Genomic DNA, 112,317 nt, shown 5'->3' on the forward strand with positions numbered 1-112,317 from the left:
AGCGCGCGGCCGGATGAAACCACAGCAACGCCTGCAGCATGGTGGCCAGCAGCAATAGCATGGGATCGCGGCGGCGTGCATGGGTCAGCTCATGGGCGATCACCATCTGCTGCTGTTCCGGCGTAAATTGCGCCAGGTGCGCCGGCAGCAGCAAACGCGGCCGCCACACGCCCACCAGCATCGGCGAGATCGGCGCATCCACTTCCAGCACATCCGTGCCATGCAGGCGACGCCGCTGCGCCAGCCGCAGCAAGGTGCGCAACGTGGCGCGGCCGCGCTGCCAGCGCCATGCCGTGCAAGCGACGCCCAGCAGATAGACGAGGACCCAGGCCGCCGGCACCAGGGACAGCCAGGAAGCGCCGGATGGCAGCCCGGCCGCTGGCGCATCCACGGCCAGCGGCACGCCGGACGCTGCGCTGGCCAGGGAAACGGGCACGCTCAGCTCGGGCACCACGCTCAGTTGCCGCGCGTCAGGCAGCAACGGCAGCACGAACGCGGCAGCCAGCACCAGCTGGGCGCCCAGCCACACGCTGCGCTGGGCCGCCAGCGCGGGCCAGCGCCGTTGCGCCAGGTACAGCAAGCCTTGCAGCAGCCAGCCGCTCAGCAGGCAGGCGGCCGTCGCCTGCAGCAAGGTCAGGGGAAACAAGCTCATCGCTTACTCCTTGCCGTCCAGAGGCCAGTCGTGCAGCAACTGCTCCAGCGCCGCCAGCTCCTGCCGGTCCACCAGCTTGCTGCCTGTAAACATACTGACCGGCAAGGGGCTGTCGATTTCCATCACGCGGCGGCCGAAGTCATGGGCGAACGCAGCCAGGGTGGCCACCTTGTCCGCGTTGGCTTCATACACGAGCACGCCATGCACGCTGCGCTGCAGCAACATGCCCTTGTCCAGCATGCGCTCCACGGTCTTGCGCGTGGACGAAAACGACCAGCCCAGCTCCTCTTCCACGCGGGCGTGCAATTCACGCGCGGACAGCGGCTGCTCTTTCCACAGGGCTTTCAGTAACGATAGTTCGGTGACGGAGGGCGTGCTCATGGCGATTCCTTCTAGTGACTGTTGACACAATTATGCGACAACAGTCACACGCACGCAAGCGCTATTTGCGACACCTGTCGCATGCACTGGCGCCCTAGAACTCGTCCCACGCATCGTCCGCCGGACGCTGTTTCCTGGTCGAAACTTGCGGCGCACGGGGCTGCGCCCCCTTGGCGGGCAGGCGGGCGGCGGGACGGGACGCCAGCGCCGGCGTGGCGGCCGCCTGCGCCGTCTTGAACACGGCCACGGCGTCGGCCAGGCGGGCCGCCCTTGCCCGCCACGGACTCGGCCGACGCGGCCAGGCCATTGGCTTCGTGGGCGTTCTGCGCATTCTGCTGGACCGTGCCCGTCAGTTCTTCCATCGACGACGCCGTCTCTTCCAGCGAACTGGCTTGCTGTTCCGTGCGCGCCGACAGGTCGAGGTTGCCCGAAGCGATCTGGCGCGAAGCCGTGGCGATGGTTTGCGTGCCGCTGCGCACCTCGGTGACGATGCGCAGCAGGCTGACCGTCATGTCCTGCAAGGCCTGCATCAGCTCGCCCGTCTCATCCTTCGAGCCCACTGCCACCGGCACCGTCAAGTCGCCCTGCGCCACCTGCCTGGCCACCTCGATGGCCGAGCGCAGGGGCCGGCTGATATTTCTGGCCAGCCACATGGCGATCATGCCGGCCAGCAACACGGCCACCGCGCCGCCGCCCAGCAAGACCCAGCGCGTCTGCGCCTGCAAGCCCGCCAGCGCCTGCGAACGCTGCGCCAGCAGCGCCGTTTCCGCGTCGCCCACTTCCTTCAGCAACGCGCGCATGGCGTCCATGCCCTGCTTGCCCCTGCCCTCTTTTTCCAGCGCCAGCACGGGTTCGATGGGGGCCGTGCCTTGCGCCACGGCGCGCCGCAGGGCGATCACGGGGTCGAGCGCGCCGGCCAGCCAGGCTTGCTGGGCGGCATCGAGTTTCGCCAGGCGTTGCTGCTGGACGGGATTGTCGCTGGTCAAGGCGCGCGTCCTGTCGAGGTGGCTGCGAAACGAAGTCTTGCCCACGGTGTAGGGTTCCAGCGACGCCTCCGCGCCCGTGATCACGTAGCCGCGCTGCCCCGTTTCCATATTGATCAGGCTTTCCAGGATGGCGTCATTTTCACCGAGCACCTGGTAGGTATGGGTATTGATGGCGTTGGCGTCGGCCAGTTTCGAGAAATTCAAGGTGGCCACTGCGACCAGGACGGCCAGCAGCAAGACAATGGCGCCGAAGCCGCCGTACAGGCGGGTGGCGATGCGAAGGTCGGCAATGCGCATGGTATTCCTCCAGGAACAAGAACCCCGGCAGCGCGGCGATCCCCCCGCGCAAGGGGTGCAGGCGGGAATTCTACCCAGATTTACGCGGGGGCAGCGCGCCCTTGCCGCATTTTTCTTTACTTGCGGCATTGCAAACCTGAAACAAAACAGGCGCGTTTTTGCCATGCTGTTATACTTCGCGTGTGCGGCACATATGACCAGTCCCCTTGCCGCTGTCTTTCGACCCCTAATCTGATTGCCTGCGACTGGCGCCCCACGATGGCGACAGGCCGATCTCACAATAAAGTTACCATGTCCTTTTCCTCCCTCGGATTGTCCGACGCTATCGTACGTGCCGTTACCGAACACGGCTACACCGTGCCGACCCCGATCCAGTCGCAGGCGATTCCCGCCGTGCTGGCTGGCGGCGACTTGCTGGCCGGTGCACAAACCGGTACTGGCAAGACGGCCGGCTTTACCCTGCCCGTACTGCACCGCCTGTCGACGGACGCCAATGGCGCGTCCATCACCAGCAACACCTCGACGCGCCCGATCCGCGCCCTGATCCTGGCACCGACGCGCGAACTCGCCGCGCAGGTCGAGGAAAGCGTGCGCGCCTACAGCAAGTACACGAAATTGAACTCGGCCGTGATCTTCGGCGGCGTCGGCATCAACCCGCAGATCAAGCAACTGAAACATGGCGTCGACATCCTCGTCGCCACGCCGGGCCGCTTGCTGGACCACATGGGCCAGGGCACCGTCGACCTGTCGAAAGTGGAAATCCTGATCCTGGACGAAGCCGACCGCATGCTGGACATGGGCTTCATCCGCGACATCAAGAAAGTGCTGGCCGTGCTGCCGCCAAAACGCCAGAACCTGCTGTTCTCGGCCACGTTCTCGGAAGAGATCAAGGCCCTGGCCGACGGCTTGCTGAACAAGCCGGCCATGATCGAAGTGGCGCGCCGCAATTCGACCGTGGAAGTGATCAAGCAAAAGATCCATCCCGTCGACCGCGACAAGAAGCACCCGATGCTGTCCTACCTGATCAAGTCGAACAACTGGACGCAAGTGCTGGTATTTACGCGCACCAAGCATGGCGCGAATAAACTGGTCGAGCAGCTGGGCGCGGACGGCATCGGCGCCCTGGCCATCCACGGCAACAAGAGCCAGTCGGCTCGCACGCGCGCACTGTCCGAGTTCAAGGATGGCACCCTGCAAGTGCTGGTCGCCACCGACATCGCCGCGCGCGGTATCGATATCGACCAGTTGCCGCACGTCGTCAACTACGACTTGCCGAACATTCCGGAAGACTATGTGCACCGTATCGGCCGCACGGGCCGTGCCGGCGCCAAGGGCGAAGCCGTGTCGCTGGTCTGCGTGGATGAGCACGAAATGTTGAAAGACATCGAAAAGCTGATCAAGCAAACCCTGCCGCGCGAAGTCATCGAAGGCTTCGAGCCGGACCTGAACGCCCGCGCCCAGCCTGTGCAATTGCGCAGCGGCACCGGTGGTCACCGCAACAACAGCCGCGCGCCAGCCGGCGCCGTGGTGCGCGTGAAAACGGGCGGCAGCGGCGCCAAGCCACGCAGCGCCGGCCCATCGGGCGGCGGTGGCGGCGGCAACCGTTCGGGCAATGCGCCGCGTTCGGCGGCGAACCATCGCTCCGGCGGCCGCGGCCGCTAAAACGCGGCCTTAAAGCTACTGCGCGGGGCGCTATTGCGTTTGCGTTGCTCGCCGTACTCTTGTACGGCTGCGCGACTCGACGCAATATCACTCCCGCTCGCTACGCTTTCAGGCCCCGTTTACCTGTATTAAAAATACAATAAAACCGTTCCAGGACTTGCTTCCGGGACGGTTTTTTTATGCACGCCACCATTTGCCGATTTGGGCTAGGATAGTGCCCATCATCCTCACCTGCGTGCTGCCATGCCGAACTTCGCTGCCAACCTCAGCATGATGTTTACCGAACTGCCCTTCCTGGACCGCTTTGCCGCCGCCAGGGAAGCGGGCTTCGATGCCGTCGAATTTCTTTTCCCCTATGCCGTCGAGGCGCGGCAGATCGCCATGCGGCTGGAACGCCACCAGCTGCATCTGGCCCTCTTCAACTTTCCGCCCGGCGACTGGGAACACGGCGAGCGGGGCATCGCCTGCGATCCGCGCCGGGGCGAGGAATTTCGCGGCAACGTGCAACTGGCGCTCAATTACGCGCTGGCGCTGGGGGCGAAGCAATTGCACTGCATGGCCGGCATCGTGCCGCCCGGCATGAGCCTGGAGCGGGCGCGGCAAAGCCTGATTGCCAATCTGCAATATGCGGCCGACGCCTGCCGTCCGCATGGCATCAACGTGCTGATCGAGCCCATCAACCGCTACGACATGCCCGGTTACTTCCTGAACCATAGCCAGCAGGCGGCCGACATCATCGCCGACTGCCAGCGCGGCAATGTCTTCCTGCAATACGACATTTATCACATGCAGCGCATGGAAGGTGAACTGAGCAACACCATCCGCGCCCTGCTGCCACTGATCCGCCACATCCAGATCGCCGACACGCCGGGCCGCCACGAACCGGGCACGGGCGAGATCAACTACCGCCATCTGTTCAAACTGCTGGACCAGGTCGGCTACGCAGGCTGGGTCGGCTGCGAATACCGCCCCGCCAGCGACACCGTCGCAGGACTGGGCTGGCGCGAACAATTGACGGGCACAGCGGGCACGCCGGGCGCCTGATCGCAGCGCGCTTGCGCCCGCACAAGGCGGCCGGCGCAAGCCGGCACGACAATACCTTTCCATACAGTATTTCCTGTCGAGAGGTGCCGTGTCCACCCTGCCTGCCCGCCATCGCCGCGCCCTTTGCCTGAAGCTGTGCCTGAGCCTCTTCCTGGCTGCCGTGCTGTGCGGCTGCGCCACCGCGCGCCCCGAGCTGGCGCAAGTGCGCGCCCTGGCGGCCGGCGCCGATGCCTTGACCGCATTCAACGAACTGGCGCAGCGCCACGTGGACACTTACCAGCGCGCCCGCCCCTATCTGTCGCCGGCCGAAGACGCGCGCGAGCGCCTGCTCGATGCGCAGCGCCGCGCCGCGCAGGCGGACGTGGCGCGTTTGGCGCAGGCCGTGCGCCTGTACCTGCAGGCGCTGGGCCGGCTGGCCGATGCCGATGCGTATGACGTGCGGCCCGAACTGGCCGGCGCCGGCGCCGCCATCCGCGCCTGGCCGGGCAGCGGCATCGACGACCGCCATGTCAGCGCCTACACCTTGTTGCTGCAGCAACTGTCGCGCCTGGGCGGCGCGGCCAGCCAGCAGGCGCACCTGGCGCAAGTGCTGCACGAGGGCGATGCGCCGCTGCAAGCCCTGCTGGCCGCGCTCGACAGCTTGCTGGCGCTGTACGACAAGAGCGGCGACAACGAGCGCGACATGGTGCTCGGCTTGCTCGACGTGGAAATCGCGTATGCGGACACGCCGCAGCAGCGCCTGCTGGCCGTGCTGGCGAAAAACATGCAGCAAAGCAAGACCGAGGAATACCGCCTGGCTGGCCTGTGCCATACCCTGGCACGCCGGCAACTGGCGGCACTGGGGCGCGAACACGCCCAGCTCGCCGCCGCCCTCACCACCACGGAGGCAAGATGGACGGATCGGTAGGCAGCGAACGCCGCGAAGCGGCTCTCAGCAGCGCCATGCGCGTCGAGCAATTGGCCGACAGCCTGTCGCAGGCGGCCGTCACCTTGCACGGCGCCGTCATGCGCGCCATCCGCAAGCGCGCCAGCCAGGGGGGAAACGGCATCAGCCTGAGCCAGGCGCAAGCCGTCTTCGCCCTGGAAGTGGCCTTGCGCCAGCAAGCCAACCAGCTGTATGCCGATGCGGCCGGGCACACGGTGGCGGGCCTGGAAACGGCGCAGCGCCAGCTCAGCGGCCTGCTCGACACGGTGCGCCTGCGCATCGCCCGCAACGACGACGTGCGGCACTGGATCAGCCTGGCGACGAGCTTGTTGCACCTGGGAAGCGCCGTTCTCGCCGGCAATCCCGAGCGCATCCTCGGCGCCCTGGGCAAGGTGCGTGAGCGGCTGCAAGAGATGGCGCCGGACTGATTGAAATCGGCTGGCAAGCGCCTATACTGGGACGTCCCCGCCTGGCAATCGTGCCTGCGGGACGATGACCAGAGGAGACCAACATGCGTATCGAACCGTATTTGCAATTCGATGGAAACTGCGCGCAAGCGCTGGAATATTACCGCCAGCACCTGCATGGCAGCGACCTGTGCCTGATGCCGTATCGGGGCTCGCCAGCCCAGGAGCAAGTCAAGGAAGACTGGTACGACAAGATCATGCACGGCTCCGTGCAGCTGGGGCCGACCATGCTGATGGGCTCGGACGGCGGCTGCGACGAGGGCGCCAAGGGCATGAGCGGCAGCGCGATCTGCCTGACCGTCGACACGCCGGAAGAGGCGGAACGGGCCTTCGACGCGCTGGCGCGCGACGGCACCATCCAGATGCCCCTGGCGGAAACATTCTGGGCCAAGCGCTTCGGCATGCTGAAAGACCAGTTCGGCGTCGCCTGGATGATCAACTGCCTGAAAGAACCAGCATAGAACGGCCGCTGCCAGCCTGCGCCGCGTCAAACGCGGCGCGGGTGGTAGCGCAAGCAGAGTCGCCCATCCTGGACTACCATATAGGACAGACTCTTAACGGGTGATGGCCATGAATGGATTGCCGCAAGACCAGCTGCAGCGCCTGCAGGGCGTGCTGGAGCAACGCAAGCTGGCGTTGCTGGAACAGATCGAGAATGAAGCGGCCGAAGCGGACGCGCGCGCCTCGCTGCTCAATGAAATCGAAGCCTCGCCGGCCGACAACGCCAGCGTGCGCACCTTGAACGCCCTCGTCAGCGAAGCGGCCGAACACAACGTGGCGCAGCTGGCCATCATCAAGCACGCGCTGGCCAAGTTTGCCGACGGCAGCTACGGCCTGTGCGACAACTGCGGCGAAGCCATCGGCCTGTCGCGCCTGAATGCGCGTCCCGAAGCGCGCCTGTGCATCGATTGCCAGACGCGGCTGGAAAAAGCCCAGCGCTGAACAGGGCAGCGGCGCCGCATGTCACCAGCCGTTGCTGCATGACAAAGGGCAAGGCATCGCTGCCCTGCCCCCTGCTTTCCTTCCTTGCTGCTGCCTTGCGTCCCCCGCCAGCTTCTGTGCGCCGGCTGGGTGGACGGGTCTCCTCTACTGCCATTGCCCTGCTTCAAGTATCCGGCTGCATGCCGGATCAACTCATGTGCTGCCCGCCATTGATGGCGATATTCGCGCCCGTGACGAAGGCCGCCTCGTCGGACGCCAGGTAAGCGACCAGGGCCGCCACCTCGTCCGGCTCGCCCAGGCGGCCCAGGGGAATCTGCGGCAGGATCTTCGTTTCCAGGATATCGGCCGGCACGGCCGTCACCATCTGCGTGCGCAGGTAGCCGGGCGAGACCGTGTTGACGGTGATGCCGTGGCGCGCCACTTCCAGCGCCAGCGCCTTGCTGAAGCCGTGCACGCCCGCCTTGGCGGCCGCATAGTTGCACTGGCCAAACGCGCCCTTCTGGCCATTGACGGACGAGATATTGATGATGCGGCCCCAGCGGTTAGCCAGCATCGGTTCGAGCACTTGCTTGCTCATGTTGAACAGGCTGTCGAGATTGGTGCGCATGACCTCGGCCCAGTGCGGCAATTCCATCTTGCGCATGCTCTGGTCGCGCGTGATGCCGGCGTTGTTGACCAGAACGTCGATCCGGCCGAACTTTGCCAGCACGCTTGCCACGGCCTCGCTGCAGGCATCGAAATCGCTCACGTCGACGGCCAGCGGGTGGAAATAATACTGCTGCGCCTGTTGTTCGTCGAGCCAGCTGCCCACCCGCGCATTGCCCGGCGTATGCGCCGCCACGACGGCAAAGCCCGCCCCATGCAGGCGCCGGCACAAGGCCGTGCCCAGGCCGCCCATGCCGCCCGTGACCAGTGCTACCTTTTGTTCCTTCATTGCTGTCTCTCCCCGCTTGTTATGGTTGTTCTGCGTGGGATCAAGTGTAGGTGGCACTTTTGAAGCGGGCATTGCGCCAGATCAAAGGCTGAGCCTGCGTATTGCAGCGTCCGTCTGCGCTGCATCCATGCAGAGACAATTATCAAAATTATACTCCTCAAAGAGGTGATGGCACCTCGACAGGCAGGTCGTGCAAACCTTGCTTGACGGTAAGACTCACAGGGAGAACGCGATGGAAATCCAGGACGACACAGAAGCATTGAGGGACTTGTTCAACGATATCAATCCCGGCATGAGCGACGTGGAATCCGTGCATCAGGCGGAGCTCGATCCACAGCATGCGCTGGCCCTGATGGCCAATCCGAAAGCGGCGCTGAAGGCCATGGGCATCCCCGTCAGCGATGCCTCGCAAGTGCAGGTGACGATGAAGAACCGCGCCAGCCGCGCCATGCCGGAGGTGGCGCAAAAGGCGGCGCAATTGCGGCGCGTCATCGTCATCGTGATTCATTACCGCAACTGCGACGCCGACATCATCATCATCGCCATGAGCTGAGGCAACAAGCACCGGCCGCAGTCGTGCGCGGCCGGCACCCGGGACTGTGCCAGAATGGCCACTACTGCACAGCGAGAGGACAGGCCATGACCTACAAGACCGTATTGCTCCACATCGACGACAGCGCCGGGCGCGCCGCCCGCATCGACGCGGCGGCCAGCATCGCCCAGGCGTGCGGCGGCCACCTGACGGGCGTGGCGCTGACGGGCGTGTCGCGCCTGCTGTACCAGAACCAGCCCGACCTCGATGCGGACCCGAACCTGAGCTTGCACCTCAATTTTCTGCGCGAGCGGGCGACGCGCGCCCTCGACGGTTTCGAGGCGCAGGTGCGCGCGGCCGGCGTCGCTTCATTCGAACAGCGCGTGCTCGACGACGAGGCGGCGGGCGGCATCAGCCTGCTGGCCCGCTATGCGGACCTGGTCGTCATCAGCCAATACAATGCCAGCGATAAATCGCCGTCCGTGATGCGCGACTTTCCCGCCTATGTGCTGCTGCATTCGGGCCGTCCCGTGCTGATCGTGCCGTATGCGCCGCCGCTGCCCCGGCTGGCGCCGCCGGCGGCCGCGCGCAATGTGCTCATTTCCTGGAACGCCAGCAAGGAAGCGAGCCGCGCCGTGAGCGCCGCCCTGCCCCTGCTGCAGCGCGCCGGACAAGTCCACGTGGCCATCTTCGACGCCCAGGTGCATGCCGCCGAGCACGGCGAACAGCCGGGCGCCGAACTGACGCACTACCTGGCGCGCCACGGCGTGGAAGCGCGGCTGCATTTGCTCGATGGCGGTGGCGTGCGGCGCGGCGATATCGGCGAAGCGCTGCTGTCGCAGGCGGCCGACCTGTCGGCCGACTTGCTGGTGATGGGGGCATATGGCCATTCGCGCCTGCGCGAAACCATCCTGGGCGGCGTCACGCGCACGATCTTGCAAAGCATGACGATCCCCGTGCTGATGGCGCACTAGGCGGGCGGACTGATGACAGGACTAGCCGCCCTGCCAGGGCTGGCTGCGGATCTTCGCCACCTGGCGCTGCGCCAGCCACTGCCACAGCTGCAGGGCGGCATCCTGCGGCAGGGCCGACATGTGGCGCGGCGTGGCCAGGGCGATTTCACAATCGCGGTCCGACCACTCCTCGAAAGTGACTTCGCCTCCGCTAGCGACCTCGACCTGATACATCAAGCCATCGTCGTAGCCAAAGCGCAACAGGACGGCGGCCGGGCTGCCGTCCGGCGTGACGGCGCCGCCGCGGTACACCTCGGCCAGCGCATCGGCCAGCTGTGCCGGCGAGGGCGCGCAGATGTCGCGCCCATCGGCCCGTGTCAGAATGAACCATGCCTGTGTCATGACGCGCCCTCCTATCCATACTCGTTAGCATGCGAGGCAAGTACTACGGGCAGTCACCTTGGTCCAGTGTCACTTCGGGCGCACGGAAACTATCCCTGTCGGCATTGTTTACCAATAATTACTCATACTAACAAGGATCATACCTAAATTTCATGCAGCGCGGAATTTATGCATCTTGCGCCACAGAAGCGCCAATTCACGCCACCAGCACGGGAATGCTGAGCGGGTCGAAATCATGCCAGTCGCCATTGGCGATCGTGCCTTCCGCTTCCTCGATATGCTCGGCGCCCAGCCGGTGCAGCGCCTCGAGCGCCCGTTCGCGCTCGTCGAGGCCGCCCAGCGCGACGGCGATCAACATGCCCGGATGGCGTGGCTGGCGGCGGTTTTCACCGTTGTCTTCGCCATTCTTCTCGGCTTCGCCCGCTTCCTTCATCTTGTTGAAACTGTAGAGCGAACCCACGTGGGCGCCCACCAGCGCCCCCACGACCGGACCCAGCGGCCCTGTCGCCAGGGCGGTGGCCGCGCCGATGCCCGCGCCCAAGGCGGCCCCGACGGCCACACCTTCCACCACGCCCTCCGGCGTTTCCTTCGCGCCCGGCGACATGTCGCGGTCGCCGCCCAGCGCGTGCAGATCATGCTGCCCCGGCTGGTTGACAAAAAAGGCGCTGATGCGGCTGTCGGAAAAGCCCGCCTGGTTCAGCGCGGCGCGCGCGACGTCGATCTGTTCCTGCAACTGAAAATGACCTGCGATGATGCGTGACATGATACGGCCCTCCTCGTCGGCTGCTGGCGCACCATGCGCCGCCTCGATAGCGTGCGCCAGACAACGCCAGGATACCGTTCGCTTACGCACACAGCCGCTTACTCCCATGCCCAATCATATGCTCACTCAAGCAGACGCGCTGAAGGGGCTGCGGATATCCGACAGGAATTGTTGTGCACGCGCATGTTGAGGCCGCGCAAAGAAATCCTCGGGCGCGGCCCGTTCCAGCACTTGCCCGTGATCCATGAACCAGACGCGGTCCGCCACTTCGCGCGCAAAGCCCATTTCATGCGTCACGCACACCATCGTCATGCCGCCCTGCGCCAGGCCGCGCATCACTTGCAGCACTTCGCCCACCATTTCCGGGTCCAGCGCGCTGGTCGGTTCATCGAACAGCATCAGCGGCGGCTGCATGGCCAGCGCGCGGGCAATCGCCACGCGCTGCTGCTGCCCGCCCGACAGGGCCGCCGGCATGGCGCGCGCCTTGTGCGCGAGGCCCACCCGTTCCAGCAGGGCCAGCGCCCGCTCTTCCGCTTCCTTGCGGTTCAGGCCGCGCAAGCGCTGCGGCGCCAGCGCGCAATTGTCCAGCACGGAAAGGTGCGGAAACAGGTTGAATTGCTGGAAAACAAAACCGATATGCGAACGGAAGGCGTTCACGTCCAGCCCCGGCGCGTGGATGTCCTGGCCCGCCACCGTGATGCGGCCCGAGGCGATCGGTTCCAGCCGGTTGATGGTGCGGATCAGGGTGGACTTGCCGGAACCGGATGGGCCGCACACGACCAGCACTTCACCCTTGGCGACGTGTTCATTGATGCCGCTCAAGGCGTGATACTCGCCATAGTATTTGTTGACGTTGTCAAAGGTAATCATGCAGCCGCTTTCAAGAGTCGCGCCTGGCGCCGCTCGAGCCAGAAGGCGGCGCGCGACAGGCTGAAACATAAAACAAAGTATGTCATGCCCAACAAGAAATACACTTGCACGGGTTTCGTCAGCACCAGGCCATTGACTTGCGAGGCGATGAACGACACTTCGGCCAGGCCGATGATGTATCCCAGCGAGGTTTCCTTGATGGTCGAGACGAACTGGTTCACCAGGGACGGCAGCATGTGGCGCAGCGCCTGCGGCAACACCACCGTGCGCATGCTGTCCAGATAGTTCAAGCCCAGCGAACGGGCCGCCTCCACCTGTCCACGCGGCACCGCTTGCACGCCGGCGCGCACGATTTCCGCCAGATAGATGCCGTCGAAGATGACGAGGGCTGCCAGCATGGTGCCGAATTGCCCGCTTTCATGGCCGGTGAGGCTGGGCAGGAAGAAATACGCCCAGAAGATGACGAGCAGCAAGGGGATGCCCCGCACCACGTGGATCAGCGCGGCGACGGGCCAGCGCAGCAGGCGCCAGGGACTCAGGCGCGCCAGCCCCAGCAGCAAGCCGAACGGCAGGCTGAGCACCAGCGCCAGGCTGGCCAGCAGCACCGTCAGCGCCAGGCCACCCAGCGGCCCCTCGGGATAGCGTCCCACAAGGAAATACAGCCAGTAATCGTGGATCAGTTCCAGCATCAGGACACCTTCTTTTGCAGCAAGGCCGCCAGGCTGGCGATCACCAGGGAAACGGCCAGATAGGCCACGCTGGCGAAGACGAACGCTTCCACGCTGCGGAACGAGGCCGCTTCCACGCGCTGCGTCTGGTACATCAGCTCGGCCACGCCGATGACGGTGGCGATGCTGGTGTTTTGCCACAGGTTCAGGGTTTGCGACAGCAGCGGCGGCGCGGCCAGGCGCAAGGCTTGCGGCACGATGCACAAGCGCATGGTGGCGAGAAAGCCGAAACCCAGCGCCCGGCCCGCCTCGAATTGCTGGGCAGGAATGGCGCGGATGCCGCTGCGGATGTCTTCCGCCATGTAGGCGGCCGTATATAAGGTCAGGGCCGTGACGGCGCTGAAGGCTTCGATATTGCCGGCATACAAGCGCTCCTTCCAGGCGTCGGGCAACAGTTCGGGCGCGCCGAAATACCAGAACAGGAAGTGGGCCAGCAAGGGCACGTTGCGGATCAGCTCGACATACGCGGCGCCCAGCCCGTTGAGCAGGCGCGACGGCGCCAGGCGCAGCATGGCCACGCCGCACGCCAGCGGCAGGGACAACAGCAAGGTGATGCCCATCAGTTGCAATGACAGCAGCAAGCCGGACAGCAACCAGTCGCGGTAGTCGCCGGCCAGCAAAAAGTTCAGATCAAACATGCGGAAGAGTCAGGCAAGGTTCAGGTGTCGATCTTGTCCGATTCAATTTTAAATGTGCGTTTCTGGAATTTCACATTGCTCGTCGGGCCATACCATTTGAAGAACAGTTTTTCCGCCTCGCCCGACTTTTCCAGTTCCCGCAGCACCTTGTCGACGGCGGTTTTCACGCCCGTCTCGCCCTTGCGGATGCCGAAGGCAAACACTTCCTGGCTGATGTTTTGCGGCAGCACAATGTAATCCTTTTGCGCGGCGCCCAGTTTGGCGTAGTTGTTGAGCAGGGATACTTCATCGTCGACATAGCCGACGCCTTTGCCTTGCTGCAAGCCGAGATAGGCCTGGCCCGCCGTCTCGAACGTCACCACGTCCACGCCGGGCACGGCCTTGCGGATATTCGGTTCCTGCGTGCCGCCCTTGACGGTCAGCACTTTCTTGCCGGCCAGGCCAGCAACCGTCGTGATATTGCTGCTTTTTTTCACCAGCACGCGCTGGCCCGTGTAAAACGTGGACAGGGAAAAATCGACCAGCGCTTCGCGTTCCTTGTTGTGCGTCAAGGATGCCGTCAGGATATCGATGCGGCCCTGCTGCAGTTCGGGAATGCGGGCGGCCACGGCCAGCTGCTTGATCACCGGCTTGACGCCCAGGCCCTGGGCGATGGCGCGGCACAGGTCCACTTCATAGCCGACCAGCTGGCGCGACTTGGCGTCGATGAAACTGTTCGGCTCGTCCGTGCCCAGGGTGCCGCAGACCAGCTCGCCCTTCGCCTTGATCGCGGCCAGCTGGTCCGCTTGCGCCACCTGCGTGAAGGCGATGGAGGTGAAAAGAAGCGCGGCGAAGTGTAGGCGGGTCTGCATGGAATTCCTCTGGTGGACAATGAATGCCGCCATTAGACCGCAGCGCTCTTATTTCCAAAAAGGAATCTTTTCACCCTTGTTTATGCAGAATTCATCTAAGAACACCTATCAAAACCTGCTGCGCGTCGTAATTTGCGGTCTGCGATGCTCACTGGCTCGGCGCCCCCGTACCTTCGTACAGTTGCGCTTCTCAAGCCAACGGGGGCGCCGAGCCTTCCTTCCGCTCGCTACGGTTTTGTTAGGTGTTGTAAGGCGTCATCTAAGGCGCCAGCGCCTTCGTCTCGCCGCCGAGGCGGATGATCGCCGCCTTGGCCCCCACGGCGCCCGGATAGCGGGGGTCGAGCTGCAGCGCCTGGCGGTACGCCTCGACCGCCTGCGGGCGCAAGCCTTGCTCCACATAAAACTCGGCCAGGCTGTCCTGCAGATTCGCGTCGCGCGGATGCAGGCTGGCAGCCGCCTGCAGCACGGCCATGCCTTGCGCCACGGCGCCGCCGCCTTTCAGCCGATACGCTTCCAGGTTCAGCGCCGCCGGACTGGCCGCGCCCAGCGGGTCGCGGGCCAGCGCCAGGCGCAGGGCCGCGAGGGCGGGTTCCGTCTTTCCGGCGCGCAGCAAGGTCAAGCCGTGCAGCGCATGCGCGCGGTCGCTGAGCGGATACAGTTCCACGGCCAGGCGGCTGGCCGCCAGTGCCGCATCCGCCTCGCCGCGCGCGGCCGACGCTTGCACCAGATCAAGCAGCTCGGGCACGAAATCGGGATAGGCGCGCTGGCCGCGGAAGGCCGTGCGCAACTGGCTATCCAGGGCGGCGATGGATGCCGAGGCGGGCGCGGCCGGCCAGGCGATGGCGGCCGTGCGGTCCCAGCTGGCGGCCAGGGCCACGATGGCTTGCTCGAAGGCAGGGTCGAAACGGGGCACGGTGCCGGCCTTTGCATCTTGCGACAAGCGGATATAGTCGCGCGCAAACGCCAGCGCGCCGCCGCGCGAGTAGGTATTCAGGTCGACGCCCGATGCGCGCAATGCCCCGGCCATGCTGGCGCCGGCCGCGAGAAACACGCGGCCGCCCGCGGGATGGCGGGCCGCCTCGATGTAGGCGCGCGCCGCCTGGGCGTCGGGCGCCAGCGCTTGCCGGTTGATGTGCGTGAAGGCTGCGCGCGTGGCGGCCGCATCGGCATACGCCTGATCCGTGCGTTCGGCGTAGGCGCGGCCCTCTTCGAACAGGCCTTGCGCCACCTGGTAGGCGCGCTGCGCACCCGCATCGGCGATATACGTGTTCAGCTGCCACGGTTCGCCCGTGACCACTTCGAACAGGCGCTGCACGAAGGCTTCGGGATTGACGCGCTCGAGATTGGCGGCGACGGCGATGGTGAGCTTGCGCGAAGGAAAGCTGTACAGGTAGGTGACGGTTTCCGGCTGCTGGCCGCCGTGGGCGATGGCGTAGCGCCCGCCCGTCGGCAGGATTTCCCAGCCCATGCCGTAATTCGTCAAGCGGCCCGCGCGCGTGGCCATCGGCTGCACCATGGCGGCCACGCTGGCCGCCGACAGGATCTTGCCTGCGTGAACGCCCCGGCCAAAGGCCAGCATGTCAGGCACGCTGGCGCGCGTGCCGCCGGCCGAAAAGCGGCTGCTGATGTCGACGAATTCCGAATTCTTCAACTCCTTGCCGGCCAGCCGGTAGCCGCGCACGCGGTGGGCGATCACGGCGTCGGGGTCGTCCATCACGGTGGCGTCCATGCCCAGCGGCCCCCACACATGGCGCCGCATGTAGCCGCCATAGCTTTCGCCCGAGGCGCTCTCGATGACGGCGCCCAGCAGGTTGTAGCCATAGCTGGTGTAGCGGAAGCGCGTGCCCGGTTCGGCGATCAGGTCGAACTGCTCGAAGACGGCGATGGACTGGCGCGTATCCTTGTGCTCCTTGAAATGCTGTTCCACCCTGCTGTCGCGGTAGGCGTCGATGCCGCCCAGGTGGCCCAGCAGCTGGCGCACCGTCACGGGAAACGGCTTGACGGGGAAATACGGCACATAGGTTTGCACGGGCGCATCCAGGTCGATCTTGCCCTGTTCGACCAGTTGCAAAATGGCCACCGCCGTCATGGGCTTGGTGACGGACGCCAGCCGGTAGCTGGACTGGGCCGTGGCCGGCACGCGGTTTTCCAGGTCCGCATAGCCATAGCCCTTTACCCATTCCACATCGCCCTGGCTGAAACCGACGGTGACGCCCGGAATGCGCTCCGCGCCCATGCGCCGGGCCGCCCAGCCGTCGAAATCGGCCAGGCGCGCGGCCAGCGCGGCGGAAGGAGCAGCGGGTGAAACAGGGGAAGGGGCGGAGGCGGCCTGCGCCACGCCGCAGAACAGCGCCAGCGCGCCGGCGAAACCGTAGTATTTGCTGCTTTGCATAGTCATGATTCCATGGTGAGGGCCGTGTGCACAGCACGGCGCTGATGCATGGTAAGTGTCTTTCACACGCCGTTGGCGGGCCGTGCACGAAATGCACGTGGCCCGCACGAACGGCACCGGCGTCGATGAAAATGTTGCAAAGGGGTAGCACATGAGCAGCTACAATGCCCGCCATGCCCTCCCTCTTCCGCTACCTGTTGCTGTGCTGCCTGGCCTTGCCCTCGTTCGCCTGCGCCATGCATCCGCTCTCGCTGGACGACGGCTGGCGCACCTGCGGCAACACGGCTTCCGCGCCCGCCTCGCTGCAGCAGGTGGTCCGGCCGGGCCAGCTGCTGTGCGTCGAGCGCGATGTCGCCCTGGCCGCCACGCCGTCGTCGACGCAATTGCTGGTGCTGTCGGCGCTGGCTGCCAGCGAGCTGTGGCTCGATGGGGTCTTGATCGGCAGCAATGGCCAGCCGGCCCGCCAGGCCAGCGGGGAACGCGCGGGCGACGTCGATTTCGCCCTCCACCTGAGGCCGCAGCAATTGGCCATGGGCACGCACCACCTGCGCCTGCTGCTGTCGACGCAGCAGGTGCCGGCCCACCTGGCATCGCCATTCTATGCGCTGTACCTGGTCGACCGGCAAGATTACCGCGCGGCGCTGGCCTGGTACCGGTTGCCGCCACTGCTGCTGGCCGGGGCGCTGGGCGCCGTCGCCCTGCTGTTTCTCGCCTTGACGGTACTGTATCAGCGACAGCGGCACTGGGCCATGTTTGCGGCGCTGTGCCTGGCGGCGGCGCTGCTGCTGGTGGCGGAACTGTGGCGCAGCTTTGCCGGCTATGCCTATCCCTCGCACATGCCGCGCCTGTACGCCGTCAGCGCCCTGACCTGGCTGTTTTCCGCCTTGCTGCCCCTGTATTTTTATACGGCTTACCGCCTGCCCCGCTGGCCGCTGGCGGCGGCGGTGCTGCTGGCGGGCATCGCGCTGGCCGGCGCGCTGCCCACGCATTTCGACGCCCGCTGCTGGCTGATGTTTCTGACGGGCCTGGCGGCGAGCCTGGCGCTCAACCTGGTCGCCCTGTGGCGCCGCCTGCCGGGCAGCCGCGGCGGCACCTTGATCGCGCTGGCTTCGTGCGCCCTGTTCCTGCTGACGGGCAGCCAGTTTGCCGAAGGCGGCTTCGCCCTCGTCGTGTGCTTCCTGCTGCTGCCTGTATGCGCGCAATTGCTGGCGCAGCTATTGCGCGAACGCAGCAAGGCAGCGCGCGCCCAGCAGCTGGAAAACCAGCTCTTGCGCAAAAGCATGCAGCCGCACTTCCTGATGAATTCCCTCAGCCTGATCAGCGAACTCAACGCGCAATCGCCGCAGGCGGCCGAAACCTTCATCGAGGCGCTGGGGGCCGAATTGCGCATGCTCAACGAATTCGCGCAGCAGCCCAGCATTGCCCTGACGCAAGAACTGGCCCTGTGCGAGAATTACCTGAGCATCATGGGCACGCGGCTGCAGCAGCCGTGCCGCTTGCAGCTCGACGGCGAGGCGGCGGGCATCACCGTGCCGCCCGCCCTGTTGCTGACGGCGCTGGAAAATGCGTTCAGCCACAACCGCTACCGCCACGGCGCGGCCTTTATCCTGCGCATCGCACAACATGCGCAAACGCAAATACTTACCTTGCTGCTGCCCGAAGGCGAGGCGCGCGCCCATGCGGGCAGCGGCGTGGGCGAACAGTACATCCGCGCCAGCCTGCACGCCGTGTTCGGCGATGCGGCCAACTATGCCAGCGCACAGCAAGCAGCAGGCTGGCGCCTCACCTTTACCTTGCCGGCGGCGCCATGAATGTGTTGATACTGGAAGATGAACCGCTGATCGCGCAAGGCCTCGAACGCGAAGTGCGCGCGCATTTCGGCGCGCGCCTCGGCAATCTCGTGCTGCATGACAATGTGCCGCAAGCGCTGGCCGCCCTGGCGCAGGAGCAGATCGACTTGCTGCTGCTGGATTTGCACCTGCACGGTGCGGACGGCTATGATTTGCTGCGCCTGGCCGCCGATGCGCGCTTCCAGACCATCATCGTCTCGGCCCACGCGGAACGCTCGATCACGGCCTTCGAATTCGGCGTGCTCGATTTCGTCGCCAAGCCTTTCAGCCGCGAACGCCTGCACAAGGCGCTGCAACGCTATACGGGGCGGCACACGGAAGCGGCTTCGCTGGCCGTCAAGAAACGGGGGGCGCTGGAATGGATCGCCATGGCCGACATCGACCACGTGCAAGCCGATGGCCACTACAGCAATATCGTGCTGTGCAGCGGCGAGCAATGCTTTCACGACTTGCCTATCGACAAGCTCATGGCCCTGCTGCCGCCCCACTTCCTGCGCGTGCACCGCTCCTACATCGTCAACAGCCTGGGTTTCAAGCGGCTGCAGATCGGCGCGGGCGGCAAATACGCGCTCGACACGCAGACGAGCACGGGCATCCCCGTATCGCGCAGCAGCTATCCCGCGCTGAAACAGCGGTTGCTGGGCTGACGTTCCCGCTTACCAGTGCGGTGCGTAGTTGGGGAATGGCGAGGCCATGTGTTCGGGTTCCACGGGCGGCGCCATCCAGTCGCGCGGGTCGACCTTGTAGTACTGCAAGAATTGCGCATACAGTTCTTCATGGTGTTCCGCCATCTGGTACGGCTTTTCAAAGAAGGTTTCCGTGGCCACGGCAAAGAATTCGGCGGGATTGGTGGCGCCGTAATGGTCCATCACGCTTTGCTGCTGGTACATGGCGTCGTGGCGCAGGTTGTCGAAGTCGCGCGACAGCACGGTGGCCCAGCTGCGGTAGCTCGACACGCTGGGCAAATACGGCGCGCCATTCGCGGCGCCCGATTCGCTGTCGAGCTGGTGGGCGAATTCATGCAGCACGACATTGTGGCCGTCGCTCCAGTCGGCCGCGCCCCGCTGCACGTGGTCCCAGGCCAGCACCACGCGGCCATCGCCCCAGGATTCGCCCAATAAACCATTCGCCGACGGCGTCACCACGCCGCCCGGCCCCACTTCATTGCGCGTGACGATGAATTCCGTGGGATACACGAGGATGGTGTCGAGTTCAGGGTACACCTGCGTCTGGCGGTTCAGCAGCAGCAAGCAAGCCTGGCCGGCAATCGTATAGCGCATCTCGTCCGTGATTTCCAGACCGCCGCAGCCGACGAATTTCTTTTGATACAGAAATTGCACGACGAGGCGGCGCAACTGCTCCTGCAGCGGCGCCGGCATATGCTGATAGACGGGGATATTGTTTTCCAGCACGGCCAGGCCTTCTGCCGGCAAGGGTTTCGCCAGGGCCCGCTTCAAACGCCAGCGGGGGAACCACAACGAAAAGACGATGGCCGCCGTGACGAGGGCGATCCACAGCAGCGGGTTCATGCGGCGGCCCGTTTCAGGCAAGGCAGGGGCAGACACGGTAACAAGGCGGCGTAGGCAGACAAGGACAAGCTCCTTCGAATGAACCCCGCATCGGGACGGGCGGGCAGTCCAGCCCACATGGGGTTGATTAACATCTTTTCAATCCGCCAATATCAAAGGGCCGGCTCGAACGCCAAAAGCCGGGTTGCAACCCGGCTTTCATTCTTTCATTACAACGTTACAACGCCTGACAAAACCGTAGCGAGCGGCGATGATTTGTGGCCAAGAAGCGCAACCGTACTCTGTACGGGGGCGCCGAGCCGGTGAGCAGCGCAGGCCGCACGCCGCGCGAGGTTTGATCAGGTGTTACTCTGCAGCTTTCTGCTGCGGCGCACCAAACAGGGCTGCCACCAGCGGATCGCGCGTCACGGGGCCACGGTTGACGCGGATGGCGTAATGCGTGTCATCGGCCAGGATGTGGAAGTGACGGCCGCTGCCTGCCATGCTTTGCTCGCGCAAGCCTGGACGATCCTTGCGCGGTGGCGCGCCTTCGCGTTTTGGCTGGACGATGGCGGCCAGGAAGGCGCGCACGCGCTCAGGGTCCGGCGTCAGCTGGTACACTGCCTTGCCCAGGTAGGTGGCGGTGCCTTCGATGTAGCGGGCCAGTTCGATCACGCCCGCTTCGCGCAGGTCGCGGATGTATTTGCGGGCGCCCGATGGCGAAAACTTGAGGAACCAGGCGATTTCGTCGGCCAGCATCTCGTGCAGCGACAATTCGCCGATCAGCTTTTGCATGTTTTCGATGCGGCGCAGGGTGGCCGACGTCGAACGCACGCGCTCGATCGGTGCCATGGAAATGGGATTCATGCGTTCCGGGGGGATAGGTGCTGCGCGTTCTACCATTTGCGAGCCTTTTTCGGGGCTACGAAGTTCCTGGTGCGCTGCCTTTAATTCGCTCTTCACGTGAGACTGAGTCATTGCATGCATTTGAATACTCCTTTTAAACGATTGCCGGTAGCCCGGATTGTTAAGTTCTTGGCAATTTTTATACCAGAACACCACGAATCCTGAGCGTCTGGGCACAGAATGCCCGTGTCGGCGGCTGCGGTCTGTGCGTTAACGAACATTAGAAGCAAGAAAGTGAAAAATATTGCCCTACTGAATTCTTTCTCTCGTGGCATCTAAAAAAGACATCTGAAAAACCGGCATGACGAGCCTGTGCCGCCATTCATGGCGCAAAGTGAAATAGCGAACAGAAGCGGAAACGCCATTGCAATAAATTCAAGCTTCGCGCGCGGCGCCTGCCGCCCGCATCGCGAATCTTCGACTCTTGCAAAGGAAACATCATGAAAATGCCCGCCCTGTTGGCCGCCGCCTTGCTTGTCACCCTGTCCGCCTGTAAAAAACCGGCCGAGCCGCCCCTGCCCGAAACGGCGCCCAATCCCGCTTCCACCCCGCAAGTGATGCCTGCCCCCGTCACGCCAGCCATGCCGGACGCGGGTTCCGGCAGCACGACGCCGCCTGCGCCGCTGACCGATCCCGCCACCGCGCCCGCCCTGCCACCGGCTACGGCGCCGAAGTAAAGCCTACAGTCGAGGCCAGCACACGGCCTCAGATGGGCGCCCGCGCGGCGCCATCCCTACTCCACGGGGGAGTTACGCGTTGCCAGCCTGTTTGCAACGCGTTTTTTTACGATTGGAGTCGGCCACGCCCTGAAGGTTCACCGGCAGGCCACCCCGAAAATGCGGCAATCCGCACAGCCTTTCCCCTCCTCGTGCGGAAAGACGGAATCCCGCCATTTCCCATTTTCACTAGATTCAAATTAAACCTTTATAAACAATCACTTGCAATAAACGTCAAAATGCGCTCCACTGGCACGGAAGATGCTTTTATATTTTCATAACCGCCGTCAGAGCGGCAGCCCGACCCACTATATAAAACCATCTACCTTTTGGAGACAACAGCATGGCACGCACCTTCCGCATCTCGTCCTTCCTGAACACCAAGGCACTGACCGTCGCCGTCGCACTGGCCGCGCAATTCCCGCTGGCCGTCCATGCAGCCGACCTGGTCCGCCTGGGCAACCTGAAATTCGCCCATTACGGCGCCGTCGCCTACATGAAGGAAATCGCGCCCAAATACGACTTGAAAATTGAAGAGCGCATCTTCGCCAAGGGCCTCGACATCGTGCCGGCCATGATCGCCGGTGAAATCGACGTGTCCGCCAGCGCGCTGGAAGCGGCCATTACGGGCCGCGCCACGGGCTTGCCCGTGTACCTGGTGGGCGGCTTCGCCAAGGGCGGCGTGCAGATCGTCGGCCGTCCCGACCTGAACATCAAGGGCATCGCCGACCTGAAAGGCAAGAAAGTCGGCGTCACGCGCGGCGGCCCGCAGGAAATCCTGCTGTTTGCCGAACTCACCAAGGCCAAGCTGACCTGGTCCGACAAGCCGGGCAAGGACGTGCAGATCCTGTACATGGGCTACCCGGACCTGAACCAGGCGCTGCTGACCAAGGATATCGACGTCATGAGCCAGTCCGAGCCGTACTCGACCCAGGCCATCCACAAGAAATACGGCGCGGCCATCATCAAGCCTTACGACACGCCGCTGGGCGAGCCCGTGCGCGCCCTCGTGATGACGGAAAAAATGTACAAAGAGAAACCTGCCGTGGCCCAGCGCTTCATGGATTGCTTCGTCGCCGCCACGCGCGCCTTCCTGGCCGACCCGAAACTGGCGGAAAAATACGTGCGCGAATCGATGTTCAAGAACCAGATCACGACCGAGGATTACCGCGACGCCATCGACAACGCCATCTTCACGGAAGACATCACGCAAAGCCACGTGCAGCTGACCACCGATTACATGGTGAAATTCGGCGTGGGCCGCATGGCCAAACCGCCTGCGGCACAGGATTGGGTCAAGCTGGACCTGCTGGAAAAAGCCAAGAAATCCTACGCACCACGCTAATCTGAAAGTATCACGATGAATATTCAAATGATGAAACGCTTCGCGCACGGTGCCGCCGTGCCCGTGGCCGTGCTGCTGCTGTGGCAAGCCATGTCGACGTTCGGCTGGATCAACCCGCAAATCCTGCCCTCGCCCGTGGCCGTGCTGGTGAAATGGTATGAATACCTGGTGCCGATGGAAGCCTACACGCCCGAAACGGGCAATTACCTGGTGTGGATGTTCTCCGGCGAACTGCCGCATGACGCCTGGGCCAGCCTGTCGCGCGTGCTGGGCGGCTTTGCCATCGGCGCGGGCCTGGCATTGCCGCTGGGCTTGCTGATGGGCACCAACAAGACCATCTATAAACTGTTCGATCCGCTGGTGCAGGTGCTGCGCCCGATTCCGCCCATCGCCTACATTCCGCTGGCGATTCTGTGGTTCGGCCTGGGCAACCCGCCCGCCTTCTTCCTGATCAGCATCGGCTCCTTCTTCCCCGTGCTGATGAATACCATCGCCGGCGTGCGCCAGGTCGACGGCATCTACATCCGCGCCGCGCGCAACCTGGGCGCCAGCCAGATGACCATGTTCCGCCGCGTCATCCTGCCGGCGGCCACGCCCTACATCCTGGCCGGCGCGCGCATCGGCATGGGCACGGCCTTCATCGTCGTGATCGTGGCGGAAATGATCGCCGTCAATAGCGGCCTCGGTTTCCGCATCCTGGAAGCGCGCGAATATTTCTGGTCTGACAAGATTATCGCCGGCATGTTCACCATCGGCCTGTTCGGCCTGGCCATCGACATGGCCATGAATGCCCTGAATAATCATTTGCTGCAGTGGCACCGCGGCCTGGAACACTGAGAGGAACGGCCATGACCACAATCAATATCAATGCAGTCAATAAAATCTTCACCACGGGCGGCGCGGACGTCATCGCCCTGAAGGATATCAACCTGGAAATCGCCAGCGGCGAGTTCATCTGCCTGCTGGGACCGTCCGGCTGCGGCAAGTCGACCCTGCTCAACGCCATCGCCGGCTTTTCGCAGCCAACGTCGGGCCAGATCCTGGCCGGCGGCAAGCTGATCACCGAGCCCGGTCCCGACCGCGGCATGGTGTTCCAGGAATACGCGCTGTTCCCCTGGATGACCATCGAGAGCAATATCGCTTTCGGCCTGGAAATCGCCGGCAAGACGCCCGCCGAAATCAAGGAACGGGTCGACATGCTGCTGAGCATGCTGGGCTTGACGGAATTCCGTGCCCGCTACCCGAAAGACTTGTCGGGCGGCATGCGCCAGCGCGTGGCGATTGCCCGCGTGCTGGCCCTCGATTCGCCGATCATGCTGATGGATGAACCGTTCGGCGCGCTGGACGCCTTGACGCGGCGCAACCTGCAAGATGAATTGCTGAAAATCTGGAAAGTCTTCGGCACCACCATCGTCTTCGTCACGCACTCGATCGAGGAATCGATCTACCTGGCCGACCGCACCATCGTCATGACCTACCGTCCCGGCACCATCAAGCGCGACGTGGCCATCGAACTGCCCCGCCCGCGCGACCCGAGCGACCCGGAGTTCAACCGCCTGAAGCGCATGCTGGGCGAGATGGTGATGGAAGAGCAACAGCGCCATCATAACGCCGAGACCATGGCCAGCACCGCTGATTAGTGGTGTCTGACCAAACCTACTGCGCGTCGGTATAGGCGGCCTGCGATGCTCACCGTACCAGAGTACGGTTCCGCTTCTCGGCCACCTCTCCCTTCCGCTCGCTACGGTTTTGTCAGACACTGCAACTTTGCATGTCAGTCGTAAATCAGGATTCACCCATTCGGGTGAATCCCGCCGTACACTACCATTCCTTCTTTGCGGCACACGCAAGCTTAACCCGACACACGGAGCACCATGGCATTCGGCAAATGGCCCCTGAGACCCGCGCTCGGCCCCCTGCTGGCCGTGGGTTCGCTGGTCGTGCTGACGTGGGCGTCGTATGCCTGGGTCAAGCAGCGCCAGCTCGATGAATTGCACCGCACCCTCGATTCGCGCGCGGAACTGTATGCGGCGTCCATCGGCGGCGCCCTCAACAAGTACGAATTCCTGCCCCTGGCCGTGGCCCAGAGCGATGCCGTGGCGCAACTACTGGAACAGCCCAGCGCCGACAGAGTCACGCAGATCAACGCCTACCTGGTCGACATGAACCGCCGCGCGGGCGCCTTTGCCGTCTACGTGCTCGACGACAAGGGCACGACCCTGGCGTCGAGCAACTGGCAAGACCGCAGCTCGTATGTGGGCGTCAACTACGGTTTCCGGCCCTACTTCAAGGATGCGATCGCGGGCGGCATCGGCCGCTTCTACGGCATCGGCGCTTCCACCTTCGAGGCCGGCTATTTCATTTCGCAACCCGTGCAGCGCAACGGGCGCATCATCGGCATCGTCGCCGCCAAGGTCAACCTGGACTGGATCGAGCAATCGTGGCGCACGCCCGGCGCCGGCGAACAGATCTGGGTCAAGGATGCAAATGGCGTGCTGATCCTGGCCACCACGCCCGCCTTCAAGTTCAAGACCCTGGCGCCCCTGTCGCCGGCCGCGAAGAACGATATCAGCGCGCAGCGCCAATTCCTGCAGGAAAACCTGCCCATCTTGCCGCACCGGCTGCGGCGCCAGTTCGCCGATGGCGCCAGCGTGATGACGCTGGAACGTCCGCAGACGGGCGACACGCCCGCCCTGTCCGGCAGCGCCGACTATCTGGCCGTGAACCGCGCGCTGGGCCCGCTGCAATGGCAGATCACCGTGCTGGCCGAGCTCGACCAGGTCGACGAGGCGGCGCGCAACGCGGCCATCGCCGCCGCGCTGGGCTGGGCCTTGCTGTTGCTGGCCCTGATGTATGCGCGCCAGCGCCGGCGCCGCATCGCCGACAAGCTCAATGCGCAACAGACGCTGGCGCGCGCCTATGAACAGCTGGAAATCAAGGTCGAGCAGCGCACGGCCGACCTCGTGCATGCGAATGGCCGCCTGCAGGCGGAAGTGGCCGAGCGCGAGCGGGCCGAACAGACCCTGCGCTATGCCCAGGCGGAATTGGTGCAAAGCGGCAAGCTGGCGGCCATCGGCCAGATGGCGGCCGGCGTCACGCACGAGCTAAACCAGCCGCTGGCCGCCCTGCAGACGTTTTCCGACAATGCCAAGGTATTCCTGGCGCGCGGACGCATCGACGATGCGCTCGACAACCTGTCGACCATTTCCGACCTCGTCAAGCGCCTCGGCTATGTGACGTCGCAATTGAAAGGCTTTGCGCGGCGCAGCGACGATGCCCGCAAACCCGTCAGCGTGCGCCAGGCGTTTGCGCAAACCATGCTGCAAATCCGCACGCGCAAGCATTCGCAGCGCCTGACCCTGCATGAAAGCTGGCTGGAGGACGACATTATCGTGCTGTGCAACGCCATCGGCCTGGAACAGGTGTTTACCAACCTGATCACGAACGCCATGGATGCCGTGCCGGAAAACGAGCCCGTGCAGATCTGGTTCCAGGTGCGCCGCGAAGGCGACCTCGCCGTGCTGCATATCACCGATAATGGCCCGGGCATCCCGCTCGCTTCGCTGGACAAGATCTTCGACCCCTTCTATACCACCAAGGAACACGGGCTGGGCTTGGGATTGTCGATCAGCGCTGGCATACTGCGCGCGGCCGGCAGCGCATTGGCCGTGCGCAACCGCAGCGCGCAGGAAGGGGGCGGCGCGCAATTTACCATCACCCTGAGCTGCGCCCCGGGGGAAAAGAATAAAGAGACTGAGGAAACACCCGATGCACGAGAATAATTTTGAAGGCATGCAAGTGCTGCTGGTGGAAGACGACGCCGTCGTGCGCAAGGGCGCCCGGCAATCGCTGGAGCTGGCGGGCTTGCAAGTGACGGCCGTCGCCACGGCCGAGGAAGCACTGCCCTACCTGGTGCCCGAATTTGCCGGCATTTTATTGAGCGACATCAAGCTGCCCGGCATGGATGGCTTGAAACTGCTCGATATCGCCGTGGCGCAGGATGCCAGCCTGCCCGTCATCCTCGTCACGGGCCACGGCGACGTGTCGATGGCCGTGGGCGCCATGCGCCGTGGCGCCTACGATTTCATCGAAAAACCGTTTTCCGCCGACTTGCTGGTGGAAGTGTGCCGCCGCGCCCTGGATAAACGCCATTTGGTGCTGGAAAACATGAACTTGCGCCGCCAGCTCGAACAGCGGGTCGGAATCGAGGCGCGCATCGTGGGCCGCAGCGCGGCCATGGCCAAGGTGCGCCAGCTGGTGCTGAACCTGGCGCCGAAATCGGCCGACATCATCATCCTCGGCGAAACGGGGACCGGCAAGGAACTCATCGCCCGCTGCCTGCACGATTTCAGCGAGCGGCGCGACCACCCGTTCGTGGCCATCAACTGCGGCGCCCTGCCCGAATCGATCTTCGAGTCGGAACTGTTCGGCCACGAAGAAGGGGCATTCACGGGCGCGCAGCGCCAGCGCATCGGCAAGATCGAGTACGCCAACGGCGGCACTTTGTTTTTAGACGAAATCGAAAGCATGCCGCTGGCCCTGCAAGTCAAGCTGCTGCGCGTGCTGCAGGAACGGCAAGTGGAACGGCTCGGCTCCAACAAATTGATTTCCGTCAATTTCCGCGTCATCGCCGCCGCCAAGGAAGACTTGAATGTGCTGGCCGAACAAGGGAAATTCCGGCCCGACCTGTATTACCGCCTGAACGTGGCCAGCCTGACCTTGCCCGCGCTGCGCAACCGGCGCGAAGATATCCCGCTGCTGTTCGAATTTTTCGTGCTGCAGGCGGCCTTGCGCTACGGCCAGCCGGCCGCCCTCGTCAGCGGCGAACTGATCGCCTCGCTGATGGCGCAGCGCTGGGCCGGCAATGTGCGTGAGCTGCACAATGTGGCCGACCGCTTCGTGCTGGGCCTGCTCGACGACACCCTGAGCCCGGCAGGCTGCCGCGAAGCCTCGCTGGCCGAACAAGTCGACACTTTCGAGATTTCCATCATCGAGGAAGCCTTGCGCCGCCACAATGGCAACGTCATCGATGCGGCCGCCAGCCTGAATATCCCGAAGAAAACCCTGTATGACAAGCTCAAGCGCTTCGATATCTCGACGGAACAGTTCCGTTGATCTGAAGCAAATAGCCGACACGGCCATGAGGCGGCGTCCTACCCGTGCGGGCGGACTCCTGTGTGAGAATGCAGGCTCAACCTCATTTCTCACAGGATACCGCCATGAAAACCGCCGCTCTCTTGCTGGCCGCCACCCTGATGACCGTCGGCGGCGCCTGGGTGCAAGCCCAGTCGACGACGAATGTGAACCAGACGGGCAACCACACCAACAATGCCAGGGATCCGGGCCAGCAATCGGACCAGTCCGACAAGCTCGATAACAAAGGCAAGCCGATCCACGATGCCAAGCCCGGCAAGACGCGCACGGACAAGCGCACGCGGCGCGGCAAGCCCGTGACCACGCCGGACACCCCGGCCGCCAGCGGACCGGCCACCGCGCCGCCAGCGACGCCAGTCGCGCCGGCCCGCTAAGTCTGCCTCCAGCGCTGCGCCACATTGCTCCAAGGCACGTTATCATCGCGCCTTTGCAATATATTCAGGATGACAATGAAAGCAGCATGGTGTGGAATGGCGGCGGCCAGCGTATTCGCGGCCGCGAGCGTACAGGCGGCGCCCACGGTGGGCGAATGCATGGAATTGACGACAGGCATCAAATTCAGCAAGAACAATGGCGACGCGCAAGTCAACGTCGAGGAGATGTTCGAGGGCAAGAAACAAAAGGGTACGCAGCTGATCCTCGACGGCGGCGTGCTGCTGGCCACGTCCTACCAGGACATTCGTGACAGCCAGGTCTTCCTGACGGGCGCCATCCACTACAACGAAGACGGCACCGTGCGCAGCAAGAACGTCTACACGCCGCAGTCCGCCATCCCCGCCAACATGCGCCCGGGCCAGGAAGTGCGCGTGCAGTTCACGGACACGCGAACGGACACCCACTACCCGCTGGCGGGCCTGTCCGACAAGATCACCACCTCCACGCGCACCGATAAACGCGATTTCTCGATCACCTTCCTCGGCTGGGAACGCCTGGAACTGGGCGGCCGCCGCTTCCCCGACGCCTGCAAGTTCGAACTGCGCGACGTCGGCGGCAAGAGCAAGGGTAAAAGCGGTGAATACGTATGGTACGCGCAAGGCTATGGCGCGATCATGACGGACAAGCTGGACAAGGATGGCGACGTGCAGCCCGCGTACCGCATCGCGCTGACGAAGATCATCAGCGCGCCGTAAGGACACCGTCTTTTCCGCAATGCTTGCGGAAACGCAATTAATCCACCATCCCGCCCCTCTACACTGACCTGTCTGGTCAGCCTGGAGCGGCGATGGCGTATCCCAAACTTCCGTATATCAGCGGCAAGAGCACCGCCCTGCTGCACTGCGACCGCACGCAGGAAGCCATCGTGCGCATCCGCCCCGAACTGCCCGGCAACGTCATCGTCATCCATGGCGTCAACGACGTGGGCACGAGTTTCAGTGCCGTGGAAAAGGGGCTGTGCCAGGGACTCGATGCGCGCATGTACGGCGGCGGCCACGTTTTCACCCCAGCCGCCTACCGCCTGCCGCAAGAGGCCGACAAGCGTGAAACCATCGCCGACCCGGACGATGTGTATTTCAAGCGCAAGCCTGATGAGGCGACGTACAGCCCCGTCATTCCGTTTTACTGGGGCTTTCGCGAACGCGGCAACGCCAGCAAAGTGGTCAACGGCCAAAACACTGACCGCTACGGCAACCGCCTGGACAAGGACATGTCGAAGAACGGCGGTCCGTTCGGCAATGCCACCAACACCCTGCCCGACATGTGGAACAAGGGGCTGTTTTCACCCTACGATGTTGGCGGCGACCCCGTGCGTCCGCTGATGACGGCGCCGGGCCGCATGTACATGGTGCTGGCGGCCAAGCGCCTGGCCGCGCTGATCGCCATGATCCGCGACTACGACAGCGACGACGTGGTATCCATCGTCGCGCACAGCCAGGGCTGTCTGATCTCGCTGCTGGCGCAAGCCTTCCTGCTCGATGAGGGCAAGCGCCCCGCCGACACCCTGATCCTCACGCATCCGCCCTACAGCCTGGTGGAAGACACGACGATGTTTTTCGGCGCGGCGGAGGCAAGCCGCATCTTCGGCGGCGGCCGCGATGCTGCGATGGAAAGCCAGTACGACGCCATCGACAACCGCCAGACCCTGCATGCACGCCTGCAAACCCTCGTACAGATCGTGCAGGGCGTGGTGGCAAAAAAGCACGCCACGCCCGCCTTTGCGCACATCAAGGATCACACTATCTGCCATGGCATGGCGGGCGCCGCATGGCGCGCGGAGGCGGACCGCGACAACCGGGGCAAGGTCTACCTGTACTTCTGTCCCGAAGACATGACTGTGGCGCTGGACAATATGCAGGGCATAGGCTGGCAAGGCATACCCGACCACATCGATGGTCATGGCCTGTCCAAAACCAAGGGCAAGACGGCCAAAAGCATCTGGGGTGATGGCCCCACCTACTGGGAAAAGGAATTCCAGCGCCGCCAGCCGCTGACGGAACTGGGCAAGGGGTTTTACCAGCGCGTCTTTTCCAACAAACAACGCCCCGATGCGGCCGGCAAGAACCGCGGGCCGGTGCTGGTGGGCCAGCCGCCGCACGACTTCGCCCTGCGCGTGGAAGGCGAGGATGACCATGCCCACGTGGCGGGCGCCAACCGGGGTCACCGCGCCAGCCATGACGAAGCGCCCTGGCCGCCCGTCAAGCCCAGCAAATGGAATGTCTTTTCCACGGCAGCGAAACGGCGCGAAGGCTTGCGTACGATCAATGGCGAAGCGCTGCGCGTGCCCAAGGCGGCCGTGCTGGACGGCGGCGAGATCCGCCCTGGGCAATTCCCGAAGGATTCCGACCAGGCCAGGCTGCCGCGCGACCAGCAAGGACCGTGCGAGGAAGTCGACCCGATCGACGCGGCCATCGCGGTGACCAGCAAGAAAGGTTTGCGCATCCGCAAGCAGGAAATCATCGCCGATCCGCGGCCGCTCAAGCATCGCATTCCCGAGTACGGCGCCGGCATGTTCGGCGCGGGCGAGCGTGAGCAAGTGGAAAAGGCCCTGAACCTGGGCAAGGAAGCGGGCGACCAATGCAAGCTCGACCGCGTCTCGCGCCAGCCGGGCGGCGGCGACAGGCTGCGCGTGGACCGCGAAGAAACCCCGAACGAGGCGCGCCAGCGCTGGCAGAACGAGGTCAGCCCCAAATCCTTCCACGGCGCCATCATCGGCAACGCGGAAAACCACCGCAACGTGACGGCGTATGACGTGGCCATCGGCAGCGGGAAGGCGAGCAGTGATCCGAGATTTTATGAATATTTGTGCGCCGTTGCCGACTGGCGATTACAAGGCGACATCCGTAATCCAGTGCGACCATCCATCCCCCGATGGAATGACTTCAAGAAAAAATTTGCAATCTACCTGGAGGCAGAACCGGCGCAGCGCCAGCTCATTATCAAAGGCAACGCCGACTATTACAGCTCGGGAGTGTTGCCAGCCTTCCTACCTGCCTTGCAGGCGGGTCTACCATCCACTGTTGTGTGTGAAACAGTCAACGGCAGGCGTACCGAATCGGTCGTCACGCCAGTCGTCCACAAGCCAAGCGACGATATCCCAAAATGAAAAGCTCATTTCCACGCTTGCGATATCCACTCGGTGCAGCCCTCCTCGTGCTGGCACTGCTTGGATCCTTGCTGACCAGTCCATCACCTTTCTTATTGGAGTCCGCAATGCGCAGCAATATATGGAAACATCTGCAATGGCTGTTGCTGATCCCGCCCATTGTGGCGGCCACATTGCTTGGCTCGCGCTGGCTGCATGCGTCCAAGCCCGTGGCCGTCGTAACGCCGCAAGTGCAACTGGCGGCGCCTACCGAACAGGAAAAACGGGAATATGTGCTGGAAGTGATCGGTCTCGGCGTCACCCTGGACAAATACCGGCAGGGCAAGTTGTGGGAAGCCCTGCAGCAGGGAAATGCCTATGCCAGCATCCGTGAACAGGACAAGGAAAAATACGCCTGGAATGCCATGGAGCGAGCGGGAATGGCAGGCGGCCGTGGCGGCGACACGCTGGAAAATGGCGCGAGGGATACTCCCATGTATTTTGGGGTTCCTGTTTTCAATGCTGAACCACCGATCTTTAATTCGCACATGCTGGACAGCCCCGACTCGCCAGCCATAGGCCTGGCCGGTGGCGCCGCGTCATCCGGCCTGCACTGGCATCTGTTCGCCAGTGGTCCACGCCGCCTGAGCGAACATCCGGACCGCATCCTGGAAGACGTGTTCGCCTTTTTCGATACCCATCCCGACGTGCCTTACATCGTGCTCAATTCCGAAGACAGCATGCCAACGCGCAACCTGTACAGCCCGGACAACTCTCCGCCGCTCACACATGACGGCCGCTACATTCCCGAAATGCCCGACGCCTCGGCCCTGTTCGTGCTGGCCCGGCGCGAGCGCATCGATGCCGTGCGGAAGTTTGCGTATGACGATGCGCCGCCCGAGGACAGCGTCGATGACTTGAATACCTACGGCGTGGCGCGGCGCCTGTATCTGGCGTATGACGAATTGAAGCGGGCAGTGCCCCATCCAGACAAAAAAGAAGACCCGAGCGCATTCACCCAGCGCCAGCCCTCAATCGCCGAATGGCTGCCCGTCGCCGCACAATTCGCGCAGCGCCCCGACATCCGTGGCACGGGCAGCTTCAGCATGCTCGACAAGCTCCAGCACAAGACCTATCATCCGCCGAAAGAGTGGCAGCCCACGCCCTGGTTTCCTGTGCCCTTCAACAAGGAACAGTTGGCGCAACTGGACCGCCTGCCGACCTTCGGCTTCATCCACAGGCCCACGTTCGTCAGGATGACGGATGAACACGGCAAGCCGCTCACGCGCCGCGACCAGCGCGAACAGGCCTTGCAGGCGGGCTGGCAGGAGGCCCTGCACAGCTTGCCGGAAGCCGAGCGCCCCGCCGCCCCGGCGCGCCTGGTCGCCGCCACGGGCGGCAATCAGGCACAGTTGATGGCGCTACACAAAACCTTGCTCAAGCATGCGGAAGATGGCGGCACGGAACTCGACAGCGGCAAGCCGCAGCAGTGGATCGATACGGACCAGCGCCTGGGCAACACGGGCGCGGCCACTCTGTTCGTGCAAATGGCCGTCGGCGTGATGGGCAGCTACCGCGACGGCGGCGTCAGCGCCGTGGTGAATCTGCGTAATCCGGAAGAAGCGACCATCGTGCTGGTCAGTCCGCCATCGGACGAAAGACGCCGCACGCAAAAACACCCGCACGGCGGCGATGTATTGCGGCATTACGTCACGCCAGCCATCGACCCGGCGAACTATCCATCGAACTGATTACTTACCCTGTGCGGCAAGCTGCGCCAGCGCATTCCCCCGCACCTGGAACGCCACCTGCGCCACCGTCTTGCCGGCGTCGTCGACGAGCGCCAGCGCGTGCTTGCCCGGCACGGGACGCCAGCTGATGCTCTCCGCCGCGCCGCCCAGGTCCTTGCCGTCGAGCACCCAGCGCAGGGCGTGGCTGCCCTGGGCCTGGAAGAACACGCGCTGCAGGGCGGGCGGGATGTCGGGGTCGATGGCGAGGATGCTGTCGTCGGCCGGATACACGATGGCGGGCGGCTTCACGGTGTCGCCCACGACGGCGATGACGGGGCTTTCCGTACCGGCAATAAACCATTCGCGGCGCGGCGCTTCCAGCGCGGGCTGGTACGCCACCATCTGCTGCAGCACGCCAGGCGGCGCTTTCGGCGCATGGCTGGGCACGTTCTTGTGCAGGTAATCCATCACGTCGCGCCACACGGGCGCGGCGCCCGTCACGCCCGACACGTCCCACATGGGCTTGCCGTCGAAGTTGCCCACCCACACGCCCACCGTGTAGCGCGCCGAGTAGCCCATACACCAGTTGTCGCGCATATCCTTGCTCGTGCCCGTCTTGACGGCGCTCCAGAAATTCGTCCCCAGTTCGTTGCGCAAGCCAAAGGTCATGCTGCGCGCGGCCCGGTCGGCCAGGATGTCGCCCACGATGAAGGCGGCGCCCGCTTCCATGACGCGGCGTTTGTCCTTGCCCGCCTGGCCCGGTTGCAGGCTGGCCGTGCTGTACAGCCCGCCATTTGCCAACGCGCGGTAGGCGTTGGCCAGTTCCAGCAAGGTCACTTCGGATGAGCCCAGCGCCAGCGAAGGGCCGTAGTATTCGGCCGGTTCCGTCAGGCTGGACAGGCCCACGTCCTTCAGACGGTTGTAGAAGCCATCCTGCCCCGTCAGCAGCACCGTGCGCACGGCGGGAATATTGAGCGAACTGGCCAGGCTGGTGCGGGCGCTGACGTAGCCCTTGAAATTGCGGTCATAGTTTTGCGGCGCATACATGCCGGACGCCGTGGCGACGTCGAGCGGCGAGTCGTCCATGACGGACGCGGCCGTCATCAGCCGGCGCTCGATGGCCAGTTCATACAAGAATGGTTTCAAGGTGGAACCAGCCTGGCGCAGGGCCGCCACGCCATCGACGTGGCTGCCGCCCGCATTGCCGACATAGGCGAGAATGTCTCCGCTGCGGTTGTCGAGCACGATGATGGCGCCATCGTTGACATTGCGCTCGCGCAAAGATGCCAGTTGCTGGCGCAGGTTGTCCTGTGCGAAACGCTGCAAGGGACCGTCGAGCGTGCTGGCCACTTGCGCGCCCGGCTGTTTCAACAGTTGCTGCGCCACTTGCGGCGCCGGCGCCAGCTCCGCATACAGGGCGTTGCGCTGCAAGGCCGTCTGCACGCGCTGGCCGATCAGCTGGCAGCTGCTGTCCATGCGCCATTCCTTCGCCAGCGCGCAGGCGCGGCGCGTGACGGTGGCCGGCGGCGCGTTCGGCGCCCGCACGAGGCTGGCCAAAATAATGCCATCCGTCTGGTTCAGGCCCGACGGCGCCTTGCCGAACAGGCTGTACGAGGCGGACGCGATGCCCTGCAATTCGCCGCGGAACGACACGAGGTTCAAATACGCCTCGAAAATCTGCGCCTTGCTCCAGCTATCCTCGATGGCCTGGGCCGCACGCATCTGGTCCCACTTCTGGCGCAGGCTGCGTCCGCCCGAGGATGCCTGCAAGTCCGCGTCCAGCTGGCCCGCCAGCTGCATGGTGATGGTGGAAGCGCCCCGGGGTTTCTTGGAAAACAGATTGTCCCAGGCGGCCGTGGCCAGCGCGGACACATCCACGCCGCCGTGGCGCATGAAGCGCTGGTCTTCCGCCAGCAGCACGGCTTGCTGCACGGCAGGAGAGATGTCGGCCAGCGGCACCCACGGCAAGCGCCGCACCTTCATGTCCACGCGCAAGGATTGCAGGGGCGCGCCGCTGCGGTCCAGCAATTGCGCTTCCGAACTGCGGTAGGCGGCCTGCACCTGAGCCGGGGTCAGGACCACCTCGGCGAGAACCTGGCCGGCCAGCAGGCAGCCCGTGACAAAAATCAAACTCTTCACTGCCCCACCTTCACATTCGCGTTCGGCGACTCGCCAAACATTTCCGGCGAATACATGGCTTCGATGCGCGTGGCGGGCAGGCTGAAATCTCCGGCATTGTTCAGGCGTACCGTGTATTCCACGCTCCAGTTACCCTTCGGCACGAAGGCGTAATAGGCGCGGAAGGCGTCGAAGGCCCGCTCCTCGAACGTGGGCCAGACCCAGCCCGTGGATTTTTCGCCGGCCGTCAGCAGCTGCGAATCGCGGCCCAGGCCATTGCCCAGCACCGTGGCGCTGGCGGGGATCGGGTCGTCGACCACCACCCAGCTCATGTCCGCCTGCGCGGACAGATCCAGGCGCACGCGGTAGACGTCGCCGCGCGACCAGGCGCCCGCTGTCTTCTGTTCCACTGGCGTAATGGTTTTCTTGATCGTGTAGCCGCTGGACACGGGCGCCTTGAGCGGGATGGCGGCCAGGCTTTGCACGGTGGCCCACGGCTTGCCCGTGCCGCTGTGCGCCAGGCCCAGGGTGTCCGTGCCCTTCGGCCACGCTTGCAGCACGGGGCCCACTTTCGCCGCGCCATTCCACACGAGCGCTTGCGTATCGCCGCCCAGCTTGACGGCGCTGGCGCCCGTCACGGGGGTGGATTCGAACTTGGCCGAGAACTTGGCAATCGCCAGGGTGCCCCAGGCGTTGGCCACCGTGGTATCCCAGCGGCCCTTCTTCTGGCGGCCCATGCTGCCGCGCACGAGGCGGCCGATGTCGTCTTTCCAAGCGGGATTGTCCATCACGGCCAGCAACAGCCGGTTGGCGTTGACGTCGCCGGAGACCATCAGCCACCACCAATTATCCTTGCGCTCGGTGGAAAAGCCCATGGTCGTGCCCTGGAAGTTCAGGCGCGAACGCAGGATCTGCTGCGCCTCGGCCAGCAATGCATCGCGGCGCGCCAGGCTTGGCGTGCGTTGCAGCAACAGGCTCCAATCGATGACGGCGGACGTCGGCCACAGGTTCGGGCTGATGCTGATGCTTTCCAGCGCATCGGGCGGCACCTTGCCGGAGCGCGACAGCGCTTCCAGCGCGGCCAACTTGCGCACGGCCAGGTCGGTCGTGGCCAGCGCGGAACGGCGCACGATCTTGCCCTGCACGAAGGCCGTCAAGGCTGCTTCCATGCGGTTTCTCGTCTGTTCCGGAATCACGTAGCCCGCCTCTTTCGTGGCCGACAGCACGTAGGCCGTCAAGCTGTCGCTGCCCTGCTCCATGATGGGGAAGTATTTCAGCATGCCATCACTGTCCAGGTAAGCGGGCAAGCTGGCGGCCAGCTTGTTCCACGCCTCCTGGTCTTGCAGGGCGATGGCTTTCGACGTGTTTTGCTCGAAGCAGGTGTACGGATACGCAGCCATGTACTCGCGCACGCCGGGCAGCTCGCCGCCCAGCTTGGCGACAAAGCTCGTCTGGATGCCGCCCCGGCCCGGCAAGGCGCCGGCCGGCATTTGCACGGACATATTGATGGGCTTATCGATCTGCTGCAAGGTGGCTTGATACGTGCGCACGGGCGTGGCCTGGCCCACCTTTTGCGTGATTTTGAGTTTATCGCTATGGTTGCCCGCCTTCGCGCCTATCTCCCACACAATCTGTTGGGCACCGAGCGGCACCTGGTAATCCCAGCCCACTTCGCGCGCTTCGCCCGCCGCCAACGTCAAACTCTGGCGCGGCAAGGCCTTGCCGGCCGCGCTGGCATTGAGGTCCACGCTCAAGGATGCGGCCGAGGTGTTGCGTACCGTAAAGCCCGCGCGCAACTGGTCGCCCTCGCGCACGAGGGTCGGCAAACCCGACAGCAAGATCAAGTCTTGCGAGCTGCGGATATCCGTGCTGCCCGTGCCAAACAATTCCTTGCCCGCGCTGGCAATCGCAACGATACGGAAGGCCGTCAAGGAATCGTTGAGCGGCACTTGCACCGTCGCCTCGCCCTTGGCGTCGAGCTTGACGGTGCCCTTCCAGAACAGCAGAGTGTCGAACAGTTCGCGGCTGGCGCCCTTGCCGCCGCCACCGCCGGCCGGGAAGGCCTTGCGGCCGAAATGGCGCTTGCCGATCACCTGCATCTGCGCCGTCGCCGTTTCCACCTGCAGGCTGCGCTGCGCCATCATGGTGTCGAGCAATTTCCAGCTATCGTTGGGCATCAATTCCAATAAACCCGTATCGACGGCCGCCAGCGCCACTTCGGCGCCGGCCGGCAGCGGTTTGCCATCGGCGCGGCGCACGCGCACGGACACCTCCGCCTTGTCGCGCGTCTTGTACACTTCCTTGTCGGACACCACCATGACGTTCAGCTCATGCGCCTGCCACCCCACGTTCAGGGGCGCAATGCCCATCTTGTAAGCCGGCTTGCCCAGGTCGACCAAGGCCGTCGGCTGCACGCCATCGACGCGCCCGCGCACGACAAACACGGACACATACACATTCGGCGCGTAGTTCGGTTTGACCGGGATATTCACCACCGGTTCCCGGCCATTGAGCTGGCGCACATAGGTGTCGAGGATGCCTTCACGCTCGACCGTGATCAGGGCCGTGCCTGAACGGAACGGCATGCGTACCTGCAAGCTCGCTTCCTGGCCCGGCTCATAGCGTTTCTTTTCAGGCAAGACGTCGATGCGGTCATTGTCGCTGGCGTTGAACCACCAGTCGCCGCTGCCGGCCACCCAGGTGTCGCGGTTGGCCACGGCCGCGTTGCCGGACGCATCCTGCGTGCGCGCGCGCAGGATCAGATTGCCGCTGGCGGGCGCCTTCACGTCGCAGATCAGCAAACCTTTGCTGTCCGTCTTGCCCGAGCACGCGGGGCCCAGCTTGACGACTTCGCTGCTGTTTTCATACGCATAGAAGCCGCCGATCAGGCGCCGGCGGTGCGAATAGCTGTTGCGCTGGAAGAAATCCACGGCGACGGGGGCATTCGCCACGGGCTTGCCATTGGTGCCCAGCACGGCCACCGTGAACTTGAACGCATCCTTGCTCAGGGCCCAGGCGTCGGGCTTGATGCCGATCACATAGTTGGACGGCCACAGCGGCACCCGCGCAGCCACCGAGGCTGTCTCGCCATTCGCATCCTGGAAAGCCATTTCCGCCACCAGGTCGCGCGGCGTGGACAGCTGCGGCAGCTGGTCGATGACGATGCGTGCGCCGCCCGCCTTGTCCAGGGTCAAGCTTTGCGTGCGCGCAGCCGCCGCGCCCGCGCCGGCCGCGCCATGGCCTTCGTCCTGCCATTCGCCCTCATCGTCGTCATAGCCCGTGCCCTGTTTCACCAGGCCTTCCTTCACGTCGCCATTGCTGAAGCTGTAATCGGGATAGTCGGCAAACGTCACGCTCTTGTCTTGCAGCACCGTGCGCAGCTTGACGGGCGCATTCGTGGCGGCGCCGCCGGCCAGATAGGTGATTTGCGCATCCAGGGTCAGCTGCTTCGCCTGCACGGCAGGGGCCTTCGGTCCCTGCAGCACGGCTTTCATGGTCGGCACGCGGAACGCTTCTACGCGGAAACTGCCGGAAGGACGGCCCGCCATCGTCACGCTGTACTCGCCCTGCTTGGCGTCGGCGGGAATGAGCCAGTCGCTTTCCGCCGTGCCGCCGGCAGACCAGCGCAGGGGCAATTGGTAGTTCTGGTCGCTGCCCTGGTGCGTGATGACGATGGACGTCGCGCTGCCGGGGCCGTTGTTCTTGTCGACCAGGCTCATGCCTTCGCCCGTGTGCTTGCGGATGAAATGCTTCATGTGCACGGTTTCGCCGGCGCGCAGCAAGGTGCGGTCGAATACCGTGGCCAACAGGGTGTTGTCGGCGCGCGTGTCGTCCGTGGGCAAATTGAAGCGCCACGCTTCGATGCCGCCCACCCAGTCCGACAGGGTGAACGTCATGTCGCCGCCGCTGCGCGCACTGATAAAGTAGCGGCCATTGTTCTTGCAGCTGGAATTGGCCAGCTCGCCGGGGATGTGCGCCACGCCGTCCGCGCCCGTGGCGCCTTGCCACAGCAGCTTGCCGGCGCAGTCGCGCACGGCCACTTGCGCTTTCGCAACAGGCGCGCCCTTGTCCAGCGACGTCACCCACACGAGCGACGATTGCGCGCCATGCTTGAAGTGGGCCGCCAGGTTCGTCACCAGCGCGGCCGTGCGGATGTAGGCCGTCGTCGGTTTGCCCAGCAGCACTTTGCCCAGGATGGGGCTGCCCAGCTCGACCACGTAAAAGCCCGGCTTCTGCAGCGGGATGCCGATCACTTCAAAGGTTTTCTTGCCATCGGGGCGCGGCAAGCTGATGGGGCGCGTACCGGCCGCGTTCGCCAGCACGGATTTGCTCATGTTGCCAGCATATTGAGCGTACGGCTGCCAGTACTCTCCCCCGCCGCCATTGCCGGCCAGGCGCTGCATCCACTCGATGATGAACTTGTCGTCATTGTCGGGCACGCGCAAGGTGGCGCCCGTGGCGGCGGCTGGCTGGGCGATTTCCTTGCCAGACAGCACGGGCTCGATATTGCGCACCGTCACGGGCAGCAAGCCGTCGCCCTTCGCTTCGATGATGCCGAACGGGGCCGGGAACTTGAGCAGCGGCGGCTGTTCGCCCGTGCGCACCGTCATGGGGAAGCGCGCGCGGTTGAGCAAGGCGCGGCCCGCGTCATCCGTCAATTTCGGCGGCAGGGCCAGCACGAAGCTGGCTTGCACGGGAAACGGGCCGTTGAAGGTGGCGCCGTACAGGAATTCCGCCTTTTCCTCGTCTTTTGATATCGTCGGCGCATACGTCTTGCCGCCGCCCTTCAGGGTCATGGCGCGCACCTGCGCCGCGCTCACGGGCGCGGAAAACTGCACGCGCATGGGCAGGAAGGGAATGCATTGCTCCTTCGGATTGCTGCGCTCGCAGCTGAACTTGGCCGTGAAATCGGGCCGCGTCTTGAACTGCAGGGTTTGCGCCTTGTCCGTGGCGATGCCGCTGGCGCTGGCAATGCCCTCGCCCCACACGAGCGACACCTTGGCGTTGGCAGGGAAGCTGCGCTTGCATTGCAGCACGGTGACGGGCAGCGGCGGCGCGCCCTTGCTGGCGACGGGCATGCCCACCTTCCACAGCGTGCCCCGCTTCTTGAAGTACACGGTCAGGTAGCGGTCGAGAAAACTCTTGCGCAGGGTCAATACCTGCTCCAATTCCTTGCCTTTGAGCAAGCGCACGGGAATCTTTTCATTGATGCCATCGGCGCGGCAATACGCGTTGGCGGCCACGCTGGCCTCGTTCGGCGCGGCGTCCAGGCCCAGCACGAAGATCTGGTTTTCATCTATATACGGCTGGCCGTCATATGGTACGGCCTCGACGATGGCCGGCCCGCCCGTGGAAAAGCGGTAAGCGCCAGTGCCCTGCAAGGCCTGGCCCGCTACGTCCTTCAACCCCGCTTTCAAGGTGAAGCTGCACGCCACGCCGGCCGGCAAGTCGCGCTCGAAATCGTAGTTCCAGTTGCGCTCGTCGGCCCAGCGTCCCGCGCCCGCCACGACGGCAGGCTCGGCCTTGCCGCAATCGATGGCGAACGGCGCGGGCAAGCCCATGTCGCCGAACGGCACCATCGGCGTGGCGAACTGGGCCCGCACCTGGCGCACGGCCTTGACCGTGCCGCTGGGCGAAAACAGGGACACGCCGCTATCGGCCCAGGCCGGCATGGCCAGACCCGGCAACAGCAGCAGGCCCAGCAGACATAGCGGGCCCAGTTTGCCAGACAGCGGGGAAGAAACAACACGGGGGTGATCAGGCACGGGTGACTCCTTGATGAAAAGTGGCGGAGCTGGCTGCGGCGCGTAAAAGTTGCCTGAAAGAAGCCCGGCAAGGCAACAGAACGCGGCAGGAATACAACATCAATGTAATATTAGTTATCAAGCTCATCATTGTTGCTAATATACAGTGGCACGCTGGTAACAAGTCGTACGATTGCCTCTGGTCGCGGCGCCAGGAAGTGGCCGTGATTGCAAAAGTTTCCCGAGGCGAATTAGTTTTTTTCAACACCGAAGTCTTTGTCGTGAATCTGCAACACCATTGATATACAACAATGCTTTGTGCGCCAACGCACCGACCACTTGAACCTGCAACCGTATTCTCTAGTCCAACAGCAGTGCATTTATCGCAAGAAAGCGCACCTGGAATTGTTGTCTACCTCTAGCAATAGCATGTCTGGCAGTTGTCGCATTGATGCAGTAGAGAAAATCTCTTATCAACGTTGGGAGTTACTTGTGAATAATCTAAAAAAAATCGCCGTCGCCGCCGCAGTACTGTGCTCCGCCCTCGGCGCACAGGCCCAGGAAATCAATCCCTCCTGGTACATTCAACCTAGCATCAACGCACTCAAGCCAGATTCCGACTTCGCCACGGATAAAACCGGCTATGGCGCGGGCTTGCGTTTCGGTAAACCCGTTTCGCCGGACTGGGATATCCAGCTGGGCACCACGTACGCCCGTTCCAAGGATGGCGGTCAGCGCTACCAGCAAAATACGCTGGGCGTAGACGGCCTGTACATGTTCTCGCGCAAAGCCTTCCGTCCCTTCCTGCTGGTCGGTGCCGGCATGCAGCGCGACAAGGACACCAGCTTCGCCTTCGGCGAACGCAGCAAGAGCTCGCCGTACGCCAGCGTGGGCCTGGGTTTCCAGTCCAGCATCACGGATCAGTTGTCCCTCCAGGCTGACGTGCGCAATGTGCACGGCTTCCTGCGCGGCAATACGTTCGACCCGAGCAGCAAGTCCAACAACTACTATGTCACCGTGGGCCTGAACTACGCGTTCGACAAACCGCCTGCACCGCCGCCACCACCGCCACCGCCGCCAGTGCGTGAAGAAGTCGTCGTGGTCGTGCCGCCACCGCCGCCACCACCGCCGCCACGCTTTGAAAAAGTGACGATGGCGGCAACGGAACTGTTCGCGTTCGACAGCGCCAAGCTGGGTCCGACACAGACCAAGCTCGACGAAATCGCCCGCGTGCTGAACGCAGCGCCGGACGTCAACAACGTCGTCATCAGCGGTTATGCCGACCGCATCGGTTCGCCCAAGTACAACCTGAAACTGTCGCAGCAGCGCGCTGATGCAGTCAAGGAATACCTGGTCGCTCACGGTGTCGCCGCCAACCGCCTGACGGCCGAAGGCAAGGGCTCCACCAATCCTGTCGTCACCTGCGACAACAAGAAGCGTGCCGACCTGATCAAGTGCCTGGAACCAAACCGCCGCGTTGAAGTGGAACAGATCACCATCGAACGCCGCGTGCAGTAAGCTCAACAGTGGTACGCCACTCGTGAATAGAAAAAGGGGCTCGCGCCCCTTTTTTGCATTGAAAGCCATCATGAATATTTCCCCCCGCTATCCCAGACTGGCCGGCCTGGCGCCGTTCAGCAAGCAGATGCGCAGCGTCATCGTCTGTTCCGTCACCGAATGGCTGGAACACCGCGCCTCGAGCAAGGGCGCCGCCCTCGCCTATTACACCCTGTTTTCCATCGCCCCTATCCTCGTGCTGGTGATCGCCATCGCCGGCTTTTTCTATGGTCCGGCCGCCGCGCGCGGCGAGCTGATGGGGCAATTGCAGGGCTTGCTGGGCACGCAGGGCGCCGAAGCCATCCAGCTGGTGCTGGCTGGCGCGAAGAATCATGAGCAGGGCCGCATCGCCACCCTCATCGCCAGCGCCCTGCTGCTGTTCGGCGCCACCAGCGTGTTTGCCGAGCTCAAAGCCAGCCTGGATGAAATCTGGCAAGTGCCGCCCTTGAAGGAAGCGGGCGCCTGGGACATGCTGCGCACGCGCTTGCTGTCCTTCGGCCTGGTGCTGGTGCTGGCCTTCCTGCTGATGGTGTCGCTGGTGGTCAATGCGGCCATGGCTATCCTCGCCAATTTCTGGGAAGGCGTGTGGAAAGACACGGCCGTGCTGTTTACCATCCTGTCGAACCTGATCGGCTTTGCCGTCATCGCCAGCCTGTTTGCCGTCATCTATAAAATGCTGCCACGCGTGCGCCTGTCCTGGCGCGACGTGGTGATCGGCGCCGTGGGCACGGCTTTCATGTTTTCCTTGGGGAAATATGCAATTGGCGTGTATATCGGCAATAGCGGCGTGGCCAGCAGCTATGGCGCGGCCGGTTCGCTCGTGGCCCTGCTGCTGTGGGTATATTACTCGGCGCAAATCTTCTTCCTGGGCGCCGAATTCACGCGCCAGTTCGCCCTGCAGCTGGGCAGCATGAAGGATATGCCGAAGACGGACGATGGCGATGTGCAAGTCAAGATATTGAAACGCCACCAATCCTGAGCCGGCTGCGGCAACTCAAAACGGCGCCCGCGGGCGCCATTTTTCTTGAGCTACCGCAAACTATTCGCCCAGCAGCTCGGCCACCACTTCCATGCCCTGCACGCGCTCGGCCACGACCTTCACGATGACGATGATGGGCACGCCCAGCAGCAAGCCCCAGACGCCCCACAGCCAGCCCCAGAACAGCAGGCTGATGAACACGGCCGTGGGATTCATGCGGGCGATGCGCCCCGTCATCCAGGTGGTGACAAAGGTGCCCACCAGGGTGGCGATGGCCATCGACGTGCCCGTCACCAGCAAGACCATTTCCAGCGATTCGAACTGCAAAAAGGCCACCAGGCCCGTGGCGATGGTGATGAGCAAGGGGCCGAAATACGGCATGATGTGCAGCAAGCCGGCCACGATGGCCCAGGCGCCCGCGTTTTCCAGGCCAATCACGCGCAGGGCGATCCACATCAGGACGGCCAGCAAGCCATTCGTGACGAGCAGCATGAACATATAGTTCTGGATCGAGGTATTGATGTCTTCCAGGATGTGCACGGTGACTTTCTTGCGGCTCAGCGACGGCCCCGTCAGCTTGACGAGCTTGCGCTTGAAGGTATCGCCCGACAGCAGCAGGAAAAACACGAGGAAGATGACCATGGTGGCCTGGCTGAGGAAGCCCACCAGGCCCAGCGAGCCGGCCCAGACCCAGTCCATGATCTTGAAGTTGGGCGCCTCGGCCGCGGCAGCGCGGCGGTTGTTGCGGCGCGCTTCGGCGCCGGCGGCCACTTGCTCGATTTCATTGGCCACGGCCTGCATCTTCTGGAAGGTGCTGTTCTTGCCGCCCGTACTGGCGGCGATCAGACGCGACAGTTTATGCGTGGCGGCCGGCAACTCTTCCACGATGGATTCGAATTCGCCCTGCACGCGCTCGACGACGACGATGGAGCCGAACAGGATCAGGGCCGTCACGGCCGTGGCGGCGATGGCGCGCGGCAGGCGCAGCTTTTCCAGCCAGGCGACGACGGGATTGAGGGTGTAGGCAATGAAAATGCCGAAGATGACGGGAATGAGGAATTTCTGTGCCCACTGCAGCGCATAAATGAAGCTGACGGTGGCGATGATGCCCAGCGCCATGCCGCGCGCATTGACATGCAGCGGCAAACGCAGGGATGCGTCCGGATTCTCCACGGGCGCGCCGGGAAGTGGCCCGGCAGGCTCGGTGGAGGCGGCCGCCACCGGCTCGGGCGGGGTATCTGTAGGCTGGATATGCATGCGATTCCCGCGACGGTCGGTGGTGGGCCGCAGGGCCAGCCATGGGGCGGGCCGCTGCGGCAGGTCAGGCCATTACTTGACGCGGATGTCGTTTTTCACCGACTTCACGCCCTTGACGCCACGGGCGACTTCGCCTGCTTTGGCGGCATCCGACGGCTGGGCCACGAAGCCGCTCAGCTGAACCACGCCCTTGAAGGTTTCAACGTTGATTTCCGTCGATTTCAGGGTAGGCTCGTTGAAGATGCTGGCTTTCACCTTGGTGGTGATGGCCGCGTCGTCGATGTACTCGCCCGTGCCTTCCTTGGTTGGGGTCGAAGCGCAGCCTGCAACGGCGAACAGGGAAGCGACGAAAAGGCCAGTAGCGATAGATTTAGTGAATTTCATGGTGGTTTCCTTAGGAGTGGTCAATCAATGTGCTCACAATGAGCTTCTTATACCAGTCTGGTGACTGCGCGCCGGAGGGAGCTCAGTAACCGAACTGGGTTTTTGCAGCCTTGATACAGTCATCCTTGGCTGCGCCGGCTAATGCATCGCATTTTTCTGTCGCGACCTTGTACTCGGCTTTTCTTTTTGCTTCGCGCGCATCGCTGCGCGCTTCGATCACTTTCTTGTCCGCCTTGGCGTCAGCCAGGGCCGCCACCTTGGTGGACTTGGCCAGCTTGACGCAGACATCCTTGTCGTTGCCCGTCAGCGCATTGCAGCGCGCCAGGTCGACGTCGTAATTGGCATCGGCAATCTTGATGCGCGCCTTGGTGTAGGCACGCAGGGTATTCGTGTATTGCGCCTGGGCCACGGCTTCATCGTAGGCGCGCACGGCCTTCGCTTCGGCGATGCAGACATCCTTCGGGTTGCCCGTGATTTTTTCGCATTCCGCATGCGCCAGCTTGTAATTCAAGCCCGCCTGCTCGTTGGCCGCCTTGTACGCTGCTTTCGCTTCCGGCGTGGCAGCCGCTGCCTGGCCGCCCCAGGCGGCGCACGCCAGGCTGACGACGATGGCGGTGAAAAGCTTATTCTTGTTCATGTATTTCTCCCTGGTGGTAGCAAGCATGTCTGCTTGGCATGACTACCGTTTTACGTGGATCGCCGCCTCTCTTCTGTACGCTGCCGTACACAAGTAATTTATTTTGAAAGAGGGAGGCAGACAGGGAGAAATAACAACGTTTTGCGGGATCGCCATGGTAAAAAATACCATTTCGACATGAAATAAGTACGTGCGGCAGCGTACAGACCGGGGACGGGGGCATGACTAAGATGGCACTACACCCTCACCTCGTCAGGAGAATAAAATGAAAACCAACGCCACCATGGCTGCACTGATGCTCGCCGCCACCGCCGTACTGAGCGGTTGCGCCACCGGCCCTTCTTACCAGTCACAACAACCATACTATCCAGCCAACCAGCCTGAGTCCGCCATGTACGGCACCGTCGATTCCATCCAGCTCGTGCAGGGCGGCGGACAGACCAGCGGCGCCGGCGCCGTCGTGGGCGGCATCGCGGGCGCCCTGCTGGGCAACACCATCGGCTCGGGCGGCGGACGCACGGCCGCCACCGTAGCGGGCGCCGTCGCCGGCGGCGTCGTGGGCAACCAGGTGGAAGGCCGCAGGCAGCAAGCGCAGGGCTACCAGATCAGCGTGCGCCTCGATAACGGCGAATACCGCACCGTGGTGCAGGACAACGCGAATGACTTGCGCCCTGGCAATCGCGTGCGCATCGTTGACGGCCGCGTCTACCGCTATTAATCCCCTGGCCGGGCTTGCCCGCAAGCCTGCGCCGGACCATGCACCAACTAGGAGATACCATGGGCACCATCATTCTGATCATCTTGATCCTGGCCCTGGTCGGCGTCCTGCCTACCTGGCCGCACAGCCGCAACTGGGGTTACGGCCCCAGCGGCATCGCCGGCCTCGTCGTAGTGATACTGATCCTGCTATTACTGACGGGCAGGTTGTAAAAAAAGGCGCTACGGCGCCTTTTTTATTTCAAGGAGGAAATATCATGACTATCCACAACACACTGTTGGCCACCCTGTTCGCCTGCAGCCTGGCGCCGCTGGCACTGGCCCAGACAGCCGCGCCGCAGCCGGGCGACCCGCAACGCTGGTACCAGGAAGACAGCACGGCGCAAGCCCAGCTGCGCACCCTGCGCAAGGAAATCGCCGCCGCCCTGGCCGAAGCCAAGAAAGCCTGCCGCTCGGAACCGTCCGCGGCGCGCGCCACCTGCCTGAAGGAGGCGCAAGACACTTACCGGCAAGACATGGCGAACGCGGAAAAACTGCGCGAAGCGGCCCATCCGCAGTAGTGAAGCGTACTCTTGCGACTCGGCCTGATCAGGCGGCGTCGCGCTCGTAGGGCGGCAGTTCGTGCACCACGAGCGGCGTGTCTTCCGTGACATAGGCGAGCCAGCCGGCCGCCTTGATCGCGCGCAAGCCATCCTGGTAGCCCTGCTCCCAGCGCCACTCGATGGAGCCCTTGGAAAAATTGATGTCCTTGGCCGCCATGTGCCAGTCGCGCCCCGCGTACGGCAGGCGCACGATGTGCATGGTGCTGTCGCAGCCCAGCGCGACCAGCTCTTCCGTCTGCTGGCGGTTGTGCTTGGTATCTGGCAGCCCGGCATACAGTTCGCGCAATTTGCGCTGCAAGGTATGCGTATTGACATAATCGGCGATATGCCGCTTCGAGCGCGACGCGAAGGTGACATCCTTTTGCCGCGTCTGCACTTCGTCGAGGGTGGTCGGTTCCGGTCCTTCCGAGCTCCACAGGTCCACCATGAAGACGAGGGTGTCGACGTGGGGCGTGTCGTCGAGCACGGTCTCCAGCGGCGTGTTCGAATACAGGCCGCCATCCCAATATAAGTCGCCATCGACGCGCACGCCGGCAAAGCCGGGCGGCAAGGCGCCGCTGGCGCGGATATGGTCCGCCGTCAGGGGTTGCTGCTGGCTGTCGAAACTGGTGAGGCTGCCGCATTTGACGCGCAGGGCGTTGACCGTCAGGCGCATGCCGCCGGGCTGGTTCAGGTAATCGAAATCGACCAGATCCTCGAGGGTGCCGGCCAGTTCGCTGGTGTCATAGAAGCTGGCCTCTTCCGGCTTGACGGCGATTCCTGCCGGAAACATGCTGAACGAACGCGGCTTGAAGAAGCCGGGCACGCCCCGCAGCACCGTATCGAGCGTGGCCAGCCAGATGTTCGAGCGGCGCTGCTGGTCCGATACCAGGTTCATGTCGATGCTGTCGTGGTGCGCCACGCGCTGCCAGAACTGTTTCAAGCGCACGAGCCGGTCTTCGTGCTTGTTGCCGGCAAGAATGGCGGCATTGATGGCGCCGATCGAGGTGCCCACCACCCAGTCGGGCGCCAGGCCATGTTCGTGCAGCGCGTGGTAGACGCCAGCCTGGTAGGCGCCCAGTGCGCCGCCGCCTTGCAGCACCAGCACGATGCGCAGGCGCGAGGGATTTAACTGATTGATCGGTGTCTTTGAATTCGTCATCGAGATGGCCCTCTGTCCGCCGCGCGGGTGCGGCGTGAATCATTGTAAGGGATTGCGCCTGCACGTGCCGGACGTTGGGTACGGGCAAAAAAAACGCCGTCGATGACGGCGTTCCTGTGCAACACGGCTGGCGTTCAGCGCTTGCGGCGCAGCCAGCTGGCGGCAACGGCGGCAACGGCCACGAGGACCAGGGCCGGCTTGACCAGCTTCTTGCGTCCGATAAAGGACAGCGCCGTCAGCACGTAAGGCATGGCGCCTTGCAAACGCATGCCGCCCGGCGCCAGCAGGGATTCGACGCGGTGGCCGGCAAAGCCGACGGCCGTTTCGACCACGCCCTGCAGCATCGATTCGGGACGCAATGCGTAGCCCACGTTGGCGCGCGCATGCACGATGCCCACGCGGTACATTTCACCCTGGGCGATCAGCAGGCGCTTGCGGGCGGCTTGCGCCGCCAGTTTGTCGTTTTCCGACATGAATTCTCCTCGTAAGGCCGCTTACATCAGCATGTCGCGGTCGGCCTTCAATTCCGCCATGGTGGCCGGCATGGACAGCTTTCCTTGACGCAACATGGCGCGCGCATACATGACCAGGGCGATCGCCAGCAGTACGAACACGACCGTCATGATCGCCAGGATCTTCCAGCCCAGGCTATCCCAGGCCAGGAAGACGATCAGCACGCTGCCGTAAGCGATGGCAAACAAGCCCGCCACGGTCGCCAACGCGAAAATGACAATCAGTTGCAGCATGTGATTGCGCACTTCCGACAGTTCGATGGTGGCCAGTTCCAGCCGCGACAACATCAGTCCGACGGCGTTTTTGGCCAGGCCGGCGACCGAGCCGATCAATCCCGGCCCCTGGTGAGACGAAGCAGACTTGTCCATATCGCTCCTGACAGTGGATTACTTGCGGCCCAGGATGAAGCCAACCAGCACGCCGACGCCAGCGGCGACGGCCACGGTGCGCCATGGGTTTTCCTTGACATAACCGTCTGCCTGGGCAGCCATCTGCTTGGTGGCAACGATGGCCGACGCTTGCGCTTCATGTGCCTTGGCCAGCGCGGCATCCAGGGTTTTCATGCCCTTGACGCGCACTTCGTCGGCTTTTTCGCCGGTCAGGGCGGCAGCGGCGCTGAACAGGGCCTGGGCATCCTTGACCAGGGTTTTGACATCGTTATTGACGGTGGTGATATTGTTTTCCAACATGGTTTAGCTCCTTAGCTGTGGATGAATGTAGTTACTATACCTACTTTACTCAAAAACACTATTCCATTAGATCGCGCATATCATCGGCGTGCTCTTCCTCGACAGCCATGATTTTGATCAACAAATGGCGTGTGGTCGGGTCTTTGTCGCCGATTTTCACGATCATCTGGCGATACGACTCGATCGCCACCCGTTCCGCGATCAGATTGGCACGCACCATGCTTTGCACGTCTTCGGAGTCATCATACTCGGCATGGCTACGCGCAAGCAATGTTGCAGGATTAAAATCTGGCTTGCCATTCAATTGCACGATGCGCTCGGCCAGCCAGTCGGCGTGTTCCTGCTCCTGCTGCGCATGTTCCAGGAACTCGGCCTTGATGGTGCCGTTGTCGCGTCCGCTCACGGTGTAGTAATGGCGTTTATAGCGCGCAATACACACCAGTTCGGTGGCCAGCGCCCCATTCAACAGGGTGATCAACTCCTGGCGGTCGCCCTGGTAGCCGGCCGTCACGGCGCCGTCGTCCAGGTTTTTCGCGGCGGCGCGGATGGCGGCCGTATCGATGCCAGCTGGAATCTCAACAGATGTTTGGGTCATGATGTTTCCTTTCAAGTCTTGCATGGGTATCCACCGGCCAGGTAGCGGCCGGTGCTGCCTTTTTATTGCCGCGCCAGTCAGCGCGGCTTAACGGCGGGCGGGAATGGCCGTGTTGTCCTCAGACAGGACGATTTCCACCCGGCGATTCAGCTGGCGGTTTGCCGCCGTATCGTTGCCGGCGGCCGGGTAAGCGGCGCCATAGCCTTTCGTGGCGATGCGGTCGCGGCTGATGCCTTGCTCCAGCAGCGCATTGCGCACGGACTCGGCGCGGCGTTGCGACAATTCCAGGTTGTGCGCGGAACCGCCGGTGCTATCCGTGAAGCCTTCGATCAGCACGGTGCGCTGCGGGTTGTTTTTCAGCACGTCGGCCAGCTTGCGCGCCGTATTCGCGCCATCGGCCGTCAGGTTCGCCTTGTCCGTGCCGAACAGCACGTCGCCCAGGGTAATGACCATGCCGCGCTCGGTTTTCTTGGCGGCCAGGTCGGCCAGCTGCGCTTCCAGACCGGCGGCGCGCGCTTGCGCATCGCGGGCCGATGCTTCGGCCGCTTGCGCCTGGGCCTTGGCCGCTTCCGCATCCGCTTGCGCCGACTGGGCGCGGGCCGTGGCCTGGTCAGCCTGCTGCGTGCGCGCATCGAGGCGCAACTGGTCGCGCTGCTTGCCGGCGTTGGCGATATCGGCTTCCGCTGCCTTTTGCTTGGCAACTTCTTGCGCCGTGGCTATCTTTTGCTTGGCCAGGTAGGCCAGCTTGTCGACTTTTTCGCTATCTTCCTGGCGCGTGGCGGCCGCATTTGCCGCTTCCAGGGCCGCGCTCGCTTCGCGGAATTCGCGTGGCGCATAGGTCGACACGATCGGATTCGATTGCGCCGCCATGTAATCGCCGCGCGTCTGGTCGAGCAGGCTGGTGGTGGTCGGTGCGGAGCTGCAGGCGGCAACCAGGGCGGCCATGGCCAGCAGGCCGGGAATGGTGGTGTAGGTAGCTTTTTTCATGATGGGGTCCTGTTATTGTTATTGCTTATTGTTTTGGGGCTTGCTGATTGGCACGGTCGAGCTCTTCGCGCATGACGCGGATGTTCTCGTTGATTTCATCGGCGGCCGATGTCGCCTTGGCCGAGTTGGCCTTGCTTTGCGCCAGCTTGGCGTCCGCTTGCGCCTGGTCGGCCAGGTCGCGCGCCGTCTTGTAGTCGCGGTCTTTCAAGGCCTGGTTAGCCATGCGCATTTTTTCGCGGGCCGAACGCATTTCATCGGGAGCCAGGTCGGCGGCGCCGGCGCTGGCGGCGTTATCGACGGCGGCGCGCGACACGGCGACATCGGCCGTGGCGGGCGTTTTCAGGCTGGAACAGCCCGTCATCAGGACGACGGCGCTGATGCAGGCAGCCAGGGCGGTCAAGGGGGTTTTGATGGAATCTCGGTTTGTCATTTTTCTTCTCCTGGAGAGTGAGGTAACGATATAAGTCATACATGGAACGAATCAGGAACTGCGTTTGATGTATGACGTTATAGGCCCCGCATCCCCGCATATCCGTTCGGTGCCGCACATAGGGTAGGAAATCGACAATACTTGCATGGGCAACGTGCGCCAGCGCACGTGTCCGCCAGCAAAACCTGAAACAGGCCCGGCTTTGGAGCGATTCCTGTAGCATCGTGACTACTTGTCCAGAAAGAATCAGCTCATGCCGCTCTCCCGCCGTCAAAAAATCGCCCTCGCCAGTACCGCCGTGCTGATCGCCCTGCCCGTCACGGCCGCCGTCGTCCTGCTGAACATGGATTGGAACCGCGCCAAGCCCTGGCTCAATGCGCGCGCCAGCGATGCGCTGGGGCGGCCGTTTGCCATCGAGGGCGACCTGGCGCTGACGTGGCAGCAGCCAACCACCGCGGGGCAAAAAACCTGGCGCGACTATCTGCCCTGGCCGCACCTGCAGGCAAAGGACGTGCGCCTGGGCAACCCGAGCGCCATGGCGGACACGGGTGAGAAGGGGCAACTGGCCACCGTGAGCCAGCTGGCGTTCTCGCTCAATCCGCTGGCCCTGCTGGACAAGAAAATCATCATCCCGCAATTGCGCTTCGACACGCCGCAAGTGCGCTTGCTGCGCAGCAAGGATGGCAAGAACAACTGGACCTTCGACAAGCAGGACCAGCCATCGCCATGGCAGCTGGAATTGCAAAGCGTGGTCTTCAGCAAGGGCACCGTGACCCTGGACGATGGCGTCAGCAAGACGGCGATGCGCGCCGATGTCGACACCATCGCGGACGATGCGCGCTACGGCATCGCGTGGACACTGTCCGGCACCTACCGCGGCGAAACCGTCAAGGGCGGCGGCAAGGCGGGCGGCGTGCTGTCGCTGCAGCGGCAAGGCACGCCCTTCCCCATCCAGGCCGACATGCGCGCCAGCGGCAGCAGCGTGGCCATCGAAGGCACCCTGACCCGCCCGACGGACTTGGCCGCGCTCGACGTGCGCCTGAAGCTATCCGGACCCAGCATGGCGCGCCTGTATCCATTGACGGGCGTGCTGCTGCCGGAAACGCCGCACTTCAGCACGGAAGGCCATTTGACGGGCACCCTGGCGCCGCGCGGCGGCGAATGGGTGTACGACCAGTTCAGCGGCAAGGTGGGATCGAGCGACATCAGCGGCAAGCTGGCCTTTTCCGCCAGCACGCCGCGCAAGCGCCTGACGGGTGAAGTCCACTCGCGCCTGCTGCAATTTTCCGACCTGGGTCCGCTGGTTGGCGCCGATTCCAGCGCCAGCAAGAAGGAACGGGGCGTGCCATCGACGCAGCCGGCCGGCCGGGTCTTGCCGGTGGAAACCTTCAAGACGGAGCGCTGGACCAGCCTGGACGCCGACGTGCGCTACACGGCCGAGAAGATCACGCGCGATGCCGAGTTGCCGATCAGCAAGCTCGACACGCATGTCGTGCTGACGGACGGCGTGCTGTCCTTGACGCCGCTCAACTTCAACGTGGCGGGCGGCACCCTGACGTCGCAGATCAAGCTCGACGGCAGCGGCAAGGTCATCGCCAACGGCATCGCGGCCGAACTCAAGGCCAGCGCCCGCCATCTGCACATCCAGCAACTGTTCCCCCGCCTGCCGGCCCTGCAAGCGAGCGTGGGCGAAATCAATGGCGATGCGTCGCTGTCGGCCACGGGCAATTCCGTCGCCACCCTGCTGGGCAGCTCGAACGGCGAAGTGCGCGCGCTGATCAACCGGGGCAGCATCAGCAAGCTGTTACTGGAAGAAATGGGCTTGAATATCGGCAGTATCGTGCTGGCCAAGCTGGCAGGCGACAAGCAGGTCAAGCTGAACTGCATGGCGGCCGACTTCGCCGTCACCAAGGGGCTGATGCGCACGCGCCAGTTCATCGTCGACACGGATGACGCCATCCTGCATATCGATGGCACGGTGAACCTGGCCGATGAACGGCTGGACCTCACCCTGCGGCCGGACAGCAAGGGCTTGCGCATCTTTTCGCTGCGCTCGCCCCTGTATGTGCATGGCACTTTCAGCAAGCCCGACGTGAGCGTCGACAAGGGCGTGCTGGCCCTGCGCGCCGGCGGCGCGCTGGCGCTGGCCGTGGTGGCGCCCGTGGCGGCGCTGCTGCCGCTGGTCAACACCGGCCCCGTCGAGGATAGCGAATGCGCAGCCTTGCTGGCCCAGGCGCGCGTGAAACCGGTGGCGCCCAAGCCGGGCAAGCCCGTGCGCAAGGCACGTTAAGCGCGGCGTGTGTGCTTTTACAATTGTTACACCCCTATGTGCGTTGCCGAACAGACCCTGCCTTGCCGCAAATCTATTCTGTGATCGTGCCTGAAACACCCAAGACGTGGCGATACGAAGTCCCACCGGCCCATACCATGCCGGCGCCACGAGGTCCGAATTCATAGGAGAACTATCATGCAAATCATTAAAAAAATCGCCGCCACCACTTCCGTTGCCGCCCTGCTGCTGAGCCTGACGGCTTGCGCCAACATGTCCGGCCAGGATAAGAATACGGCCATCGGCGCCGGCATCGGCGCCGTTGCCGGCTCCGTGCTGACGGGCGGCAGCGCTGTCGGCGCAGTCGGCGGCGCCGCCGTCGGCGGCGTGATCGGCAACCAGGTCAAGCCGAAGTAATCGTTGATCAAAAAAGCGGGGTGGGTGCCCAGGCCCCGCCCCGCTTTTTTGCGTCCGGCTTCCGTTGACGAAATTGAAAAGTTATTCTGAGGAAATTAGACGAAGACGTTGGCCATGCCGATGGCGCCGCTATCCTTGACCAGCTCGTAGCAGCGGCAGGAAACGGCTTCCAGGCCCGCCGAATCGAGGATCTCGATATTGCCGCGGCTGTAGGTGATGAGTTTTTGCTGTTGCAGCGCGCTGGCCGCCTTGGTCACGCCGACCCGCCGCACGCCCAGGGTGTGGGCAAGAAATTCATGCGTAAGGTGAAATTTTTCCGACTGCAGGCGGTCGCGCGTGATCAGCAGCGAACGGGCCAGGCGCGCCTCGAGCACGTGGAAGCGGCTGCACACGGCAATCTGGATGGCTTGCGCCAGCAAGGTGTCCGTGTAGCGGTACAGCAAACGCTGCAGGGATTCGAGCTGGGCGAACTCGGCGCAGAACTCCGCGCGCGCGATGCGGCTGGCCGTACCGGAACGTTGCACCACGGCACGTACTTGCGCCAGGTCATGACCGAGCGCGACGGACGCGCCCAGCACGCCTTCGCGGCCGACGGAGCCCACTTCCAGGGTCATCCGCCCTTCCGCCACGGCCAGCAGCGAGATCAGGCAATCGCCGGGGAAATAGATGTGGCCGATAGGCTGGCCCGGTTCGTACAGCACCTCGCCCACCTCGACCGTGACGGTATCGAACAGCGCCGTCAGGTGCCGCAAGTCGTGCTCGGGCAGGCTGGCCAGCAAGCGGTTGCCGGCGTCTGGCGCACCCACGGGCGAACCCAGGCCGGATCGGCCTGCATCGCGGGGCAGGGTCATGCTGGCAGTCGTTGGTGGCATTGCTTTTCCTCGGTGTCGTTACAACTCGACATAATTTTTACCTAGCCTACGGTGCAGTACCGGCCCTGTATGTACGGTGACGCACGGAAGCGGAGCAAGCGGCACAGCACACTGGCAACAGACGCACATAACACGCAGAACACGCACTACCCTTTTTACTATTTTAAAAAAACCAAGGAGCCTTCCATGACTACCACCACCAAATCCCTCCATCCGCTGGTGCTTGCCGCCGCCGTCGCCGTCCTGCTGTTTTGCGGCGTGGGCACGGCTGCCCTGATGGGCTGGCTGCCTTCTTCCCAGGGCGACACCCAGCCGCTGGCGGCCAGTACCTCGGCCGAGCAGATGGCCAATCTGCAGGCGAACCAGCCGCCAGCGAACCTGCAGCCTGCCGGCGCCTTGCCGCTGGCCGCCCTGCCACCGCAGCAGCAGCAGCAGCAGCAACCACAGCCGCAACCCGTGCGCCAGCCGCAGCCGCAATACGCGGCCGCCCCGGCGCCGCAGGTGTGCGCCAATTGCGGCGTGATCGAAGCCATCCATGAAGTCAATACGCGCGCCGAAGGCAGCGGCGTGGGTGCGGCCGGCGGCGCCGTCGTCGGCGGCTTGCTGGGCAACCAGGTGGGCGGCGGCCACGGCAGGCAATTGGCCACCGTGCTGGGCGCCGTCGGCGGCGCCGTGGCCGGCAACCAGATCGAAGGCAGCGTGCGCGCCACGCGCAGCTACAACATCGTCGTGCGCCTCGATAACGGCAAGACGCGCACCGTGCACCAGAGCGCCGCGCCGAACTGGCGCCAGGGCGACCGCGTGCGCGTCGTCAACGGCGGCTTGCGCGCCATGGGCTAAGCGAACCGCGGCGGCGCCGCTGCCGCAATTAGTTGCAAATTAAACACACGCCCGGCTTGTCCGGGCGTTTTCTTTTTGGCAATGTTCGCTGGCGTACAGATGAGCTTGCAGTCCCGCGAGATGATGCATTCAGGAAAGTTCAACGGAATGTCAAAGGAGACGCCATGGAAGACGACAAGACAGGCAGCAACAGGATCTGGCTGGGCTTTATTGGCGGCGGCTTGCTGGCCACCGCACTGGGCTTCTGCGCACTGGACCTGGCGCCGCCGGCGGGCAGCCCCGTATTCGGCGTCATGCTGCTGCTCACGGGCGGCATGGTCAGCTGCCTGGCGGGCGCAGTCGGCATGGCCGGCATGCTGGCGTGGGTGCCGGGCATGGCCGATGAACACGCGGACCGCCCCCGATAGTTGAGCCTTGTGTACGACAGCGTACAGAACGCAAGGGAAACAAAGTAGACACTTAGTCATGGCATCAGCGTTCAGCGACCCGGTCGCCGCGCAATGACAAGAACCGATGACGGCGCCACGCGCCAGCGCCTGCAAGGCCACGGCAGTCGCCGTCATCCACACATTACTCTCGGAGGACACATCATGCTGTATACAATCGCCGTCGTACTCATCATTCTTTGGCTGCTGGGCCTGGTAACTTCCTATACCATTGGCGGCTTCATTCACATCCTGCTGGTGGTCGCCGTGATCATGGTGCTGCTGCGCCTGATCAGCGGGCGCGGTTTATAGCCCAGGCCCTTAGCCGGGTCTGACAAGAGCGGCGCGCGTGCAAACGGGCGCCGCCTTTTGCCGTATTTTTCGCACGATGTGCGCGCACTGGCAAGCGGCGTCGTTTTGCAGTAACGTGTACGGGTAGTCCTGGGTATGTCCCCATAACAAAACAAGGAGAAAATCCATGAAAGAAACATTCAAAAAAGGCCCTGGCGCCAAATCCCTGATCGGCATGCTGGTGATCGCATTGGCCGCCACCGGCTGCGCGGACATGTCCTCGACGCAACGTGGCACGGCCACGGGCGCCGGCATCGGCGCGGGCCTGGGCGCCTTGATCGGCGGCACCACCGGTGGCGGCAGCAGCGGCCGCACGGCCGGCGGCGCCCTGCTGGGTGCGGCAGCTGGCGCCGTGGTCGGCAATATCTGGTCGAACCGCATGGAAAACCAGAAGCGCGCGATGGAACAGGCGACACAGGGTACTGGTGTGCAAGTGTCGCAAACGGCCGATAACCGCCTGAAAATGGAAATTCCAAGCGACATTTCCTTCGACACCAACCGCGCCGACATCAAGGGCAACTTCCGCCCGATTCTCGACCGCTTCGCCGCCACCCTGAATGAAAACCCGAACACGACGGTCAGCATCATCGGCCATACGGACAGCACGGGCAGCGATTCCATCAATGAACCGCTGTCGGTGGAACGCGCGGCCCACACGCGCGACTACCTGTCCATGCGCGGCGTCTCGCCGACCCGCGTCGTCACGGAAGGCCGCGGCGCCCGCGAGCCGATCGCCTCGAATGCGGATGCCTCGGGACGCGCACGCAATCGCCGTGTCGAAATCTACGTAGCAGAGCTAGCCCCGCGGGGGTAACACCGAACCAAACCTACTGCGCGTCGGTATAGGCGGCTTGCGATGCTCACCGTACTAAAGTACGGTTGCGCTTCTCGGCCACCTCTCCCCTCCGCTCGCTACGGTTTTGTTCGGTGTCGGGATGTTGACATCAAAATCAAGATCGTAAAAAAACCCGCTGGCAAGGTCACCTGCCAGCGGGTTTTTTCCATCTAAAACAGCTTATTTCGACGTCGTTGCCTTGGCGCCGCTTTCACCCTCTTTCGCCACCTTGGCGAAGTCGCCCGCCGTCACGATCGACACGGCCGAAGGTTTCAGGTAGTCGCGCAAGCCCTGGTTCACTTGCGCCAGGGTCAAGGCGGCCACTTTGGCTTCCAGGTCCTTGTTGTACGCCATGGTGCGGTCTTGCGCCAGGTAGCCGGCCAGTTCGCGCGCCAGGCCCGCATCCTGCGTGCGCTCCACTTCTTCCGATTGCAGCCAGCCCTTTTTCGCTTCCGTCAATTCGTCTTGCGTGAAACCGTCGGCCAGCACCTTGGCGATTTCCTCGCGCAGGGCCGCTTCCACCTTGACCGTGTTTTGCGGCGCGCTGATGGCATACGCCATCCAGTAACCGGCCGGTTCGCGCGACGGAATGCTCACTTGCGAGCCGACGCCGTACGACAGGCCTTCCTTCTGGCGGATGCGGTCGGCCAGGCGGCTGCGCAAGGCGCCGCCGCCGAGCATGTGATTGGCGATCAGCAAGGCGGGATAGCTGGCGGCGTCATCCTTGAGGGGGATAGGCTGGATGGCGAACAGCACGCTGTTCGCCTTGTCCGGCGTTTCCAATGTGACTTTCTCGCCGCTGACGGGCTTGACGGCGTCAAGAATGCGCACATACGGCTGCTGCGCCTTCCAACTGCCGTACAGGCTGGCCACTTGCGCCTTCAGCGCGGCCGGGTCGAAGTCACCCACGGCAGCGAAAGTCGCGTTCGACGCGCCATAGTAGGCGCCATGGAAGGCTTTCACGTCGGCCACCTGGATGGCTTTCCATTGCGCCAGTTCGGCCGGCAAGGTGGCCACGTGGCGCACATGGCCTTCCGGCGTGGCGTCGAGCAGGCGGCGGAAGGCGTTCACGGCCAGCGGTTGCGGTTCAGGCAGTTCCTGCTCCGCGCGGCCGACGCGCTCGCGCTGCAATTCCAGGAATTCCGTCTCGTTCAAGGCCGGCTTTTGCAGTACTTGCGCCAGCAAGTCCATGGCAGCCGGCAAGTTTTCGCGCTTGCCTGTCAGCATGGCGGTGACGCCCTCGGCGCCGCCCGTGATGGCGACCTGCATGCCCAGCTGGTCGAACTTGTCCTTCACTTCCTGGCGCGACAGTTTATCCGTGCCGCGCGACAACAGATTCGCCGTGTAGCTGCCCACTTGCCCCTTGCCGCGCAAGCTCTCTTCGCTGCCGATCCGCAATTTCAACACGACGCTGACGGTGCTGCCCTTGGTTTTCTTCGGCAGCAAGGCGCCCTTCAAGCCGTTCGGCAAGGTGAAGCGCGTGGTGCGCGCTTCGATATTGTCGGGGCTGGGGTCGAACGCCTCGCCCTGCGCCACGACGGCGCGGCCCGTGTAACCGGCCAGTTGCGGCGCCACGTCGGCGTAGGCCGGCACGACGGTGCGGTCCGGCGCATCGGTCGGGATGAAGCGGCCCAGGGTGCGGTTCGAGCTCTTCAGGTATTTCTCGGCCGCCGCCTGCACTTGCGCCGTCGTCAGCTTGTCGAGCTGGTCGCGCTGCAGGAAGAACAAACGCCAGTCGCCGGCCGCCAGCGATTCCGTCAGGGCGATCGTCAGGCTCGCCGTGTTCGAGGTGGCCAGTTCGATCTGCTTGTTCAGCTGCTGTTTCACGCGCGCCACTTCCGCGTCCGTGACCGGCTGCGATTTCAAGTCTTCCAGCACCTTCAGCATGGCAGCTTGCGCCGCATCAAGGTTGCCATCGACGGGCACCAGCGCGCCGAACAGGTTGTAACCGGGCTCCAGGTTGCTCACGGAGTTGTATTCGATCTTGCTGGCCAGCTTGGTTTCCACCAGCGCCTTGTGCAGGCGGCCGGCCGGCGCGTCCGTCAGCACGTGGCCCAGCACCTCGATGGCGACGGCGTCCGGGTTGCCGGACGGCGCCACGTGGTAGCCGGCGCCGACGAACTGCGTGCCGCCGCTGCGGCGCACCGTCACGGCGCGCTCGCCATCCTGCACGGGTTCGGCCGTGTAGGTCGGTTCGATCACGCGCGTCGGTTTCGGGATCTTGCCGAACAGCTCATTGATCTGCTTCAAGACCTTGGCTTCGTCGAAGCGGCCCGCCACCATCAGCACGGCGTTATCCGGCTGATAATATTTATGGTAAAACGCGCGCAGGCGGGGAATATTCACCTGCTCGATGTCGGAACGGGCGCCGATGGTCGACTTGCCATAGTTGTGCCAGTCATAGGCGACGGCCTGGATGCGTTCGCTCGTCACGCCGATCGGGTCGCTCTCGCCCATTTCGAACTCGTTGCGCACGACGGTCATTTCGCCCTTCTGCGTCTTCGGATTCCACAGGTCGTTCTGGTCGATGGCCGCGTTCACCATGCGGTCCGCTTCCATGGCCAGCATCTGGCGCAGGTTGTCGTCGTTGGCGGGGAAGGTGGCGTAGTAATTGGTGCGGTCGTACCAGGTGGTGCCGTTGAACTGGGCGCCCGTCGAGTTCAGGATCTCGACCGGGGTTTTCGTGCCCTTCTTGACGCCGAAATTGGCGCTGGGCTTGAACAGCAAGTGCTCGAGCAAGTGGGCCATGCCCGTTTCGCCATAGTTTTCATGGCGCGAACCGACCAGGTAGACGATGTTGGTGGTCAAAGTGGGCTTGCTGGCGTCGGGGAACAGCAGCACGCGCAAGCCGTTGGCCAGGCGGTATTCCGTGATGCCTTCGACGGACGTGACTTTGACGGCGGCGCGGCTGGGCGCAGCCTTGCCGGCTTTCTGGGTCGGCGCCGCTTCCACCGGGGTGGCGGCAAGGATGAACGAAGGCGAGAGGATGCCGGCGGCAAGCAGGAGGGCGGTAATGGGTTTCAAGGCAGAGTCCTGGTAACACTACGTTTTAGACAAGCGCACAAGCGGCGCCATGGAATGCAAACGCAAGAATTGCCATGGACCCGCGCTGCGTCTTCGCCGCCCAGGGAAATCATTGCTCTCGCAATTTACGGCATACTTATCACTTACGCAAGTCCTGTCATCGAGCTGTTATGTGCCCGTGTTATACTCCCTAGTTCCAGAACTATCTGCCTGTATATGAGACGAGCTCTCGTCCTGCTCTGCCTTTTTGTTTTCATCGCGTTACCCCAGGCGTTCGCCAGCATGGCCTACGCCAGTCCTTCCCCATTCCAGCATGCAATCGCGGCCGGCGCTGCCGCCACGCCCGCCTTCGGCATCGATTGTGCCGACGCCAGCCTCCATGCGGGCCTGCCTGGCGACAGCTGCGATACTGAAGAATGCGACAACGACCCCATCACGCTGTACCCGAGCTCGCGCCAGGGGGCGCCGTTTTGCGCCATCATTTGGCAAGCGGGACCGGGCGCACTTGCCGAAGCGGACGTGCGGCTGGCCACCCGGCCGCCGCGCGTCCGCCTCTGAAGACATGCATGCAGCACCCACGCGCCCGGGGCTTTAGCCACCAGGCACGCTTTACACTGATCGACTTTACAAGGTTATACACATGGAATGGTTATTTGACCCGACAATCTGGGTCGGCCTGCTGACGCTGGTCGTACTGGAAATCGTACTGGGGATCGACAACCTGATTTTCATCGCCATCCTGGCCGAGAAATTGCCGCCGCACCAGCGCGACAAGGCCAGGGTGCTGGGCCTGACCCTGGCCCTTGTCATGCGCCTGGGCCTGCTCTCGCTGATTTCCTGGCTGGTCACCCTGACCACGCCATTGTTTTCCATACTGACATTCTCATTTTCGGGACGCGACCTGATCCTGCTCGTCGGCGGCCTGTTCCTGCTGTTCAAGGCCACCAGCGAGCTGCACGAGCGCCTCGAAGGGGTCACGCACGCCCAGACGGGCCCGAAAGTCTACGCCGGCTTCGGCCTCGTGGTGGCGCAGATCGTCGTGCTCGACGCCGTCTTTTCGCTCGACGCCGTCATCACGGCCGTCGGCATGGTGGAAAACCTGTACGTGATGATGGCGGCCGTCGTCATTTCCATCGTCGTCATGATGCTGGCGTCGAAAGTGCTGACGCGCTTCGTCAACGCCCACCCCACCGTCGTCGTGCTGTGCCTGAGCTTCCTGCTGATGATCGGCCTGTCGCTGGTGGCAGAAGGCCTGGGCTTCCACATTCCGAAAGGGTATTTGTACGCCGCTATCGGTTTCTCGATTGTCATCGAATTCTTCAATCAGCTGGCACGCCGCAACTTCCTCAAGCTGCAGTCGAACGCCCCGCTGCGCGACCGCACGGCGCAAGCCGTGTTGAGCCTGCTGGGCGGACGCAAGGGCCGCGAAGCCGTGGAAGAGCACGAAGTCAAGGAACTGCCCGACGTTTCCGCCTTCGGCGTGGAAGAGCGCAACATGGTCAGCGGCGTGCTGACCCTGGCCGAACGCTCGATCCGCTCCGTCATGACGCCGCGCGGCGACGTGTCGTGGGTCAACCTGAACGACAGCAGCGAAAAGATGCTGCAATTGCTGCGCGAAACGCCGCACAGCATGATTCCTGTCTGCAATGACGACCTGGACAACGTGGTCGGCATCGCGCGCAGCAAGGACCTGATCGAGGACCTGGTCTCGCGCGGCAAGATCGACCCGGACAGCATGCGCGAAGCCGTCGTCGTGCCGGAAGCGGCCGGCGTGCTGAAAGCCATGGAAACGTTAAAGCGCTCGCGCGGCCAGCTGGTGCTGGTGGTCGACGAGTTCGGCACCGTGCAGGGCGTGCTCACGCCCATCGACATCCTGGAAGCCATCGCCGGCGAATTCCCCGACGAGGACGAGCAGCCGGACGTGGAAGTGCTGGGCCCCGGCCACTGGCGCATCGATGGCGCGACGGACCTGCATTACCTGGAGCAAGTGTTCGAGACGGAAACCCTGGTCAGCGAAGATGGCGAATACAACTCGCTGGCCGGCTTCCTGCTGGCGCATTTCGAGAACATGCCGGCCGTGGGCGAAGTGCTGGAACTCGATGATTTACGCTATGAAATCATCGAGGCCGACGAGCGCCGCATCGCCTGCGTGGACGTGCGCCGCATCGAGCCCGATCACAGTTTGTAACACAATGGCAAGCGTGCCCCGCTTGCCATGCCGTATGCTGGGGTCTGCCCATACCGGAGACCCCACGATGAAAAAATCCCTGCTACGCCTGACCCTGCTGGCTTGCGCCGCCTTAGGCAGCCACGCCGGCGCCCAAGCCGCCTCGCCATCGCCCACCATCAAGCCGGGCCTGTGGCAAGTCGACAGCAAGATGGCGTCGCCGGACGCCGCCACCGACAACGCCATGTCCATGGTGCTGCAACAACTGGGCAACCTTCCTCCCGATCAACGCAAGCAGCTGGAAAGCATGGCGGCCAGCCGCGGCATGGCCATGCCCACGGTGGGCGCCGACGGCGCCGTGCGCGTGACGGCGTGCGTGACGCCGGACATGGCGGCGCGCAAGCAGATTCCCACGGGCCAGCCCGGCGATTGCAAGTCGAAGAATACGGACATCGCGGGCGGCATGCAGGTATCGTTCACTTGCGCCAACCCGAAATCGAGCGGCGAAGGCAAGGTCATGTTCACGGGCGACCAGGCTTTCAGCATGCAGCTGGCCGTGACGACCAGCGCGCGCGGCGCGCCGGAACAGGTGAACGTGACGAGCAGCGGCAAGTGGCTGGGCGCCAGCTGCCCTGCCCCGGCCACGACGGCAGCTCAAAAGCCGTGACGGAAGCCCAGGTTGAAGGCAGCATCACCGCGGCCGCTGTCGCTGGCATTGCCCACCGTGTAGCGGGCGCCGTTCTTGTTGTGGATCTTCGCGTAGGACGCGTAGAAATCGCTGCGCTTTGACAGGGAATACGTGAGGCCGACGGCCATCTGGCTGGCGTCGCGGTTGGCCAGGTCGCGGTCATCCTTGCGCACCCAGGACGCCAGCAGCTTGAAGCCGCCCACGGGCACGGACACGCCCAGCAAGGTGTCGCGGCTGTCCGACGACGACATCGACAGGGCCAGCGTGCTGTAGGCGTTGTTCGGGTCCCACGGCGAGCTGCCATAGCCCTTGTTCACGCCCACGGCGGCAAAGACGGTGGCCACTTTCAAGTCGACATTCGCCGCGATCAGGGTATTGCGGGCCGACATGTCGATGGCGGGCAAGGTACCGGAAGCGAGGATGAGGTTATTCTTGCGCTGGTGCGATACGCTCACATTCACGGCGCCGGCCGAATAGCCGAGGGTGGCGCCATACGCGCGGTTGCTGGCATTGCTGTACGGCGACTCGCCAAAGCTGTAGATGGCACTGGCAGTCACGCCGCGCAAGGCGGGCGTCACGTACTTGACGGTATTGTCGTAGCGTTTCACGCTGTAGCCGGCCAGATTGCTCGCGCTGCCGGCCATGCCGCCCTTGAACGGGTCGGCCACGTCGGTCAGGGCCAGGTAGTGCGGGTTGTACTGGCGCCCCAGGGTCAGCGCGCCCAGGCGGCTGTCGAGGCCCACGTAGGCCTGGCGGCCGAACAAACGGCCCTCTTCCGACTGGCCCGTGTCGTTCTGCACGCCCGCTTCCAGGGTAAATACGGCGGACACGTCATTGCCCAGCGCTTCGCGGCCCTGCACGCCCAGGCGCGAGCCGGACGCGACGCCGCCGGACACCCTGGTGTTGGCGCAATTGGCGGCGCAGCCCCGCTCGGCCACGATGCCCGCGTCAAGCACGCCGTACACGGCAACGTTAGTGGATGCGGCACTGCCTGCGCCATCGGCAGCCTGGGCCGGTGCAAAAAGCATCCACGGCCCCATCCCTATCACAGCAAGCGCAAAATACGAGGTCTGCATGATAAATATCTCGGTAACGTGAATTGAAACTTCCCGGTATTGATCAGGACATGCGCTGTGTGTCTGATCTCAGTGTTACCTTATCCTCGCTTTTTGTCCAGCCATCCGTGCGTTGTACAACAGAAACTTCAGCTTAGGCCATGAAACCGCGTCGCGTACTGACAACACGCAAGAGTGAGCATGATTCAGGCACTAGCGGCAAAATGGCGTTAAATGCAGGCCCTGCCGTAAAGCAATGTTCGGTGGCGAACGTTGCGAGAATTGACGCAGGCGGTACACTACTGGTTTTACCGACAGCGGCTCGCCCGTTTTTTCTGCATGCTAGCTATCCTCGAACGCATTGACCCCAACTCCAGCAATATCGACTTGCTGGTGGAACTATTCAACTCACTGCGTCCCAAGCGCCCCCACGACAGCGCTACCGCGATTGCCAACGTGCGCACCCTGCGCCAGCTTCTCAAAGGTAACCCCGCGCAAGCGCGCGCCCTGCACGAGTACGTGCTGCGCGTGCTGGCCGCGCGCCGCCACGCCAGCCTGTACACCGATATCGGCGTGCTGTCGAACAGCGGCTTTTTCACGGAATTGAAACGCCGCATCGCCTACCGCATGCTGCCGCCCGCCCTCGGCGACGAATACCTGAACGACGCGCTCGACCAGGTGCTGTACCTGAAGACCGATTATTTGTGGATCAGCAACGTGCCCGCCACGGACTGGCTGGAACTGTTCGACGTGCTCACCAGCGACGAGATCGAACTGGCCGTCGGCGATGGCAATATCATGCTGCCAGGCATGCTCGACGCCATCCGCACCCTGTCCTACCGCGTCTGCGCCATGGGCCTGGAACCGGAATTGACGCGTTTCCATAGCGAAATTGAAGTGTTCCAGTCGCCGTTCATGGTGCAGAACACGGAAGTGAACGCCTACCTGGACGCCTACACGAATCTGCTGCACGGCGATCTCGAGCACATCGAGGATGCGCGCCATTTGCTGGTGATGCTGGACCAGTGCGACGCCGTCATCGCCAAGATCCGCAAGAAGGCGCTGTACCAGGGCACCAGCATTCCCCTTACGTATTTATTGGTGGCGCTGGCGCAAAGCATCGAGCGCCTGCGCAAGCTGCTGTTCCTCGTCGACACGAGCGGCGAATTGCCGGCCTCGAACAACGTGGACATCGCCGCCATCACGGTGGACGCCACGCAAGACTTGCTGCACCCGCAACCCGTCAGCCGCCGCCGCGCGGGCGCCGTCGGGCTGGCGCTGGAACTGATCCAGGCGCACAACAACAAATACAAGGTCAGCGACCTGTTTTCCGACAATATCAACTTGCTGGCGCGCAATGTGACGGAAAACGCCAGCCGCACGGGCGAGCATTACATCGCGGAAAACCGCCGCGAAATGGGCGCCATGTTCCTCTCGTCCGCGGGCGCGGGCGTGATCATCGGCTTCATGGCCCTGTTCAAGATATTGATGTCCTACCTGCGCTCGGCGCCGCTGGTCGAAGCGTTCATGTTCAGCATGAATTACTCGATCGGCTTCATGTTCATCCACTTGCTGCATTTCACGGTGGCCACCAAGCAGCCGGCCATGACGGCGTCGCGCATCGCCGCCGGCCTGCACAGCAAGGATGGGAGGAATATCGACCTCGACAGCATGGCGGAATTGATCAATAAAGTGTTTCGCACGCAAAACATGGCCGTGCTGGGCAACCTGGCCACGGCCATCCCCACGGCGTGGCTGATCGCGCTCGGCTACAAGGCGATTACCGGGCACAACCTGGTGACGCCCGAGAAGGCCATGCGCTTGCTGCACGATATCGACCCCATCGGCAGCCCCGCCATCTTTTACGCCATGATCGCCGGCGTGTGCCTGTTCGTCGCCGGCCTGATTTCCGGCTACTACGACAACCAGGCCCTGTACACGCGCTGGGCGCAGCGCATCGCGCAATTGCGCGGCCTGGGCCGCGTCATCGGCCAGGAACGCCTGCAGCGGCTGGGTTTGTACCTGGAAAACAACCTGGGCGGCCTGATGGGTAACTTCTATTTCGGTATCCTGCTCGGTTCCATCGGCACCCTGGGTTTCCTGATCGGCTTGCCGATCGATATCCGCCACATCACCTTCTCGGCCGCCAACTTCGCCACGGCGCTGGTGGGCCTGGACCACAACATGAGCTGGCAACTGGCTGTCAAGTCGCTGTCGGGCATCTTCGCCATCGGCACGGCCAACCTGCTGGTGAGCTTCGGCCTGGCCCTGTGGGTGGCCCTGCGTTCGCGCCAGGTGCGCTTCAAGCACGGCATGCAATTGCTGAAGATTCTGGGCAAGCGCTTCCTGCGCTCGCCCATCGTCTTCTTCTTCGGCTCGAAAAACCCGCCACCTTTGGCACTGGCCGATGATACGGCAAATCTGTCACCCACGACCAAGGCTCAAAAATGACCGCCAGGCGCATGCAACCCTGCCTCACCGCCCTACTGCTGTGCTGGACCCTGGCTGCATGCGCCTCGCTGCCCAACGTCAAGAATCTCAACACCACGCTGGAACCGGTGGCCAAGCCCAAGGTCATCACGGGCAAGGGCGCCGTGCTGAACGTCAACAGCCGCGCCGCCCTGCTCAACAAGCGCTGGGCGAAGTCCGGCATGGACTTGAAAGCCCAGGCCGCGCTGGAAGAGGCGGCCACGGGCGTGCCTTTGATCAAGGGCAACAAGGTGACCCTGCTGTTTGACGGCCCGCAAACGATGGAAGCCATGTTCCAGGCCATCAGCGAAGCGAAGAACAGCATCAATCTGGAAACGTATATCTTCGACCAGGACCCGCTGGGCCTGAAGTTTGCCGACATGCTCATCGAAAAGCAGCAATCGGGCGTGACGGTCAACGTCATCTACGACAGCGTGGGCACCCTCGGCGTGCCGCAGGCGTTCTTCGAGCGCATGCGCGCGGCCGGCGTGCACCTGGTGGCTTTCAACCCCGTCAATCCCGCCAAGCTCAAGGGCGACGACTGGAAGATCAACAACCGCGACCACCGCAAGGTGCTGATCGTCGACGGCAAGACGGCATTTACGGGCGGCGTCAACATCAGCGACACCTATGCAAAAAGCTCGCTGTTCCGCTCCAAGAACAAGTCCGCCGACAAGAGCGACGTGGGCTGGCGCGATACCCACGTGAAAGTGGAAGGCCCGGCCGTGGCCGCCTTCCAGTGGCTGTTCATCCGCACCTGGGCCCAGCAAGACCAGGCCGATTTGCCGGACGCGAATTATTTCCCTACCCTGTCGGAAGTGGGCGACAAGCTGGTGCGCGTGGTGGCCAGCGAGCCGGACGGCGGCTTCGAGATCTACAAGGCGTATATCCTGGCCATCCAGGAAGCAAAAAAAACCATCCACATCACGTCCGCCTATTTCGTGCCCGACCAGCAGACGGTCGACGCGCTGGTGGCCGCCGCGAAACGGGGCGTGGACGTCACGGTGGTGCTGCCCGGCGTGTCCGACAGCGGCCTCGTGTTCCATGCGGGACACGCGCTGTACGACCAACTGCTGGCCGGCGGCATCCGCATCTTCCACTTGAAACTGGCCGTGCTGCACGCCAAGACGGCCGTCATCGACGGCGCCTGGTCGACGGTCGGCTCGACCAACATCGACATGCGCAGCTTCCTGCATAACAGCGAACTGAACGTGATCGTGCTGGGCGACAGCTTCGGCCGCGAAATGGAAAACGCCTTCCAGGAAGACTTGCGCGACTCGGAAGAGATCACCAGGGCGAAATGGGAAACGCGGCCGATTGCCGACCGCATGAAGGAGTGGGCGGCGCGCTTCATGAATTACTGGCTGTAGCGGAGTAGCCATCAAAAAGTCCAGGGCGTTGTTGCATTGCCTCGCCGTACTATTCGTACTGTCTTCGGCAACGCGCCTAGCCCTGGCCATTTTGCCGGCCACTCCTGATGCCGGTTGCCGCCTACCCCATTAATTCTGGCTACAGCGGCCGCAAGCTGGTCCACACGCCGCCCTGGCGCGCGAACGCTTCCGTGCTGACTTTTTCAAAGTCGGCGCCGTCGTCATTCCAGCTGTAGCGCTCGACGCGGATACAACTGTTTTCCACGCGCAGCACGTTGAAGGAGTTCGATTCGCCCCTGCCCCGCGTGGACGTAGCCGTGCCCGCCTGCACCATCAGGGCAGCGTAGCCGGCGATCTTGTAGCGCTCGGCCGTGTTGCCCGCCACGCTCGCGTGCAAGTGCCCGGCCAGCAATAGATCCACGCCGCATTCGGAAAACATTTGCAGCGCCAGCGGCGCACGGTCGACCAGGTCATCGTCGTCGAAGTGCTCGGGCAAGTCAAATGGATGATGCGTGACGATGATGCGCGTCAAACCGGGCGGCAAGCGGCCCAGGCGTTCGCGCAGGAAATCGATCTGCTCGTGGCTGATGCGGCCATCCTTGAAGGTCAGCGAGCGGGCCGTATTGATGCCCAGCACGGCGATTTCCTCGTCCACATATTCGGGCGACAAATCGTCCGTCACATGGCGCCGGTATTTCACCAGCGGCGTCAGGAAGCGGGAAAAGACGTTGTAGAGCGGCACGTCATGGTTGCCCGGCACCACGATCTGCGGCCCCGGCAAGCTGTCGAGAAACTGCCGCGCTTGCTGGAACTGGGCGCTGCGGGCCCGTTGCGTCAAATCGCCCGACACCACCACCACGTCCGGCTCCAGCCGTTCGACGAGCGCGCGCAAGGGCGCCAGCAAGTCCGTGTCGACCTTGCCAAAATGCAAGTCGGACAAATGCACGATGGTACGCATGGCCTTACTCCCCGGAAGGTGCCGGCGCAGGCACCAGCACCGTCAGCGCGGCCGGGCGGATGCGGTACTGCAGCGGCGTATTCATGACGGTCACTTCGCCATCCGTGGCCACACGCAGGCGCCGGTGCTTCGTGGCGATTTCCAGGTCGGTCGCCGTCAGCACGTCGAAGTCCTTGGCCTGCGACAACTTGCCAAACAGCGCATGCAAGGCCAGCTTCAGCAATCCCAGACGGCCCGGACGCTGCGCCACGTACAGGCTCAGCTGGCCGCCATCGAGCCGTTCGCGCTCGCCGATATTCAAGCCTTCCATCAGGTATTCATTGTTACCGATGAAGACAAACGGCGTGCGCCGTGCATGCACGGCGTCCTTCAGTTTCAATTGCACGCTGAGGAAGGGATAGCGGCGCAAGGCCGCCACCAGCGCCCAGCTGAACGCCAGCCACTTGCCCCGTCCCAGCCGGCGCTGCTGCTTTTCGCGGTCGCGCACGATGTCGGGATACAGGCCCAGGCTGGAATTGTTCAGGAAGATGCGGCCATTGACTTCACCCACGTCGACCTGGTGCGGCACGCCCTGCGCCACGTTGGCGATCGCCGCATCGAGTTCGAGCGGAATGTTCAAGTCCTTGGCGAAATGGTTCAGGGTACCCAGCGGCAAGACGCCAAACGGCGTACCGCTACCGACAACGACGGACGCGACAGCATTGATGGTGCCGTCCCCGCCACCGGCCACGACGATGGGCGCGCCATCGCGCAGCGCCTGCCCGGCCGTGGCGATCATGTCGGCGCCGCTGGCCGCCAGGGTGATGGCGGCGTCGAGCCCCACGGCGGCGAATTTCGCTTCGAGCTGCTGCGCCCAGTCGGGCGCATAGCCGCAACCGGCGCCCGCATTGATGATGACTGCAATCTTGCTCAGGATGGTTTCCCCTTATCTGGTTTGCCGGATATGCCGGCGGCGGCGCAGGGTCGACACGCCGGCGATGCAGATGGCCAGCCAGCCATAGCTTTCCGCCATGGCCGCCAGCACATCGCTCAGGTAATGCGCGCCCAGGTAAATGCGGCTGAAACCCACGAGTGAGGCCATCAGGAAGGCGCCCAGCGCGATGGCGATGCGCTTGCCCCACGCGCCCGGCGCCGTCTGGCAAATCAGGTAGGCGGCCAGCAAGCCGTACAGCGCCGTCGAGGTGGCCGTATGACCGCTGGGAAAGCTGTACGTGCTCAGGGCCGTCTGCAGGATGGGCTCGTCAAAGCTGGGCCGCGCGCGCACAAAAATGTACTTTAGCAGCAGGTTCAAAAACATGACGCCCGGCATGGTAATGACCAGGGTAAACAGCCAGTAGCTGGCGCCCTTGCGGTGCAGATACCAGCCCAGCAAGACGGCCAGGGTGATGGCGCCGATCACGCCATGCATGTGCGTGACGACCAGCAGGCAACTGGTGATCCACGGCACGGCATGCTGGTTGAACCACTGCGCCACCTGCAAGTCGATCACGGTGATTTGGGCCATGCCCATGACGGCTTCGGCGATCTCGTGGAAGACCACGATGGCGACGAGCATCAGGGCCACGCCCACCGTCATATGCAGGCCCAGCTCGCCTTCGGGCGACAGGCGCGCCTCGACGAAGCGGCGCAGTTTCGTGGTCCAGCCCGTGGTCATGCCCATGTCATTTTTCTCTTGCAAACTCATCTCTCTTTCATGTTCCCGGTACTGATCAAAAAAACCACACCAGTAAAAAAATACTGTTTATTCATACAGTAGCTGTGTATTCATACAGTAGTTATGCTATTCTGATGACTCGTTCAACACATCTCCCTCAAAGGAATTGTCATGGCAACATTGAATAGCGGTTTTGGCTCACGGTTCGGCCTGGAATACGCCCCAAGCTCTTTCCTCGTCCGCATGGGCAAGCGCGAAATCCTCGTCTGCCGCGACTTCCGCAAGCGCTACTACACCGTCAATCCCTTGATCGAGTGCGGTACGGGCATCGAGCCGGGCTATGTTGAAGTGCTGCTGATGCGCCGTTGGTTGCTTATTCTATCCAAGGCACATTAAGAATGACTTTAAAACAAGGTGTTCGCACCCTGTTATCAAGTCAGCTCCGTCCGGCCACGCCGGGAACGCCTCAGTACCGGCCAGCAGCACGCTGACCGACCCCTCACTACTGTGTGCGTTCCGGCGCGGCCGGGCTGGCAGGTGTTTCGGCAGCAGTGCCGGCAACTGTACCGGCAAGTGCGTCGGCACCTGCACCTGCACCTGCATCGGCAGCTGTGCTGGAAGGCATGGTGGCCGGCGGTACGCGGTCAGTCGCATTCGCTTCGTACCACAAGGTAACAAACAGCACCATCACGACGGGGCCGATGAACAAACCCACTAGGCCCAGGGTTTCCACGCCGCCCAGGATGCCGAACAGCACGGCCAGGAAGGGCAAGCGGGTGGCGTTGCCGATCATGCCAGGGCGCACGAAGTGGTCGGCAACGAACAGCACCACGGTGCCCCAGGCGGCCACGCCGATGGCGGCGCCCACATTGCCCTGGAACACCAGCAAGGCGGCCGCGCATCCATACGCGAGCGGCGCGCCAAACGGGATGATGGCCAGGATGCCCGTGGCAAACGCCCATAGGGCCGGTGACGGCAAGCCGGCGATGGCATAGGCGATGCCGATCAGCACGCCTTCGGCCAAGCCCACCAGCACCAGGCCGTTGACGGTGGCGCGGATGGCCGTGGGGATCTTTTGCGCATAGCGCCCCCACCGTTCCGGGCGCAGGAAATGGCTGCCGACGGCCGTGATCTGGCGCGTCAGCGCTTCACCATCCTTGTAGAAGAAAAACAGGCATAAAAACGCCAGGCCAAAGTCGACCAGGCGGTGGAACACGTCCGCGCCCAGCACCTTGAGCATGTCGCGCGCGGAATGAAAGCCGCCCACGGCGCTGCCCGCAAAGAAGTGACCCAGGCCATGCGGCTGGCTCAGGGTGGCTTGCCACCAGTCGCCGATGGCGCTGCCGGCCAGCGGGACATGCGCCACCCAGTCCGGCACGGGCAAGCCGTCGGCATTCGCATGCACGACGAAATTGGCCAGCACGGGCACTTCGCGCGCCGCCTGCGCCACGCCGAACAGCACGGGAATGATGAAGATGCAGGCAAACGCCAGGGTCAGCACGGCTGCCGCGACGATGGTGCGCTGGCCCAGCGCCGCGCGCACGCGCACATACAAAGGCCAGGTGGCCACGCACAGGATGCCGGCCCACACGAGCGGCAAAAAGAAACGCTGCATGACGAAGGCCGTCACGGCGATCAAGGCCAGGGAAAAGCCTGCGCTGACAATGTCGCGCTGGGTATCGTTCATGCCACTCCATTCGTGCCCGGCGCCATGGGCCGCCAGTATTCGCTATGCGCCACATGCGCAGGCGTAGCGTAACACGGAGATTCGCCGATTTACACGAGGCCCAGTTCCGCCGGTTTCACGCCGGCAAACACGTGGTCGAGTTGCGCCGGCGTCAAGCCGAAGGTGCGGCGCAGCAAGCCGCCCAGCACGGCCCGGTATTCATTCAGCACGGGCATGTCGCGGTTCTGGAACAGGTTTGCCTGCGACATCGCCACTTGCTCGCCCGCCACCTGCTTGCCCTTGATCCCGCCGCCCAGCACCCAGAACACGCTGCCGTGGCCGTGGTCCGTGCCGCGGTTGCCGTTTTCGCGGAAGGTGCGGCCAAATTCGCTGACGACAACGACGACGGTATTGCGCCAGGCACTGCCCATTTCCTGCGAAAACGCGGCCAGTCCCCGTCCCAGTTCATCGAAGCGCCCCGCCAGGTAGCCGCTGGCGCCGCCCTGCCCCACGTGCGTATCCCAGCCGCCCACGTCGACGAAGCCGAGGTTGTATTTGTCCTTCATCAAACGGGCGATGCGCTGCGCTTCCAGTTCAAAGCCCTTGGTACTGATGGCGTTGCGGTTGGCCGCCTGCATTTCCCCCGTCAATTCCTTCGTCACGTCGTCGCGCACGACAAAGCCCGCGCTGACGGGTTGCTGCAAGGGCGTGCCCCGGTACATGGCGGCGATGATCTGGCTTTGACGCGCATCAATGCCGGACTTGCCCACGGAGCGCAGCGCCATGTTCGGCACTTGCACGCCGCCCTGGAAGATCAGCGGCAGTTGATCGGTGAAAGCGATGGCGGGGCCGGCCTTGCTGCCATTCAAGGTCTGCACGAGGCGGTTCAGGAAACCCGAACGGAAGTCGCGCCGCGTGTTGATCTCTTGTCCCAGCTCGATGGTATCCTGCGTCTCGAAATGGCTGCGCGTCAAATCCGTCGTGCCCGCGAACGGGATGAAGGCCGCCTCGCCGCCCGTAAACATGGGATAAATGCTCTCGCGCAAGGCCGGATGCAAGGCCCAGTCGGCGTTCAAGGCCAGCGCGCCGTTTTCCTCGCCCGGTTTCGCGATGGCGATATTCGGCCGCGCCGCGTAGTAAAAATCGCTGCCGACCGGCACCAGCAAGTTATTCGCGTCATAGCCGCCGCGCAGGAAGACGAACAGCAGCTTCGCATCCGTGGCGGGTGCGGCCAGCAGGCTGCCCGCGTGAGTGAACAAGGGTGCGGCGGCCAGGGCTTTCAACAGGTCACGACGATTCATGGCAATCCTCCGATTTCAACTTAGCGGTGCATCATTTCCGGCGAGGAAAGAAGAAAAGTATTCCACTCCTGCGGCGAAGCGGCCTGATCCAGTGCCTGGCGCGTGGCCAGACTCAAGCCTGGCTGCAGCGACTGGTAATACAGGGCGCTGGCCAGTTGCGGGAACGCCACTTTTTCCTGCGGCTGCGGGCCATCCGTCTTGAACAGGCCGGCGCTGCCCGAACCGATGGTGCGGGCGATGTCGAAGCGCGTCGTCATTTGCCCCGGACTGGCCCAGGAAGCGTCCGTCAGCGGATAGCCATCAGGCGTCTGGCGTCCGTACAGGGGCTGGCCCATGCGCGAAAGCCAGTTCAGCATGGGTCCCGCATTCAGGATGGGCTTGTCGTCATAACTGAGGCGCACGGCCGACACGACATAATGCATGGGATCCTTGAATTTCTTGCCCAGCGACTGCTTGAATTCGGGGCTGTCGAACATGGTTTGCAGCACGTCGGCGATCAAGCCGTCGCTGCGCTGGAAGGTGGCCGCCATGCGCGCCACCAGCGGTGCGGGCGGGTTGTCGCCGACGAAATACTGGGCCAGCTTGCCACTGATAAAGTGCGCCGTGGCGGGACTGCGGCTCAGGCGGTCCAGCGCTTCATCGAGCTCGGCCAGGCCCCTGCCCTTCACCGTTTGCCCGAGGAATTGCTTGTCGCCGTAATCATGGCGGTTCGGATTGAACTCGAACAAGCCCCGGCGCACGTATTGCGACTGCAGCGCCGGCTTCACCTTCGGCGTGTCCGCTCCCAGGTTCACGCCCACGCCCGTCAGGATGCGCGCCAGTTCCTGCACGTCCATCTGGCTATAGCCGCCGTTCACGCCCAGCGTATGCAGTTCCATCAGTTCGCGCGCATAGTTTTCATTGATGCGCTTGGCGGCGTTGGCTTCATTGTCCAGGTAGCGCAGCATGGCCGGATGGTGGACGGTGGCGCCCAGCAAGTCACGGAATTTCCCCAGCGCATGTGGCGCGATGGCGTTCGCCTCGTAATCGCCCACCATGGCGCGCAAGTTGTGCTTGCCCTGGTGCACGCTGAAATGGTTGAGCCAAAACCAGCTCAGCTGCTGCTGCAACTGGTTCGGCGAATACACGTCCAGCAACAGCGAGCGCGTGGCCGCTTCGCGCGCCAGGCGGTTAAGTTCTTGCTGGTAATCCTTTTGCGCCTGCTGCTTCGCCATGTCATCCATGACGCCGGCCGACTCCTTGCGCTTTTGCTCCATAGAGATCACCAATTGCTCCAGCGGCACCTGGCTGATGGTCATGGCGTCGATCTGCGCGGCGATGGCTGGCGGCAGGGCCGCTTTTCCTGGATGCAACTGCGTCCGCAGCCAGGCGTTCCAGCCTTTGTCCTGCACCTGGCGCACGCTGCCCCCGCTCACGCCCCAGCTGACCCGTTCCAGCATGGCGATGTCCTGTGCGGGACTGCTCTGCGCGCGATGATCGGCCTGGGCGGCCGGTTCTGGCCCGGTCGCGGCGCAGCCGGCCAGCAAGAGCAGGGAAATCAAGGTCGTCGGCAATAGTCGGTGCGGGGTCATGGCGGTCCTTCAAGCGGTTTCATGCAGAATGCTTGAGGGTACGCCCAGGTTGACCTGCGCATGATTGCCATTTGCAACGAGTTGTAATCAGGCACGATGGTTCGCCAGCCAATCTCTCGCAGGCAGGGGCACATTATGATGAATCATCTCGGATAAAATGTTATCGGGAGAATGGCGTATTGCAATGGCAGCTGCGTATTTTCTCTCGACCCAGACATTATCCATACAATACGTCCACATTAAAAAGAAATGAAAATATTATTTATCGCTGCATTAGGAACGTTATCGCTGATTCAAGCGCCGTCAGCCTTGGCGGAGAATCTGAATGGGAAAACCCTGTATGTACAGCGCTGTGCCGTGTGCCATGGCGCGGAGATCAAGGGAACGGGGCCGTTGGCGAATAAAAGCAATCCGCCCACGCCGGACCTGACCACCGCCGCATTCAAAAAACGCCTGAAGGATTATCCGGGCGTGATCGTATCGTCGGTCATCCTGCGTCCGAATGGCGATCTGATTCCCAAGACCTTGAAAGAGAATGGCGTCAAGATTGCGCCATATGCCTGGCGGGTGAAAGACTTTCGCGATTTGAATCAATACATGAGCGATGTGATTTTAAAAAATCGCTGATATCAGATAAGCGGCGCATACGTCGCGCAGCAACGCTCTCCGGTCAATTTTGCCGTTTTAATAACTGCGCACATTTATCGCGCAGGAAATCGCGCAACTGCAGCACCAGCGGCGTCACCTGCGCCCGGTGCGTGCAGACCAGGTGCAAGGGCGTGGCCTCGCCCGCCACGTCGGGCAACAGCGCTTGCAGGCGGCCGGCGTCCAGGTCGCCCGCCACGTCGAGCCGCGACTTATAGGCGATGCCCAGTCCCGCCACGGCCCAGCGGCGCACCAGGTCGGCGTCGTCGGCGCTGCGGTTGCCGCTCACGGACACCGTCACTTGCTCGCGCTGGGACAGGCGGTAAAAAGTCCAGCGGTCGTGCAAGCCGTCTTCCAGCGCGAAGCGCAGGCAATTGCGCTGCGACAACTCTTCCAGCGCCAGCAAAGGGCCGTAGTCGCGCAGGTAGGCGGGCGACGCCACCAGCACCCGGTCGTTGGCGGGCGCGATCGGCATGGCGATCAGGCTCGAATCGTCTTGCTGGCCATAGCGGATGGCCACGTCGACTTGCTGGCGCACCATATCGGCCACCCGGTCGCTGACGCTGAGCTGGTAATGCAGTGTCGGATGGCGCAGCTGGAACTCGTCCAGCCAGCCCAGCATCAGGTTGCGGCCCAGGTCGGAGGGCATGGCAATTTTCAAGGTTCCGCCGAAACTGTCCTTGCCGGCCAGCAGGGCATCGTGGCCTGCGCGCAGCAGGCGCAAGGCTTCCCGCGCATGTTCCAGGTATTGCGTGCCTTCCGGCGTCAGGCTCAGCGAGCGCGTCGTGCGGGCCAGCAGGCGCAAGCCCAACACGCCTTCCAGGCGCTTGACGGCGGCGCTGGCCAGCGCGGGCGAGATGCCGATCTCGCGCGCGGCCGCCGACAAACTGCCCCGGTCGGCCGTGCGCACAAATACCTGCAAGTCATCGAGTCGCAGCAATTTTCAGCATTCCTTTGAAAGTGTTTCCGTACGCGCCCCCTGTTTCCAGGGCGGCATTGCCACCATCATACGGTATCCACTCAACGAGGAAGCACATGAAAGCCATCGCCTACCACCACAGCCTGCCCATCACGGACGCCGACGCCCTGCTCGACATCGAGCTGCCCGTGCCCGTCGCCACGGGGCGCGACCTGCTCGTCGCCGTCAAGGCCATTTCCGTCAATCCCGTCGACACCAAGGTGCGCAAGAACCGCGCGCCGAAGGATGGCCAGCCGGAAGTGCTGGGCTGGGATGCGGCCGGCATCGTCACGGCCGCCGGCCCCGACGCCACCCTGTTCCAGGTGGGCGACAGGGTCTGGTACGCGGGCGCCATCAACCGCCCCGGCAGCAACAGCGAATTCCAGCTGGTCGACGAGCGCATCGTCGGCCACATGCCGGCCAGCCTCGATTTCGCTCCGGCCGCCGCCCTGCCGCTGACGGCCATTACGGCCTGGGAATTGCTGTTCGACCGCCTGCAGCTCAGCCGCGACAAGAGTCTGACGGGCAAGTCGCTGCTGGTGATCGGCGCAGCCGGCGGCGTCGGCTCCGTGCTGGTGCAGCTGGCGCGGCAATTGACGAATGTCACCATCATCGGCACGGCCTCGCGCACGGAAACGGCGGACTGGGTGAAGGAATTGGGCGCGCACCACGTGATCGACCACAGCCTGCCGCTGGCGGGGGAAATCACGCGCCTGGGTTTGCCGCCCGTCGATTATGTGATCAGCCTGAACCAGACCGACCGGCATTTCGACCAGATCGTGGAATTGATCGCGCCGCAAGGCAAGTTTGCCCTGATCGACGACCCCGAGCACATCGACGTGCGCAAGTTCAAGGGCAAGAGCGTGTCGCTGCACTGGGAACTGATGTTTACCCGTTCGCTGTTCCAGACGGCCGACATGGTCAAACAGCATGAACTACTGGAAGAGCTGGCGCAACTGGTGGACGCCGGCGTCATCAGGACCACCCTGGCCGAGCGCTTCGGCACGATCAATGCGCAAAACCTGAAACGCGCGCATGCCCTGCTGGAAAGCAACACAGCAAAAGGAAAGATCGTGCTGGCAAGTTTCCAGTAATCAGGTAATCAGGTAATCAGGTAATCAGGTAATCAGGTAATCAGGATGGCCCGGAAATCATTGACGTTCGTCAATGTCGGGCCCGTGACCACGCTGTCTCCCAGCGCCTGGAAGAAGCCGTGGCCATCGTTGTTGTCCAGGCTGTCGCGGGGCTTGATGTCCAGCGCCCAGGCCCGTTGCAGGGTGTCGGGCGCCAGAACCGCGCCGGCGATGTCTTCCTGGCCGTCGACGCCATCCGTGTCGCCGGCCAGCGCGTGGATGCCCTCGCGTCCATCGAGCGCGATGCCCAGCGCCAGCAGGAATTCCACGTTGCGCCCGCCGCGCCCGTTGCCGCGCACGGTGACGGTCGTTTCGCCGCCCGACAGCAGCACGCACGGTGCGGGAAACGGCTGGCCCCGCTGCGCCGTTTGCAACGCGATGCCGGCCATCACCTTGCCCACGTCCCTCGCCTCGCCTTCCAGGCTGTCGCCTAATATATACGGCGTGACGCCGGCCGCGCGCGCCACCTGCGCCGCCGCTTCCAGCGCCATCTGCGGCGTGGCGATCAGGGTCGTGCGCGTGCGCGCCAGGCGGGGATCATCGGGTTTCACGGATTCGCCGCGCCCGCTTTCCAAGGTGGCGCGTATGCTGTCCGGCAAGTCCATGCCATAGCGGCGCACGATGGCCAGCGCATCCTCGCACGTCGTCGCGTCGCCCACCGTGGGGCCGGACGCGATGTCGCCCAGCTTGTCGCCGGGTACGTCGGAAATCGCCAAAGTGATGACTTGCGCCGGATGGCAGGCGGCTGCCAGGCGCCCGCCCTTGATGGCGGACAAATGGCGGCGCACGCAATTCATTTCGCCGATGGTGGCGCCGGACGCCAGCAGCGCGCGGTTCAAGGCTTGCTTGTCGGCCAAAGTGATGCCATCGAGCGGCAAGGCCAGCAGCGACGAGCCGCCGCCCGAAATCAGGCACAGCACCGTATCGTCGGCCTGCAGGTTGCCGACCAGTTCGAGCATGCGGCGCGCCGCATCCATGCCGGCCTGGTCCGGCACGGGGTGCGACGCTTCGACGATCTCGATCCGCTCGCACGGCATGGCATAGCCATAGCGCGTGACGACCAGCCCGGACAGCGGCCCCGGCCAGTGCCGTTCCACGGCTTGCGCCATGGCGGCCGACGCCTTGCCGGCGCCGATGACGATCAGACGGCCCTTGGGCGCCGGCGGCAGATGGGGCGGTATGCAGTGCGATGGCTGGGCCGCTTCGATGGCGGCCTGGAACATGGCTTGCAGCAAGGCGCGCGGCGCGGGGGTGGTCGTCATGGTCAATTCCTCCGGTTCGATGGCAGCTTCGTTCAACGGTTCACGATGCGCGCGGGAACGCGCAGCACCAGTATGGCGCCCAGCAGCATGACTGCGGAAAGAATATACAGGGCCACGTCGGTGCCGCCCGTCGCATCCTTGATCCAGCCGACGAGGAAGGGACTGACGAAGCCCGCCACCTGGCCCAGCGAATTGATCAGCGCCAAGCCGCCGGCCGCCGCCGCGCTGCCGAGAAACGCCGTCGGCAAGGGCCAGAACATGGGCAGGCCGGACAGCGCGCCCATGGTCGCCAGCGACAGGCCGATGAGGGCGACGACCACGTTGCCGTGCGCCTGGGTGGCCAGCAGCAAGCCGCACAGCGCCATCAGCAGGGGGCCGCTCAAATGCCAGCGGCGTTCCTTGTGCTTGTCGGCCGAACGGCCCACCCAGATCATGAAGATGCTGGCGCACAGGTAGGGAATGGCGCTGACCCAGCCCACGGCCACGGGGCTGGCGAAACCCAGCGACTTGACGATGGTGGGCAGCCAGAAATTGATCGCGTACACGCCCATCTGGATGCAGAAATACACGAGGCCCAGCATCCACACGTGCTTGTTGCGCAGCACGCTGGCGAAGGTGTCGGCCGTATTCGCGCTGTTGCGGCGCTGGCGTTCGTCCTCGTCGAGGTCGGCGCGCAGCAGCTGCTTTTCTTCAGTATTGAGCCACTTTGCCTGGGCGATGCCGTCGTTCAGCAGCACATACACGAGAAAGCCCAGCAGCACGGTGGGAATGCCTTGCAGCAAGAACATCCATTGCCAGCCGGCCAGACCGCCGTGGCCGGCGAACGATTGCATCATCCAGCCCGACAGGGGGCTGCCCAGCAAGCCGGAAATGGGAATGGCCGACATGAACAAGCCCATGATGCGGCCCCGGCGCGAAGCGGGATACCAGTTCGTAAAGTACAGCACGATGCCGGGGAAGAAGCCGGCCTCGAACACGCCCGTGATGAAGCGCAGCGAGTAGAACGCGGCCGGCGTGGTGACGAACATCAGGCAGGCCGAGGCGATGCCCCAGGCGATCATCAGGGTGCCGATGACCTTGCGCGCGCCCAGGCGGTGCAGCAGCAGGTTGCTGGGCACGCCGCTGGCCACGTAGCCGATGAAGAAAATGCCGGCGCCCAGGCCGTACACGCTTTCGCTCCACTGCAGCGCATCGAGCATTTGCAGCTTGGCAAAGCCGACATTCACCCGGTCCAGGTAATTGAACAGGTAGCAGATGAAGATGAAGGGGATCAGATGCAAGGTGACCTTGCGGTAGGCGCCTTCGCGCACGCGGTCCTGCGCGGACGCGCCGGCGGACAGGCTGGCGCCTGGATGGGTGGTCATGGGTGTCTCCTGACTATTTTTTTATGGGATGCGACCAGCCCATCGTACAATCGCCCACAGAAACAGTCATCGTGCGGATGCATGAAGAAAACCCATCTTGAATGCGATGATTCCATGCAAATGCACAAAACCAGAAGGTGAATACCATGCCGAGCATCGATCCCCCATTGGCGCAGGACATCGTCCGGCGCACCATGCACATCATTCCCTTCAGCGTCAACGTGATCGATGCGCGCGGCGTGATCCTGGCCAGCGGCGATCCGCAGCGCGTGGGCGACCTGCATCCGGGCGCGCAACTGGCGCTGGCCCGGCATGCCAGCGTGGAAATCGGCGCGGCCGACATGGCCAGGCTGCCGGGCACGCGGGCCGGCATCAACCTGCCCCTGACGGTGCGCGGCGAGATTTGCGGCGTGCTGGGCCTGACGGGCGAACCGGACGCCGTGCGCCAGTTCGGCGAACTGGTGCGCGCCATGGCGGAAATGATGCTGGAGCAGGCGCGGCTGGTCAGCGAGTTGCAGCATGAAAAGCGCTACCGCGAGGAATTCGTGTTCCAGCTCGTGTACCGCACGGGTATTTCGGATGCCAGCATGCAAGCGTGGGCGGCGCGCCTGGCGCTGGACTTGCGCGTGCCGCGCGCCATGTTCGTGCTGGAAATACCCGATGCGGGAGAAGGTCCGGGCGAGCGGCTGGACCAGGTGCTGACGCAGCTGCAGCAAGTGCAGTCCGACCTGTCGGCGCGCTGGCCCGCCCTGCTGATGGCCGTCGTCTCGCCAGGCGAACTGGTGCTGCTCGACGCCTTTCCCGCCAGCGGCCCGCAGCAGGCGCGCGCGGCGCAGGCAAGGCAGCGCCTGCTCGAACTGCACCAGGTGGCGCAGCAGGCGCTCACCCCGCCCGCCACCCTGTCCATGGGCGTGGCCTTGCCGGGCCTCGATGGTGCAACGGCGTCGTATGAATCGGCGAAGCAGACGGCGCGCGTGGGGCGCGCCCGGGATGGCGGACAAGCCACTTTTTCCTACCTGGAACTGAGCCTGCCCGTGCTGCTGTCCGGCTTGCAAGCCGGTTGGCAGGCGGAGCAATTGCGCCAGACCCTGGCCCGCCTGCAGGCGCACGACCGCAAGTCCGGCACCCTGATGCGCACGCTGGCCGCCTGGTTCCGCCACCACAGCCACCCGATGGCCACGGCCAGGGCCCTGCACATCCACCGCAACACGCTCGATTACCGGCTGCAAAAGATCGCCGAACTGACGGGGCTGGACCTGGACGACACGGATGACCGCCTGCTGCTGTATGTCGCCCTGCAACTGAATTGACGCAGGCCCGTCTACAATGGCGGCTGACCGCACAACAGGAACAGCATGAACGACGCCTTCGAATGGACCAGCCTTGCCCGCACTTTCGGGCTGTTTACCGTCACGGCCGTGGCCGAACTGCTGGGTTGCTACCTGCCCATGCTATGGCTGAGCAACAAGGGCAGCGCCTGGCTGCTGTTGCCGGCCGCCCTCAGCCTCCTGATCTTCGTGTGGCTGCTGACCCTGCATCCGGCCGCCAGCGGCCGGGTGTACGCCACGTATGGCGCCATCTATATCGCCACGGCCTTGGGATGGCTGTGGCTGGTGGACGGCGTCACGCCCGCCTGGACGGACATCGCCGGCGTGGGCCTGGCTCTGGCCGGCGCCGCCGTCATTGCCATGGGGCACAAAGCGGCTTGATTTTCCTCAAGCGGCATGCGCGCGGAAGTTTGTTTCCGCCGACCATGCCGCGCTGGCACGGGCCAGCAAGACGGCTTCGCCATCGGCCAGCCAATCGTCCGCATCGGCGATCTTCCACATGGCTTGCAACAGCTTGCGGCGCAAGTCCGGGTCCGTGATTTCATCGAGCAGGCTGTCGATCACGCCATTGGCCAGCTGCACGGCGCCATGCACGGTCGACGTCAGCATGTCGTCGCACAAGTCTTGCAGCAGTTGCTGGAAGGCGGCCGGCGCCAGGTCGATATGCTCGAGGATCTTGCTGCGGTGCATGGCTTGCAGCTCGGCGCTGGCCAGGTTGCCGTCGACCACCATCATCAGGGCCAGGATACGTCCCGCTGCCTGGGGACTGTTTACTTCATACGTACGCATAATCTCTTTTCCATTGTGAGGTTAAAAAGCGCGCCACCGCCACGCGGGGCGCGCCGTACTGCTGTTTTACTGTTTGTCGCTGCGGGTGATGAACACGCTGGCCACGCAGCTCGACACGATCAGGACTGCCACCACCAGCAACGATGCTTCCACCGGCACGTGGTACCACGGCATGATCAGCATCTTTGCGCCGATGAACACCAGCACCATCGCCAGGCCATACTTGAGCATGTGGAAGCGGTCAGCCACGTCCACCAGCAGGAAATACAGTGCCCGCAAGCCCATGATGGCGAACAGGTTCGACGTGAAGACGATGAACGGGTCCGTCGTGATGGCGAAGATCGCCGGGATCGAATCGACCGCGAACACCAGGTCCGTCACCTCGATCAGGATCAGCACGAGGAACAGCGGCGTGACATAGCGCAAACCACCCTTTGCCACGAAGAAACGTTCGCCGTGGTCGCCATCGGCCACCCGCAAGTGGCGGCGGGCAAAGCGCAGCACCGGGTTGTTCGCCACGTCCGGCTCCGCATCGGCCGCCACCAGCATGCGCATGCCCGTCACCAGCAGGAAGGCGCCGAACAGGTACAGCACCCAGCTGAACTCGCTCACCACCCATGCACCGGCCATGATCATCACGGCGCGCATGACGATCGCGCCCAGCACGCCATAGATCAGCACGCGGCGCTGGTACTGGATCGGCACCTGGAAGGCGCTGAAGATCAGCAGGAAGACGAACACGTTATCGACCGACAGGGCTTTTTCGATCAGGTAGCCGGAGAAAAATTCCAGCGCCTTCTGGTTGGCGATCTCGGGACCGGCCGTGCCGTTCAGATACCACCACAGTCCGCCGTTGAACAGCAGGGCCAGGCTGACCCACACGAGCGACCACGTCGCCGCTTCCTTGACGCCCACCTTGTGCGCCTTGTTGCCGCCGAAGACGAACAAGTCCAGCGCCAGCATCACCAGGACAAAGGCGATGAAACCGGCCCACATGGGTGCCGTTGCAATACTTTCCAGGCCATTCATCGGCGGCCTCCGCAATGCTCTGTTTGTATTCTGAAGTCCATGGCACTCTCCTTGCATGAATTGAGCAGCCATCATAGCCTTCTTATAAACATCGAACAAATCGAATATAATTTAAGAATACATCGAAAAATTCGATGTATTCATTTTTCGGAAAACACCATGTCCACACTCAACTTCAAGCACTTGCGCTATTTCTGGATGGTGGCCAAGACGGGCAGCATCGCGCGCGCGGCCGAGCAGCTGCACCTGACGCCGCAGTCGATTTCCGGCCAGCTCAGCGAGTTTGCCGACACCCTGGGCGTGGAACTGTTCCGCCGCAGCGGGCGCCAGCTGGAATTGACGGACACGGGCCGGCGTATCCTCAGCCATGCGGAAAGCATCTTCAGCACGGGCGATGAATTGCTGGAAATCGTGCGCGACCAGTCGCGTACGACGACGACGACCTTCCGCGTGGGCTGCGCCGATTCCGTGTCGAAACTGATCGCGTGCCGCCTCGTCGCGCCGGCACTGGGATTGGCTGAGCCGCTGCGCATCATTTGCCGCGAAGGCCGGCTGGCCAGCCTGCTGGCGGACCTGGCCGTGCACCGGCTGGACCTGATCATGGCGGACCGCCCCATGCCGGCCCACTTGAGCGTGCGCGGCTTTAACCACTTGCTGGGCGAAAGCGGCATGACCCTGTTCGGCACGCCGGCGCTGGCCGCCACCCTGACCGGGGACTTTCCGCTATGCCTCGATGGCGCGCCGCTGCTGCTGCCGGGCGAAGACTTCGCCATCTACGGCCGCTTGCTGCAGTGGCTGGGCGACAACAAGCTGCACCCGCGCATCGTCGGCGAGTTCGACGACAGCGCCATGATGAAAGCCTTCGGCCAGTCCGGTGCCGGCCTGTTCTTCGCGCCCACCGTCATCGCGCCCCAGGTCTGCGAACAATACGCCGTGGTGGCGCTGGGCCGGGTCGACAGCCTCGTCGAGCAAGTGTATGCGATCACCACGGAACGGCGCCTGAGCCACCCGGCCACCATCGCCATCAGCCAGAGCGCGCGGCGCGAGCTGTTCGTGTAAGCCTGGCGTGCAAGCCGGTTCAGTCGCCGACGACGATCTTGCCCGGCTGCCCGCCCCGCTCCAGCAGCGCGTGGGCGCGCCGCAAGGTGGCCGCATCCATGGGCGACAGGCGCTGCCGCACCGTGTGGCGCAGCACGCCGTCGTCCAGCAGCCGCGCCACGCGCTGCAAAATGCGGTGCTGCTCCAGCATATCGTCGGTAGCAAACAACGGCCGCGTAAACACCATTTCCCAGTGCAGCGAGATGCTCTTGCCCTTCAGCGGCGCCGCGTCGAAAACATCGTGGTCATCGATGACGGCCAGCTTGCCGTGCGGCGCGATCAGCTCCACCAACGCCGCGGCATGCTGGGCCGTGTGCGACAGGGCGGCGACGTGGCGCACGGGCGCCACGCTCAAGGCCGCCACCTGCGCCGCCAGCGGCAAGGTATGGTCGATCACGTGATGGGCACCCATGGCGCGGCACCACGCCATGCTGTCGCCGCGCGACGCCGTGGCGATCACCGTAAAACCCGTCAGCTGGCGCGCCAACTGGATCAGCATGGAACCGACGCCGCCCGCGCCGCCCAGCACCAGCAAGCTGCCCCGCGGCTGCATGTCGCCGGGCGCGATGGCAAAGCGCTCGAACAGCAATTGCCACGCCGTCAGCGCCGCCAATGGCACGCTGGCCGCCTGCGCAAAGTCCAGCGATGCCGGCATGGCCCCCGCGATGCGCTCGTCGACCAGGTGATATTCGGCATTGGCGCCCGCGCGGTCGAACGAACCCGCGTAATACACGGCTTGACCCGGCGCAAACAGGGTGACTTCGCTGCCCACCGCATGCACGGTGCCGGCCGCATCCCAGCCCAGGGTCACGACACGCTCAGGCACTTCTACCAGCCCGGCGCGCACCTTGGTGTCGAGCGGGTTGACGCCCACGGCGCGCACCCGCACCAGCACGTCGCGCGGGCCGGGCACGGGCATCGGCCCCTCCACGTCGAACAGGCCATGCTCGTCGCCCACGCCGCTGCCCTTGTTGAAACCAATCATCTTCATTGCTACCCCCGCAGATAAAAGCCCATGGTAAGCAGCCACGCAACAAAGAAAAATATGCTTCAATGCGTTTCACTGCTGACCAAACTGTCATGAATCATGCAAAACCAGGAAACAGATAATCTCTCCGGCGTGGCCCTGTTCGTGCAACTGGCCCAGGCGGGCAGCTTTGTCGCCGCCGCGCGCCAGGCCGGCATTTCGCCGTCGGCCGTCAGCAAGAGCCTGGCCCGGCTCGAGCAGCGGCTGGGCGCGCGCCTGTTCCAGCGCAGCACCCGCCAGCTGAGCCTGACAGCCGAGGGCCAGCTGTTTTTGACGCGCAGTGAACGCATCCTGGCGGAAATGCAGGCGGCGCAGGAAGAGCTGGCGGGAGCGCGCGCGCCGCGGGGACGCCTGCGCCTGGGCTTGCCGGAACTGGGCGGCGTGTTCCTGCCCGCGCTGGCCGATTTTGCCGCGCAGCACCCTGCCATCGCGCTGGAGCTGGACTTTTCCGACGCGCTGGCCGACGTCGTCGGCGACGGCTTCGACGCCGTCATCCGCATCGGCGCACCGCGCGATTCGCGCCTGGCCGCGCGCAAGCTGGGCCAGTTCCGCTCCTGCCTCGTAGCTTCCCCCGCCTACCTGGCGCGCCACGGCACGCCGCAGCATCCCCTTGAACTGCAACAACATGCCTGCCTGCACTACCGCTTCCGCCACAGCGGCAAGGTGGAGCAGTGGCGCTTGCGCCAGGACGATGGCGAGGCTGCGCCGGACTTGCCGCAATCCATGATCTGCAACAATGTGGAAGCGCGGCTGCACTTTGCCCGGCAAGGCCTGGGCATCGCCTGGCTGCCCGACTTTCATGTGCGCCCGGCACTCGCTGACGGCAGCCTCATCGAGGTGCTGATGGATTACGCCATCAGCGGCCATCCGGCCCACGGTTGCTGGCTGCTGTGGCCGTCCGGGCCGCACCTGGCGCCGAAAGTGCGGGCGCTCGTCGATTTCCTGGCCGAGGCGCAGCTGTTGTCGTCAATTGCCCACAAATAAGGCAGAGGAAAAACATTCGAACAAATATATCTCTATAATGGCAAGTCTTCCCGACGCCCTGCGCGCCCCTTCCTGGACTTGCCGCAATGAAGCACTTGCACGATATTCCCTCTGCCTTCAAGCATGAATTTGCCAACCCGCGCCTGTGGTGGTCGCGCGCCGTCGTCGTCGGCATGGCCGCCATCGCCGGTCTCGTCGTCGTGGGCTTTACGTGGCTGGCCGAGGAAGCGCTGGACCTGTTCCTGTTTTTTAACGGCAAGGCCTGGTGGTTCGCCCTGCTGTGGACGCCCGCCTGCGCCGCCCTGCTCGTCTGGCTGACGCGCCGCTACGCGATGGGCGCGGCCGGCTCCGGCATCCCGCAAGTGATGGCCACGCTGGACCCGGCCGTGGCGCCCGAACAGCGCTCCTTGTTTGTCTCGTTGAAACTGAGCGCCGCGAAGATCGGCCTGACGGCGGGCGGCTTGCTGGGGGGACTCTCGCTGGGACGCGAAGGCCCGTCCGTGCAGATCGCCGCCGGCGTGATGCTGGCCGCGCGCCGCTGGCTGCCCCGTCACTCGCAGGTGAGCGCCCATTCCCTGCTGGTGGCGGGCGGCGCGGCCGGCATCGCGGCCGCCTTCAATACGCCGCTGGCGGGCGTCATGTTTGCCATCGAGGAACTGTCGCGCTCGCCCGAGCAGCGCAACAGCGGCCTCATCGTGGCCGGCATCGTGCTGGCCGGCATGATGGCCGTGTCCATCCACGGCAACGCTACCCACTTCGGCATCATCCATCCCGGCCCCATCGGCCTGGCGCTGGCCTTGCCGGGTTTGCTGGTGACCCTGGTCGCGGGCGTGGCCGGCGGCCTGTTTGCGCGCCTGCTGCTGGCGTCAGCCAGGGGCAATCCGCTGGGCAAGCTGTCCGCATGGAGAAAAGGCCGGCCCGTGCTGTTCGCCGCCGTCTGCGGTGTGCTGGTGGCGGCCATCGGCATCGCCAGCCATGGCGCCACGTTCGGCAGCGGCACCGTGGCCACGCGCGCCATGCTGGAAGGCTCGTCCGACGTGGCGCCCGCCTTCGTTGCCTTCAAATATGTGGCGACGTGGCTGACCGTGTGGTCGGGCGTGCCGGCCGGCATCTTCGCGCCCTCCCTGGCCATCGGCGCCGGCATCGGGCATGACATTGCGCAATTGCTGCACTACCCGCACGCACCCGCCCTGATCGCGCTGGGCATGGTGGGCTTCCTGGCGGCCGCCACGCAGGCGCCGCTGACGGCTTTCATTATTGTCATGGAAATGGTCGACGGCCACGGCATGGTGCTCAGCCTGATGGCTTGCGCCGTCGTCGCCAGCACCGTGTCGCGCGTGCTCAGCGAACCGCTGTACGGGGCGCTGGCGCAGTTGCAGCTGCAACGGTTGCCCGCACCACCGCACTAGAAATTGCGGCAGGCGCGCAACAGGCGGCCATCCTGCCACTCGCAGACGGTGCGCGTGCCGTCACCGGCCCAGGCCCGCTCCAGGCCCTGCTTGCGCCCGCGCGCATAGTCCACGGCGTGGCGGGCCGAGCCGTCCGCATGCCATTCGCGCCACGCGCCATGCGGCTCGCCATCGCGGTAGGAAGCGAGCCGGGCCAGCGTGCCGTTCGCATGCCATTGCCTGTCCTCGCCCTGCGCACGGCCCTGCGCATCCTGCTGGCGCTGGCGCAGCGGTGTGCCATCGTCGCGCCAGCTTTGCGTGCTCAGCATGACGCCATCCTCGAACAGGTTTTTCTGGTCCAGCTGGCCATTCGCGAAATACAGCAGCGACCAGCCCTGCGGCTTGCCATGCAGGAAATTGAGGCGCGACATTTCTCGGCCGTCCGGCCACCAGGCCTGGTGCAAGCCGTTGCGCTGGCCATCGAGATACGGTCCCCGCTCGGCCAGCCGGCCATCCGCATGAAACGCCGTCACTTCACCGGTCAGCACGCCATCGGCGAAATGCGCACGGTTGCTGACCTGGCCATGCTCGTCAAAGCTCAGGAATTCGCCATCGGCGGGCTGGCCCGCCTGGTACAGCAAGGCATGCCTCAGCTGGCCATTCGCATGAAAGTGGCTGTGCAAGCCGTCGTACTCGCCGTCGCGGTACGCCTTGCGGCTCTTCACCGTCCCGTCCGCATAGTATTCCACGTTCACGCCATTGAAATCGCCTTCCCCGTTGCGCTCTTCCAGCAGGCCCAGTTGGCCATCGGCAAAATACACGCTGCGCCGGCCGGTGTAGCGCGGCGACGCCACGTCGGTGCCCAGCAGCCAGGCATCCATGTGCAGCTTGCCCGGCGGCTGCGCGAAATGCAGCTGCCAATGCCAGGCCTGGCGGGCTGCATCGTGGCGCAGCGGCGCGCGCTGCTCGTACACGGCCGCGGCGGGCGCCACGGGCTGGTAATCCCCGTCAAAATACAGGGACGCCGGCGACGGTTCGGCAGCCACGGCCGGGGTGGCCGGGGCGCTGGCCATGGAAACGGATGGGGAACCGGCCAGGACAGAGGCCAGCAAAACAGAGGTGAGTATCTTCAATGCATGCTTTCATCAACGGTGCGACGGCGCCGATGATACGGGCAAGCGGGGCGGCGCGCCACACGCTTGCGCGTGACTACATGGTGAACGGAAACGGCTGCATGCCCGCCTGTCTGTCATCGGGGGCGACGACGGCCAGCAAGGCGTTCAAGCCCTGGTTCAGGTGCGCCAGGCTGTCGGGGTCCAGCTGGGCCAGCGCACTGGGCAGCAAGCCGCGCGCCGGCTGCGGCGCGCCGGCGATGACGGCTTGCCCTTCCGCCGTCAGGGTCAGGGTGACCACGCGCTGGTCGGGCTGGTCGCGCGCCTTGCGCACATAGGTTTTTTTGACCAGCGCCTCGACCAGGTTGCTGGCCGTCGTCTGGTGGATCGACATCTTGCTGGCCAGCTCGCCCATGCGCAAGCCCGGCCGTTCCAGCAACTCCTGCATCACCCACAATTGCGCGCCCGACACGCCGCATTGCTTTTCGATTTGCGCCGAGTGGCGCTGCGCCGCGCGCATGACGACGCGCATGTTTTGCAAGGCCATGCCTTGCGCCCTGGCCATCGCCGAAACTTCCGCTTCCACCACCATTGCCTCCAGTTATCCTGCCGGCTTCGCGCCTGCTGGCGGGCCGGAATCCCTGCATGATACCTGCAAAGGCGGACGACTCCTAGCGCATGGAAACTGGCTCTCCGGCTTGCCACGCCTGCTCCAGCACCAGCTTGCCGGCCTGGTCCCAGTGGCGCTCGATGCCGTGCTTCTTGCCGTGCTCATACGGCACGATCTGCCGCAGGCTGCCGTCGTCGTACCAGGCCTGCAGCAAGCCGTGGCGCTGGCCTTCGACAAACGGGGTCACGCTGGCGCGCGCGCCGTTGGCATGCCAATCCGTCGTGTCGCCGTGGTCGCGCCCCTGCGCGTCTTTCTGCCAGGCAAACACGGGCCGGCCATTCGGGGCCCACGTTTGCAAGCTGAGCACGGCACCCTTCTGGTACAGGGTCTTGTTCGACACGACGCCATTGCCATGGCTTTCAAACGACCAGCCGTCGGGCTGGCCGTGCACCCAGACGGTCCGGGCCAGCACCTTGCCATCCTGCGCGTACATGACGAACTCGCCCTCGCGCTGGCCATCGACGAAGCGTCCCCGCCGGTGCACTTTGCCATCCGCATAAAACGATTCCTGCACGCCATCCATCTGGCCATGGCGTCGATACGAGCGGTTGCTGACGGCCCCGTTCGCGCCATACGACACTTGCTCGCCATCGGCCATCTCGTCGCCGTGATACAGCGTGCGGCTCATCAGCTGGCCATTCTGGTGATACGTTTCCGAGATGCTGTCGCGCCCGTTCGGCAAGGCGGTCACCCGCTGCTGGACCTGGCCATTCTCGAAGTACACGCTGCCGCCGAGCAATTCCTCGCCCTGGGCATCGAAATAGGTTTCGCGCAGCAGCTGGCCATTTTCATGGTAATACTTGCGAAACTTTACGAACTTGACCTGGCTCAAGTCCAGGTCCGTGGCATAGGTTTCAAAGGCCGGCACGCCCGGCGTGTCGGGAAATTCCAGCAGCACATGCCAGGCGCCCAGCGCCTCGTCGCGCACGGGCGGCGTGCGCAGCGCATACACGGCGCCGCGCTGATTGCTGGGCATGAAATTTTCATCCAAATACATGGTCCGGTCTTCCTCCTGCAAGGTTGGCGTCGGCGTTTGCCCTGCGGGCTGTGCCTGTGCCGCCAGCGGCGAGGCCAGGACCGCGCCCAGCAAGGCGGCCAGGGCCACGCGTGTCTTCTGTCGTGTGTGCATTGTGTTCCGTTGCAATGTTATCGTGCGGCGGCCATCATAATGGAAAGCAACGTTTTCCCCTGTCACGAAAGAAATCCATGCACTTGCCCTCCGCCCCCAGCGACACACAGATACTGGACATCATCGACGCCTGGATCGCCGACCTGGCGCGCGGCGATTACGCGTGCGCCCATGCGCGCACGGCGCACGACGCGTATTACGGCTGGACGCCGACGCTGCTGCGCGCCGTGATCGAAGGGTATGGTTCGCCGCAGCCGTATGCGGATGGCACGGTGTATCGCGTCACGCCGGCGGCGCAAGCCAGCGGCGCGCCGCACGAACGCTGCGTCGAGCGCCCGGCAAGCGAGGACGGCGGCGTGCCGATCGCCGAAGCGCGCCACGCCCTGCCATTGAACGGCGCCTGGTCGGACCTGACCGCCACCTTCCGCGTAGAGGGCACGGCGCTGGGCGCCACGCTGGTATTACAGGAAATTCACGTGTTCTAAGGTTCTAGGCCGCGCCATCCTTGACGGGCGACAACTGGCTCGCATGCAGGCGCGCATACGCGCCGCCCTGCTGCAGCAAGGTGGCGTGGCTGCCCGATTCCACCAGGCGCCCGCCCTGCATGACGACGATGCGGTCGGCGCTTTCGATGGTCGACAGGCGGTGGGCGATGACGATGGTGGTGCGGTTGCGCATCAGCACTTCCAGCGCCGCCTGCACGGAACGTTCCGACTCCGTATCCAGCGCGCTGGTCGCTTCATCGAGCAGCAGGATGGGCGCGTCCTTGTACAGGGCGCGCGCGATGGCCAGGCGCTGGCGTTGTCCGCCCGACAGGCGCGAACCGTTCTGCCCCGCCTGGGTTTCGTAGCCTTGCGGCAACTGCATGATGAAATCGTGCGCATACGCGGCGCGCGCCGACGCTTCGATGCGGACCTGGTCCGGGGCCGGGTCGCCATACGCGATGTTCGCCGCCATCGTGTCGTTGAACAGGATCACATCCTGGCTGACGAGGGCGAACTGGCGCCGCAAGGCCAGCAAGGCGTAATCGCGCAGGTCGACGCCATCGAGCAGGATCTGGCCGCCGCTGACGTCGTAGAAGCGCGGCAGCAAGCCCAGCAAGGTCGTCTTGCCGCCGCCGGAGCCGCCCACCAGGGCCACCGTTTCGCCGGCGCGGATGTCGAGCGTGATATCGCTCAAGGCCGTGGGCGCATCGGGATCGTCGCTGTTGTAGCGGAAGTTGACGTTCTGCAAGGACAGATTGCCCTGCACCGTGACCGGCGCGATGGTGCCCGGGTCCGGTTCCAGCGGCGTGTCGATCAAGCCGAAGACGGACTCGGCCGCCGCCAAGCCCCGCTGCAGCGGCTCATTGATCTTGGTCAAATTCTTGATCGGCGACTGCATCGCCATCAGCGCGCCCATGAAGGCGACGAAGGCGCCCGGCGTGATGGCGCCGCTTTGCGCGCGCAGCATGGCGAAATAGATCACGGACGACAGGGTAATGCCGACGAGCATCATGATGAAGCCGGAATTCATGGCCGAGGTGGCGGCATGCTTGACGGCCAGCTGGCGGTTGCGCTTGACGACGTTGACGAAGCGCGCCTGTTCATAATCCTGGCCGCCAAAGATTTTCACCACGCGCTGGCCGCCGATGCTTTCGTCCAGCACGGACGTCAGCTCGCCCACGGCTTGCTGCGAACTCTTGCTCAGGTGGCGCATGCGGCGGCCCGCCAGGGTCACGACGATGGCCACGATGGGCATCGACGCCATGCAGAACAGGGCCAGTTTCACGTCAATGCTGAACAATAAAATCAGGTAGCCGACGGTGGCGACGGAATCGCGCACCATCACGTTGAGCACGTTCAAGCCCGCCTGCGACACCTGGCTGGCGTCGAAGGCCACGCGCGACTGCGTCAGGCTGGTGGTGGTGGTGTCGAAAAAGCGGCTGGGCAGGCGCATGATGGTGGCGAACATCTTTTCGCGCAAATCCGCCTGCACCCGGCTCGATAACCAGACGGAACCGTAATCGCCGGCAAAGCTCGACACCATGCGCAACACGGCCAGGCCCAGGATGGTGGCGGGAATCACCCACAAGTCCACCTGCCCTGCCTGTGCCGGCAAGAAACGGTCGACCCAGCCCTGCAGCATGCCCATCACGCCGGACGCGGGCGCGGCCTGCGTGCTGGCCGTCGCGCGCATGGCGTCGACGACGTTTTGCAGTTGCCTGATTAATAACACATCGGTGGCGGACGCCACGCCCACGGCCAGCAAGGTGGCGGCGACGATGGCGCCATAGCGGCGAAACTGGCCGGCCAGGCGGAAGAACAGGAGGCGACTTTGCTGCATGCAGGTGAGAAAATTGAGGGTAAAGCGTGATTCTAACCGCTGCCAGACTTACCTAGAGGAAAGTCGCACCTTGCCGGTGCAGGACCGGCAAGGGAAAGGCATGGACGATCAGCTCTTCGCCACTTTCCACGCAGCCGTGCCGGCCTTGCAGACCGTCAGCTTGAGGGTCTGTTCCTGGCCCTTGGCGCTCAAGCCCACCTGCACCTTGCGGCAGGTTTGCTCATCCGTCTTTTGCGTGTCGCTGGCCGTGATGTCGGCGGCGATGCGCACGGAATTGCGCAAGCCTTCATTGCTCCATTGCACGGTTTCGCCATCTTTCTTGTCATTGAGCACGTCGGTGACGGCCTTGACGAAGACGGGCTTGTCGTTCTTGTTCAGGTAAGCCATCGGCGTATCGGCCAGGAAACCCAGGCCGACGGCGGAAGCGGAAGCGCTGAAGACGACGCTGCCGAAGATCAGGGCGGACAGCAGTGTGGCGGGACGTATACGCATGAAAAACTCCTTTAAAGTAAAAATAGGGACCGCCGGGGCAGCCCTCAGCCGGGGTCCGCCGGCGAAATGCCCGCGGCCAGCAAGGCATCGATGCTGGGCACGAAATAGATCGCCGACGACAGCGCCGTGGAAAAATCCAGCAGCCGGTCCGTCTTGGTGACGCCATCATAGCCTACGCCGTACATTTGCCGCAGCATGCCCATGGTCACGGTGATGTCCTTGCAAAAACCGACGAACATGACGCCCGCCTCGCTGGCATTGGCGTAATTGGCGTTGCGGCGCACGATGTCGACTTCCTCGCCATCGCGGATGAACTGGTTGCGGCCCACGTGGGAATCGACGGGCAGCGGCGACAATTCATGGCTGCCGGCCTTGGTGCGGCCCCACACCTGCTCCGCCGCGTGCACGGGCAAGGCGCGCAGGCGCTCCACATCCATGCGCCATTTCTGCAGCAGCACGGTGGAGCCGCCCGCGCCCGCTTCGCCGTCCGGAATGATGGCCACGCCGTTGGCGCGGAACGGATTCGGGTTGGCGACGCCGTCGGCAAAGCCGTCAAACGTCACGTTATTGTGATACGGAAAACACACCTGTTCGCTGGCCAGCTCGGCGAAGGGACTGAGCAAGGTGAGCGTTGTGCGCATGCTGTCGTACAGGGTGGCCGCGTTCGACTGCGTGATCCAGACCCAGAAATCGTGCTGGCTGGCCGGCGCCGTCTTGCCGTTGGCGCCCACCAGGTCGTGCGCGAACGATGCCATATTGTCCGGCACGCAGCCTGGGCACGCGGCGCGCCACAGTTCGGGCTTGAATCCCAGCACCACATTGGCCGTGCCGCCCGTCAACTGATGGTGGCGGTTCAGGGTGGGGTCCAGGATGCCCGTGACGTCGGATTCCCACAGCTTGCCCAGCCGCTGGAACAGCTGCCGCATGTCGACGCCGGCCTTCACCTTGAACTGCAAATGCACTTCGTCGCGCGCGACGACAGACAGCATGCTTTGTGGAATTGCCATGACAGAGGTTCCTCTTTTTCGTTTCTATGTGGATCTTAAACCAGAAGTGCCGGTTGGTAGTTTCATTTTGGCAACATGCGATAACTGTAACTATAGGTAGTCATGAATTGGACGATAATGCAATGACGTAGAGCAAGAATAAGAATGGATACCATTGCATGAAATTGTATGAAAAGCTCGTCAGCGACATCGAGCAACTGGTGGCCAAGGGCGTGCTCTTGCCCGGCGAACGCATTCCCTCCGTGCGCCAGACCAGCCAGCAGCACAAGCTGAGCATCACCACGGTGCTGCGCGCCTACGTCAAGCTGGAGGGCATGGGCGTGATCGAAAGCCGGCCCCAGTCCGGCTACTTCGTGCGCCAGCGGGCCGGAGACACAGCCACGCCGTCCATCTGCATGCAGGCATCGCACCCCAGCCCCGTGCCGGCGGAAGTGCACGTGAGCCGCCTGGTGCTGTCGACCCTGCGCTCGATCGGCTTGCATGACGCCATCCCGCTGGGCTCGCCCTACCCCGACCCGTCGCTGTTTCCCTGGGAACGCATCAACCAGTATGCGGGCACCGTGGCGCGCCGCAACCGCGCGTGGAACGTGACGGACGACCTGCCGCCGGGCAACCCGCAGCTGATCCGCGAAATCGCCCGCCGCTACATGGAAAACGGCCTGGCTATCGATCCCGACGAAATCATCGTCACCGTGGGCGCCACGGAAGCCATCAACCTGTGCCTGCAAGCGGTGGCCAAGCCGGGCGACACCATCGCCGTCGAGTCGCCCACCTTCTACGCCATGCTGATGGCCGTCGAGCGCCTGGGCATGAAGGTGGTGGAAGTGTCCACCGACCCGTATGAAGGCATCAGCATCGAGGCGCTGGCCGACATCATGGCCCGGCAGCCGATCGCCGCCGTCATGGTGATGCCGAACTTCCAGAATCCGCTGGGATTCCAGATGTCCGACCAGCGCAAGCGGGCCTTGTACCAGTTGCTGGAGCAGCACGACGTGCCCGCCATCGAAAACGGCGTCTACAACGAGCTGTATTACGGCGACGCCCACCCAACCTCGCTCAAGTCCTACGACCGCAAGGGCCTGGTGCTGCATTGCTCCTCGTTTTCCAAGAGCCTCAGTTCCGCGCAGCGCGTGGGCTGGGCCCTGGCCGGACGCTACCGGGGCAAGGTGGAGGAACTCAAATTCCTCAACACCCTGGCCACGTCCTCGTTTCCCCAGCTGGCCATCGCCGAATACCTGCAAAACGATGGCTACGAACAGCATCTGCGCCGCACCCGCAAGGCGTATGCCCAGCAGGCGCGCATCATGGCGGCCGCCGTGCAGCGTTTCTTTCCTGCTGGCACGAAAATCTCGCACCCGCAGGGCGGCTACGTGCTGTGGGTGGAATTGCCTGGCGACATAGACTCCATGCAGCTGTACCGGCGCGCGCTGGAATGCAAGATCACGGTGGGTCCGGGACGCATGTTTTCCGTCAGCCAGGCTTACAAGCATTGCATCCGCCTCAACTACAGCTATCCGTGGAGCGTGGGCGTCGAGCAAGCCATTATTCTTCTCGGTAAGCTCATCACCGAATTTCTGTAGAACAGTCACCCGCCCACCAGCGACATGCGCACGGTGAGATACTGCTTGCGCGCGCCAAGCTGGGCCAGTGCGCCGCGCACTTCCGAATAGCGGTCGCCACGGCGCTGCCAATGCTGGCGCAGCAGGCTTTCCAGACCTTGCGCGGAATCAAGCCGGGGCCGCAGGTCGAGGCCGTCCTGGGCGAACAAGCACGTAAACAGCTTGCCGTCCGACGACACGCGCACGCGGCTGCAATCGCCGCAGAACGGCTGCGACACGCTGGAAATGAAGCCCACTTCGCCGCCGCCATCCAGATAACGGTAGCGGCTGGCCGTTTCGTGCGAGACAGGCTTGCCTTCGCCCAGCGACACGAGGGGGAACTCGGCGGCGATCAGCGCGCGCGCCGCCTCGGACGTGACGACATGCGTGCGCGACCAGGCGCCGATGCCGCCCACGTCCATGAATTCGATCAGGCGCAGCACCACGCCCGTGTGGCGAAAATGGCGCGCCAGCGGCACGATCTGGCTGTCGTTGACGCCTTTCTGCACCACCATGTTGACCTTCACGGGAGTCAAGCCCACGGCTTGCGCTACCTCAATGCCGTGCAGCACTTTCTCGACGGGAAAATCGACGCCATTCATGCGCTGGAAAATGCCGTTATCGAGGCTGTCGAGACTCACGGTGACCCGCTCCAGGCCCGCATCCTTGAGCGAACGCGCCTTGGCCGCCAGCAAGCTGCCATTCGTCGTCAGCGCGATGCTCACGGCGCGCCCGTCCGGCGTGGTCAGTTTCGCCAGCGCCTCGATCAGCTGTTCCAGGTTCTTGCGCAGCAGCGGCTCGCCGCCCGTGATGCGGATTTTATCGACGCCGAGGCGCACGAAGGCGCGCGCCATCGTCTCGATCTGCGCGAAGGACAGGCGTTCGCTCGATGGAAGAAACGGGTAATCGCTGGGGTACAGCTCGGCCGGCATGCAATAGGTGCAACGGAAGTTGCACTGGTCGATGACGGAAATGCGCAAATCCGTCAGGGGGCGGCCCAGCATGTCCACGCACGGTTCGATATGGCTTGGCTGCCGGAGCGCCGGCTGCGGATACAGGATGGTGTTCATGGTGCTTCCCCTCGATAGGCATTCGTCTGGAAGTAGCATAGGACGAATGGGGGCAGGCAAAGAGGTACAGTCCGGCTCCGGCCGATAGAGTACAGACGCGCCGCTACTCCTCTTGCGGTGGAGCAAAGACGCTGGCGCACAGTTCCGCGCCCGCCGCGCTGAGCAGCGCGCTGCCGCCGCCGCTCTCCGCCGTCGCCACGATCACCAGTCCCGCACTGGACAGCGCATTGAGCTGGCGCAACAAAGTGCTCATCTGTACTCCTGCCCGCTTGGCCAGCTTGGCCAGCGACCACGGTTTCTCCGGCGCCTCCTGCCGCGCTTCCCACAGCAGCGCCAGCAGCGCTATCAGGGCCGCGTCGATGCCGTCTTCCTTGTCTTCCTTGTGCATGTTTTTTCTCCTTGTCCACATCATAGATCACGGCCGGCGCCGGCGCGACCGGCATCGTCACCTTGCCATCTGTACTCTGTTTTTTTGTCCGGAACTGTGCGCCTACGGGGCAAGCCGCCGCCCCTACCATGTGATTGTCCCATCGCATATCACCAGGAGAGTCATCATGAGCAAGCCAAAGTCCGACGCGCGCATCGCGCCCTACACCCATGCCGCGGCCGGTTGGGGTGCCCTCAAGTACGTGGCCATCAACCTGTTCAAGGAAAAAGTCAGCGCGGGCAATTACCGCTCGCTGTTCGAACAAAACCAGCCCGACGGCTTCGACTGTCCCGGCTGCGCCTGGCCCGACCGCGAACACGCGTCCACGTTCGAATTTTGCGAAAACGGCGTCAAGGCCGTGGCCGCTGAATCGACGAGCAAGCGCGTGCGCCCGGAATTTTTCGAGGAGCACACGGTCACCGCATTGATGGAGCAGTCGGACTATGATCTGGAACAACATGGCCGCTTGACGGACCCCATGGTGTACGACGCGGCCAGCGACAAATACCAGGCCATTTCCTGGGACGACGCCTTCGCCCTCGTGGCGCACCACCTGCACGCGCTGGACGACCCGAACCAGGCCGCCTTCTACACGTCGGGCCGCGCCAGCAACGAAGCGGCTTTCCTGTATCAACTGTTCGTGCGCGCCTACGGCACGAACAACTTCCCCGACTGTTCCAACCTGTGCCACGAAGCGACGAGCCGCGGCTTGCCGGAAACGGTCGGCATCGGCAAGGGCACGGTGCTGCTGGACGACTTCGAGCACGCGGACACCCTGCTGCTGTTCGGCCAGAATCCCGCCACCAACCACCCGCGCATGCTGGGCGAATTGCGCGAAGCGTCGCGCCGCGGCGCCACCATCGTTTCCATCAACCCGCTGCACGAACGGGGCCTGGAGCGCTTCACCAGCCCCCAACATCCGCTGGAAATGCTGACGGGCGGCAGCACGAACATTTGCTCGCTGTTCATCTGCCCCACGCTGGGCGGCGACTTCGCGCTGATCAAGGCCATGGCCAAGCGCGTCGTCGAACTCGATGACGACGCCATCTCCCATGGCCAGGAGCGCGTGCTCGACTGCGATTTCATCGCCGAACACACGAGCGGCTTCGACGCCTTCGCCGCCGACATGCGCGCGGAAAGCTGGGACTTGCTGCTGGCCGAATCGGGCGTGGCGCGCGACAAGATCGAAGAATTGACGCAGATCTATGTGAAGGGCAAGGCCGTCATCGCCACCTGGGGCATGGGCGTGACGCAGCACAAGAATTCGCTGGCCACCGTGCAAATCCTGTCGAACTTGATGATGATGCGCGGCAATATCGGCAAGCGGGGCGCGGGCCTGTGCCCCGTGCGCGGACATTCGAACGTGCAGGGCGACCGCACCATGGGCATAGAAGAACAGCCGACCAAGGAATTCCTCGACCGCCTGGGCCTCGTCTTCAACTTCGAGCCGCCCCGCCACCACGGCTACGACGCCGTCGGCACCATCGAAGCCATGCTGGAGAAAAAGGTGAAAGTGTTCGTCGCCCTGGGCGGCAATTTCTCCATGGCCACGCCGGACACGCCGCGCACCTGGGATGCGCTGCGTTCGTGCGACCTGACCGTGCACATCGCCACCAAGCTCAACCGCAGCCACCTCGTGCACGGCAAGGATGCGCTGATCCTGCCCACCCTGGGACGCACGGAAATCGACGTGCAGTCAGGCGTGGCGCAAGGCGTGACGGTGGAAGACTCGATGAGCATGGTGCATATCTCGTTCGGCATGAACCAGCCCGCCTCGCCCAATCTGCGTTCGGAAATCGCCATCGTGGCCGGCATGGCGCAAGCGACCCTGGGCAGCGAGAAGATCGACTGGCTGCGCTATTCCGGCAACTATGCCTTGCTGCGCGATTCCATCGAGCAAGTGTTCGATGACTTTTTCGACTACAACTTGCGCGTGGCCAAGCCGGGTGGTTTTCACCTGGAAATCGCCTCGCGCGAACGGGTATGGAAGACGGAAAGCGGCAAGGCGCAATTCCTCGTCAACGCAGTGGAACTGGACACGCCGATCCACCGTGCACGCCAGCAATATGGCGAGCGCCTGATGGTGCTGATGACAACACGTTCGCACGACCAGTACAACACGACCATCTACGCCATGGACGACCGCTACCGTGGCGTCTTCGGCCAGCGCCGCGTCGTCTTCATCAACAAGGACGACCTGGCCATGCTGGGCTTTGCGGCCGGCGACTGGGTCGACCTGATCGGCGTGTGGCACGACGGCATAGCACGCCGCGCCGACCGCTTCCTGCTGGTCGAGTACGACATTCCCCGCGGCTGCATCGGCGCCTACTACCCGGAAACCAATCCGCTGGTGCCGCTCGACAGCGTCGGCTACGGTTCGCGCACGCCGACCTTCAAATCCATCCCCGTGCTGCTGTCGCCTTCGGCCGCAGTCAGCTGAACAGGAGAACGCCATGTTCGGTTTCGATACCCTGGACCTGTCGCGCGCGCAATTTGCGATGACGGCCATCTTCCACATCCTGTGGCCCATCTTGACGATCAGCCTGTCGCTGTTCCTGTTCGTCGTCGAGGCGCTGTGGCTGCGCACCAGCGACCCCGTCTACTACCGCCACGCGCGCTTCTGGAGCAAGTTGCTGGTGCTCAACTTCGCCGTCGGCGTCGTCAGCGGGATTCCCCTGGAATTCCAGTTCGGCACCAACTGGGCGCCGTTTTCGCACCATTCCGGCCAGTTCATCGGCAACATCCTCGGCTTCGAAGGCGCCATGGCCTTCATGCTGGAAGCGGGTTTCATCGGCGTCATGATGTTCGGCTGGGGCCGCGTACCGAAGGGCGTGCACCTGTTTGCCACCGGCATGGTGGCGCTGGGGTCCAGCATTTCCTCGTTCTGGATCATGGTCGCCAATTCCTGGATGCAGACGCCGGCCGGCGTGCGCGTGGCGGACGGCAAGATCATCGTCACCGATTACGTGGCCGCCATCTTCAATCCCGACATGGCCTGGGCCGTGGGCCACATGTGGGTGGCGGCCGTGGAAACGGGCTTGTTCGTCATCGCCGGCATTTCCGCCTGGTATATGTTCAAGCGCCGCGAACCGGCCTTCTTTGCCCGCTCGTTCAAGCTGGCGCTGATGTTGCTGCTGGTCATCGCACCGTTGCAAGTGTGGCTCGGCGATTCCAGCGGCGTCGACGTCTTCAAGACCCAGCCCGCCAAGGGCGCGGCCATCGAAGGCCACTGGCACACGAACCGCGATGGCGAAGGGGCCGCCTGGTCCTTGCTGGCCTGGCCCAACCAGGCGGAGCAAAAGAATGACTGGTCCGTCGAAGTGCCCGGCATGCTCAGCGTGATCGCCACGCATAGCGCCACGGGCAAGATCACGGGCCTGGCCGACATCGCCCGCGCAGACCAGCCGCCCATGCTGCCGCTGCTGTACTACGCGTTCCGCGCCATGGCCGGCATCGGCATGTGGTTCGTGCTGCTGTCGTTCTGGACCTTCGTGGCCTGGCGCAAGGTGGGTGGACGGGTGCAGGAGTTCGTGCGCAACCGCAAGCTGCTGCTGGCCTGGGTGCTGACGATTCCGCTGCCCTACATCGCCGTCGAGTGCGGCTGGATCGTGCGCGAAGTGGGACGCCAGCCGTGGGTCGTGTACGGCTTGCTGCGCACGCGCGACGCCGTCTCCGACGTGGCGGCCCACGCCGTGGCCGGCAGCATGCTGATGTTTGCCGTGTTTTACGTCGTGCTGTTCCTCACCTTCTTTGTGTTTGCCAAGAAATGGCTGCAACAAGGCCCGGACGTGGCGCTGCCGCTGCCGGACGCCGCCCATGCCGCGGGGTATTGACATGCGCCGCCATCTGACTAGGAGTATGTAATGGATATGAATTCGCATGCCATGCTGGGCAATGCCTGGTTCGGCTTGATCGGCCTGATGCTGATCTTTTACGTCGTCACGGACGGCTTCGACCTGGGCGTGGGCATCCTCAGCCTGTTCACCCGCCGCGAGCAGGAACGCAACCTGATCTTCCAATCGATCGCCCACGTGTGGGACGCCAACGAAACCTGGCTGGTGGTGGTGGGCGGCGCCCTGTTCGGCGCCTTTCCCAGCGCTTACGCCACCTTGCTGGAACAGCTGTACATTCCCATCATGCTGCTGATCGCCAGCCTGATCATGCGCGGCGCCTCGATCGAGTTCCGCCATGCGGCCGGCAACAAGCGCCTGTGGGACGTGGTCTTCGGCGTGGGCAGCCTGCTGGCCGCCGTGGCGCAGGGCGTGGTGCTGGGCGAGGTCATCACGGGCTTGCAGCCGGGCTGGCTGAGCGGCATCTTCACGGCCTGCACGGCGCTGGGCGTGGTAGCCGGCTATTGCTTGCTGGGCAGCACGTATCTGATCAAGAAGACGGGCGGCCTGCTGGAAGCGGCGGCGCGCCGCTACGCGACCACCAGCGTGCTGGCGACGGTCGCGGCCGCCATCGTGCTGTCGGCCGGCACCATGGTCTTCAGCGCCATCGGCCACGACCGCTGGGCGCAGCCGGGCGTGTTCGGCGTGCTGCTGGCCCTGGCCGCCATCGCCGCCAGCGCCTTCATCTACATCCTGTGGGCCGTGCACGTGAACGGCGTGCGCGGCCCCTTCCGCGGCGCCATCGTGCTGTTCCTGGCGTCGTTCGCGGGCCTGGCCATCAGCTTCTTCCCGGATCTGGTGCCGGGCAAGCTGAGCATCGCGGCGGCCGCGTCCGATGAGCCGACCCTGATCTTCATGCTGATCGGCATGGGCACGATGCTGCCGATCATGATCGGCTACAACCTGTTCCAATATTACGTCTTCGAGGGCAAAGTCGTGCCCCGGAAACATTGATTCACATCACAGCATGCGTCTTCCATCATGATCATTCGCCCCTCCACCAACTGGTTCCGCATGCTGTTTGTCTGGGATGGCTCGGTGCTGCAAGCCATCATCCCGCAATTGCTGCTGATGCTGGTCGTCAGCTCGCTGGCCTTGCTGACGGATGGCCGTATCTTCGGCGTCAAGATTCCGCTCGATACGGCGCCGTTTCCCATGGTCGGCATCAGCCTGGCGATCTTTCTCGGCTTTCGCAATAACGCCAGCTATGCGCGCTTCGTCGAGGCGCGGCATATCTGGGGGCAATTGCTGATCGCCGCGCGGGCCCTCGCTTCGCAGGCGCTCACGTATCTGCCGCAGGAAACAAGCGGCCTGGACCACGAGTTGCTGCTGCGCCGCCTGGTCGCCTTCGTCTACGCGCTCAAGCACCAGTTGCGCCAGACGGAGCCGCAGGAAGACCTGGCGCGCTACCTGCCGGCCGAGGACGTGCAGCGCTTGCAGGGCGCCAACTTCAAGCCCGTCGCCATACTGCATGCGGTGCGCGCCATGCTGCACGACGCCGTGCAGCGCCAGCCGGGCCAGACGCAGCTGCTGTGGATGCTCGACACCCAGCTCAACGACCTGGCCGCCACCGTGGCCGGCTGCGAGCGCATCAAGAACACGCCGATACCGTATCCGTACGGCGTGCTGGTGCACCGCACCGTCTACATGTATTGCTTCCTGTTGCCGCTGGGCCTGGTGGATGCCATCGGCGTGGCCACGCCCCTCATTTCCGTCTTCGTCGCCTACACCCTGTTTGCGCTGGAAGCCATCGCGCAGCAGATCGCCGAACCGTTCGGCCTGGCGCCCAACTGCCTGGCCCTGAACGCCATGACGCGGGAAACGGAACGCTCGCTGCTGGAATTGCATGGCGACCCGCTGCCGCCCTCGATACGGCCCTGCCCGCGCTATCAGATCAACTAATTTATATGCCTAACAAAACCGTAGCGAGCGGATGTGAGTTGTGGCTGAGAAGCGTAGCTGTGCGAATGCACAGTGAGCATCGCAGGCCGCAAATCGCGACGCGCAGTAGGTTTGGTTAGGTATAGGAGGAAAAAATCATGGAATGCAATATCGGCATCACCACCATCGAACGCGACGGCTACCTGGACGTTCCCATGGTGCGCCACCAGGGGGGCGTGGCCACGGCGGGCCGCGACATGGTGGCCGAGGAGTATCCCGTGGCCCTCGTCTACAACGGCATCGCCCACGCCGTGATGATGGCCACGCCGCGCGACCTCGAGGAATTCGCCGTCGGCTTTACCTTGACCGAAGGCATCGTCGGCAGCGTGCGCGACATCTACGACCTCGACGTGTGTTGCGGCGAAGATAGCGCGGAAGTGCGGCTGACCATCGCGCAGCCGGACTTGATCAAGCTCAAGGGCCGGCGCCGCGCGCTGTCCGGGCGCACGGGTTGCGGCGTGTGCGGCATCGAAAGCCTGGCCCTGCTGGACCTGGTGCCGGAAAAGATCACGCGTCCCCTGCCGCCGCTGGTGGCCAGCAGCGCCATCCTCGGCCGCGCCGCGCGCGAACTGCTGCCTTACCAGGAGCTGATGCACAAGACGGGCGGCGTACATGCGGCCGCCTGGTGCACGGCCGAGGGCGCCATCGTGAAAGTGTTCGAGGATGTGGGCCGGCATAACGGCCTCGACAAGCTTATCGGCTACCTGGCCCTGCACCGCATCGCCATGCACGACGGCTTCGTCTTCCTGTCCAGCCGCGCCAGCTATGAACTGGTGCGCAAGTCGGCACGCATGCATATCGGACTCGTCGCCACCATCTCGGCGCCCACCTCGCTGGCCATCCGCATCGCGCGCCAGGCCGGCATGCAGCTGGCCAGCTTTTGCCGCCGCGACGGCTTTGTCGATTACACGGCGGGCGAAGATAGCGGCCAGCATGCACCTTAGCATGTACCTTGAACGGCAAATGCTGCATTCTTTGCTGTAAAGCAAGTGCACGCTTGACTTGCCATCGCTGCGGGCTTTCAATGGTCATTGTTTCCATTAATTAACTTTGTCCGCGTGCCAGCACACGGCGCGGCAGCGATGAAAGGATGACCGCAATGGCCCTGGCACAGGAGCAGCATCTGATGGATACATGGCAAACGGGCGGCTTGAAGCCGCGCGCCTGCGACTGCGGCGGCACCGTCTTCACCATCCTGCACCAGCGGGTGATGGCGGACATGCGGCGCCGGCAATTTCTCGGCGGCGCGGCCGCCATGCTGGCGCCCTTCATCGGCTTGTCCACCAGCAACGCCATCGCCCAGCAGCCGCAAACGCCCCAGCGTCCCCTCCTGCTGACCAATCTGCGCCTGTTCGACGGCACGGGCAAGGCGCCCCGTTCCGGCATCCACGTGCTGGTGACGGGCCCGACCATTACCGCCCTGTTGCCGGCCGGCGAGAAGGTGGACGGCGCGCAAGTGATCGATTGCCAGGGCAAGCTGGTGATGCCGGGCCTGATCGACGCCCACTGGCACACCATGCTGGCCGCCATCAACCAGGTGACGGCCATGACGGCCGATATCGGCTATCTGTACCTGGTGGCGGCGCAGGAAGCGCAGCGCACCTTGCTGCGGGGTTTTACGTCCGTGCGCGATCCGGGCGGCCCCGCGTTTGCATTGCAGCGCGCCATCGATGAAGGCATCGTCGACGGCCCCCGCATCTTTCCGTCGGGCGCCATGATTTCGCAAACCTCGGGCCATGGCGACTTCCGTTTGCGCTCCGACATCCCCCGCGCGGCGAATGCGCCGCTGGGCATGGCGGAAACGGCGGGCATGGCCATGATCGCCGATGGCGAGGCGGAAGTGCTGCGCCGCGTGCGCGAGCAGCTGATGCTGGGCGCGACGCAAATCAAGATGATGGCGGGCGGCGGCGTCGCCTCCATATACGACCCGCTCGACAGCACGCAGTATTCGGAGCGCGAACTGCGCGCCGGCGTGGAAGCGGCGGCCGACTGGGGCACGTATGTGATGACCCACGTCTACACGCCGAAAGGCATACAGCGGGCCATCCGCGCAGGCGTGCGCAGCATCGAGCACGGCCAGCTGGCCGACGACGACTCCGCGCGCCTGATGCGCGACACGGGCACGTGGTGGAGCCTGCAACCGTTCCTGCAAGACGCGGATGCGAATGTGTATCCCGATGCGGCGCGCAAGGCCAGCCAGAGGATCGTATCCGAAGGCACGGTGAGGGCGTATGCGCTGGCGCAAAAGTACGGCATCAAGACGGGCTGGGGCACGGACATCCTGTTCAACGCGAAAAACACGCCCACGCAAGGCCGCCAGCTGGCGAAACTCACGCGCTTTTACGATCCCTTGACCTTGCTGGCGCAGGCGACGGGACAGAATGGCGAACTGCTGGCCCTGTCCGGCCAGCGCTCGCCCTACCCTGGCACCTTGGGCAAGCTGGCCGCGGGCGCGCTGGCCGACTTGCTGGTGGCCGATGGCGACCCTGCGAAAAATCTGGATTTCCTTGCCCAGCCGGAAGAAAACCTGCTGCTGATCATGAAGAACGGGCGCATCTACAAGGACAAATTGCGCGCGCCATTGGCAGGCTGAAGACTGGCGCGTTGGCAACAGCGGTGGCTTGCCGCATAATGCGCCCATGTTCAAACTGACTTTTCTCGGCACGTCCTCCGGCGTGCCCACGCGCCACCGCAACGTCACGTCGCTGGCCCTGCAAACCACGCACAACCGCGACTGGTGGATGATCGATTGCGGCGAAGCCACGCAGCACCGGCTGCAGCGCCTGCCCCTGTCCGTGCACGACCTGGTGGGCATCTGCATCACCCACGTGCATGGCGACCACAGCTATGGGCTGCCGGGCTTGCTGGCCAGCGCCTCGATGACTGGGCGCAAGAAGCCCCTGCTGCTGATCGCCCCGGCCGCCATCAAGGCCTGGATCGACGCCACCTTGCTGCACACGGAACTGTTCCTGACGTATCCGCTGATCCACATCGACGTGGACAGCGCGCCAGTGGTGTACGAGGAAGCGGGCTTGACCGTCTCGCGCCACGCGCTGTCGCACCGCGCACCGAGCGTCGGCTACCGTTTCGCGCTGGAAACGAGCAGATGGAAGCTGGACAAGGCGGCCCTGCAAGCGGCCGGCGTGCCGCCCGGTCCCGCCTGGGGACTCTTGCAGGCTGGCCAGGATGCGCTGCTCGACGATGGCACGGTCTTGCGCGCCGCCGCTTTCCGCCAGACGGAAACGCAGCGCGCCACGGTGGTGGTCGGCGGCGACAACGACACGCCGGCCTTGCTGGCCGACGCTTGCGCGGATGCGCAACTGCTCGTGCATGAAGCCACCTACACGGAAGCCATGCTGCAGAAAGTGGGGCCCGGCCCCACGCACAGTTCCGTGCAGCGCGTGGCGCAGTTCGCCGAAGCGGTCCGCTTGCCGAACCTGATCCTCACCCACTTCAGCGCCCGCTATCACCATGCGGAAGGCATGGCCGAACTGGAAGCGGAAGCGCGGCTGCATTACTCAGGCAAACTATTCCTCGCGCGCGATTTCGACAGCTATGAACTCGATGCGGCCGGCGTGCTGAGCAAACTACCTGGGAAATCCCAATAACAACGCCTAACAAAACCGTAGCGAGCGGAAGTAAGGCTCGGCGCCCCCGTTGGCTTGAGAAGCGCAACTGTACGAAGGTACAGTGAGCATCGCAGACCGCAAATTACGACGCGCAGTAGGTTTTGTTAGGTGTTACTTTAGTGGGGATTGACGCCATACTGCGCCGCATACTCCGCGGCCAGCGCGCGCGCCGCCTGCTGCTGTGACGGCGTGAGAATTTCCAGCAACTGGTCGCGGTTCTTGATCGATTGCGCGCTGCCCGCCTCGGCCGGCATGGCGATCCACGCATACGCCTGCACGTAATCGAGTTCCACGCCCTGCCCTTGCGCGTACAGCAAGCCGTATTCATTCTGCGCCGACAGGGAGCCGGCTTCGGCCGCCTGCTTGTACCAGAACGCCGCCTCGGCATAGTCTTGCGGTACATCAATCCCCTTGCGGTAAGCCTGCGCCAGGTTGAATTGCGACTGGCCATCGCCCGCCTCGGCCGCCTGGCGGCCATACGCGAGCGATTGCGCCATGTCTTGCGCGACGCCATCGCCGCCCGCATACATCAGGGCCAGGTTGGCCAGCGACGGCGGGAAACCCGCTTGCGCGGCGGCCGTGAACAATTCCACCGCTTTCGGCAAATCCTGCGTCACGCCATGGCCCTGGTAATACAGGCTGGCCAATAAATGCTGGCCGGCCGGATCGCCCGTGCGCGCCGCCGCATCGAATTGCTTGAAGGCCTCGGCATAATGACCGTCGTTATAGGCGAGGATGCCCGCTTCATTCAAAGATTCAGGAGAGGAGCTCATAAAGATTCCTTATTCGGGGATTTTTTGGCATTGTACACAGCACTGTTCCGCGCAGAATGCACGATAGGAAACCGTGTGGCGCATTGCCGGATTCATGCAGTATGATGATTCTCCGCCTGATGTAATCCACGCATTGTGCACTCGTGCCCGCCCATAAATATCGCCATGAAACTGATCGCTCTGCTTTTATCCCTGATTTCCACCTCGGTTTATGCTGGTACCTTGCATCTGGATAAAGCCGCGACAGGCAAAGTGCGGCAAGCGGCAGATATCCTCTATGCGAATCACGATGAAAAACAGACGTATCGGCTGAAAATCGGAAAGCAGTGGATGAATGGCAGTTGCAGCAGCAGCGGCACGGGCAATTTGCACGCGCTGCTGCTGGACATGAATTTCGACGGCCATGCCGACCTGTGGGTCACCGGATACACGGATAGCCAGGGACGCATCCGCTGTTCCGATGTATGGTTATGGGATGCGCCAGCGCAGCAATACCGTTTCAATCAACCCTTGTCAGCCATTCCGAATCTGAACATCAACATGGCCGAGCAAAGAATCGAAGGGGGCATTCCCAATTGCGGCTGCGCGGCGCAATGCTTTTATGAAGACAGCTATGCGTGGCAAGCCAGCAAATTAATTACCATCGCCCGGCGCGCACAGGATTGCGAACGCTATCGGGAATACCGCTTGAATGACAAAAACGACTTGATTATCGTCAAGGATGAAATCATCGATAGCGGCAATCCCGGCCAGCAGGCAATCGAGAATAGCAAAATCTTTGACTGGCAGCGCCATGCGCAAACCATGCGCAAACCTTGGGAATGAGGTTTATCCAGCCTCACTCCCGCCACAGACACGACACCAGCGAGTAATGACATGACGACACATCCAGCTTCCATTACCTTCCATCCCGCCAAGGCGGAAGACACTCCGGCCTTTATCGACTTGCGGGGCAGGACGCGGCAAAACGCCGTGTCCGCGGAACGCCTGGCGGAAGTGGGCATCACGGCCGGCACCTGGGCGGAAATGATGCGTTCGGGCAGCCTGCCTGGCCACGTCTGCCATCATGACGGCCAGCTGGTCGGCTACTGCTTTGGCGAGCGCGACACGGGCGAAATCATCGTCCTGGCGCTGCTGCCGGAATTCGAAGGCCTCGGTATCGGCAAAACCCTGCTGGAACTGGTGATGACGGAACTGCGCGCGCACGGTCATCAACGGCTGTTCCTCGGCTGCTCCGACGACCCCGCTTCGCGTTCCTACGGCTTTTACCGCTACCTGGGCTGGACCTCGACGGGCGAGACGGACAAGTATGGCGACGACGTGCTGGAGTTTCGCTTTACGGCCTAGCGTCTAGCCCGGCACGCGGCTGGCATCCCACACGCGCAGAATCTGCGTGATGGCGCCGTCCAGCACGGTGTAGCCCACGCCATCGCGGGTCTGGATAGCCACGCCCGACAGAAAGCTGTCGAAGACGGACGCCAGCGCCACGGCATCCATATCACCAGGCAATTCGCCGCTGGCCATGCCCCGCTCGACGCAGCGCACGAAGCCGGCACGCGTGCGGGCGCGCGATTGCGTGAGGGGCGCGGCCACAGCCGCATGCTCGGCCGTCGGCGCGCTCATGCAACCGAGCGCCACCATGCAACCGGGCGGGTGGCCCGCATCGGACTGCATGCTGGCCGACTGGCGCAAGGCCAGCTCGATGGCCGCGCGCGGCGCCAGGCCATCGTCCCACAGGCATTCCGTCACGCGTGCAAACGTGTCCAGATAGCATTGCGCCGCTTCGCGGAACAACGCTTCCTTCGAGCCGAACGCCGCATAAAAGCTGGGCGCGGAAATGCCGCCGCCCAGGCTCGCCTTGAGCTGACTCAAGGACGTCGATTCATATCCCTGCTGCCAGAATAAAAACATGGCCTGCTCGACCGCCGCCTGCCGGTCGAACGTGCGCGGCCGTCCCATTTGCGCCATCCATCGCTCCTTCTCATCTACCCGTATGCCACTTACATACTACTCGATACAGAAGTCGTTGACAACACGGCGCGCCATCGCCTATATTTGTACCGATCGATACATATGTACCGCAACGACGGTCAGGGGCACTCCTGCGCCTGATCACTTGACAAGGATGTTTGCCGTGAATCACGCCACTATCACTACCGGAGCCAGCCCTGCGCTGGCCGACCGCCTCCCCGTCGCCGGCTTGCTGGCCCTGGCCATGACGGGTTTTATTTGCATCGTCACGGAAACCTTGCCCGCCGGCTTGTTGCCGCAGATCAGCACGGGACTCGGCATCAGCGCCGCGCTGGCCGGGCAAATGGTCACGGCCTATGCCCTCGGCTCCCTGCTGGCAGCCATTCCGCTCACCATCGCCACACGCGGCTGGCGCCGCCGCAACGTGCTGTTGCTGACCATCATCGGCTTTCTCGTGTTCAATACCGTCACGGCGCTGTCGTCCCACTACTGGCTGACCCTGGCGGCCCGTTTCTTTGCCGGCATGGCGGCCGGACTGGCGTGGAGCTTGCTGGCCGGCTACGCGCGGCGCATGGTGGCGCCGCATCAGCAAGGCCGCGCCCTGGCGCTGGCCATGGTGGGCGCGCCCGTCGCCCTGTCCCTGGGCGTGCCGCTGGGCACCTTGCTCGGTTCGCTCGTCGGCTGGCGTGCCGCGTTCTGGATCATTTCCGCCCTTACATTGATCCTGATCGCCTGGGTGCTGGCGAAGGTGCCGGACTACCCGGGCCAGTCCGTCCATGAACGCCTGCCCCTGCGCCGCGTCTTCACGACGCCGGGCGTGCGCCCCGTGCTGGCCGTCGTCATCGCCTGGATGCTGGCGCACAACATTCTCTATACCTACATCGCCCCGTTCGTGGCGCCGGCCGGATTGACGGAGCGGGTGGACCTGGTGCTGCTCGTCTTCGGCGCCGCCGCCATGGCCGGTATCTGGATCACGGGCAAGCTGGTCGAGCGCCACTTGCGCAGCACTGTGCTGGTCAGCCTGGGCGTGTTCACCGCCACGGCCCTCGTGCTGGGCATCGCGTCACAGTTTCCCATTGTCATTTACCTGGGCATGGCCGTCTGGGGCTTGTCCTTTGGCGGCGCGGCAACGCTGTTGCAGACGGCGCTGGCCGACACGGCCGGCAGCGGCGCCGACGTGGCCTTGTCGATGAATGTGGTGGCGTGGAATGGAGCCATCGCGGCAGCGGGCGTGGCAGGCGGCGCCTTGCTGGAAACCTGGGGCGCGGGCGCCTTCCCATGGGCCATGGTCAGCTTGCTGGTGCTGGCCTTTGCGATCGCCTGGTCTACCCGCGCGCATGGTTTCCGGCCGGGACGGCGCAACGGCGGCGCGCCCGTGGCCGGGCATTGATCATCAGGGAGCCGCAGGGACACTCATGATGCGCCGCACGTGTCCCGTCTGCGCGAGGAAACGGACCAGGGTGGCATGCGACAGCGCCACCGTGGCCGTGTTGCGCAGCGGGTGCTCGACGAACCGGACATCGCCGGCGCTGCTTGCCAGCCAGCGGGACAGGGTTTCTTGCATGGAGGCTCCTCAGCGCGGACGCGATGAAGAGATTGTAGCGGCGCGCCGCGTGCTGCGCTTGCCGTCAAGGCTGGGGTTCGTCCTTGTCGGCCTTGTCGGCCGCCGCCAGCCCCCAGTCATTCCAGCCTTCGCCAAACAATTCGATCGGATGCTGCGTGCGTTCGGAACCATTGCCGCAGCGCATGGCGTCCGGCGGACAATACTTGTCGCAGCCCCAGCAGATGCGTTCGGGGTTCTTAGGGTTCAAGGGAAAAGGCTTGGCCATGGTGTGGGCGCCGGGGTCG

At 63.8% G+C, this 112,317-nt stretch carries 108 protein-coding genes (1 of these 108 only partly in view); 56 read left to right on the plus strand and 52 right to left on the minus strand.

The features are described from left to right. The 3 genes in view from OX460_RS15880 to OX460_RS15890 are tightly spaced (at most 44 nt apart) and all read right to left on the minus strand, a layout consistent with a single transcriptional unit that may run on beyond the window. Positions 1-652 carry the 5' end (the start) of a M23/M56 family metallopeptidase gene (locus tag OX460_RS15880; protein WP_289899223.1) on the minus strand. The gene continues 776 nt to the left of window position 1, outside the view, so only the first 652 of its 1,428 coding nucleotides appear in the window; its start codon is at positions 650-652; its stop codon lies off the left edge, out of view. Positions 653-655: 3 nt separating this feature from the next. Continuing rightward, positions 656-1,033, minus strand: coding sequence for a BlaI/MecI/CopY family transcriptional regulator (locus tag OX460_RS15885; RefSeq protein ID WP_289899224.1), 378 nt, complete (start codon positions 1,031-1,033; stop codon positions 656-658). Positions 1,034-1,077: 44 nt separating this feature from the next. Next, positions 1,078-2,316 carry a methyl-accepting chemotaxis protein gene (locus tag OX460_RS15890; protein ID WP_289899225.1) on the minus strand — a complete coding sequence of 413 codons (1,239 nt, stop codon included), beginning with the start codon at positions 2,314-2,316 and terminating at the stop codon, positions 1,078-1,080. Between the two features lie 291 nt (positions 2,317-2,607). On the opposite strand from OX460_RS15890, the gene OX460_RS15895 reads away from it, so the two are divergent. The 6 genes from OX460_RS15895 to OX460_RS15920 all read left to right on the plus strand — a co-directional run bounded on the left by OX460_RS15895 (position 2,608) and on the right by OX460_RS15920 (position 7,356). Then, positions 2,608-3,978 carry a DEAD/DEAH box helicase gene (locus OX460_RS15895; RefSeq protein ID WP_289899226.1) on the plus strand — a complete coding sequence of 457 codons (1,371 nt, stop codon included), beginning with the start codon at positions 2,608-2,610 and terminating at the stop codon, positions 3,976-3,978. Positions 3,979-4,221: 243 nt separating this feature from the next. Further along, positions 4,222-5,022, plus strand: a complete 801-nt coding sequence (otnI, locus tag OX460_RS15900) for a 2-oxo-tetronate isomerase (protein ID WP_099664858.1) — start codon at positions 4,222-4,224, stop codon at positions 5,020-5,022. A gap of 88 nt (positions 5,023-5,110) precedes the next feature. Further along, positions 5,111-5,929, plus strand: a complete 819-nt coding sequence (locus OX460_RS15905; protein ID WP_289899227.1) for a hypothetical protein — start codon at positions 5,111-5,113, stop codon at positions 5,927-5,929. Next, positions 5,914-6,375, plus strand: a complete 462-nt coding sequence (locus OX460_RS15910) for a hypothetical protein (protein ID WP_099664860.1) — start codon at positions 5,914-5,916, stop codon at positions 6,373-6,375. Before OX460_RS15905 ends, OX460_RS15910 begins: the two co-directional genes overlap by 16 nt. A gap of 83 nt (positions 6,376-6,458) precedes the next feature. After that, complete coding sequence (locus OX460_RS15915) at positions 6,459-6,875, plus strand: VOC family protein (protein ID WP_289899228.1); 417 nt, start codon at positions 6,459-6,461, stop codon at positions 6,873-6,875. 109 nt (positions 6,876-6,984) lie between these two features. Continuing rightward, entirely contained in the window at positions 6,985-7,356 is a 372-nt protein-coding gene (locus OX460_RS15920; protein WP_251350759.1) for a TraR/DksA family transcriptional regulator, read from the plus strand. Positions 7,357-7,543: 187 nt separating this feature from the next. Here the strand turns inward: OX460_RS15920 and phbB are convergent, their stop codons facing one another. Beyond that, complete coding sequence (phbB, locus tag OX460_RS15925) at positions 7,544-8,290, minus strand: acetoacetyl-CoA reductase (protein WP_289899229.1); 747 nt, start codon at positions 8,288-8,290, stop codon at positions 7,544-7,546. A 232-nt stretch (positions 8,291-8,522) separates the two neighbouring features. Between phbB and OX460_RS15930 the strand changes: the two genes are divergently transcribed. Both OX460_RS15930 and OX460_RS15935 read left to right on the plus strand, forming a co-directional pair. After that, complete coding sequence (locus OX460_RS15930) at positions 8,523-8,843, plus strand: hypothetical protein (RefSeq protein ID WP_289899230.1); 321 nt, start codon at positions 8,523-8,525, stop codon at positions 8,841-8,843. An 86-nt stretch (positions 8,844-8,929) separates the two neighbouring features. Next, positions 8,930-9,796, plus strand: coding sequence for a universal stress protein (locus tag OX460_RS15935; RefSeq protein ID WP_251350762.1), 867 nt, complete (start codon positions 8,930-8,932; stop codon positions 9,794-9,796). A gap of 21 nt (positions 9,797-9,817) precedes the next feature. Here the strand turns inward: OX460_RS15935 and OX460_RS15940 are convergent, their stop codons facing one another. From OX460_RS15940 to OX460_RS15970, 7 genes are all read right to left on the minus strand, one after another. After that, the gene (locus OX460_RS15940; protein ID WP_077401630.1) at positions 9,818-10,177 is read right to left on the minus strand and encodes a hypothetical protein; all 360 of its coding nucleotides are present in this window, start codon (positions 10,175-10,177) and stop codon (positions 9,818-9,820) included. A 196-nt stretch (positions 10,178-10,373) separates the two neighbouring features. Further along, entirely contained in the window at positions 10,374-10,940 is a 567-nt protein-coding gene (locus tag OX460_RS15945) for a glycine zipper domain-containing protein (RefSeq protein WP_099664866.1), read from the minus strand. Positions 10,941-11,066: 126 nt separating this feature from the next. Further along, entirely contained in the window at positions 11,067-11,810 is a 744-nt protein-coding gene (locus OX460_RS15950; protein WP_289899231.1) for an amino acid ABC transporter ATP-binding protein, read from the minus strand. Continuing rightward, positions 11,807-12,499: an amino acid ABC transporter permease gene (locus OX460_RS15955; RefSeq protein ID WP_099664868.1), complete on the minus strand. Its 693-nt coding sequence runs from the start codon at positions 12,497-12,499 to the stop codon at positions 11,807-11,809. Before OX460_RS15955 ends, OX460_RS15950 begins: the two co-directional genes overlap by 4 nt. Then, a complete protein-coding gene (locus OX460_RS15960) occupies positions 12,499-13,176 on the minus strand; it encodes an amino acid ABC transporter permease (RefSeq protein WP_289899232.1) in 678 nt (225 codons plus the stop codon). The genes OX460_RS15955 and OX460_RS15960 overlap by 1 nt, the downstream gene beginning before the upstream one ends. A gap of 20 nt (positions 13,177-13,196) precedes the next feature. Further along, positions 13,197-14,027 carry a transporter substrate-binding domain-containing protein gene (locus OX460_RS15965; protein ID WP_289899233.1) on the minus strand — a complete coding sequence of 277 codons (831 nt, stop codon included), beginning with the start codon at positions 14,025-14,027 and terminating at the stop codon, positions 13,197-13,199. Between the two features lie 259 nt (positions 14,028-14,286). Then, on the minus strand, positions 14,287-16,425 hold the full coding sequence (locus OX460_RS15970) for a serine hydrolase (protein WP_289899234.1): 2,139 nt from the start codon (positions 16,423-16,425) through the stop codon (positions 14,287-14,289). A 167-nt stretch (positions 16,426-16,592) separates the two neighbouring features. On the opposite strand from OX460_RS15970, the gene OX460_RS15975 reads away from it, so the two are divergent. Then, entirely contained in the window at positions 16,593-18,230 is a 1,638-nt protein-coding gene (locus tag OX460_RS15975) for a sensor histidine kinase (RefSeq protein ID WP_289899235.1), read from the plus strand. Continuing rightward, complete coding sequence (locus OX460_RS15980) at positions 18,227-18,916, plus strand: LytTR family DNA-binding domain-containing protein (RefSeq protein WP_289899236.1); 690 nt, start codon at positions 18,227-18,229, stop codon at positions 18,914-18,916. Before OX460_RS15975 ends, OX460_RS15980 begins: the two co-directional genes overlap by 4 nt. 9 nt (positions 18,917-18,925) lie before the next feature. On the opposite strand, the gene OX460_RS15985 is transcribed toward OX460_RS15980, so the two are convergent. After that, positions 18,926-19,798: a M90 family metallopeptidase gene (locus OX460_RS15985; protein ID WP_289899370.1), complete on the minus strand. Its 873-nt coding sequence runs from the start codon at positions 19,796-19,798 to the stop codon at positions 18,926-18,928. Between the two features lie 345 nt (positions 19,799-20,143). Beyond that, positions 20,144-20,644, minus strand: coding sequence for a winged helix-turn-helix domain-containing protein (locus tag OX460_RS15990; protein ID WP_010396453.1), 501 nt, complete (start codon positions 20,642-20,644; stop codon positions 20,144-20,146). Positions 20,645-21,123: 479 nt separating this feature from the next. Here OX460_RS15990 and OX460_RS15995 point away from each other — a divergent pair, with 479 nt between their 5' ends. The 10 genes from OX460_RS15995 (at position 21,124) to OX460_RS16040 (ending at position 33,169) form a co-directional block, all read left to right on the plus strand. Next, complete coding sequence (locus OX460_RS15995) at positions 21,124-21,360, plus strand: hypothetical protein (protein WP_289899237.1); 237 nt, start codon at positions 21,124-21,126, stop codon at positions 21,358-21,360. A gap of 382 nt (positions 21,361-21,742) precedes the next feature. Further along, positions 21,743-22,744, plus strand: coding sequence for an ABC transporter substrate-binding protein (locus tag OX460_RS16000; protein WP_099664875.1), 1,002 nt, complete (start codon positions 21,743-21,745; stop codon positions 22,742-22,744). A 15-nt stretch (positions 22,745-22,759) separates the two neighbouring features. After that, positions 22,760-23,581 carry an ABC transporter permease gene (locus tag OX460_RS16005; RefSeq protein WP_099380440.1) on the plus strand — a complete coding sequence of 274 codons (822 nt, stop codon included), beginning with the start codon at positions 22,760-22,762 and terminating at the stop codon, positions 23,579-23,581. Positions 23,582-23,592: 11 nt separating this feature from the next. Next, the gene (locus OX460_RS16010) at positions 23,593-24,384 is read left to right on the plus strand and encodes an ABC transporter ATP-binding protein (RefSeq protein WP_077401587.1); all 792 of its coding nucleotides are present in this window, start codon (positions 23,593-23,595) and stop codon (positions 24,382-24,384) included. A gap of 234 nt (positions 24,385-24,618) precedes the next feature. Further along, positions 24,619-26,526 carry an ATP-binding protein gene (locus OX460_RS16015; protein ID WP_289899238.1) on the plus strand — a complete coding sequence of 636 codons (1,908 nt, stop codon included), beginning with the start codon at positions 24,619-24,621 and terminating at the stop codon, positions 26,524-26,526. Further along, the gene (locus OX460_RS16020; RefSeq protein ID WP_034758888.1) at positions 26,513-27,859 is read left to right on the plus strand and encodes a sigma-54 dependent transcriptional regulator; all 1,347 of its coding nucleotides are present in this window, start codon (positions 26,513-26,515) and stop codon (positions 27,857-27,859) included. Before OX460_RS16015 ends, OX460_RS16020 begins: the two co-directional genes overlap by 14 nt. A 104-nt stretch (positions 27,860-27,963) precedes the next feature. Further along, positions 27,964-28,272, plus strand: a complete 309-nt coding sequence (locus OX460_RS16025; RefSeq protein WP_289899239.1) for a hypothetical protein — start codon at positions 27,964-27,966, stop codon at positions 28,270-28,272. A 159-nt stretch (positions 28,273-28,431) separates the two neighbouring features. Further along, entirely contained in the window at positions 28,432-29,028 is a 597-nt protein-coding gene (locus OX460_RS16030; protein WP_289899240.1) for a hypothetical protein, read from the plus strand. 92 nt (positions 29,029-29,120) lie between these two features. Next, the gene (locus tag OX460_RS16035; RefSeq protein WP_289899241.1) at positions 29,121-31,439 is read left to right on the plus strand and encodes a DUF3274 domain-containing protein; all 2,319 of its coding nucleotides are present in this window, start codon (positions 29,121-29,123) and stop codon (positions 31,437-31,439) included. 107 nt (positions 31,440-31,546) lie between these two features. Then, entirely contained in the window at positions 31,547-33,169 is a 1,623-nt protein-coding gene (locus OX460_RS16040) for a DUF2875 family protein (protein WP_289899242.1), read from the plus strand. On the opposite strand, the gene pbpC is transcribed toward OX460_RS16040, so the two are convergent. Next, positions 33,170-35,287: a penicillin-binding protein 1C gene (gene pbpC, locus OX460_RS16045; RefSeq protein ID WP_354669828.1), complete on the minus strand. Its 2,118-nt coding sequence runs from the start codon at positions 35,285-35,287 to the stop codon at positions 33,170-33,172. Continuing rightward, positions 35,284-41,031, minus strand: coding sequence for an MG2 domain-containing protein (locus OX460_RS16050; RefSeq protein WP_289899243.1), 5,748 nt, complete (start codon positions 41,029-41,031; stop codon positions 35,284-35,286). Before OX460_RS16050 ends, pbpC begins: the two co-directional genes overlap by 4 nt. A 471-nt stretch (positions 41,032-41,502) precedes the next feature. Between OX460_RS16050 and OX460_RS16055 the strand changes: the two genes are divergently transcribed. Next, complete coding sequence (locus OX460_RS16055; RefSeq protein WP_289899244.1) at positions 41,503-42,528, plus strand: OmpA family protein; 1,026 nt, start codon at positions 41,503-41,505, stop codon at positions 42,526-42,528. A gap of 70 nt (positions 42,529-42,598) precedes the next feature. After that, positions 42,599-43,546, plus strand: a complete 948-nt coding sequence (locus OX460_RS16060; protein ID WP_099664884.1) for a YihY/virulence factor BrkB family protein — start codon at positions 42,599-42,601, stop codon at positions 43,544-43,546. Between the two features lie 60 nt (positions 43,547-43,606). Here OX460_RS16060 and OX460_RS16065 read toward each other — a convergent pair whose 3' ends face one another. From OX460_RS16065 to OX460_RS16075, 3 genes are all read right to left on the minus strand, one after another. Next, positions 43,607-44,698, minus strand: coding sequence for an AI-2E family transporter (locus OX460_RS16065; RefSeq protein WP_034786322.1), 1,092 nt, complete (start codon positions 44,696-44,698; stop codon positions 43,607-43,609). A 177-nt stretch (positions 44,699-44,875) separates the two neighbouring features. Continuing rightward, a complete protein-coding gene (locus OX460_RS16070) occupies positions 44,876-45,187 on the minus strand; it encodes a BON domain-containing protein (RefSeq protein ID WP_046682432.1) in 312 nt (103 codons plus the stop codon). Between the two features lie 82 nt (positions 45,188-45,269). Then, positions 45,270-45,824, minus strand: a complete 555-nt coding sequence (locus tag OX460_RS16075) for a hypothetical protein (protein ID WP_099664885.1) — start codon at positions 45,822-45,824, stop codon at positions 45,270-45,272. Positions 45,825-46,089: 265 nt separating this feature from the next. Here OX460_RS16075 and OX460_RS16080 point away from each other — a divergent pair, with 265 nt between their 5' ends. Genes OX460_RS16080 through OX460_RS16090 form a run of 3 tightly spaced genes read left to right on the plus strand, consistent with a single transcriptional unit; the run spans position 46,090 to position 47,101 of the window. Continuing rightward, the gene (locus OX460_RS16080; protein ID WP_077401560.1) at positions 46,090-46,542 is read left to right on the plus strand and encodes a glycine zipper 2TM domain-containing protein; all 453 of its coding nucleotides are present in this window, start codon (positions 46,090-46,092) and stop codon (positions 46,540-46,542) included. Positions 46,543-46,601: 59 nt separating this feature from the next. After that, complete coding sequence (locus OX460_RS16085) at positions 46,602-46,754, plus strand: DUF3309 family protein (RefSeq protein WP_010396415.1); 153 nt, start codon at positions 46,602-46,604, stop codon at positions 46,752-46,754. Between the two features lie 44 nt (positions 46,755-46,798). Then, complete coding sequence (locus tag OX460_RS16090; protein ID WP_289899245.1) at positions 46,799-47,101, plus strand: hypothetical protein; 303 nt, start codon at positions 46,799-46,801, stop codon at positions 47,099-47,101. 28 nt (positions 47,102-47,129) lie between these two features. Here OX460_RS16090 and OX460_RS16095 read toward each other — a convergent pair whose 3' ends face one another. From OX460_RS16095 to OX460_RS16125, 7 genes are all read right to left on the minus strand, one after another. Beyond that, positions 47,130-48,284 (minus strand): patatin-like phospholipase family protein, encoded by a 1,155-nt coding sequence (locus OX460_RS16095; protein WP_289899246.1) that lies wholly within the window; start codon positions 48,282-48,284, stop codon positions 47,130-47,132. Between the two features lie 134 nt (positions 48,285-48,418). Then, a complete protein-coding gene (locus OX460_RS16100) occupies positions 48,419-48,757 on the minus strand; it encodes a hypothetical protein (protein WP_035826249.1) in 339 nt (112 codons plus the stop codon). Positions 48,758-48,778: 21 nt separating this feature from the next. Beyond that, entirely contained in the window at positions 48,779-49,165 is a 387-nt protein-coding gene (locus OX460_RS16105) for a phage holin family protein (protein WP_034758936.1), read from the minus strand. An 18-nt stretch (positions 49,166-49,183) separates the two neighbouring features. After that, positions 49,184-49,486: a DUF883 family protein gene (locus tag OX460_RS16110; protein ID WP_035826246.1), complete on the minus strand. Its 303-nt coding sequence runs from the start codon at positions 49,484-49,486 to the stop codon at positions 49,184-49,186. Positions 49,487-49,544: 58 nt separating this feature from the next. Continuing rightward, positions 49,545-50,081, minus strand: a complete 537-nt coding sequence (locus OX460_RS16115) for a ferritin-like domain-containing protein (protein ID WP_070224913.1) — start codon at positions 50,079-50,081, stop codon at positions 49,545-49,547. Positions 50,082-50,168: 87 nt separating this feature from the next. Then, on the minus strand, positions 50,169-51,068 hold the full coding sequence (locus tag OX460_RS16120; RefSeq protein ID WP_099664889.1) for an OmpA family protein: 900 nt from the start codon (positions 51,066-51,068) through the stop codon (positions 50,169-50,171). 25 nt (positions 51,069-51,093) lie between these two features. Continuing rightward, on the minus strand, positions 51,094-51,498 hold the full coding sequence (locus OX460_RS16125) for a DUF4398 domain-containing protein (protein ID WP_099664890.1): 405 nt from the start codon (positions 51,496-51,498) through the stop codon (positions 51,094-51,096). Between the two features lie 253 nt (positions 51,499-51,751). Here OX460_RS16125 and OX460_RS16130 point away from each other — a divergent pair, with 253 nt between their 5' ends. Beyond that, a complete protein-coding gene (locus OX460_RS16130) occupies positions 51,752-53,788 on the plus strand; it encodes an AsmA family protein (protein ID WP_289899247.1) in 2,037 nt (678 codons plus the stop codon). 177 nt (positions 53,789-53,965) lie between these two features. After that, entirely contained in the window at positions 53,966-54,184 is a 219-nt protein-coding gene (locus OX460_RS16135) for a glycine zipper 2TM domain-containing protein (RefSeq protein WP_010396384.1), read from the plus strand. A gap of 95 nt (positions 54,185-54,279) precedes the next feature. Here the strand turns inward: OX460_RS16135 and OX460_RS16140 are convergent, their stop codons facing one another. After that, on the minus strand, positions 54,280-55,056 hold the full coding sequence (locus OX460_RS16140; RefSeq protein ID WP_099664892.1) for a Crp/Fnr family transcriptional regulator: 777 nt from the start codon (positions 55,054-55,056) through the stop codon (positions 54,280-54,282). A 186-nt stretch (positions 55,057-55,242) separates the two neighbouring features. On the opposite strand from OX460_RS16140, the gene OX460_RS16145 reads away from it, so the two are divergent. The 4 genes from OX460_RS16145 (at position 55,243) to OX460_RS16160 (ending at position 57,486) form a co-directional block, all read left to right on the plus strand. Next, complete coding sequence (locus OX460_RS16145; RefSeq protein WP_289899248.1) at positions 55,243-55,896, plus strand: glycine zipper 2TM domain-containing protein; 654 nt, start codon at positions 55,243-55,245, stop codon at positions 55,894-55,896. 164 nt (positions 55,897-56,060) lie between these two features. After that, a complete protein-coding gene (locus OX460_RS16150; protein ID WP_099664894.1) occupies positions 56,061-56,303 on the plus strand; it encodes a hypothetical protein in 243 nt (80 codons plus the stop codon). 183 nt (positions 56,304-56,486) lie between these two features. Further along, positions 56,487-56,633 (plus strand): lmo0937 family membrane protein, encoded by a 147-nt coding sequence (locus OX460_RS16155; RefSeq protein ID WP_010396376.1) that lies wholly within the window; start codon positions 56,487-56,489, stop codon positions 56,631-56,633. A gap of 166 nt (positions 56,634-56,799) precedes the next feature. After that, entirely contained in the window at positions 56,800-57,486 is a 687-nt protein-coding gene (locus OX460_RS16160) for an OmpA family protein (protein ID WP_233516313.1), read from the plus strand. Positions 57,487-57,687: 201 nt separating this feature from the next. Here the strand turns inward: OX460_RS16160 and OX460_RS16165 are convergent, their stop codons facing one another. Continuing rightward, complete coding sequence (locus OX460_RS16165) at positions 57,688-60,531, minus strand: pitrilysin family protein (RefSeq protein ID WP_289899249.1); 2,844 nt, start codon at positions 60,529-60,531, stop codon at positions 57,688-57,690. 282 nt (positions 60,532-60,813) lie between these two features. Between OX460_RS16165 and OX460_RS16170 the strand changes: the two genes are divergently transcribed. The 3 genes from OX460_RS16170 to OX460_RS16180 all read left to right on the plus strand — a co-directional run bounded on the left by OX460_RS16170 (position 60,814) and on the right by OX460_RS16180 (position 63,365). Beyond that, complete coding sequence (locus tag OX460_RS16170) at positions 60,814-61,089, plus strand: hypothetical protein (RefSeq protein WP_289899250.1); 276 nt, start codon at positions 60,814-60,816, stop codon at positions 61,087-61,089. Between the two features lie 82 nt (positions 61,090-61,171). Then, the gene (locus OX460_RS16175) at positions 61,172-62,719 is read left to right on the plus strand and encodes a TerC family protein (protein WP_251350785.1); all 1,548 of its coding nucleotides are present in this window, start codon (positions 61,172-61,174) and stop codon (positions 62,717-62,719) included. A gap of 67 nt (positions 62,720-62,786) precedes the next feature. Beyond that, positions 62,787-63,365 carry a DUF3617 domain-containing protein gene (locus OX460_RS16180; RefSeq protein WP_289899251.1) on the plus strand — a complete coding sequence of 193 codons (579 nt, stop codon included), beginning with the start codon at positions 62,787-62,789 and terminating at the stop codon, positions 63,363-63,365. Here OX460_RS16180 and OX460_RS16185 read toward each other — a convergent pair. Continuing rightward, complete coding sequence (locus tag OX460_RS16185; RefSeq protein ID WP_289899252.1) at positions 63,353-64,414, minus strand: porin; 1,062 nt, start codon at positions 64,412-64,414, stop codon at positions 63,353-63,355. The genes OX460_RS16180 and OX460_RS16185 overlap by 13 nt on opposite strands. A 366-nt stretch (positions 64,415-64,780) precedes the next feature. Here OX460_RS16185 and OX460_RS16190 point away from each other — a divergent pair, with 366 nt between their 5' ends. Then, positions 64,781-66,892 (plus strand): site-specific recombinase, encoded by a 2,112-nt coding sequence (locus OX460_RS16190; RefSeq protein WP_289899253.1) that lies wholly within the window; start codon positions 64,781-64,783, stop codon positions 66,890-66,892. After that, positions 66,889-68,280: a cardiolipin synthase gene (gene cls / locus OX460_RS16195; RefSeq protein ID WP_289899254.1), complete on the plus strand. Its 1,392-nt coding sequence runs from the start codon at positions 66,889-66,891 to the stop codon at positions 68,278-68,280. The genes OX460_RS16190 and cls overlap by 4 nt, the downstream gene beginning before the upstream one ends. Positions 68,281-68,419: 139 nt before the next feature. Here the strand turns inward: cls and OX460_RS16200 are convergent, their stop codons facing one another. Genes OX460_RS16200 through OX460_RS16210 form a run of 3 tightly spaced genes read right to left on the minus strand, consistent with a single transcriptional unit; the run spans position 68,420 to position 70,922 of the window. Next, the gene (locus tag OX460_RS16200) at positions 68,420-69,238 is read right to left on the minus strand and encodes a metallophosphoesterase (protein WP_289899255.1); all 819 of its coding nucleotides are present in this window, start codon (positions 69,236-69,238) and stop codon (positions 68,420-68,422) included. A 4-nt stretch (positions 69,239-69,242) separates the two neighbouring features. Further along, entirely contained in the window at positions 69,243-70,151 is a 909-nt protein-coding gene (locus tag OX460_RS16205) for a diacylglycerol kinase family protein (RefSeq protein ID WP_289899372.1), read from the minus strand. Positions 70,152-70,163: 12 nt separating this feature from the next. After that, the gene (locus OX460_RS16210) at positions 70,164-70,922 is read right to left on the minus strand and encodes a phosphatase PAP2 family protein (protein ID WP_257218687.1); all 759 of its coding nucleotides are present in this window, start codon (positions 70,920-70,922) and stop codon (positions 70,164-70,166) included. Positions 70,923-71,063: 141 nt separating this feature from the next. Between OX460_RS16210 and OX460_RS16215 the strand changes: the two genes are divergently transcribed. Then, positions 71,064-71,288, plus strand: coding sequence for a hypothetical protein (locus tag OX460_RS16215; protein ID WP_010396348.1), 225 nt, complete (start codon positions 71,064-71,066; stop codon positions 71,286-71,288). Positions 71,289-71,394: 106 nt separating this feature from the next. Here the strand turns inward: OX460_RS16215 and OX460_RS16220 are convergent, their stop codons facing one another. From OX460_RS16220 to OX460_RS16230, 3 genes are all read right to left on the minus strand, one after another. After that, on the minus strand, positions 71,395-72,579 hold the full coding sequence (locus OX460_RS16220; RefSeq protein WP_289899256.1) for an AI-2E family transporter: 1,185 nt from the start codon (positions 72,577-72,579) through the stop codon (positions 71,395-71,397). Positions 72,580-72,668: 89 nt separating this feature from the next. Further along, on the minus strand, positions 72,669-73,859 hold the full coding sequence (locus OX460_RS16225; protein WP_289899257.1) for a DUF1501 domain-containing protein: 1,191 nt from the start codon (positions 73,857-73,859) through the stop codon (positions 72,669-72,671). 20 nt (positions 73,860-73,879) lie between these two features. Then, positions 73,880-75,430, minus strand: a complete 1,551-nt coding sequence (locus OX460_RS16230) for a DUF1800 domain-containing protein (protein ID WP_289899258.1) — start codon at positions 75,428-75,430, stop codon at positions 73,880-73,882. Positions 75,431-75,679: 249 nt separating this feature from the next. Between OX460_RS16230 and OX460_RS16235 the strand changes: the two genes are divergently transcribed. Next, positions 75,680-76,057: a cytochrome c gene (locus OX460_RS16235; protein ID WP_077401501.1), complete on the plus strand. Its 378-nt coding sequence runs from the start codon at positions 75,680-75,682 to the stop codon at positions 76,055-76,057. A gap of 43 nt (positions 76,058-76,100) precedes the next feature. On the opposite strand, the gene OX460_RS16240 is transcribed toward OX460_RS16235, so the two are convergent. Then, on the minus strand, positions 76,101-77,015 hold the full coding sequence (locus OX460_RS16240) for a LysR family transcriptional regulator (RefSeq protein WP_289899259.1): 915 nt from the start codon (positions 77,013-77,015) through the stop codon (positions 76,101-76,103). Between the two features lie 95 nt (positions 77,016-77,110). Here OX460_RS16240 and OX460_RS16245 point away from each other — a divergent pair, with 95 nt between their 5' ends. Then, positions 77,111-78,127 carry a zinc-binding alcohol dehydrogenase family protein gene (locus OX460_RS16245; protein ID WP_289899260.1) on the plus strand — a complete coding sequence of 339 codons (1,017 nt, stop codon included), beginning with the start codon at positions 77,111-77,113 and terminating at the stop codon, positions 78,125-78,127. A gap of 32 nt (positions 78,128-78,159) precedes the next feature. Here the strand turns inward: OX460_RS16245 and OX460_RS16250 are convergent, their stop codons facing one another. Then, positions 78,160-79,428, minus strand: a complete 1,269-nt coding sequence (locus OX460_RS16250; RefSeq protein WP_289899261.1) for a glycerate kinase — start codon at positions 79,426-79,428, stop codon at positions 78,160-78,162. Between the two features lie 32 nt (positions 79,429-79,460). After that, positions 79,461-80,792, minus strand: coding sequence for an MFS transporter (locus tag OX460_RS16255; protein ID WP_289899262.1), 1,332 nt, complete (start codon positions 80,790-80,792; stop codon positions 79,461-79,463). A 146-nt stretch (positions 80,793-80,938) separates the two neighbouring features. On the opposite strand from OX460_RS16255, the gene OX460_RS16260 reads away from it, so the two are divergent. Continuing rightward, a complete protein-coding gene (locus OX460_RS16260; RefSeq protein WP_289899263.1) occupies positions 80,939-82,102 on the plus strand; it encodes a sugar diacid recognition domain-containing protein in 1,164 nt (387 codons plus the stop codon). A 45-nt stretch (positions 82,103-82,147) separates the two neighbouring features. Next, positions 82,148-82,501 (plus strand): YnfA family protein, encoded by a 354-nt coding sequence (locus OX460_RS16265; protein ID WP_251350800.1) that lies wholly within the window; start codon positions 82,148-82,150, stop codon positions 82,499-82,501. Between the two features lie 6 nt (positions 82,502-82,507). Here OX460_RS16265 and OX460_RS16270 read toward each other — a convergent pair whose 3' ends face one another. Together OX460_RS16270 and OX460_RS16275 are read right to left on the minus strand one after the other, a co-directional pair. Then, positions 82,508-82,909, minus strand: a complete 402-nt coding sequence (locus tag OX460_RS16270; RefSeq protein WP_289899264.1) for a TerB family tellurite resistance protein — start codon at positions 82,907-82,909, stop codon at positions 82,508-82,510. A 66-nt stretch (positions 82,910-82,975) separates the two neighbouring features. After that, the gene (locus OX460_RS16275) at positions 82,976-83,938 is read right to left on the minus strand and encodes a TerC family protein (protein ID WP_289899265.1); all 963 of its coding nucleotides are present in this window, start codon (positions 83,936-83,938) and stop codon (positions 82,976-82,978) included. 159 nt (positions 83,939-84,097) lie between these two features. On the opposite strand from OX460_RS16275, the gene nhaR reads away from it, so the two are divergent. Then, positions 84,098-84,997 (plus strand): transcriptional activator NhaR, encoded by a 900-nt coding sequence (nhaR, locus tag OX460_RS16280; RefSeq protein ID WP_289899266.1) that lies wholly within the window; start codon positions 84,098-84,100, stop codon positions 84,995-84,997. 19 nt (positions 84,998-85,016) lie between these two features. Here nhaR and OX460_RS16285 read toward each other — a convergent pair whose 3' ends face one another. Beyond that, positions 85,017-86,027 (minus strand): zinc-binding alcohol dehydrogenase family protein, encoded by a 1,011-nt coding sequence (locus OX460_RS16285; protein WP_289899267.1) that lies wholly within the window; start codon positions 86,025-86,027, stop codon positions 85,017-85,019. A gap of 96 nt (positions 86,028-86,123) precedes the next feature. On the opposite strand from OX460_RS16285, the gene OX460_RS16290 reads away from it, so the two are divergent. Further along, positions 86,124-87,047 carry a LysR family transcriptional regulator gene (locus OX460_RS16290; protein WP_289899268.1) on the plus strand — a complete coding sequence of 308 codons (924 nt, stop codon included), beginning with the start codon at positions 86,124-86,126 and terminating at the stop codon, positions 87,045-87,047. An 86-nt stretch (positions 87,048-87,133) separates the two neighbouring features. Beyond that, positions 87,134-88,456 (plus strand): chloride channel protein, encoded by a 1,323-nt coding sequence (locus OX460_RS16295; protein WP_251350804.1) that lies wholly within the window; start codon positions 87,134-87,136, stop codon positions 88,454-88,456. Here the strand turns inward: OX460_RS16295 and OX460_RS16300 are convergent. The 3 genes from OX460_RS16300 to OX460_RS16310 form a co-directional block, all read right to left on the minus strand. Continuing rightward, positions 88,453-89,568: a toxin-antitoxin system YwqK family antitoxin gene (locus OX460_RS16300; RefSeq protein ID WP_289899269.1), complete on the minus strand. Its 1,116-nt coding sequence runs from the start codon at positions 89,566-89,568 to the stop codon at positions 88,453-88,455. The genes OX460_RS16295 and OX460_RS16300 overlap by 4 nt on opposite strands. A 76-nt stretch (positions 89,569-89,644) precedes the next feature. Further along, the gene (locus OX460_RS16305) at positions 89,645-90,139 is read right to left on the minus strand and encodes a MarR family winged helix-turn-helix transcriptional regulator (protein WP_099664914.1); all 495 of its coding nucleotides are present in this window, start codon (positions 90,137-90,139) and stop codon (positions 89,645-89,647) included. A gap of 79 nt (positions 90,140-90,218) precedes the next feature. Next, the gene (locus OX460_RS16310) at positions 90,219-91,346 is read right to left on the minus strand and encodes a toxin-antitoxin system YwqK family antitoxin (RefSeq protein ID WP_289899270.1); all 1,128 of its coding nucleotides are present in this window, start codon (positions 91,344-91,346) and stop codon (positions 90,219-90,221) included. Between the two features lie 77 nt (positions 91,347-91,423). Here OX460_RS16310 and OX460_RS16315 point away from each other — a divergent pair, with 77 nt between their 5' ends. Beyond that, a complete protein-coding gene (locus OX460_RS16315; protein ID WP_289899271.1) occupies positions 91,424-91,831 on the plus strand; it encodes a hypothetical protein in 408 nt (135 codons plus the stop codon). Between the two features lie 4 nt (positions 91,832-91,835). Here the strand turns inward: OX460_RS16315 and msbA are convergent, their stop codons facing one another. The 3 genes from msbA to OX460_RS16330 all read right to left on the minus strand — a co-directional run bounded on the left by msbA (position 91,836) and on the right by OX460_RS16330 (position 95,170). Next, positions 91,836-93,671 carry a lipid A export permease/ATP-binding protein MsbA gene (msbA, locus tag OX460_RS16320; protein ID WP_289899272.1) on the minus strand — a complete coding sequence of 612 codons (1,836 nt, stop codon included), beginning with the start codon at positions 93,669-93,671 and terminating at the stop codon, positions 91,836-91,838. Between the two features lie 108 nt (positions 93,672-93,779). Further along, positions 93,780-94,163: a hypothetical protein gene (locus OX460_RS16325; protein WP_289899273.1), complete on the minus strand. Its 384-nt coding sequence runs from the start codon at positions 94,161-94,163 to the stop codon at positions 93,780-93,782. 44 nt (positions 94,164-94,207) lie between these two features. Further along, positions 94,208-95,170: a Dyp-type peroxidase gene (locus OX460_RS16330; RefSeq protein ID WP_289899274.1), complete on the minus strand. Its 963-nt coding sequence runs from the start codon at positions 95,168-95,170 to the stop codon at positions 94,208-94,210. Positions 95,171-95,328: 158 nt separating this feature from the next. Here OX460_RS16330 and OX460_RS16335 point away from each other — a divergent pair, with 158 nt between their 5' ends. Further along, positions 95,329-96,750: a PLP-dependent aminotransferase family protein gene (locus OX460_RS16335; RefSeq protein ID WP_289899275.1), complete on the plus strand. Its 1,422-nt coding sequence runs from the start codon at positions 95,329-95,331 to the stop codon at positions 96,748-96,750. 5 nt (positions 96,751-96,755) lie between these two features. On the opposite strand, the gene moaA is transcribed toward OX460_RS16335, so the two are convergent. Both moaA and OX460_RS16345 read right to left on the minus strand, forming a co-directional pair. Continuing rightward, entirely contained in the window at positions 96,756-97,838 is a 1,083-nt protein-coding gene (moaA, locus tag OX460_RS16340; protein ID WP_289899276.1) for a GTP 3',8-cyclase MoaA, read from the minus strand. 103 nt (positions 97,839-97,941) lie between these two features. Continuing rightward, positions 97,942-98,226, minus strand: a complete 285-nt coding sequence (locus OX460_RS16345; protein ID WP_289899277.1) for a helix-turn-helix domain-containing protein — start codon at positions 98,224-98,226, stop codon at positions 97,942-97,944. A gap of 166 nt (positions 98,227-98,392) precedes the next feature. Between OX460_RS16345 and OX460_RS16350 the strand changes: the two genes are divergently transcribed. From OX460_RS16350 to OX460_RS16380, 7 genes are all read left to right on the plus strand, one after another. Continuing rightward, positions 98,393-100,705: an FdhF/YdeP family oxidoreductase gene (locus tag OX460_RS16350; RefSeq protein ID WP_289899278.1), complete on the plus strand. Its 2,313-nt coding sequence runs from the start codon at positions 98,393-98,395 to the stop codon at positions 100,703-100,705. A gap of 13 nt (positions 100,706-100,718) precedes the next feature. Next, a complete protein-coding gene (locus OX460_RS16355; protein WP_289899279.1) occupies positions 100,719-102,098 on the plus strand; it encodes a cytochrome ubiquinol oxidase subunit I in 1,380 nt (459 codons plus the stop codon). A 30-nt stretch (positions 102,099-102,128) separates the two neighbouring features. Beyond that, entirely contained in the window at positions 102,129-103,109 is a 981-nt protein-coding gene (locus tag OX460_RS16360; RefSeq protein ID WP_099664926.1) for a cytochrome d ubiquinol oxidase subunit II, read from the plus strand. A gap of 27 nt (positions 103,110-103,136) precedes the next feature. After that, positions 103,137-104,057: a bestrophin family ion channel gene (locus OX460_RS16365; RefSeq protein ID WP_289899280.1), complete on the plus strand. Its 921-nt coding sequence runs from the start codon at positions 103,137-103,139 to the stop codon at positions 104,055-104,057. A 194-nt stretch (positions 104,058-104,251) separates the two neighbouring features. Further along, positions 104,252-105,040 (plus strand): formate dehydrogenase accessory sulfurtransferase FdhD, encoded by a 789-nt coding sequence (fdhD, locus tag OX460_RS16370; protein ID WP_289899373.1) that lies wholly within the window; start codon positions 104,252-104,254, stop codon positions 105,038-105,040. 182 nt (positions 105,041-105,222) lie between these two features. Beyond that, positions 105,223-106,689, plus strand: a complete 1,467-nt coding sequence (locus OX460_RS16375) for an amidohydrolase family protein (protein ID WP_289899281.1) — start codon at positions 105,223-105,225, stop codon at positions 106,687-106,689. A 46-nt stretch (positions 106,690-106,735) separates the two neighbouring features. Then, positions 106,736-107,704 carry a ribonuclease Z gene (locus OX460_RS16380; protein ID WP_289899282.1) on the plus strand — a complete coding sequence of 323 codons (969 nt, stop codon included), beginning with the start codon at positions 106,736-106,738 and terminating at the stop codon, positions 107,702-107,704. Positions 107,705-107,841: 137 nt separating this feature from the next. Here OX460_RS16380 and OX460_RS16385 read toward each other — a convergent pair whose 3' ends face one another. Continuing rightward, a complete protein-coding gene (locus tag OX460_RS16385) occupies positions 107,842-108,498 on the minus strand; it encodes a tetratricopeptide repeat protein (protein WP_099664930.1) in 657 nt (218 codons plus the stop codon). Between the two features lie 330 nt (positions 108,499-108,828). On the opposite strand from OX460_RS16385, the gene OX460_RS16390 reads away from it, so the two are divergent. Further along, a complete protein-coding gene (locus tag OX460_RS16390; RefSeq protein WP_289899283.1) occupies positions 108,829-109,323 on the plus strand; it encodes a hypothetical protein in 495 nt (164 codons plus the stop codon). A 51-nt stretch (positions 109,324-109,374) separates the two neighbouring features. Further along, positions 109,375-109,845, plus strand: coding sequence for a GNAT family N-acetyltransferase (locus OX460_RS16395; RefSeq protein WP_289899284.1), 471 nt, complete (start codon positions 109,375-109,377; stop codon positions 109,843-109,845). A 3-nt stretch (positions 109,846-109,848) separates the two neighbouring features. Here the strand turns inward: OX460_RS16395 and OX460_RS16400 are convergent, their stop codons facing one another. After that, entirely contained in the window at positions 109,849-110,466 is a 618-nt protein-coding gene (locus OX460_RS16400; protein WP_251350825.1) for a TetR/AcrR family transcriptional regulator, read from the minus strand. A gap of 247 nt (positions 110,467-110,713) precedes the next feature. On the opposite strand from OX460_RS16400, the gene OX460_RS16405 reads away from it, so the two are divergent. Beyond that, positions 110,714-111,859 carry an MFS transporter gene (locus tag OX460_RS16405; protein WP_289899374.1) on the plus strand — a complete coding sequence of 382 codons (1,146 nt, stop codon included), beginning with the start codon at positions 110,714-110,716 and terminating at the stop codon, positions 111,857-111,859. Positions 111,860-111,862: 3 nt separating this feature from the next. Here the strand turns inward: OX460_RS16405 and OX460_RS16410 are convergent, their stop codons facing one another. Beyond that, on the minus strand, positions 111,863-112,033 hold the full coding sequence (locus OX460_RS16410; RefSeq protein ID WP_289899285.1) for a hypothetical protein: 171 nt from the start codon (positions 112,031-112,033) through the stop codon (positions 111,863-111,865). 64 nt (positions 112,034-112,097) lie between these two features. Then, the gene (locus OX460_RS16415; protein ID WP_251350827.1) at positions 112,098-112,298 is read right to left on the minus strand and encodes a DUF3079 domain-containing protein; all 201 of its coding nucleotides are present in this window, start codon (positions 112,296-112,298) and stop codon (positions 112,098-112,100) included. Positions 112,299-112,317 lie beyond the last annotated feature (19 nt).

The organism is Janthinobacterium sp. SUN033 (genome assembly GCF_030397595.1).
In the GTDB taxonomy this organism is placed as follows: Bacteria; Pseudomonadota; Gammaproteobacteria; order Burkholderiales; family Burkholderiaceae_D; genus Janthinobacterium; species Janthinobacterium kumbetense.

What these genes read in the sequence shown, in the direction of transcription:
- OX460_RS15885 (WP_289899224.1), bottom strand. Translation starts at nt 1,033, where the DNA reads ATGAGCACGCCCTCCGTCACCGAACTATCGTTACTGAAAGCCCTGTGG.
- OX460_RS15890 (WP_289899225.1), bottom strand. Translation starts at nt 2,316, where the DNA reads ATGCGCATTGCCGACCTTCGCATCGCCACCCGCCTGTACGGCGGCTTC.
- OX460_RS15895 (WP_289899226.1), top strand. Translation starts at nt 2,608, where the DNA reads ATGTCCTTTTCCTCCCTCGGATTGTCCGACGCTATCGTACGTGCCGTT.
- otnI (WP_099664858.1), top strand. Translation starts at nt 4,222, where the DNA reads ATGCCGAACTTCGCTGCCAACCTCAGCATGATGTTTACCGAACTGCCC.
- OX460_RS15910 (WP_099664860.1), top strand. Translation starts at nt 5,914, where the DNA reads ATGGACGGATCGGTAGGCAGCGAACGCCGCGAAGCGGCTCTCAGCAGC.
- OX460_RS15915 (WP_289899228.1), top strand. Translation starts at nt 6,459, where the DNA reads ATGCGTATCGAACCGTATTTGCAATTCGATGGAAACTGCGCGCAAGCG.
- OX460_RS15920 (WP_251350759.1), top strand. Translation starts at nt 6,985, where the DNA reads ATGAATGGATTGCCGCAAGACCAGCTGCAGCGCCTGCAGGGCGTGCTG.
- phbB (WP_289899229.1), bottom strand. Translation starts at nt 8,290, where the DNA reads ATGAAGGAACAAAAGGTAGCACTGGTCACGGGCGGCATGGGCGGCCTG.
- OX460_RS15930 (WP_289899230.1), top strand. Translation starts at nt 8,523, where the DNA reads ATGGAAATCCAGGACGACACAGAAGCATTGAGGGACTTGTTCAACGAT.
- OX460_RS15935 (WP_251350762.1), top strand. Translation starts at nt 8,930, where the DNA reads ATGACCTACAAGACCGTATTGCTCCACATCGACGACAGCGCCGGGCGC.
- OX460_RS15940 (WP_077401630.1), bottom strand. Translation starts at nt 10,177, where the DNA reads ATGACACAGGCATGGTTCATTCTGACACGGGCCGATGGGCGCGACATC.
- OX460_RS15945 (WP_099664866.1), bottom strand. Translation starts at nt 10,940, where the DNA reads ATGTCACGCATCATCGCAGGTCATTTTCAGTTGCAGGAACAGATCGAC.
- OX460_RS15950 (WP_289899231.1), bottom strand. Translation starts at nt 11,810, where the DNA reads ATGATTACCTTTGACAACGTCAACAAATACTATGGCGAGTATCACGCC.
- OX460_RS15955 (WP_099664868.1), bottom strand. Translation starts at nt 12,499, where the DNA reads ATGCTGGAACTGATCCACGATTACTGGCTGTATTTCCTTGTGGGACGC.
- OX460_RS15960 (WP_289899232.1), bottom strand. Translation starts at nt 13,176, where the DNA reads ATGTTTGATCTGAACTTTTTGCTGGCCGGCGACTACCGCGACTGGTTG.
- OX460_RS15965 (WP_289899233.1), bottom strand. Translation starts at nt 14,027, where the DNA reads ATGCAGACCCGCCTACACTTCGCCGCGCTTCTTTTCACCTCCATCGCC.
- OX460_RS15970 (WP_289899234.1), bottom strand. Translation starts at nt 16,425, where the DNA reads ATGACTATGCAAAGCAGCAAATACTACGGTTTCGCCGGCGCGCTGGCG.
- OX460_RS15975 (WP_289899235.1), top strand. Translation starts at nt 16,593, where the DNA reads ATGCCCTCCCTCTTCCGCTACCTGTTGCTGTGCTGCCTGGCCTTGCCC.
- OX460_RS15980 (WP_289899236.1), top strand. Translation starts at nt 18,227, where the DNA reads ATGAATGTGTTGATACTGGAAGATGAACCGCTGATCGCGCAAGGCCTC.
- OX460_RS15985 (WP_289899370.1), bottom strand. Translation starts at nt 19,798, where the DNA reads ATGAACCCGCTGCTGTGGATCGCCCTCGTCACGGCGGCCATCGTCTTT.
- OX460_RS15990 (WP_010396453.1), bottom strand. Translation starts at nt 20,644, where the DNA reads ATGAATCCCATTTCCATGGCACCGATCGAGCGCGTGCGTTCGACGTCG.
- OX460_RS15995 (WP_289899237.1), top strand. Translation starts at nt 21,124, where the DNA reads ATGAAAATGCCCGCCCTGTTGGCCGCCGCCTTGCTTGTCACCCTGTCC.
- OX460_RS16000 (WP_099664875.1), top strand. Translation starts at nt 21,743, where the DNA reads ATGGCACGCACCTTCCGCATCTCGTCCTTCCTGAACACCAAGGCACTG.
- OX460_RS16005 (WP_099380440.1), top strand. Translation starts at nt 22,760, where the DNA reads ATGAATATTCAAATGATGAAACGCTTCGCGCACGGTGCCGCCGTGCCC.
- OX460_RS16010 (WP_077401587.1), top strand. Translation starts at nt 23,593, where the DNA reads ATGACCACAATCAATATCAATGCAGTCAATAAAATCTTCACCACGGGC.
- OX460_RS16015 (WP_289899238.1), top strand. Translation starts at nt 24,619, where the DNA reads ATGGCATTCGGCAAATGGCCCCTGAGACCCGCGCTCGGCCCCCTGCTG.
- OX460_RS16020 (WP_034758888.1), top strand. Translation starts at nt 26,513, where the DNA reads ATGCACGAGAATAATTTTGAAGGCATGCAAGTGCTGCTGGTGGAAGAC.
- OX460_RS16025 (WP_289899239.1), top strand. Translation starts at nt 27,964, where the DNA reads ATGAAAACCGCCGCTCTCTTGCTGGCCGCCACCCTGATGACCGTCGGC.
- OX460_RS16030 (WP_289899240.1), top strand. Translation starts at nt 28,432, where the DNA reads ATGGAATTGACGACAGGCATCAAATTCAGCAAGAACAATGGCGACGCG.
- OX460_RS16035 (WP_289899241.1), top strand. Translation starts at nt 29,121, where the DNA reads ATGGCGTATCCCAAACTTCCGTATATCAGCGGCAAGAGCACCGCCCTG.
- OX460_RS16040 (WP_289899242.1), top strand. Translation starts at nt 31,547, where the DNA reads ATGCGCAGCAATATATGGAAACATCTGCAATGGCTGTTGCTGATCCCG.
- OX460_RS16060 (WP_099664884.1), top strand. Translation starts at nt 42,599, where the DNA reads ATGAATATTTCCCCCCGCTATCCCAGACTGGCCGGCCTGGCGCCGTTC.
- OX460_RS16070 (WP_046682432.1), bottom strand. Translation starts at nt 45,187, where the DNA reads ATGAAATTCACTAAATCTATCGCTACTGGCCTTTTCGTCGCTTCCCTG.
- OX460_RS16075 (WP_099664885.1), bottom strand. Translation starts at nt 45,824, where the DNA reads ATGAACAAGAATAAGCTTTTCACCGCCATCGTCGTCAGCCTGGCGTGC.
- OX460_RS16080 (WP_077401560.1), top strand. Translation starts at nt 46,090, where the DNA reads ATGAAAACCAACGCCACCATGGCTGCACTGATGCTCGCCGCCACCGCC.
- OX460_RS16085 (WP_010396415.1), top strand. Translation starts at nt 46,602, where the DNA reads ATGGGCACCATCATTCTGATCATCTTGATCCTGGCCCTGGTCGGCGTC.
- OX460_RS16090 (WP_289899245.1), top strand. Translation starts at nt 46,799, where the DNA reads ATGACTATCCACAACACACTGTTGGCCACCCTGTTCGCCTGCAGCCTG.
- OX460_RS16095 (WP_289899246.1), bottom strand. Translation starts at nt 48,284, where the DNA reads ATGACGAATTCAAAGACACCGATCAATCAGTTAAATCCCTCGCGCCTG.
- OX460_RS16100 (WP_035826249.1), bottom strand. Translation starts at nt 48,757, where the DNA reads ATGTCGGAAAACGACAAACTGGCGGCGCAAGCCGCCCGCAAGCGCCTG.
- OX460_RS16105 (WP_034758936.1), bottom strand. Translation starts at nt 49,165, where the DNA reads ATGGACAAGTCTGCTTCGTCTCACCAGGGGCCGGGATTGATCGGCTCG.
- OX460_RS16110 (WP_035826246.1), bottom strand. Translation starts at nt 49,486, where the DNA reads ATGTTGGAAAACAATATCACCACCGTCAATAACGATGTCAAAACCCTG.
- OX460_RS16115 (WP_070224913.1), bottom strand. Translation starts at nt 50,081, where the DNA reads ATGACCCAAACATCTGTTGAGATTCCAGCTGGCATCGATACGGCCGCC.
- OX460_RS16120 (WP_099664889.1), bottom strand. Translation starts at nt 51,068, where the DNA reads ATGAAAAAAGCTACCTACACCACCATTCCCGGCCTGCTGGCCATGGCC.
- OX460_RS16125 (WP_099664890.1), bottom strand. Translation starts at nt 51,498, where the DNA reads ATGACAAACCGAGATTCCATCAAAACCCCCTTGACCGCCCTGGCTGCC.
- OX460_RS16130 (WP_289899247.1), top strand. Translation starts at nt 51,752, where the DNA reads ATGCCGCTCTCCCGCCGTCAAAAAATCGCCCTCGCCAGTACCGCCGTG.
- OX460_RS16135 (WP_010396384.1), top strand. Translation starts at nt 53,966, where the DNA reads ATGCAAATCATTAAAAAAATCGCCGCCACCACTTCCGTTGCCGCCCTG.
- OX460_RS16140 (WP_099664892.1), bottom strand. Translation starts at nt 55,056, where the DNA reads ATGCCACCAACGACTGCCAGCATGACCCTGCCCCGCGATGCAGGCCGA.
- OX460_RS16145 (WP_289899248.1), top strand. Translation starts at nt 55,243, where the DNA reads ATGACTACCACCACCAAATCCCTCCATCCGCTGGTGCTTGCCGCCGCC.
- OX460_RS16150 (WP_099664894.1), top strand. Translation starts at nt 56,061, where the DNA reads ATGGAAGACGACAAGACAGGCAGCAACAGGATCTGGCTGGGCTTTATT.
- OX460_RS16155 (WP_010396376.1), top strand. Translation starts at nt 56,487, where the DNA reads ATGCTGTATACAATCGCCGTCGTACTCATCATTCTTTGGCTGCTGGGC.
- OX460_RS16160 (WP_233516313.1), top strand. Translation starts at nt 56,800, where the DNA reads ATGAAAGAAACATTCAAAAAAGGCCCTGGCGCCAAATCCCTGATCGGC.
- OX460_RS16170 (WP_289899250.1), top strand. Translation starts at nt 60,814, where the DNA reads ATGGCCTACGCCAGTCCTTCCCCATTCCAGCATGCAATCGCGGCCGGC.
- OX460_RS16175 (WP_251350785.1), top strand. Translation starts at nt 61,172, where the DNA reads ATGGAATGGTTATTTGACCCGACAATCTGGGTCGGCCTGCTGACGCTG.
- OX460_RS16180 (WP_289899251.1), top strand. Translation starts at nt 62,787, where the DNA reads ATGAAAAAATCCCTGCTACGCCTGACCCTGCTGGCTTGCGCCGCCTTA.
- OX460_RS16185 (WP_289899252.1), bottom strand. Translation starts at nt 64,414, where the DNA reads ATGCTTTTTGCACCGGCCCAGGCTGCCGATGGCGCAGGCAGTGCCGCA.
- OX460_RS16190 (WP_289899253.1), top strand. Translation starts at nt 64,781, where the DNA reads ATGCTAGCTATCCTCGAACGCATTGACCCCAACTCCAGCAATATCGAC.
- cls (WP_289899254.1), top strand. Translation starts at nt 66,889, where the DNA reads ATGACCGCCAGGCGCATGCAACCCTGCCTCACCGCCCTACTGCTGTGC.
- OX460_RS16200 (WP_289899255.1), bottom strand. Translation starts at nt 69,238, where the DNA reads ATGCGTACCATCGTGCATTTGTCCGACTTGCATTTTGGCAAGGTCGAC.
- OX460_RS16210 (WP_257218687.1), bottom strand. Translation starts at nt 70,922, where the DNA reads ATGAGTTTGCAAGAGAAAAATGACATGGGCATGACCACGGGCTGGACC.
- OX460_RS16215 (WP_010396348.1), top strand. Translation starts at nt 71,064, where the DNA reads ATGGCAACATTGAATAGCGGTTTTGGCTCACGGTTCGGCCTGGAATAC.
- OX460_RS16220 (WP_289899256.1), bottom strand. Translation starts at nt 72,579, where the DNA reads ATGAACGATACCCAGCGCGACATTGTCAGCGCAGGCTTTTCCCTGGCC.
- OX460_RS16225 (WP_289899257.1), bottom strand. Translation starts at nt 73,859, where the DNA reads ATGAATCGTCGTGACCTGTTGAAAGCCCTGGCCGCCGCACCCTTGTTC.
- OX460_RS16230 (WP_289899258.1), bottom strand. Translation starts at nt 75,430, where the DNA reads ATGACCCCGCACCGACTATTGCCGACGACCTTGATTTCCCTGCTCTTG.
- OX460_RS16235 (WP_077401501.1), top strand. Translation starts at nt 75,680, where the DNA reads ATGAAAATATTATTTATCGCTGCATTAGGAACGTTATCGCTGATTCAA.
- OX460_RS16245 (WP_289899260.1), top strand. Translation starts at nt 77,111, where the DNA reads ATGAAAGCCATCGCCTACCACCACAGCCTGCCCATCACGGACGCCGAC.
- OX460_RS16250 (WP_289899261.1), bottom strand. Translation starts at nt 79,428, where the DNA reads ATGACGACCACCCCCGCGCCGCGCGCCTTGCTGCAAGCCATGTTCCAG.
- OX460_RS16255 (WP_289899262.1), bottom strand. Translation starts at nt 80,792, where the DNA reads ATGACCACCCATCCAGGCGCCAGCCTGTCCGCCGGCGCGTCCGCGCAG.
- OX460_RS16260 (WP_289899263.1), top strand. Translation starts at nt 80,939, where the DNA reads ATGCCGAGCATCGATCCCCCATTGGCGCAGGACATCGTCCGGCGCACC.
- OX460_RS16265 (WP_251350800.1), top strand. Translation starts at nt 82,148, where the DNA reads ATGAACGACGCCTTCGAATGGACCAGCCTTGCCCGCACTTTCGGGCTG.
- OX460_RS16270 (WP_289899264.1), bottom strand. Translation starts at nt 82,909, where the DNA reads ATGCGTACGTATGAAGTAAACAGTCCCCAGGCAGCGGGACGTATCCTG.
- OX460_RS16275 (WP_289899265.1), bottom strand. Translation starts at nt 83,938, where the DNA reads ATGAATGGCCTGGAAAGTATTGCAACGGCACCCATGTGGGCCGGTTTC.
- nhaR (WP_289899266.1), top strand. Translation starts at nt 84,098, where the DNA reads ATGTCCACACTCAACTTCAAGCACTTGCGCTATTTCTGGATGGTGGCC.
- OX460_RS16285 (WP_289899267.1), bottom strand. Translation starts at nt 86,027, where the DNA reads ATGAAGATGATTGGTTTCAACAAGGGCAGCGGCGTGGGCGACGAGCAT.
- OX460_RS16290 (WP_289899268.1), top strand. Translation starts at nt 86,124, where the DNA reads ATGCAAAACCAGGAAACAGATAATCTCTCCGGCGTGGCCCTGTTCGTG.
- OX460_RS16295 (WP_251350804.1), top strand. Translation starts at nt 87,134, where the DNA reads ATGAAGCACTTGCACGATATTCCCTCTGCCTTCAAGCATGAATTTGCC.
- OX460_RS16305 (WP_099664914.1), bottom strand. Translation starts at nt 90,139, where the DNA reads ATGGTGGTGGAAGCGGAAGTTTCGGCGATGGCCAGGGCGCAAGGCATG.
- OX460_RS16310 (WP_289899270.1), bottom strand. Translation starts at nt 91,346, where the DNA reads ATGCACACACGACAGAAGACACGCGTGGCCCTGGCCGCCTTGCTGGGC.
- OX460_RS16315 (WP_289899271.1), top strand. Translation starts at nt 91,424, where the DNA reads ATGCACTTGCCCTCCGCCCCCAGCGACACACAGATACTGGACATCATC.
- msbA (WP_289899272.1), bottom strand. Translation starts at nt 93,671, where the DNA reads ATGCAGCAAAGTCGCCTCCTGTTCTTCCGCCTGGCCGGCCAGTTTCGC.
- OX460_RS16325 (WP_289899273.1), bottom strand. Translation starts at nt 94,163, where the DNA reads ATGCGTATACGTCCCGCCACACTGCTGTCCGCCCTGATCTTCGGCAGC.
- OX460_RS16330 (WP_289899274.1), bottom strand. Translation starts at nt 95,170, where the DNA reads ATGGCAATTCCACAAAGCATGCTGTCTGTCGTCGCGCGCGACGAAGTG.
- OX460_RS16335 (WP_289899275.1), top strand. Translation starts at nt 95,329, where the DNA reads ATGAAATTGTATGAAAAGCTCGTCAGCGACATCGAGCAACTGGTGGCC.
- moaA (WP_289899276.1), bottom strand. Translation starts at nt 97,838, where the DNA reads ATGAACACCATCCTGTATCCGCAGCCGGCGCTCCGGCAGCCAAGCCAT.
- OX460_RS16345 (WP_289899277.1), bottom strand. Translation starts at nt 98,226, where the DNA reads ATGCACAAGGAAGACAAGGAAGACGGCATCGACGCGGCCCTGATAGCG.
- OX460_RS16350 (WP_289899278.1), top strand. Translation starts at nt 98,393, where the DNA reads ATGAGCAAGCCAAAGTCCGACGCGCGCATCGCGCCCTACACCCATGCC.
- OX460_RS16355 (WP_289899279.1), top strand. Translation starts at nt 100,719, where the DNA reads ATGTTCGGTTTCGATACCCTGGACCTGTCGCGCGCGCAATTTGCGATG.
- OX460_RS16360 (WP_099664926.1), top strand. Translation starts at nt 102,129, where the DNA reads ATGGATATGAATTCGCATGCCATGCTGGGCAATGCCTGGTTCGGCTTG.
- OX460_RS16365 (WP_289899280.1), top strand. Translation starts at nt 103,137, where the DNA reads ATGATCATTCGCCCCTCCACCAACTGGTTCCGCATGCTGTTTGTCTGG.
- fdhD (WP_289899373.1), top strand. Translation starts at nt 104,252, where the DNA reads ATGGTGCGCCACCAGGGGGGCGTGGCCACGGCGGGCCGCGACATGGTG.
- OX460_RS16375 (WP_289899281.1), top strand. Translation starts at nt 105,223, where the DNA reads ATGGATACATGGCAAACGGGCGGCTTGAAGCCGCGCGCCTGCGACTGC.
- OX460_RS16380 (WP_289899282.1), top strand. Translation starts at nt 106,736, where the DNA reads ATGTTCAAACTGACTTTTCTCGGCACGTCCTCCGGCGTGCCCACGCGC.
- OX460_RS16385 (WP_099664930.1), bottom strand. Translation starts at nt 108,498, where the DNA reads ATGAGCTCCTCTCCTGAATCTTTGAATGAAGCGGGCATCCTCGCCTAT.
- OX460_RS16390 (WP_289899283.1), top strand. Translation starts at nt 108,829, where the DNA reads ATGAATGGCAGTTGCAGCAGCAGCGGCACGGGCAATTTGCACGCGCTG.
- OX460_RS16395 (WP_289899284.1), top strand. Translation starts at nt 109,375, where the DNA reads ATGACGACACATCCAGCTTCCATTACCTTCCATCCCGCCAAGGCGGAA.
- OX460_RS16400 (WP_251350825.1), bottom strand. Translation starts at nt 110,466, where the DNA reads ATGGCGCAAATGGGACGGCCGCGCACGTTCGACCGGCAGGCGGCGGTC.
- OX460_RS16405 (WP_289899374.1), top strand. Translation starts at nt 110,714, where the DNA reads ATGACGGGTTTTATTTGCATCGTCACGGAAACCTTGCCCGCCGGCTTG.
- OX460_RS16410 (WP_289899285.1), bottom strand. Translation starts at nt 112,033, where the DNA reads ATGCAAGAAACCCTGTCCCGCTGGCTGGCAAGCAGCGCCGGCGATGTC.
- OX460_RS16415 (WP_251350827.1), bottom strand. Translation starts at nt 112,298, where the DNA reads ATGGCCAAGCCTTTTCCCTTGAACCCTAAGAACCCCGAACGCATCTGC.